This window comes from Kitasatospora sp. NPDC032121, assembly GCF_055580145.1.
In genome coordinates this window covers 2,090-83,576 of record NZ_JBVILX010000016.1, presented here as the reverse complement: position 1 = coordinate 83,576, position 81,487 = coordinate 2,090, and the positions used below count along the sequence as shown (strand labels likewise).

General features: G+C 74.5%; 75 protein-coding genes and 3 pseudogenes. 46 read left to right on the top strand and 32 right to left on the bottom strand.

Features of this window, described 5'->3' with window-relative positions; all coding sequences use genetic code 11:
• Positions 1–193 precede the first annotated feature (193 nt).
• Together nagB and ACZ5OX_RS30470 are read right to left on the bottom strand one after the other, a co-directional pair.
• On the bottom strand, positions 194–976 hold the full coding sequence (gene nagB, locus ACZ5OX_RS30475; RefSeq protein ID WP_465634457.1) for a glucosamine-6-phosphate deaminase: 783 nt from the start codon (positions 974–976) through the stop codon (positions 194–196).
• 294 nt (positions 977–1,270) lie between these two features.
• Entirely contained in the window at positions 1,271–1,678 is a 408-nt protein-coding gene (locus tag ACZ5OX_RS30470) for a hypothetical protein (RefSeq protein ID WP_465634456.1), read from the bottom strand.
• Positions 1,679–1,902: 224 nt separating this feature from the next.
• On the opposite strand from ACZ5OX_RS30470, the gene ACZ5OX_RS30465 reads away from it, so the two are divergent.
• Both ACZ5OX_RS30465 and ACZ5OX_RS30460 read left to right on the top strand, forming a co-directional pair.
• Positions 1,903–2,256, top strand: coding sequence for a protein kinase domain-containing protein (locus ACZ5OX_RS30465; RefSeq protein ID WP_465634455.1), 354 nt, complete (start codon positions 1,903–1,905; stop codon positions 2,254–2,256).
• Positions 2,257–2,346: 90 nt separating this feature from the next.
• Complete coding sequence (locus tag ACZ5OX_RS30460) at positions 2,347–3,447, top strand: calcium:cation antiporter (RefSeq protein ID WP_465634453.1); 1,101 nt, start codon at positions 2,347–2,349, stop codon at positions 3,445–3,447.
• Positions 3,448–3,857: 410 nt separating this feature from the next.
• Here ACZ5OX_RS30460 and ACZ5OX_RS30455 read toward each other — a convergent pair whose 3' ends face one another.
• Positions 3,858–4,910: an LPXTG cell wall anchor domain-containing protein gene (locus ACZ5OX_RS30455; protein WP_465634452.1), complete on the bottom strand. Its 1,053-nt coding sequence runs from the start codon at positions 4,908–4,910 to the stop codon at positions 3,858–3,860.
• A gap of 433 nt (positions 4,911–5,343) precedes the next feature.
• Between ACZ5OX_RS30455 and ACZ5OX_RS30450 the strand changes: the two genes are divergently transcribed.
• The 3 genes from ACZ5OX_RS30450 to ACZ5OX_RS30440 all read left to right on the top strand — a co-directional run bounded on the left by ACZ5OX_RS30450 (position 5,344) and on the right by ACZ5OX_RS30440 (position 8,361).
• Positions 5,344–6,720, top strand: a complete 1,377-nt coding sequence (locus ACZ5OX_RS30450) for a geranylgeranyl reductase family protein (RefSeq protein ID WP_465634451.1) — start codon at positions 5,344–5,346, stop codon at positions 6,718–6,720.
• Positions 6,721–6,932: 212 nt separating this feature from the next.
• Positions 6,933–7,589, top strand: coding sequence for a TNT domain-containing protein (locus tag ACZ5OX_RS30445; RefSeq protein ID WP_465634449.1), 657 nt, complete (start codon positions 6,933–6,935; stop codon positions 7,587–7,589).
• A gap of 172 nt (positions 7,590–7,761) precedes the next feature.
• Positions 7,762–8,361 (top strand): GNAT family N-acetyltransferase, encoded by a 600-nt coding sequence (locus ACZ5OX_RS30440; RefSeq protein ID WP_465634448.1) that lies wholly within the window; start codon positions 7,762–7,764, stop codon positions 8,359–8,361.
• 34 nt (positions 8,362–8,395) lie between these two features.
• Here ACZ5OX_RS30440 and ACZ5OX_RS30435 read toward each other — a convergent pair whose 3' ends face one another.
• Positions 8,396–9,103 (bottom strand): DUF4328 domain-containing protein, encoded by a 708-nt coding sequence (locus tag ACZ5OX_RS30435; RefSeq protein WP_465634447.1) that lies wholly within the window; start codon positions 9,101–9,103, stop codon positions 8,396–8,398.
• A gap of 173 nt (positions 9,104–9,276) precedes the next feature.
• Here ACZ5OX_RS30435 and ACZ5OX_RS30430 point away from each other — a divergent pair, with 173 nt between their 5' ends.
• From ACZ5OX_RS30430 to ACZ5OX_RS30415, 4 genes are all read left to right on the top strand, one after another.
• Positions 9,277–9,723 (top strand): HAD family hydrolase, encoded by a 447-nt coding sequence (locus tag ACZ5OX_RS30430; protein WP_465634446.1) that lies wholly within the window; start codon positions 9,277–9,279, stop codon positions 9,721–9,723.
• A 66-nt stretch (positions 9,724–9,789) separates the two neighbouring features.
• Positions 9,790–10,203 carry a hypothetical protein gene (locus tag ACZ5OX_RS30425; RefSeq protein WP_465634445.1) on the top strand — a complete coding sequence of 138 codons (414 nt, stop codon included), beginning with the start codon at positions 9,790–9,792 and terminating at the stop codon, positions 10,201–10,203.
• A gap of 5 nt (positions 10,204–10,208) precedes the next feature.
• On the top strand, positions 10,209–10,505 hold the full coding sequence (locus ACZ5OX_RS30420; protein WP_449809818.1) for a PRC-barrel domain containing protein: 297 nt from the start codon (positions 10,209–10,211) through the stop codon (positions 10,503–10,505).
• Positions 10,506–10,516: 11 nt separating this feature from the next.
• Complete coding sequence (locus tag ACZ5OX_RS30415; RefSeq protein WP_449793324.1) at positions 10,517–11,101, top strand: type 1 glutamine amidotransferase domain-containing protein; 585 nt, start codon at positions 10,517–10,519, stop codon at positions 11,099–11,101.
• A 24-nt stretch (positions 11,102–11,125) separates the two neighbouring features.
• Here the strand turns inward: ACZ5OX_RS30415 and ACZ5OX_RS30410 are convergent, their stop codons facing one another.
• Both ACZ5OX_RS30410 and ligD read right to left on the bottom strand, forming a co-directional pair.
• Positions 11,126–11,980, bottom strand: coding sequence for an ATP-dependent DNA ligase (locus ACZ5OX_RS30410; protein ID WP_465634573.1), 855 nt, complete (start codon positions 11,978–11,980; stop codon positions 11,126–11,128).
• A gap of 138 nt (positions 11,981–12,118) precedes the next feature.
• A pseudogene (gene ligD, locus ACZ5OX_RS30405) lies at positions 12,119–12,988 on the bottom strand (non-homologous end-joining DNA ligase); the annotation flags it as partial.
• Positions 12,989–13,265: 277 nt separating this feature from the next.
• Here ligD and ACZ5OX_RS30400 point away from each other — a divergent pair.
• A complete protein-coding gene (locus ACZ5OX_RS30400; protein ID WP_449793323.1) occupies positions 13,266–13,700 on the top strand; it encodes a CBS domain-containing protein in 435 nt (144 codons plus the stop codon).
• A gap of 123 nt (positions 13,701–13,823) precedes the next feature.
• On the opposite strand, the pseudogene ACZ5OX_RS30395 reads toward ACZ5OX_RS30400, so the two are convergent.
• Positions 13,824–14,216: pseudogene (locus ACZ5OX_RS30395) on the bottom strand (transglycosylase family protein); the annotation flags it as partial.
• Positions 14,217–14,699: 483 nt separating this feature from the next.
• Here ACZ5OX_RS30395 and ACZ5OX_RS30390 point away from each other — a divergent pair.
• The 4 genes from ACZ5OX_RS30390 (at position 14,700) to ACZ5OX_RS30375 (ending at position 19,499) form a co-directional block, all read left to right on the top strand.
• Positions 14,700–15,293 (top strand): universal stress protein, encoded by a 594-nt coding sequence (locus ACZ5OX_RS30390; RefSeq protein WP_465634443.1) that lies wholly within the window; start codon positions 14,700–14,702, stop codon positions 15,291–15,293.
• A gap of 64 nt (positions 15,294–15,357) precedes the next feature.
• Entirely contained in the window at positions 15,358–16,812 is a 1,455-nt protein-coding gene (gene pdxR / locus ACZ5OX_RS30385; RefSeq protein ID WP_465634442.1) for a MocR-like pyridoxine biosynthesis transcription factor PdxR, read from the top strand.
• A gap of 189 nt (positions 16,813–17,001) precedes the next feature.
• Positions 17,002–17,517 (top strand): hypothetical protein, encoded by a 516-nt coding sequence (locus ACZ5OX_RS30380; protein WP_465634441.1) that lies wholly within the window; start codon positions 17,002–17,004, stop codon positions 17,515–17,517.
• Positions 17,518–18,092: 575 nt separating this feature from the next.
• Complete coding sequence (locus ACZ5OX_RS30375) at positions 18,093–19,499, top strand: family 2B encapsulin nanocompartment shell protein (protein ID WP_465634439.1); 1,407 nt, start codon at positions 18,093–18,095, stop codon at positions 19,497–19,499.
• A gap of 1,178 nt (positions 19,500–20,677) precedes the next feature.
• Here the strand turns inward: ACZ5OX_RS30375 and ACZ5OX_RS30370 are convergent.
• Positions 20,678–20,818 carry a hypothetical protein gene (locus ACZ5OX_RS30370; RefSeq protein WP_465634438.1) on the bottom strand — a complete coding sequence of 47 codons (141 nt, stop codon included), beginning with the start codon at positions 20,816–20,818 and terminating at the stop codon, positions 20,678–20,680.
• On the opposite strand from ACZ5OX_RS30370, the gene ACZ5OX_RS30365 reads away from it, so the two are divergent.
• The 3 genes from ACZ5OX_RS30365 (at position 20,811) to yidD (ending at position 22,537) form a co-directional block, all read left to right on the top strand.
• Positions 20,811–20,939 (top strand): hypothetical protein, encoded by a 129-nt coding sequence (locus ACZ5OX_RS30365; protein WP_465634437.1) that lies wholly within the window; start codon positions 20,811–20,813, stop codon positions 20,937–20,939. The two genes, ACZ5OX_RS30370 and ACZ5OX_RS30365, sit on opposite strands and share 8 nt — an antisense overlap.
• A gap of 118 nt (positions 20,940–21,057) precedes the next feature.
• Positions 21,058–21,828: a bestrophin-like domain gene (locus ACZ5OX_RS30360; RefSeq protein ID WP_449793317.1), complete on the top strand. Its 771-nt coding sequence runs from the start codon at positions 21,058–21,060 to the stop codon at positions 21,826–21,828.
• Positions 21,829–21,964: 136 nt separating this feature from the next.
• Positions 21,965–22,537 (top strand): membrane protein insertion efficiency factor YidD, encoded by a 573-nt coding sequence (gene yidD / locus ACZ5OX_RS30355; RefSeq protein ID WP_465634436.1) that lies wholly within the window; start codon positions 21,965–21,967, stop codon positions 22,535–22,537.
• Positions 22,538–22,639: 102 nt separating this feature from the next.
• On the opposite strand, the gene ACZ5OX_RS30350 is transcribed toward yidD, so the two are convergent.
• Positions 22,640–24,964 carry a glycosyl hydrolase family 18 protein gene (locus ACZ5OX_RS30350; RefSeq protein WP_465634435.1) on the bottom strand — a complete coding sequence of 775 codons (2,325 nt, stop codon included), beginning with the start codon at positions 24,962–24,964 and terminating at the stop codon, positions 22,640–22,642.
• Positions 24,965–25,251: 287 nt separating this feature from the next.
• Here ACZ5OX_RS30350 and ACZ5OX_RS30345 point away from each other — a divergent pair, with 287 nt between their 5' ends.
• Together ACZ5OX_RS30345 and ACZ5OX_RS30340 are read left to right on the top strand one after the other, a co-directional pair.
• The gene (locus ACZ5OX_RS30345; RefSeq protein WP_465634433.1) at positions 25,252–25,917 is read left to right on the top strand and encodes a class I SAM-dependent methyltransferase; all 666 of its coding nucleotides are present in this window, start codon (positions 25,252–25,254) and stop codon (positions 25,915–25,917) included.
• 112 nt (positions 25,918–26,029) lie between these two features.
• Positions 26,030–27,124 (top strand): TolB family protein, encoded by a 1,095-nt coding sequence (locus ACZ5OX_RS30340; RefSeq protein ID WP_465634431.1) that lies wholly within the window; start codon positions 26,030–26,032, stop codon positions 27,122–27,124.
• Here ACZ5OX_RS30340 and ACZ5OX_RS30335 read toward each other — a convergent pair.
• Positions 27,111–29,363 carry a hypothetical protein gene (locus ACZ5OX_RS30335; protein ID WP_465634430.1) on the bottom strand — a complete coding sequence of 751 codons (2,253 nt, stop codon included), beginning with the start codon at positions 29,361–29,363 and terminating at the stop codon, positions 27,111–27,113. The genes ACZ5OX_RS30340 and ACZ5OX_RS30335 overlap by 14 nt on opposite strands.
• A 354-nt stretch (positions 29,364–29,717) precedes the next feature.
• Between ACZ5OX_RS30335 and ACZ5OX_RS30330 the strand changes: the two genes are divergently transcribed.
• Entirely contained in the window at positions 29,718–30,305 is a 588-nt protein-coding gene (locus tag ACZ5OX_RS30330; RefSeq protein WP_449793311.1) for a TerD family protein, read from the top strand.
• A 28-nt stretch (positions 30,306–30,333) separates the two neighbouring features.
• Here the strand turns inward: ACZ5OX_RS30330 and ACZ5OX_RS30325 are convergent, their stop codons facing one another.
• Both ACZ5OX_RS30325 and ACZ5OX_RS30320 read right to left on the bottom strand, forming a co-directional pair.
• Complete coding sequence (locus ACZ5OX_RS30325; protein WP_465634429.1) at positions 30,334–31,992, bottom strand: ABC transporter permease; 1,659 nt, start codon at positions 31,990–31,992, stop codon at positions 30,334–30,336.
• Complete coding sequence (locus ACZ5OX_RS30320; protein WP_465634427.1) at positions 31,989–32,909, bottom strand: ABC transporter ATP-binding protein; 921 nt, start codon at positions 32,907–32,909, stop codon at positions 31,989–31,991. The genes ACZ5OX_RS30325 and ACZ5OX_RS30320 overlap by 4 nt, the downstream gene beginning before the upstream one ends.
• A gap of 97 nt (positions 32,910–33,006) precedes the next feature.
• Between ACZ5OX_RS30320 and ACZ5OX_RS30315 the strand changes: the two genes are divergently transcribed.
• Positions 33,007–33,516, top strand: a complete 510-nt coding sequence (locus ACZ5OX_RS30315; protein WP_465634426.1) for a GbsR/MarR family transcriptional regulator — start codon at positions 33,007–33,009, stop codon at positions 33,514–33,516.
• Between the two features lie 46 nt (positions 33,517–33,562).
• Here the strand turns inward: ACZ5OX_RS30315 and ACZ5OX_RS30310 are convergent, their stop codons facing one another.
• Positions 33,563–34,951, bottom strand: a complete 1,389-nt coding sequence (locus ACZ5OX_RS30310; protein WP_465634572.1) for a lytic transglycosylase domain-containing protein — start codon at positions 34,949–34,951, stop codon at positions 33,563–33,565.
• 537 nt (positions 34,952–35,488) lie between these two features.
• On the opposite strand from ACZ5OX_RS30310, the gene ACZ5OX_RS30305 reads away from it, so the two are divergent.
• On the top strand, positions 35,489–35,899 hold the full coding sequence (locus ACZ5OX_RS30305; protein WP_465634425.1) for a hypothetical protein: 411 nt from the start codon (positions 35,489–35,491) through the stop codon (positions 35,897–35,899).
• An 18-nt stretch (positions 35,900–35,917) separates the two neighbouring features.
• On the top strand, positions 35,918–36,226 hold the full coding sequence (locus ACZ5OX_RS30300; protein WP_465634423.1) for a hypothetical protein: 309 nt from the start codon (positions 35,918–35,920) through the stop codon (positions 36,224–36,226).
• 8 nt (positions 36,227–36,234) lie between these two features.
• On the opposite strand, the gene ACZ5OX_RS30295 is transcribed toward ACZ5OX_RS30300, so the two are convergent.
• The 3 genes from ACZ5OX_RS30295 to ACZ5OX_RS30285 form a co-directional block, all read right to left on the bottom strand.
• Complete coding sequence (locus ACZ5OX_RS30295; protein ID WP_465634422.1) at positions 36,235–37,854, bottom strand: alpha/beta hydrolase; 1,620 nt, start codon at positions 37,852–37,854, stop codon at positions 36,235–36,237.
• Positions 37,855–37,961: 107 nt separating this feature from the next.
• Positions 37,962–38,603: an NAD(P)-dependent oxidoreductase gene (locus ACZ5OX_RS30290; protein ID WP_465634421.1), complete on the bottom strand. Its 642-nt coding sequence runs from the start codon at positions 38,601–38,603 to the stop codon at positions 37,962–37,964.
• Positions 38,604–38,649: 46 nt separating this feature from the next.
• Positions 38,650–39,609 carry an EamA family transporter gene (locus ACZ5OX_RS30285; RefSeq protein WP_465634419.1) on the bottom strand — a complete coding sequence of 320 codons (960 nt, stop codon included), beginning with the start codon at positions 39,607–39,609 and terminating at the stop codon, positions 38,650–38,652.
• A gap of 109 nt (positions 39,610–39,718) precedes the next feature.
• On the opposite strand from ACZ5OX_RS30285, the gene ACZ5OX_RS30280 reads away from it, so the two are divergent.
• A complete protein-coding gene (locus ACZ5OX_RS30280) occupies positions 39,719–40,216 on the top strand; it encodes a MarR family winged helix-turn-helix transcriptional regulator (RefSeq protein ID WP_465634418.1) in 498 nt (165 codons plus the stop codon).
• Between the two features lie 42 nt (positions 40,217–40,258).
• Here the strand turns inward: ACZ5OX_RS30280 and ACZ5OX_RS30275 are convergent, their stop codons facing one another.
• Positions 40,259–41,113, bottom strand: coding sequence for a methyltransferase domain-containing protein (locus ACZ5OX_RS30275; RefSeq protein WP_465634417.1), 855 nt, complete (start codon positions 41,111–41,113; stop codon positions 40,259–40,261).
• Positions 41,114–41,142: 29 nt separating this feature from the next.
• On the opposite strand from ACZ5OX_RS30275, the gene pdxR (ACZ5OX_RS30270) reads away from it, so the two are divergent.
• The 5 genes from pdxR (ACZ5OX_RS30270) (at position 41,143) to ACZ5OX_RS30250 (ending at position 45,561) form a co-directional block, all read left to right on the top strand.
• A complete protein-coding gene (gene pdxR, locus ACZ5OX_RS30270; protein WP_465634415.1) occupies positions 41,143–42,645 on the top strand; it encodes a MocR-like pyridoxine biosynthesis transcription factor PdxR in 1,503 nt (500 codons plus the stop codon).
• 217 nt (positions 42,646–42,862) lie between these two features.
• On the top strand, positions 42,863–44,047 hold the full coding sequence (locus ACZ5OX_RS30265; RefSeq protein ID WP_465634414.1) for a glycoside hydrolase family 3 N-terminal domain-containing protein: 1,185 nt from the start codon (positions 42,863–42,865) through the stop codon (positions 44,045–44,047).
• A gap of 284 nt (positions 44,048–44,331) precedes the next feature.
• The gene (locus ACZ5OX_RS30260) at positions 44,332–44,793 is read left to right on the top strand and encodes a hypothetical protein (protein WP_465634413.1); all 462 of its coding nucleotides are present in this window, start codon (positions 44,332–44,334) and stop codon (positions 44,791–44,793) included.
• Between the two features lie 236 nt (positions 44,794–45,029).
• On the top strand, positions 45,030–45,371 hold the full coding sequence (locus ACZ5OX_RS30255) for an ArsR/SmtB family transcription factor (RefSeq protein WP_360341604.1): 342 nt from the start codon (positions 45,030–45,032) through the stop codon (positions 45,369–45,371).
• Positions 45,372–45,414: 43 nt separating this feature from the next.
• Entirely contained in the window at positions 45,415–45,561 is a 147-nt protein-coding gene (locus ACZ5OX_RS30250; RefSeq protein WP_392877867.1) for a DUF6126 family protein, read from the top strand.
• 67 nt (positions 45,562–45,628) lie between these two features.
• On the opposite strand, the gene ACZ5OX_RS30245 is transcribed toward ACZ5OX_RS30250, so the two are convergent.
• On the bottom strand, positions 45,629–48,160 hold the full coding sequence (locus ACZ5OX_RS30245; protein ID WP_465634411.1) for a cytochrome P450: 2,532 nt from the start codon (positions 48,158–48,160) through the stop codon (positions 45,629–45,631).
• Between the two features lie 341 nt (positions 48,161–48,501).
• On the opposite strand from ACZ5OX_RS30245, the gene ACZ5OX_RS30240 reads away from it, so the two are divergent.
• The 4 genes from ACZ5OX_RS30240 to galE all read left to right on the top strand — a co-directional run bounded on the left by ACZ5OX_RS30240 (position 48,502) and on the right by galE (position 52,153).
• Complete coding sequence (locus ACZ5OX_RS30240; protein WP_465634410.1) at positions 48,502–49,266, top strand: sigma 54 modulation/S30EA ribosomal C-terminal domain-containing protein; 765 nt, start codon at positions 48,502–48,504, stop codon at positions 49,264–49,266.
• 53 nt (positions 49,267–49,319) lie between these two features.
• Entirely contained in the window at positions 49,320–49,781 is a 462-nt protein-coding gene (locus ACZ5OX_RS30235) for a hypothetical protein (protein WP_465634409.1), read from the top strand.
• 580 nt (positions 49,782–50,361) lie between these two features.
• Complete coding sequence (locus tag ACZ5OX_RS30230; protein ID WP_465634407.1) at positions 50,362–51,009, top strand: hypothetical protein; 648 nt, start codon at positions 50,362–50,364, stop codon at positions 51,007–51,009.
• A 127-nt stretch (positions 51,010–51,136) separates the two neighbouring features.
• Complete coding sequence (galE, locus tag ACZ5OX_RS30225; RefSeq protein ID WP_449792761.1) at positions 51,137–52,153, top strand: UDP-glucose 4-epimerase GalE; 1,017 nt, start codon at positions 51,137–51,139, stop codon at positions 52,151–52,153.
• 13 nt (positions 52,154–52,166) lie between these two features.
• On the opposite strand, the gene ACZ5OX_RS30220 is transcribed toward galE, so the two are convergent.
• Positions 52,167–52,865: a lytic transglycosylase domain-containing protein gene (locus ACZ5OX_RS30220; protein ID WP_449809797.1), complete on the bottom strand. Its 699-nt coding sequence runs from the start codon at positions 52,863–52,865 to the stop codon at positions 52,167–52,169.
• A 71-nt stretch (positions 52,866–52,936) separates the two neighbouring features.
• Positions 52,937–53,143, bottom strand: coding sequence for an antitoxin (locus tag ACZ5OX_RS30215; RefSeq protein ID WP_363387466.1), 207 nt, complete (start codon positions 53,141–53,143; stop codon positions 52,937–52,939).
• Between the two features lie 268 nt (positions 53,144–53,411).
• Here ACZ5OX_RS30215 and ACZ5OX_RS30210 point away from each other — a divergent pair, with 268 nt between their 5' ends.
• Both ACZ5OX_RS30210 and ACZ5OX_RS30205 read left to right on the top strand, forming a co-directional pair.
• Positions 53,412–54,026, top strand: coding sequence for a DUF6542 domain-containing protein (locus ACZ5OX_RS30210; RefSeq protein WP_465634405.1), 615 nt, complete (start codon positions 53,412–53,414; stop codon positions 54,024–54,026).
• Positions 54,019–55,632 carry an LCP family protein gene (locus ACZ5OX_RS30205; RefSeq protein ID WP_465634404.1) on the top strand — a complete coding sequence of 538 codons (1,614 nt, stop codon included), beginning with the start codon at positions 54,019–54,021 and terminating at the stop codon, positions 55,630–55,632. The genes ACZ5OX_RS30210 and ACZ5OX_RS30205 overlap by 8 nt, the downstream gene beginning before the upstream one ends.
• Before the next feature lie 203 nt (positions 55,633–55,835).
• Here ACZ5OX_RS30205 and ACZ5OX_RS30200 read toward each other — a convergent pair whose 3' ends face one another.
• On the bottom strand, positions 55,836–56,645 hold the full coding sequence (locus ACZ5OX_RS30200; RefSeq protein ID WP_465634403.1) for a nucleotidyltransferase domain-containing protein: 810 nt from the start codon (positions 56,643–56,645) through the stop codon (positions 55,836–55,838).
• Positions 56,646–56,765: 120 nt separating this feature from the next.
• Between ACZ5OX_RS30200 and ACZ5OX_RS30195 the strand changes: the two genes are divergently transcribed.
• Entirely contained in the window at positions 56,766–57,134 is a 369-nt protein-coding gene (locus ACZ5OX_RS30195; RefSeq protein WP_465634570.1) for a DUF4259 domain-containing protein, read from the top strand.
• Positions 57,135–57,141: 7 nt separating this feature from the next.
• On the opposite strand, the gene ACZ5OX_RS30190 is transcribed toward ACZ5OX_RS30195, so the two are convergent.
• On the bottom strand, positions 57,142–58,377 hold the full coding sequence (locus ACZ5OX_RS30190) for an MFS transporter (RefSeq protein WP_465634401.1): 1,236 nt from the start codon (positions 58,375–58,377) through the stop codon (positions 57,142–57,144).
• Positions 58,378–58,530: 153 nt separating this feature from the next.
• Here ACZ5OX_RS30190 and ACZ5OX_RS30185 point away from each other — a divergent pair, with 153 nt between their 5' ends.
• A complete protein-coding gene (locus ACZ5OX_RS30185) occupies positions 58,531–58,974 on the top strand; it encodes a winged helix-turn-helix transcriptional regulator (RefSeq protein ID WP_392877843.1) in 444 nt (147 codons plus the stop codon).
• Between the two features lie 76 nt (positions 58,975–59,050).
• On the opposite strand, the gene ACZ5OX_RS30180 is transcribed toward ACZ5OX_RS30185, so the two are convergent.
• Entirely contained in the window at positions 59,051–60,145 is a 1,095-nt protein-coding gene (locus ACZ5OX_RS30180) for a DUF6777 domain-containing protein (RefSeq protein ID WP_465634400.1), read from the bottom strand.
• A gap of 573 nt (positions 60,146–60,718) precedes the next feature.
• Here ACZ5OX_RS30180 and ACZ5OX_RS30175 point away from each other — a divergent pair.
• Positions 60,719–62,086, top strand: coding sequence for a streptophobe family protein (locus ACZ5OX_RS30175; RefSeq protein ID WP_465634399.1), 1,368 nt, complete (start codon positions 60,719–60,721; stop codon positions 62,084–62,086).
• Between the two features lie 180 nt (positions 62,087–62,266).
• Here the strand turns inward: ACZ5OX_RS30175 and ACZ5OX_RS30170 are convergent, their stop codons facing one another.
• The 6 genes from ACZ5OX_RS30170 to ACZ5OX_RS30145 all read right to left on the bottom strand — a co-directional run bounded on the left by ACZ5OX_RS30170 (position 62,267) and on the right by ACZ5OX_RS30145 (position 68,650).
• Entirely contained in the window at positions 62,267–62,641 is a 375-nt protein-coding gene (locus ACZ5OX_RS30170) for a DUF1304 domain-containing protein (RefSeq protein WP_465634397.1), read from the bottom strand.
• Positions 62,638–63,666 carry a serine/threonine-protein kinase gene (locus ACZ5OX_RS30165; protein WP_465634569.1) on the bottom strand — a complete coding sequence of 343 codons (1,029 nt, stop codon included), beginning with the start codon at positions 63,664–63,666 and terminating at the stop codon, positions 62,638–62,640. The genes ACZ5OX_RS30170 and ACZ5OX_RS30165 overlap by 4 nt, the downstream gene beginning before the upstream one ends.
• Positions 63,667–63,743: 77 nt before the next feature.
• Entirely contained in the window at positions 63,744–64,157 is a 414-nt protein-coding gene (locus tag ACZ5OX_RS30160) for a hypothetical protein (protein WP_465634396.1), read from the bottom strand.
• Between the two features lie 382 nt (positions 64,158–64,539).
• Positions 64,540–66,951, bottom strand: coding sequence for an ABC transporter ATP-binding protein/permease (locus tag ACZ5OX_RS30155; RefSeq protein WP_465634394.1), 2,412 nt, complete (start codon positions 66,949–66,951; stop codon positions 64,540–64,542).
• A 341-nt stretch (positions 66,952–67,292) separates the two neighbouring features.
• Positions 67,293–67,940, bottom strand: coding sequence for a hypothetical protein (locus tag ACZ5OX_RS30150; protein ID WP_465634393.1), 648 nt, complete (start codon positions 67,938–67,940; stop codon positions 67,293–67,295).
• Between the two features lie 59 nt (positions 67,941–67,999).
• The gene (locus tag ACZ5OX_RS30145) at positions 68,000–68,650 is read right to left on the bottom strand and encodes a sigma-70 family RNA polymerase sigma factor (RefSeq protein ID WP_465634392.1); all 651 of its coding nucleotides are present in this window, start codon (positions 68,648–68,650) and stop codon (positions 68,000–68,002) included.
• A 245-nt stretch (positions 68,651–68,895) separates the two neighbouring features.
• Between ACZ5OX_RS30145 and ACZ5OX_RS30140 the strand changes: the two genes are divergently transcribed.
• The 5 genes from ACZ5OX_RS30140 (at position 68,896) to ACZ5OX_RS30120 (ending at position 73,496) form a co-directional block, all read left to right on the top strand.
• The gene (locus tag ACZ5OX_RS30140; protein ID WP_465634391.1) at positions 68,896–69,699 is read left to right on the top strand and encodes an SAM-dependent methyltransferase; all 804 of its coding nucleotides are present in this window, start codon (positions 68,896–68,898) and stop codon (positions 69,697–69,699) included.
• Positions 69,700–69,802: 103 nt separating this feature from the next.
• Positions 69,803–70,762, top strand: a complete 960-nt coding sequence (gene bla, locus ACZ5OX_RS30135; protein WP_465634389.1) for a class A beta-lactamase — start codon at positions 69,803–69,805, stop codon at positions 70,760–70,762.
• Positions 70,763–70,954: 192 nt separating this feature from the next.
• Positions 70,955–71,836 carry a DMT family protein gene (locus tag ACZ5OX_RS30130; protein ID WP_465634388.1) on the top strand — a complete coding sequence of 294 codons (882 nt, stop codon included), beginning with the start codon at positions 70,955–70,957 and terminating at the stop codon, positions 71,834–71,836.
• A 77-nt stretch (positions 71,837–71,913) separates the two neighbouring features.
• The gene (locus ACZ5OX_RS30125; RefSeq protein ID WP_465634387.1) at positions 71,914–72,729 is read left to right on the top strand and encodes an SDR family NAD(P)-dependent oxidoreductase; all 816 of its coding nucleotides are present in this window, start codon (positions 71,914–71,916) and stop codon (positions 72,727–72,729) included.
• A complete protein-coding gene (locus ACZ5OX_RS30120) occupies positions 72,726–73,496 on the top strand; it encodes a polysaccharide deacetylase family protein (protein ID WP_465634386.1) in 771 nt (256 codons plus the stop codon). Before ACZ5OX_RS30125 ends, ACZ5OX_RS30120 begins: the two co-directional genes overlap by 4 nt.
• A 48-nt stretch (positions 73,497–73,544) precedes the next feature.
• On the opposite strand, the gene ACZ5OX_RS30115 is transcribed toward ACZ5OX_RS30120, so the two are convergent.
• Genes ACZ5OX_RS30115 through ACZ5OX_RS30105 form a run of 3 tightly spaced genes read right to left on the bottom strand, consistent with a single transcriptional unit; the run spans position 73,545 to position 76,740 of the window.
• Complete coding sequence (locus tag ACZ5OX_RS30115) at positions 73,545–74,636, bottom strand: MGDG synthase family glycosyltransferase (RefSeq protein ID WP_465634384.1); 1,092 nt, start codon at positions 74,634–74,636, stop codon at positions 73,545–73,547.
• 12 nt (positions 74,637–74,648) lie between these two features.
• A complete protein-coding gene (locus tag ACZ5OX_RS30110) occupies positions 74,649–75,593 on the bottom strand; it encodes an NAD-dependent epimerase/dehydratase family protein (RefSeq protein ID WP_465634383.1) in 945 nt (314 codons plus the stop codon).
• 22 nt (positions 75,594–75,615) lie between these two features.
• Positions 75,616–76,740: a DegT/DnrJ/EryC1/StrS family aminotransferase gene (locus ACZ5OX_RS30105; protein WP_465634382.1), complete on the bottom strand. Its 1,125-nt coding sequence runs from the start codon at positions 76,738–76,740 to the stop codon at positions 75,616–75,618.
• A 382-nt stretch (positions 76,741–77,122) separates the two neighbouring features.
• On the opposite strand from ACZ5OX_RS30105, the gene ACZ5OX_RS30100 reads away from it, so the two are divergent.
• From ACZ5OX_RS30100 to ACZ5OX_RS30090, 3 genes and pseudogenes are all read left to right on the top strand, one after another.
• A complete protein-coding gene (locus ACZ5OX_RS30100; protein ID WP_465634381.1) occupies positions 77,123–79,330 on the top strand; it encodes an MMPL family transporter in 2,208 nt (735 codons plus the stop codon).
• A 265-nt stretch (positions 79,331–79,595) separates the two neighbouring features.
• Entirely contained in the window at positions 79,596–80,996 is a 1,401-nt protein-coding gene (locus ACZ5OX_RS30095) for a sensor histidine kinase (protein ID WP_465634380.1), read from the top strand.
• Positions 80,993–81,451: pseudogene (locus tag ACZ5OX_RS30090) on the top strand (response regulator); the annotation flags it as partial. The gene ACZ5OX_RS30095 and the pseudogene ACZ5OX_RS30090, both read left to right, overlap by 4 nt.
• Positions 81,452–81,487: the final 36 nt, after the last annotated feature.

The window sequence follows — 81,487 nt, the reverse complement described above, 5'->3', positions numbered from 1 at the left end:
GAAAAAAGCCGAGGTGTTTCGTTGTGTTTCGTGGTGGTGGGGGGAGGAAAACCATAGAGGGGCTGGAAGGGAGAAAAACAGGGGGAAGGGGGGGGGGGGGGGGGGGGGGGGGGGGGTCTCCCCCCCCCCCCCCCCGGCCGTCACGGCGTCGGAACGCTCGGAGCCGTCGGAACGCTCAGGACTGTCGGAACGATCAGAGCTTCTGCCAGGCCGGCTTGGCCGCGTAGGTGTCGCGGAAGTAGTCGGCGAGCTTGAGGCGGGAGGCGGCGGCCTCGTCCACCACCACGGTGGCGTGCGGGTGCAGCTGGAGCGCGGAGGCGGGGACGGCCGCGGACAGCGGGCCCTCGACGGAGAGTGCGACGGCCTCGGCCTTGGCGTCGCCGGTGGCCAGCAGGACCAGGTGGCGGGCCTCCAGGATGGTGCCGATGCCCTGGGTGATGACGTGGTGCGGGACCTGGTCGATGCTGTCGAAGAAGCGGGCGTTGTCCTCGCGGGTCTGCCGGGTGAGGGTCTTGATCCGGGTCCGGGAGGAGAGCGAGGAGCAGGGCTCGTTGAAGCCGATGTGGCCGTCCGTGCCGATGCCGAGCAGCTGGAGGTCGACGCCGCCGGCCTCGGCCAGCGCGCGGTCATAGGCGGTGGCCGCCGCGGCGATGTCGGACGCGTTGCCGTCCGGGCCCAGGAAGGACTCCTCGGTCAGGCCGAGCGGCTCCACGACCTCGCGCAGCACCACCGAGCGGTAGGACTCCGGGTGGCCGGCGGGCAGGCCGACGTACTCGTCCAGCTGGCAGATGCGCGCCTCGGCGGCGTTCAGCCGGCCGTCGCGGACCCGCTCGGCCAGGGCCTGGTAGATCGGCAGCGGCGTCGAGCCGGTCGCCACGCCGAGCAGGGCGTCGGGCTTGTCGGTCAGCAGATCGGTGATCGCCGCGGCGATGAGTTCGCCGGCCGCACGGGCGTCAGGGACGATCACGATTTCCATACTGGGTCCACCGTTCTGAGGCGAGTCTGAGGTCTAGACCTCCGAGGTCTAGACCAGTTTGCCGTGTGGGGGTGCCCCAGGTCCACCCGGGTCCGGACCCGGGTGATCTTCCGACTGTCGCGCCTTCTGCCTGGTGGGAACGGTGGGGGCCGTTCGGCCGGGAGGGGAGGTCCCGGCCGAACGGCCCCGTTGGTCCTGCTGTTCACTGCTTCCCGCCCCCGGGCCGTCCGGACGGCTGCCCGGTCGTACGGACGGCGTGGGGGTGGCGGGTGCGGCGCCTCGGCGGCCCCGCGGTCAGAACGGGTTGGTACAGGTGGTGATCTGCTTGGTGACGTCCAGCGCGGGGCCGGCGGTCGCGCAGATCACGCGCGGGGCGGTCGCGGTGACCCGCGGGGTGACCGCCTTGGCGGAGCCGAACTGCACGGTGGTCGCGGTGGCGACCGTCTCCCACGGGCTGCCCCAGGCGGACTGGGTGCGGACGTCCACCCGAACCATCGTCAACTGACCGGGGTCGGCGCTGACCTGGGCGACGCCCACGATGCCCTCGCCGTCGGCCTGGTGCGAGATGCAGGGCCGGTTGAGCACCGAGGCGCAGACCGCGGCGTCGGTTCCGGTCGTGGTGGTGGCGGCTGTCGCCGGAGCCGCGGCCAGGGCGGTGATCCCTGCCGCCGCCAGTGCCACAGCTGCGATCCGAGCGCGCATGATGCGAACCTCCTTGGAAATTAAGGGAATCTCACTCCTTGAGATGAGTCTTGCACACATCGTGGATGTCGTGTGTGTGCGTTGCGTCACACTCATGGTGACCGTTCAACTACATCCTGCAACCATTCGGCATTCGTTCAGCGCACGGACAACTCCCGTCCTGACGGACGATCAGTTCCTGGGCGTCCTCACCCGTCCGGGTGGCAGGTTTGCCTCCGGGACGAATGGGACGGACGCCATCGAGCCGATCCCACGGAGGTGCCGCGTGGACCCGGTCATCGTGCAACTTCCCGCCCCGGGGCCCGAGATGGCGCCGCCCGGCGGAGCCCCCGCGCTTGCATCGGGCTGGCTGGGTGCACGGGGACCTGAAACCGGCCAATGTCCTGCCGATGCCCGACGGCACCGCCAAGATCGCCGACTTCGGCCTCACCGCCGAGCTGGAGGGCACCTATGCCTATGCCCCGCCGCTCGGCTCGCCCGACCATCTCTCGCCCGTGGCCGCCGCCGGGGTCGTCCCCGACCGGCTTCGGCAACATGTCGACAAAGTGCTTCAGTATCTTCACGACTACGGCGGGTGAGTGCCAAAACGGGATGAGTTATGCCACATCCATACGTATCCCGGCGCGGGCACCCGGGTGACGGGGCTGCGGTCTGGGATCCTCGGCGGCATGATCACGAAGCTCCGCGCCGTTACCGCGCAATGGACCGTCATCATTCCGGTGGTGTCGTTCCTCGTCCTTGTCCTGACCTGGCACGAGGAGCTGCCCGGCTGGGTGGTGGCGGTGGTCGCCTGCTTCCTGGTGGGCGCCGTGCTGTCCGCCGTGCACCACGCCGAGGTCATCGCGCACTGGTCGGGGGAGCCCTTCGGATCGCTCGTCCTGGCGGTGGCGGTCACCGTGATCGAGGTCGCGCTGATCGTGACGCTGATGGCCGACGGCGGGGCCAAGTCCTCCACCCTGGCCAGGGACACCGTCTTCGCCGCCGTGATGATCACCTGCAACGGCATCCTCGGACTGTCCATCGTGGTCGCCGCCGTCAAGTACCGGACCGCCGTCTTCAACGCCGAGGGCACCGGCGCCGCGCTCGCCTGCATCGCCACCCTCGCGACCCTCAGCCTCGTCCTTCCGACCTTCACCACCAGCTCGCCCGGCCCGCAGTTCTCGACCACCCAGCTCACCTTCGCGGCCACCGCCTCGCTGGTGGTGTACGGCCTGTTCGTGGCCACCCAGACCGTCCGGCACCGGGACTACTTCCTGCCCGTCACCCCCGAGGGCCGGGTGCTGGACGAGGAGGAGCACGCCTCCCCGCCCACCATCCGGGCCGCCGGCGTCAGCCTGCTGCTGCTGGCCGTCGCCCTGGTGTCGGTGGTGGGCCTGGCCAAGGGCGTGTCGCCGACCATCGAGAAGGCGGTGGACGACGCCGGCCTCCCGCACGCCGTGGTCGGCGTGGTGATCGCCATGATGGTGCTGCTGCCGGAGACCATCGCGGCGCTGCGCGCGGCCGTCCGCAACCGGGTGCAGACCAGCCTCAACCTCGCCCTCGGCTCGGCGCTCGCCAGCATCGGACTGACCATCCCGGCGGTCGCGATCGCCTCCAGCTGGCTCCCCGGCCCGCTCGTCCTCGGCCTCGACCCGGCGCACATGGTGCTGCTGACCCTGACGATCGTGCTGCTCACCCTCACCGTCATCCCGCGCCGGGCGACCCCGCTCCAGGGCGCGGTGCACCTGGCGGTGCTGGCGGGGTACGTGGTGCTGGCGTTGAACCCGTGAGGGCCCGCCGCCCGTAGTCCGGTACGGAAGCCCCTGGTCGTCCCCCGTGCGGCCAGGGGCTTCCGGCGTTCCCGGGGCCGGACCGGGCGCGCTCCGGCCGGGCGGGGCGGGGCGCGGGTCGGGCGGAGCCAGGGGGGCGGTGGGGCCGGTGGGACTCGTGGTGAACCCGGGGAGGGACGGCGGCCGTGGTCTCGAGTGAGGGCCCGGCCCGCCCCCGTGGCCGGGCCCCTCGTCGAACCCGGTGCGACCGCCGGTGAACCCCCGAGGGGGTGCGCACCGTGGAACGGCAGGGAGCCCCTGGTCCCGCAGCTGCTCGCGGGCCAGGGGCTCAGTGGCGTGAACGACACGCCCTCGTGGCGCGCCGCGGCTCAGTCGTGGCGCGCCGCCCGGGAGGCCCCGGGCGGGTCAGCTCAGGAGCTGGTGCGGCGACGGCGGGCGTAGACCACCGCGCCCGCACCGCCCAGCAGCAGCACGGTGCCGGCGCCCGCGTAGAGCAGGGTGCCGTCGCTGCCGGTGGTGGCCAGCTTCTTGCCGTCCGTGGTGGCGCCCGGGATCGGGGTGGGCACGCTGACCTTGTCCGGCTTGATCAGCGGCTGCTCCGGGTTGACCGGGGTCTCGGTGGACGGCTTGTGCACCGGCACGGTGCCGGTCGGCGTGCTCGACGGGGCCGGGCTCGGGGCGCCACTGGGCGCGGCCGTGGGCTCCTCGGTGGGCTCTCCGGTCGCCGGGGTGGTGGCCGGGGTGGTGGCCGCCGGGCTGGTCGGAGTGGTGGTCGGCGGCACCGGCTTCGGGGTGGCGGTCGGCGTCTCGGCGGGCTTCGTGCTCGCGCTCGCGCTCGGCGTGGCCGAGGGGGTGACCGGCGGGGTGGTCGGGGCCGGGGTCGTGGCGGGCGTCGTCGCCGGGGCGGACGGGCTGTGCGAGGGCACGGTGGTCGGGCCGGTCGACGGCGTCTTCACCGGGGTCGGCGTCACGGTCGGCGAGGGCTTGCCGGTCGGGGTCGGGCTCTGTCCGCCGCAGTCGACCTTGAACACCTTGTGCTTGGGCTTGTTGAGCTCGGCGTTCTCCGGCAGCTGACCGTTCACCAGCTCGACCGACTGCCAGTAGAGCTTGTAGTGGCCGTCCGGCAGGTGGATGTCCTCGGTCCGCACGTGCCCGTGCGGGTCGACCGGGATGTCCCCGTACGCGGCGAGGGTCTCGCCCTTGGGGCCGACGGTGGCGATCGCCCAGATCACGTCCTGGTTGGCGTCGAAGCCGAAGGAGTCCAGGTAGAAGGTGCAGACCTTGGGCTCGTTGCGCACGTCCTCCTGTCCGGTGGCGGCGTCGTGGATCTTGACGGTGCCGTTGTTGCCGGGGGCGCCGCCCTTGCCGCCCGCGGCGGCGTGCGCGGCGGGGGCGAGCAGCAGGAGTGCGGCGGCGGTCGGGACGGCCACCAGGGAGCGCGCGGCGGTGGAGCGGAGGTGCATCAGGGTTCCATCGGGTACGGCCGGGCCGGGACGGGCCCGCGCGGCGGGAGAGAGCCTCCGTCGCCGTTCGGCGGGGAGCCGGTGCCGTGCGACGGGAGGGGCCTAACAGTCCCCGCAGCGGGAAACGTGACGCAAGGGAGGTTTGGCCGAAATGCATCGCTAACGGCGATTGGTCCGACTAGTTCATTACAACGATCTGATTACCTGGTTGTGATCATTTCACCGGTGTCAGAGCCGGTCGAACGGTCAACCCCTGGCCCCGGTCCGGCGGGTGAACCCGCCAGCCCGCGGTGGCCGGTATTGACCGGTCCGTGGCGGCGGCCTGCGTGTCGGGGCGGCGGGCGGGTGCCGGGGTTCTCTATCGTCCGTCCGGAACCGCCCAGTCCGAGGACTCCGTCGTGTGAACAGCCGATCCGACCCGTGGGAGAGTGCGATGCCCGGCCCAGAGCAGACCGTCCGGCCCGAGGAGACCGTCGAGGGCGAAGGGGCCGTCAGGGGCGAGGACAGGAGCGAGGACGCCGCCCGGGACGGCGAGGGGGCCGACGCCCCCGCGGAGAGCGCCGACGTCATCGTGGTCGGCGCCGGGCCGGCCGGCTCCACCGCCGCCGCCCACCTCGCCCGGGCCGGAGTGGACGTCCTGCTGCTGGAGAAGTCCGCCTTCCCGCGGGAGAAGGTCTGCGGCGACGGCCTCACCCCGCGCGCCGTCAAGCAGTTGACCGACCTCGGCATCGACGTCTCCGAAGAGGCCGGCTGGCTGCACAACCGGGGCCTGCGGCTGATCGCCGGGCACCGCTCGCTGGAGTTCGACTGGCCCGAGCTCTCCGCCTACCCCGGGTACGGACTGGTCCGGCGACGCGCCGACTTCGACGAACTGCTCGCCCGCAAGGCAGCCGCGGCCGGTGCCCGGGTGGTCGAACGCGCCAATGTGACGGGCCCGTTGCTGGACGAGCGGACCGGCCGGATCACCGGCGTCACCGCCAAGCTGGGGGAGGAGCGCCGGCCGGCCGCCTACCGGGCCCCGATCGTCGTCGCCGCCGACGGCAACTCCACCCGGCTGTCGGTGGCGATGCGGCGCTACCGCCGCACCGACCGCGCGATGGGCGTCGCCTACCGGACGTACTTCACCACCCCGCGCCACGACGACCGCTACCTGGAGGCCTGGCTCGACCTGCGCGACCCCAACGACCCGGCCCGGCGTCTGCTGCCCGGCTACGCCTGGGTGTTCGGCATGGGCGACGGCACCGCCAACGTCGGCCTCGGCGTCCTCGACACCGCCGGGACCGAGGTGGACTGGCGGGAGCTGCTGCGCCGCTGGTGCGACGGCCTGCCCCCGGAGTACGGGTACACCCCCGACGCGGTCACCGAGCCGATCCGCGGCGCCGCCCTGCCGATGGGCCTCAACCGGCAGCCGCACTACGCCGACGGCCTGCTGCTGATCGGCGACGCGGGCGGCACGGTCAGCCCGGGCACCGGCGAGGGCATCGCCTACGCGATGGAGTCCGGCCGCTTCGCCGCCGAGACCATCGTCCAGGCCCTCGCCCGCCGCACCGACCGCGGCCGGGACCTCGCACTGCGCGCCTACCCGCAGGCGCTGCGCTCCGCCTACGCGGGCTACTTCGCGCTCGGCCGGGTGGCCGCCGACCTGCTGGGCCGGCGGAAGCTGCTCGGCGCGGCCGGAGCCGCAGGGCTCGGCCACCCGGCGCTGTTGAAGGTGGCGTTCCGGCTGATGGTCAACCTGACCGAGCCCAACTCCAAAGACGCCCTGGACCGGCTGCTCCACCTGCTCGGCAAGGTTGCCCCGGGGCGGTGATCCGGCGACACCGGACCGCCCATCCTCGCGGACGGGCGGTCCCGGTGTCCCGGCTTCGGCCGAATCCGCGGAGTCGAACGAGCAGTTGTTCTGATCATGTTGACGAATGATCAGATGATCCGATTGCCTGGTGTCGAACCAGCCACCCAGGGTGAGCACAACGCCCCTCCGTGGCTCCTTTCTCGACCGCTGACCCGTTCGACGGAGACACCGTGCGCCTTCGCCTTCGCCTGCTCGTCGCGCCGCTCGCCGCGGCCGCCGCCCTCACCGCCGTGAGCACCCCCGCCGCCGTCGCGGCCCCCACGGCCACCCCCTCCGACCAGTGCTCCGCCGCGTTCCGCCACGACGACGCCCGCCTCGGCCCCGCCGACCTCCCGACCACCGGACCGGTCGGCCGCCAGCTCGCCGGCTACCAGCGCACCGGCGGCGCCGGCGAGCAGGACTTCCTGGCCGAGTACTACGACCCGGCCGGCAACGGCGGCAAGGGCGGCTGGATATACCCGCCGGCCGACGGCTACGTCACCCTGCCCGACGGCAGCCCGATCGAGTTCGACCTCACGCTCTACCCGAACCAGAACATCGACCGCTACGGCAGCGAGTACGGCGCCTACCTCGCCCCCGAGGGCCTGCCCTACGCCAACCGGGCGCTCCCGCCGCAGAGCCTGGACGGCAACCCGCCGGCCGCCTGCAACTACCACGACTACAAGGTGGTCAAGGCCTTCACCGTGCACGCCGGCCCGATCGCGCCCTGGTTCAACCAGCCCGGCTGGGGCCTGCAGTACCAGCTCGACGGCACCCTGCTGCCCGGCGGCCCGGCCAAGCTGAACGTGCTCTGGCTGGTGGAGAACGGCTACCTGGCGCGGATCTGACCCCGCCCCGCCCGCCCGGCGGCGCCCGGTGACCGACCGGCGTCGCCGCGTGCGCCCGGTGACCGACCGGCGTCGCCGCGTGCGCCCGGTGACCGACCGGCCGTCGCCGCGTGCGCCCGGCCGCCGGGAAATTCGCTGGCGGGCCCGGGAGACGCGGGGGTAGGAAGACGGGATGACCATCAGCGATCCGGCCACCGACCGCCGCGTCTTCCGCCCCACCGTCCTCGACCTCGGGGACGCCCTGCTGCGCCCGTGGGGGCCCGACCTCGACGTGGCCGGTGGCATCGGGCCCGCCCTGACCGCCGCCGCGGCGGACCCGGCCGTCGCCCGCTGGAGCCCGCTCAGCGCCGACGGCCCGGTCGTCGCCGAGACCTACCTCGCCCGTTGCGAACGGCACTGGGCCGACGGCACCGCGGCCCCCTTCGCCGTCGTCGACGCCGCCGACGGCAGCCTCTGCGGCAACGCCTACCTGGGGTGGACCAACCGGGACGACGGAGTGGCCATGATCGGCTACTGGCTGCTCGCCGCCGCCCGCGGCCGGGGCCTGGCCAGCCGGGCCACCACCGCCGTCACCCGCTGGGCGGTGGAGCACGCCGACGTCCGCCGCATCGAGCTGTACCACGCCGTCGCCAACGAGGACTCCTGCCGGGTCGCGGTGCGGGCCGGCTTCCCGTACGAGGGCACCCTGCGCGGCTCCTACACCTACGGCGGGGGCGTCTACGTGGACGAGCACCTGCACGCCCGGCTGGCTGCCGACCCGTTCACGGACTGAGGGATCCCCGACGGGAGCCCTCGGCCGCGTGGGCTCAGCCCCAGACCGTCCCGCCGTGGACCCCGCCGTACACCGGGGCGGCGGACTCGGTGAAGCGCTCCTCCTGCATGGCCGTCAGCCGCTGGACGACCAGGACGGCGAAGACCGCGGCCACCACCGACAGCAGGTCGGCGATCAGCAGCCAGCCGACGGCCTCCTGGTACCCGTCCGCGTACCGCGCCGCGTCCGTACCGAGGGAGTAGCTGCCGAACCGGTCGGCCGCGTTGGAGAGCCAGAAGGTGGCCCACCAGAGGGTGAGCAGCGTCTGCGGGAGCCGCATGCGGATCCCCGAGGCGTCCGGCCGGGCGGTGGCCTGCCAGATGTCGCCCGCGATCTGCCGCGGGAACCAGAGGGCGACCACGGGGGTGAACCAGCCGCCGATCGCCCAGCCGCGCCGGAACCGGTGCCCGTGCGGGTCGAAGACCTCGGCGTTCACCCGCACCCGGTAGAACCAGACGAGGAAGGCGATCGCGGAGGCGGCCAGGGCCACCACCTGGAGGAAGCCGACGCCCTCGTAGAGCTGCGCCGCGTCCGTCAGCGCGGATCCGTCGGCTTCGACGTCGTCGGCGAGCTTGCCGGCCTCCAGGTACAGGCGGAAGCCCGTGCCGAGCGAGGCGAGCGTCGCGGCGCCGGCCACGGCGAGCAGGACGGTGGAGACGGTGGCGGTGGGTCTCGGCGAGCGGTACAGGGCGGGCGAGGACATCGGGGAACGGGCTCCTGGACTGGACCAATGGGATGGAGCGACACCCTAGGGCCTGTGGATCATCCGTGACCACCCCCTTTTCGGGCCCCGGCGCAGGCTGCGCGCTCGGCCGGGGAACGACCTAACCTGGAAGGGAACGTTCGGCGCGTCGCCCGCGAACGGAAGCGGTGGTCATGACGGTGGTCTCGGCGGCCCTCTTCGGTACCGACTGGTGGCAGCCCGCGCTGCCCGGCGGTGCCGAGTTGCTGCACGAGTGCGCCGCCCGGGGGTGGACGGTGGTGCTGACCGGCCCAGGGCCGGCCGGCGCCCCGGCGCTGACGGTGGCCGATCCCGGGGACGACCCGGTGCGGGCCGCGCTGGACCTGGTGGACGGCAGGCCCTGGCACGCCGTGGCCGTCGCCGGGAGCGTGCGCGAGGTACGGGCGGCGCGGCGGTGCTGGGTGCCGTGCGTGGCCCTGGCGGTCGGCCGCGACACCGGCCCGCAGCTGCGGGCGGCGGGCGCGGTCGAGGTCCACCGCGACGCCGCCGCCCTGTTGAGCGTCCTGGACGACAGCCTGCTCGCGCGCCCCCGGGCCTTCGGGCCCGTGGGTGCCGGAACAGGCGGTGCCCGCAACGGTTAGCGCCGGTTCGTATCGGGCAACCGCCCGGCTGCGAGCACGTCACCCGAAGTGTCGGAGGTGACCGAGATGGACGGACCCGCGTTGAGCGGATGGGAGCGGCGGCTCCTCGAGGAGATCGAGTCCGATCTGCGCCAGGACACACGGCTCGACCGGAAGCTGAGCACGATGGGCGCCAAGCCGCCCGGTCGGGTCCGGGGCGTGCTCCGCGCAGTGGGGCGCAGGATCTCGGCGGGGATCGTGCTGACCGCCCTGGTGATGACGGTGATCTGCCTCGGGGTGGGCGTACGGACACCCGCCCCCGCGGTGCTGGTCGCGCTCGGCGTGGTCTGGGCGGCCACGGTGGCGGCCGCGGTCGCCGCCTCCGAGCTGCTGCGCCGGCGGCGCACGGCCCGCGGCGGCGCCGGACTGATCGACCCGGCGGAGTCCGGGGAACGTCGGGAGCGCCGGGAGCGGCGCCCATGGGACCGTCCGGAGGCGTGAGCGTGATGACCACCGACCTGTGGGAGTACCGCCCGGGCTCCCATTCCGCCGCCGACCTCACGCTGGTCGGGTACGAGGTGCGTGCCACCGACGGCCCGGTCGGCCGGGTCGAACAGGACACCGGGGACCACCTGCTGGTCGACGCCGAGCCCTGGGTACGGGGCACCCGGGTGCTCGTCCCGACCCGACTGGTCGCCCGGCTCGACCACCTCGACCGCACCGTCCACCTCGACTGCCCGCGCGCCCGGCTCAGTTCCGCCCCGCCCGCGGCCGTCGACCTGACCGCCCCGCACCCGCGCTGAGCGAGGGCGCCATGGGCTGGCCCTCCACCACGCTCACCGGGCGGACGATCGCCTTCCTGGTCGCGCCGTACGGGGCCGAGCAGGTCGAACTGACCGACCCGTGGCAGGCGGTCGCCGAGTCCGGCGGCATCCCGCGGCTGCTGTCCACGGCCGCGGGCCGGGTCCAGGCCGTCCGGCACCGAGCCGCGGGCGACACCTTCGCCGTGGACGCCCTGGTCGCCGACGCCGACCCGGCCGACTACGACGGGCTGGTCCTCCCCGGCGGCGTCGCCAACCCCGACCGGCTGCGCCTGGACCGCCCGGCGGTCGCCTTCGTCCACGCCTGCTGCGCCGCCGGCCGGCCGGTCGCGGCGATCTGCCACGCGGCCTGGACGCTGATCGAGGCCGACGCCGTGCGCGGCCGCACCCTCACCTCCTGGCCCAGCCTGCGAACCGACCTGGTGAACGCCGGCGCGCAGTGGGTGGACGAGCCGGTACACGTCTGCCACGACGGCCCCGGCCCGCTCGTCACCAGCCGCAAGCCTGGCGACCTGCCGCTGTTCGACGACGCCTTGGTGACGGAGTTCGCCCACGTGACGGCGAAGCGGCGGGAGTGAGCGGGGGCGGGGGCGAGCCGGTGGTCAGTCGCCCCGGAGGCGGACGAAGGTGGCGGTGGGCGGCCGGCCGGTGAGGGTGAGTTCGGCCCTGAGCGGGGAGGTCAGCGGGTGGACCGGGCCGTGGTCGGGGTCGGTGGCGGGCGGGCCGAGCAGCGGGCGGACGACCTCGGCGACCTCGCGGGACTGGACCGGGGTGAGCCGCGGGGTGGTCAGGAACACCCGGCCGTCGTCGAGCTGGAGGACCAGCGCCTGCGGGTGGGCGGCCGGTCCGGTGACGGCGCGGACGGTGGCGTCGAGGGTGTCGCTGCGGCGGTACTTGACCCAGACGCGGCCCGCGCCGCGCGGGCGGTAGGGGGCGGCGACGGCCTTGCAGACCAGGCCCTCCACCCCGGTGTCCGCGAGCCGCTCCATCCACTCCAGCGCCTCCGCCCGGTCCGTGGTGGCCATGACCGGCTGGACCGGCGGCGGGACGTCGGCGAGCGCCGCGAGCAGCAGCCGGCGGCGGTCGGTGAGCGGCAGCCGGCGGACGTCGCGGCCGGGCAGCGCCAGCACGTCGAAGGCGATCAGGCCGAGCGCCACCTCGGGGGCGGCGGCCCTGGCCTGGCGGGTGTGCAGCAACTCGCCGAAAGCGAACCGGCCGTCGCGCCAGGCGACCAACTCGGCGTCCAGCACCAGCCCTTCGGGCAGCCGGGCGACGGCGGCGGCGATCGGCGGGAAGTCGGGGGCGAGGTCGCGGCCGCTGCGGGACTGGAGGTACGCGGGCCGCTCGCCCCGGGCGAAGGCGACGCAGCGGAAGCCGTCCAGCTTCAGCTCGTACTGCACGCCTCCGCCGCCCAGGCCGTCGGCGGGCGGGACGGAGGTCACGGCGGCCGGGCGCATCACCTCGACAGGCGGGTGCAGCACCTGGCGCGCCGGTGGTTCCGGTTCGGCGGCGGCTCTCCGTCGGGCGGTCTTCGGTCCGGCCGGTTCCAGTTCGGTCGGTTCGGTCGGTTCCGCTCCGGCCGCCGAGGGCGCGGACGGCAGCGGCCTGGCCCGCCCCGGGTCCAGCAGCGGGGCGAGCAGGTCGCCGTGCGCGGCGAGCCGGCCGGGCACCTCGGCGAGCGTGAAGACCAGGTCCCGCTCGTCGGCGGCCGCGTCGAGCTCCGTCCAGGCCAGCGGGGTGGAGACGGTCGGCAGCGGCCGGGCCCGCAGGGTGTACGGCGCGGCGGTGGTCTTCTTGGCGTTGTTCTGCGACCAGTCGACCAGCACCCGGCCCCGGCGGCGGGCCTTGGCCATGGTGTGCACCACCAGCTCCGGGCGCTCGGCCTCCAGGGCGGCGGCCAGCGCCTTCGCGTACGCGGAGACCCGGGCGCTCGGCGTGGGCTCGATCGGGACCAGCAGGTGCAGGCCCTTGGATCCTGAGGTCTTCACCCAGGCGGCCAGGCCGTCCGCCGCGAGCCGCTCGCGCAGCAGCAGCGCGACCGTGCGGCAGGTGAGCACGTCCGCGCCCTCGCCGGGGTCGAGGTCCAGCACCAGCCGGTCGGCGAGGGCCGGCGCGGCCGCGTGCCACTGCGGGACGTGCAGTTCCAGGCAGCCCAGGTTGGCGAGCGCGAGCAGCGCCGCGCCGTTCTCCAGCACCACCTGGCGCAGCTCGCCGGTGGTGCTCGGCACGTCGACCGTGCGCACCCAGTCCGGGGTGCCGGGCGGCGGGTTCTTGGCGACGAACACCTCCGCCTCGACGCCGTCCGGGCAGCGCAGGAAGGAGACCGGGCGGTCGCGCAGGTGCGGGAGCAGCGCGGTGTGCGCGGCGGCGTAGTAGCGCAGCACCTCGCCCTTGGGGGTGCCGGTGCGCGGGTAGTAGACCTTGTCGAGGTGGGACAGCGCGAGGGTGCGCCCGTCCACCGTCATCTGCGGCACGGTCCGCCTCCGATCGCTCCGCCGGTTCGGGGCCTGCGGCCCGGTGGCTCGCTCACTCCTCGGGAAGTACGGGTGGTTCCGCCTTCCACTCTGCGGCCGCACCGGCCGTCCCGGCCTCCCGGCGCCGGGCCGGGGTCGCGGGCGGGGGCGGGGTTGCTTATGGTGAGGACGCGGTCACCCGGCCTCCGCTCCGCCGGAGGGAGCCGGGGAGCACCGCCGGGGGAGGCGGGGGGACCAGCGGGGGGAAACCACCGACGAAGGAGTCCCCGTGACCACTGCCCGAGACATCATGCACACCGGCGCCCAGTGCATCGGCGCCCATCAGACGCTGGCCGAGGCCTCGCGGATGATGCGTGACAAGAACGTGGGTGCGCTGCCGATCTGCGGCGACGACCAGAAGCTGAAGGGCATCATCACCGACCGCGACATCGTGCTGCGATGTATCGCGGAGGGCAAGGACCCGGCCAAGATGACGGCCATGGAGCTGGCCGGCCACCTGCACTGCGTGCGGGCCGAGGACAGCATGGAGGTGGTGCTGCGCAAGATGGAGCAGCACCAGATCAGGCGCATCCCGGTGATCGACGGGGACCGGCTGGTGGGCATGATCAGCGAGGCCGACCTGGCGATGGGCCACCGCGAGGGCCAGCGGCTCACGGACCAGCAGATCATCGAGTTCATGGACAGCGTCTACATGAAGCACTGACCGCCCCGCGCCCCGCCGGACCCGTGCCGAGGTCCGCTGCCGTCGGGAGGCACGACGAGGCCGCCGTACCCCGGGATGGGGTGCGGCGGCCTCGGTGCGCGCGGTCTCGGCGCAGGGGTCTTACTTGGTCAGACCGGCCTTGGCGGAGCAGATCGGCCAGGCGTTCGGGCCCTGGGCAGCCAGGACCTTCTCGCCGATGGCGATCTGCTGGTCCTTGGTGGCCTGGTGGGCCTGCGGGGCGTAGGCGGTGCCACCGAAGGCGGCCCAGGTGCTCTGGGTGAACTGCAGGCCGCCGAAGAAGCCGTTGCCGGAGTTGATCGCCCAGTTGCCGGTCGCCTCACAGGCGGCGACCTTGTCCCAGACCGAAGCCGGCGCGGCGGAGGCGCTGGTAGCCGTGACGAGGCCGGCCACCGGCAGGGCGGTGATCGCCCCGGCCATCAGAGCCATCCGGACGCGGTTGCGGCGCTTCGGGGTGGCAGTGGTGGTGGCAGCGGCGGTCTCGTTACGGAAGGTCATGGTGTTCCTTTCGGAGGGGTCTGCGAGCGCGCGGAACCAGGCCCTCGAAAGGCCGTCGGTTTCGGGGACACGTCACTCGCGTGGTCCTGCACCGTTCTGCTCGGGGGCGGTGGGCCCGGCCGGAGCGAATCGCTCGGTGCAACGGGTTCGAAGTTACGGGTGCGGTCGGGGCGGTTTCAAGGATTCGAAGGTTTGGCCACGTCAGAGGCCGGTTACCGGGGGTAAGGATCAAGGAAATGTGGTAATTTCGCCCGATTTGCCACCATTTTCAAGATCGAAAAGCCCTCTGAAGTGGCCCGCGCCACTGCGGATCCGCCCCGGAGTCGCTGTGAGGCCGCCCACACGGTCGACAGCGCGTGACGGTCGACCGGCCGCCGGTGCCGATTCCGCCGCCGCGGCCGTCCGCCCGGGTGGCCCGGGCCACAGCCCTCACCCCGAGTGCCCGATGCCGTCACCGTCGGTGGCGGGCATAGCCTCACCCCCATGAGCAACGAGAGCGATGCGGCGGACACGGCGGGCGCGGGAGAGACGGACGCCGGTACGGGCGGGACGGCGGACGCCGCTCCCGGAGGCCCCGCCGCGGCGGGGGCGCCGATCGGGACCGGGGACCACGAGGCCGCGGCCGCGCCCGCGGGCTTCGAGCTGGGCACCGACGGCCCCGGCGTGATCCTGGCGGGCCTGGACGGCTCGGACTCCTCCTGGCGCGCCACCGCCTACGCCGCCGGCCTGGCCCGTCGGCAGGGCGCCGTCCTCGCGGTGGCGTACATCCAGCCGATCCTCGGCGCCGCGACCGCCCTGGCCGGGGCCGTGGTGGAGGAGACCACCCAGGAGATCGCCGAGGAGCTGCTGGCCGCGCTGCGCGAGGCCGAGCACCGGGTGCGCGAGGTGTGGAGGGTGGAGTGGCGCTTCCTGACCATGCGCGGCGACCCGTACACCGGCCTCGCCAAGCTCGCGGACGAGCTGCGTGCCGACGCCGTGGTGGTCGGCGTCTCCGAGCAGGCCGGGCACAAGGTGATCGGATCGGTGGCCGTCCGGCTGGTGAAGGCCGGCCGCTGGCCGGTCACCGTCGTGCCGTAGCCCCCTTCAGGGGTGGCGGGGCGGCGGGGCGGCCGCCGGGAGCCGGCCGGTAGGGTGCGTGACCATGACGGACACGCGGGGCACGCACCCCTCCGAGCCCGCCCACCCGACCGGGAACGACCTCCACCTCGACCTCCCCGCCACCGGCGGCCGCCGCGCCGCCCTGATGGCGGCCCTGCGCGAGGCGATCCGCAGCGGCAGACTCGCCCCCGGCACCCGGCTGCCGCCCTACCGCACCCTCGCCGCCGACCTCGGCCTGGCCCGCAACACCGCCGCCGAGGCCTACGCCGAACTCGTCGCGGAGGGCTGGCTGACCGCCCGGCAGGGCTCCGGCACCACCGTCGCCGAACGCGCCGAACCCGTTCCGCGCACCCGGGCCCGCCGGCCCTCCCGTCGCCCCGGCCCCATCCACGACCTGCGCCAGGGCCGGCCCGACGCCTCCTCCTTCCCACGAGCCGCCTGGCTCGCCGCCGCCCGCCGCGCCCTGACCGCCGCCCCCAACGAGGCCTTCGGCCCCGGCGACCCGCAGGGCCGGCGCGAACTGCGCACCGTGCTCGCCGACTACCTCGCCCGCGCCCGGGGCGTGCGCACCGACCCCGACCGGATCGTGGTCTGCTCCGGCTTCGCCCACGCGCTGCGGCTGCTCTTCGACGGCGCCGCGCCCGTCCTGCCGCCCGCCGAGCACGGCCCGCTGGCCGTCGAGGCGTACGGGCTGGGCTTCCACCGCGGGCTGCTCGCCGCCGCCGGCGTCCCCACCGTCCCGCTGCCGATCGACGAACGGGGCGCCAGGACGGGCGACTTGGCGCAGCACCCGGACGTCCGGACGGCGCTGCTCACCCCCGCCCACCAGTTCCCCACCGGCGGCCCGCTGCAGCCGGGCCGCCGCGCCGCCGTCGTCGACTGGGCGCGCGGGCGCGGCGGGCTCCTCCTGGAGGACGACTACGACGGGGAGTTCCGCTACGACCGCCAGCCGGTCGGCTCCCTCCAGGGCCTCGACCCCGAACGGGTGGTCTACCTCGGCAGCACCAGCAAGAGCCTGACCCCCGCGCTGCGGCTCGGCTGGATGGTGCTGCCCGACCACCTGGTGGACCGGGCGCTCGCCGCCAAGGGGGAACGCGAGGGCTGGGCCAGCGCCCTCGACCAGCTGACCCTCGCCGAGTTCATCGACTCCGGCGGCTACGACCGGCACGTGCGCCGGATGCGCCGCCGCTACCGGGAGCGCCGGGACCAGCTGGTGGCCGCGCTCGCCGCCCGCGCCCCGCACGTCGAGGTGTCCGGCATCGCGGCCGGCCTGCACGCGGTGCTGCGCCTGGAGCCGGGCACCGAGCGCTCGGTGCTCAAGGCCGCCGGCTACCGGGGCCTGGCCGTCGAAGGGCTCGCCGACTACCGGCACCCGGCGGTCGGCGAGGAGGCGATGCCCGCCGTCGACGGCCTGGTGGTCGGCTACGCCACGCCGCCGGACCACGCCTACCCGGCGGCGCTCGGCGCGCTCTGCGACATCCTGCCGCCGAGTGCGTGACCGGGCTGAGCACCGAAGGACGTGGTTCGGGGCCGGGGGAGGGGCGGCGAAGCATAGGCCCCCGGGTCGGCCCGTGGGGTCGGAACGCGGGCGGGCCGGTGCGCGGTGTCCGCTCGCCGCTCCTGCGTCGATACGGACCGGGGCAGAGGAGCGCAACCCTGGCGGAATCGGCGCCTACGCTCCTTGGTCATGCGCAGAACACACCTGAGTCGCGCCGCGCTCGCTGCATGTCCGGCCCTCGTCGTCGGACTGCTCCTCTCCGCCGCCCCCGCCGCCCGGGCCGACAGCCGGCTGCCGCTCACGGCCGTCTCCGACAAGCAGACGACCGTACGCGGCGGCGAGTTCACGCTCACCCTGACGCTGACCAACCCGTACGACACCCCGATCCAGTTCGTCTACCAGAGCGTCCAGGAGACCTACGCCACCAGCCTGGAGACCGGTCTCAAGTTCAGCGCGACCGCCTGCGGCACCCAGACCAACGGGTGCAGTGACAACGTCCACGGCGGCATAGCCCGTTACAACGTGCCGCTCGCCCCCGGCGCCAGCAGCGCCTTCACGGTGACGTACACCGTCGCCCCCGACTCGGCCTGCGGTCCCGCCACCCGGATCGACTTCTACTCCTACCTGTACTACGAGTACAACGGCGGCGAGTCCAACAACTCGGGCATCGTCAACGTCCCCGGCACCCAGGTCGCCTGCGCCTGACCTCCGCCGCAGCCGCGGGCGTCGCCGGACCGACGTCGCCGGACCGGCCTCGCCGCGTGGGATTCCCGGTGCGGACCCCACTGCGCACCCCCGTCAACCCGTCAGGTGCCGGTTTCCCCCGTGCCGGCCCTGGCGGGTCGTTCGCTTTTCCGCGGCGGCCCGCTCGCCCGTCCGCGGCCGTTGCCGCGCCGCGCGGGTTCCGCGGCCGGAACGGCGTGCCGGGTTGACGCCGGGCGACGGCCTCCGGGTCGTCCGGCACGGTTCCGGCCGGGGGGAAAGCTGTTGGCAGCACGGGGACCGCTGGGGCGAACGGATGTTCCCGGAGTTTGTGGGGCCTTGGGGGCGGACCGGCCGAGATTCACCCTATCGGGGGGTAGTCGGCCTTCGTGAGGTCCCGGCCGGGCTCTGGTGATCTAGGGTTCCCGATGAGTCGCCGGGAGACGGTGGCCACACCTCGCGAAATCGCCAACGCCCCCACCAATAAGCGGATCTGATGATTCGCCATGCCATGCGCCAGGACGGGCCCGTACGCCCCTGGACGCGTGACCCGATCACAGGAATGGAGAGCCCTGCCGATGACCGTGGACACGAGCCCGGAGGCAGTGCAGGCCAAGCAGCAGAGCCTTGCGACGGCCGCTGCCCGGAACCTTGCCACCACGACCAAGTCCGCACCGCAGATGCAGGAGATCACCTCCCGCTGGCTGCTCAAGGTGCTTCCCTGGGTCCAGGCCGCCGGTGGCGCCTACCGCGTCAACCGTCGGCTGACGTACGCCGTGGGCAACGGCGTGGTGGAGTTCATCAAGACGGGCTCCCAGGTCCGGGTGATTCCGGCCGAGCTGGGCGAGCTGGCGCTGCTGCGCGGATTCGAGGACGAGGACGTCCTCACCGCCCTGGCCGACCGTTGTCAGCAGCGGGACTTCGGCCCCGGCGAGGTGCTCACCACCCAGGGCGAGGCCGCCGACAAGATCTTCCTGATCGCGCACGGCAAGGTCAACAAGATCGGCACCGGCAAGTACGGTGACGACACCGTGGTCGGCGTGGCCGGCGACGGCGACCGCTTCGGCGACGACGCGCTGCTGAACCCCGACGCCGTCTGGGAGTTCACCGCCAAGACCGCCACCGCCGGTGTCGCCCTGACGCTGACCCGGGCGGACTTCGCCGCCATCCGGGACAACGCCCCCAGCCTCCAGGAGCACCTCCAGGGCTTCCTGGCCCTGCCGCTCCAGGCGCAGAACGAGCGCGGCGAGGCCGAGATCGCCATGTCGGCCGGCCACCACGGTGAGTTCGAGCTGCCCGGCGCCTTCGTGGACTACGAGCTCAAGCCCCGTGAGTACGAGCTGAGCGTCGCGCAGACCGTCCTCAAGGTCCACACCCGCGTCGCGGACCTGTACAACCAGCCGATGAACCAGACCGAGCACCAGCTGCGGCTGACGATCGAGGCCCTACGCGAGCGCCAGGAGCACGAGCTCGTCAACAACCCGGAGTTCGGCCTGCTCAACAACGCCGACTTCGACCAGCGCATCCAGACCCACTCCGGCCCGCCCACCCCGGACGACCTGGACGAGCTGCTCAACCGCCGCCGCGACCCCGACTACCTGCTGGCCCACCCGCGGACCATCGCCGCGATCGGCCGGGAGTTCAACGCCCGCGGGCTGTACCCCACCCACGTCGACCTCGGCGGACAGCAGGTGCCGGCCTGGCGCGGGGTGCCGATCCTGCCGTGCAACAAGATCCCGGTCACCAAGGAGAACACGAGCTCGATCCTCGTGATCCGTACCGGTGAGGACAACCAGGGCGTCATCGGCCTGCACCAGACCGGTATCCCGGACGAGTACCAGCCGTCGCTGTCGGTCCGCTTCATGGGCATCGACGAGAAGGCGATCATCTCGTACCTGGTCAGCGCCTACTACTCGGCCGCCATCCTGGTGCCGGACGCGGTCGGCGTGCTGGAGAACGTGGAGATCGCGAACCGTCCCAGCTGAGCGCGGAGAACGGCGAGCACGGGGCCGTAACCGGCCGACTCGAAGATCGTTTGACCTGATGACGGACGGCCCGCCCCCGAAGGCGGGCCGTCCGCCTGACCGGGTCTGATCACTTCTGGTCGTACCCGATGGAGTTCCTGTCGGGAACGCGGCCGAGTCCGGTCTCTTCGTCAGTTCTGCCCGTCCAACCCGTTCCCCCGGGGCCGGTCGGCCCGCGGCCGTTCCGTCCTCCCCGGACGATCCGAGAGGTGTGTGGAGCCCATGCCCGTGCGTCGGCAGATCCGCCGGATATCGCCCGGTGGCGGTGGGGGCGCGGCCCGCGGGCGACGGGTACGGCTGCTCGGCGCGTCCGCCGGCGTGGTCGCGGTCTGCGCGCTGGTCGGCGGTGCGACCGCGTCCGGCGCCGGCCACCCCGGCGGGTACCCGCACGGCCCGGTGGTGGACGTCTGCGTGTGCGAGAAGACCGACGTGTCGACGTCGGTGGGGCCGGACGGTCAGGTGAGCATCGGCGTGGACGTGGACGTGGATGTGGACGTCCAGGTCGGGGTCAGCGTCGCGCCGGGCCTCGGCCCTGGGCACCACGGGCACTGGCCCCCGCACGGGCACCACCCCTGCCACTCGCCCAGGCCCTCGACGAAGCCCACCAGGCCGCACTTTCCGACGTCGTCGTTCTCGGTGCCGCATCTCCCGTCGCCGTCCTTCCCCTCACCGTCCTTCTCCTTGCCGCCCTTCTCCTCGCCCTCGCGCCCGGCGGGGCTGCCGAGCGAGACCGGGTGGCCGGCCGAGGAACAGGGCGGATCCGGGCAGGTCGGGCCGGGTCACGACGGTGACGACCACGAGGGCGACGAGCACGGTGACCACCACTGGCTCCACTGGCATCACTGGCACCATCACCACCACCACCCGCACCCCTGTCCAAGCCCGAGCCCGACTCCCACACCGACGCCTACGCCGACGTTCACCCCCACTGCTACGCCGACCCCGACGCCGACTCCCACCCCCACGCCGTCGCCCAGTCCGACACCGGCCCCCAGCCCGTCGCCCGCGTCACCCACGCCCCCGGCATCCCCGGCGCCGTCCGCTCCCGCATCACCGCCCGCGCCCGCCCCGGCCCCCGCGCCGCCCGCCCCGGCGCCGACCGTGCCCGCCCCCGCTCCGGCGGTCCCCGCGCCCGCGGCTCAGAGCCCCGCGGCACCCGGCACGTCCGCCCCCGACTCGGCGGCCTCGCCGAGCGCGGCGCGTCCGAGCCCACTGTGGCCGACCCCGTCGGCGCAGCCGGTGTTCCACGTCCCCAGGTCGCAGCCCAAGGCCATGGCCAAGCAGCACCAGGGCACCTCGATGACCACCACGCTGCTGGTGATCATGGTCCCGGGGGTGCTCGCGGCGGTGGCCCTGCGTCCTGGACGTGGCGGTGGCCGCGGCCGCTCGGGCCCGTCCTGACCTCCTCCTGACGGCCCGCCGGGCGGTTGCCGGCCGACGGCGGGCCACGCTCCCCGGCCAGGGGCGCCCCATTGACCTTCCCGTTCCGTCACAAGCCAAGCCAGAGAAGGGAGTTCCCATGTCCGAGTGGGTGGCGGTGGTCATCGCCTTGGCGTCGGCCTGTGCCGTCGTGGTGGCGGTGGTGGTACTCAGGCAGCGTCGGCCGATCGCGGCGGACAGCACCGACGAGACCCCGGACGTCATCGAATACATCACGATGATGATCGGAGTGGTCTACGCGATCGTCCTCGGTCTCGCCATCGCGGGTGTCTGGGAGGCGCGCGGTGCCGCCCAGGACGACCTGTTCCGCGAGGCGCAGTCGCTGCGCGAGGTGAGCGACCGCGCGGTGATCTACCCTGCGGAGTTCCGTGACCAGGTCCGGGCCGACGTGGACGCCTACGTCTCGTACGTGGTGAACACCGAGTGGTCCTACATGCAGGAGACCGGTGGCATCACCGAGAAGGGTGACCAGCTGCTCCAGAAGCTCCAGAACGACATCGCCACCCGGTCGCCCGCCTCCGACCTGGAGTCGCAGGGCTACCAGCCGATCATGGACCGGGTCAGCCAGGCCTCCGAGGCCCGCAACTCGCGTGGCCAGAACGCCGGGCCGACGATGCCCGGGGTGGTGTGGTTCGGCCTGATCGGCGGGGCGGTGGTGACCATCGGCATGCTGTTCGCGCTGCAGATCCGGCGCACGCCCAGGGAGTTGACGCTGGCGCTCTGTTTCAGCGTGCTGATCGCCTTCCTGCTGTTCATGATCTGGGACTTCGACAATCCCTTCTCCCGGAGCGTCTCGGTGACCACCCAGCCGTTCGAGGACCTCTTCCCCGAGCTCAACCTCGGCGGCTGAGCGCGGGGTACGGGGGGCCACGGGGTCGAGGCACCGAGGCACCGAGGGGCGGGATCCGGGCGGATGATCTTCGGATAATCTTGCCCGGATCGTCGTGGGTCGGCCCCCGACGGAGAGAGCGAGGGGGTCCTCAGCAGTGTCCGACCCGACGCCGGATCTCGGCGCCCACTACCCACCGGCCCACCCGGAGCGCGCCTGGTGGTGGCTGCCCGCCTCGGAGCGGCGGCGGCGGAAGAAGCAGCGCCGGGTCTGGGAGGACTACCGGGAGCGCTACCGCAAGGAGGACCACGCCAAGGCCCGGCGGCGCAAGCACCTCCGGGACGAGGGCGCGGACTGCTGCTTCGACGGCTGCTGCGAGATCGCCGATCCCTGCCTGATCGTCCTGATCCCGGTGATGATGGTCTCCGGCGTCCGCTTCGCCCTCACCGGGTGGCGCGGGCACCGGACGGCCGACCCGTCCGCCCCCGCCCCGCGCGGGTTCGCGGCCGGGGTGCTGTACGGCGCGGTGCGCTACTACCGCACCGAGGTCAGCCCCCGCCGCCCGGCCTGCTGCCCGTACACGCCGTCCTGCTCGACCTACGCGGTGCAGGCGCTGCACCGGCACGGTGCGGTGCGCGGGGCCCGGCTGACGGCCGGGCGGTTGCTGCGCTGCCGTCCGGGCGCGGGCGGGACGGACCCGGTGCCGCCGGGCCGCGGCCGGACGCGCTGAGGTCGATCGGGCCGCTCCCGGGCGGGACGGGTGCGGCAGGACGAGCCGCGGGTGGCCCGCACGGATGTTCCGTGCGGGCCACCACTCGGTTCCGACGGATCGTCAGCGCAGGCTGCTGTCCATCGAGTTGAGCATCGTGCCTGCGGCGTCGTCGTTCTCCAGGGAGAAGGCGAACAGCCCGCCCAGGCCCTTGCTCTTGGCGTACGCCCCGCGCGCCTGGACGGCCTGCGGGGTGTCACCGGTCCAGAAGTTGGTGCCGTCGTAGACCCAGCTGCTCTCGGTGACCGGGTCCCAGTGGGTCTGGGCCGCGGTCGGGTTGAGCTCCTTCCAGGCGGCCAGGCCGGCCTCCTGGCTCAGCGGCTTCTTCGCCGTCGGGCCGGTCGCGCTCTGGTACAGGCCGTAGCCGGAGCCGGCCGGGACACCGGTCCAGCCGCGCCAGTAGAACGGGATGCCCAGCACGATCTTGTTCGCCGGGAAGCCGCCGGGGATGCCGTACTCGGGCAGGCCGGTGGTGTACGCGGCGAGCGTGGTGTCCACGTTGTACTTGCGGGTGCCCGGGGTGATCGGCGTGGTCGGGTCGGCCGGGCTGTCGTGCAGCGGGTCCTGGTGGTTGGTCGGGCCCGTGGCGTCCCAGGCGCCGTGCATGTCGTAGGACATCACGTCGGCGTAGTCCAGGTAGGCGCCGATCTTGTCGGTCTCCAGCTGGGCGATCTTGTCCTGGCCGCTGGGCAGCGCGGCGGTCAGCAGGTACCGCTTGCCCTGGGCGGTGCCGAGGGCGTCCAGCTGGGTGCGGAACTCCTTGAGCAGCAGGGTGAAGTTCTGCTTGTCGGCCGCGGAGTAGTGGTTGCCGGTGTGGCCGCCGGCCGAGCCCGGGTACTCCCAGTCGAGGTCGATGCCGTCGAAGAGGCCGGCTGCCGAGGCCTGGCCGCCGGAGGCGTCACCGGCCACGCCGGTCGGCAGGTTCCCCTTGAGGAACATGTCGACGCACGAGGAGACGAAGGCCTTGCGGGAGGAGTCGGTGGCCGCCGCGTCGGAGAAGTACTTGGAGTACGTCCAGCCGCCGATCGAGATGGTGAAGCGCAGGTTCGGGTACTTGGCCTTCAGCTGGCGCAGCTGGTTGAAGTTGCCCTTGAGCGGCTGCTCCCAGGTGTCGGCGGTGCCGTCCACGCTGGTGCCGGAGCCGTAGTCGGCCTGGTAGTCGGCGTAGGCGTCGCCCGCGCCGTCACCGGCGTTCGGGTTGGACTCGTTGGCCGAGTCGGAGGCCTTCACCGCCTGGAAGCAGGTGAACCTGGTCGGGTCGATGTTGGCGAACGCGTAGTGGATGACGTCCAGCTTGGCCGCCGCGCCGCTGGTGTCGACGTTCTTCGCGTTGTACGCGTTCTCGTAGACGCCCCACTGGTCGAAGTAGGCCGATCGGACCGGCTGTTGGGCGGGGGCCGCCGCGGTCGTGGTGCTCACCGGCGCGGACTGGGCGGAGGCGTGGCTGCCGGAGTAGCCCTGGACGCTGAAGGTGTAGCTCCTGCCCGGCAGCAGCGAGCTGACCGTGACGGAGGTGCCCATCGAGGTGGCGACCAGCTGGCCGTTGGACCACACCTTGTACGCGACCGCGCCGTCACCGCTGGTGAGGGTGGACGGCTGCCAGGTGAGCACCACCGCGTTGGACGTCGTCCTGGTGGCCGCGAAGCCGGTCGGCGTGGTGACCTTGCCGTCCCCGGCCGGGCCGCTCGCGGTGGCCGTCGGGGTCGGGGTGGTGGTCGTGGGGGTGCCCGTCGGGCTTCCGGTGGCGGTGGGGCTGGCCGTCGCGGTTGGGCTGGCCGTGGCGGTGGGGCTCGCGGTGGCCGTCGGGCTGGCGGTCGAGGTGGGGCCGGCCGGGCCGGTCAGCGTGAGGTCGTCCGCGTAGTACGTGCCGGTGCCGTACCAGCCGTGGGTGAAGACCGTCACGGAGGTCGTGGTGGCACCGGTGGTGAAGGTGGTGCTCAGCTGGTTCCAGCCGGTCCCGCCGGGCGTCCAGGCCGAGGAGTTGACGCCGGTTCCGGTGGCGCCCAGGTAGACGTAGCTGCCCTGGACCCAGCCGGCCAGGGTGTACGTGGTGTTCGGCTGGACGGTGACGGTCTGCTGGCACTGCGCGGTGTCGCCGGCCGAGGCGGCGCCGCTGAGCGCGTGGGTCCCACCGTGCACCGGGGTGGTGACGACCGACCCGTTGGAGCAGGTCCAGCCGGCCAGGGTGCCGGCCTCGAAGTCGCCGTTGGCGAGCAGGTTGACCGGGGCCGCCGAGGCGGAGCCGAAGGTCAGGGCGATGGCGGCGCCGCTGGTGGTCAGGGTGGCGGCCAGGGCCAGTGCGGTGGCCCTTCTGCGGTGGGCGGCCCGGCGGCAGGCGCGCTCCCCGGCGGGGTGAGCGGGCTGTGCGGGCAGGACACGGTCGTGCATGCGGTGGGTCCTCCGGATGTGTGGGGGTTTCCGGCGGTGCGGTGGCCCGGGTGGGCCGGGGGGAGCCGGCCCGGGCGCGGTGGGGGCGCGCGGGCAGGGTGACGCGTGCTGACGGGCGGTGCGCGGACACGACGGGCGGCCGACCCGTGCACGTCACGACTGAACAGATTGGACTGGACCAATATTCGCCGTCAAGGGTGTCCGCCCGCTGGACCGCTTCCGGCCGGTTCGGCGGCGGCCCGGTAGGTTGGCCGGTACGAGCAGGCCCGTCGAACGGAGGAGGCGCGATGGACAGCCAGGACTGGGACGACCGCTACGCCGCGAGCGAACTGGTGTGGGGCGCCGCGCCCAACCAGTGGGTGGTCCGCGAACTGACCGGCCGAACCCCCGGCCACGCCCTCGACCTGGCCACCGGTGAGGGCCGCAACGCCATCTGGCTGGCCACCCAGGGCTGGGAGGTCACCGGACTGGACTTCTCCGCCGTCGCCCTGGAACGCGCCGAACGCCTCACCGCCGACCTGCCCGACGAGGTCGCCGACCGGCTCACCTGGCGCCACGGCGACGCCCGCGCCCTGGAAGCCCCCGCCGCGGGATACGACCTCGTCCTGGTCGCCTACCTGCAGCTCCCCGCCGCGGACCGCCGGGCCGCCCTGCGCCGCGCCGCCGACGCACTCGCTCCCGGCGGCACCCTGCTGGTCCTCGGGCACGACCTCAGCAACCTCACCGAGGGCGTCGGCGGGCCGCAGGACCCGGCCGTGCTCTTCACCCCGGAGGACGTCCTGGCCGACCTCGCCGGCCACGGGCTGCGCACCGTCCGGGCCGAGCGGGTGCACCGTGTGGTCGGCGGGGAGCCGGGCCACAAGGACGGCGAGACCGACGGGGGCGGTGGGGCGGCCGATGGCGGCCGGGTCGCGGTGGACGCGCTGGTCCGGCTGGAGCGGAGCGCCGGCTGACGCACCCGGCCGGCGGGGCCCGCGGCGAGGTCCGCCGGCCCCTGCCGGCCGGCGGCGCCTGATCCGCCTGGCGGCGTACGACAACTGACGATACGTCAACTAGCTTGTGGGCATGAGGACTCGTGCGCTCGGGGCGGCCGCCGTGGCCGCCGCCCTGCTGCTGGCCGGATGCGGTGGCTCGGACTCGGGAACCGGTGCGTCGCCGGCCGGCAGCTCGCCGGTCGACGCGCCGTCGGCCGAAGCCCCGTCGGGCGGTGTGCCGCCGGCCGACCCGCCGTCGGCCGGTGGCGAGCGCCGCGCCGACGGCGCCCGGTTGCTCTACCGCCCCGGCGGCGGGCACAGCGCGCAGAACCCGGCCTTCGCCCCGGACGGCCGCTCGGTGCTGCTCACCGAGTTCAGCGGGGGCTACAACAAGGGCGACGCCGCCCTCGGCATCCTCCCGCTGGACGGCGGCGCGCCGCGCAAGGTGGTGGAGGACCCCGACAAGGCGGCCGTCAACCTCCCCGGCACCAGCTGGAACGCCGCCGCCGACGCCTTCGCCTTCGCCACCGACCGGGAGTCGGAGCACGACGAGGTCTGGCTGATGAGGCCGGGCGGTACCCCCGAGCGGGTGACCAGGCACAGCGACGGCAGCGGCTACAGCGAGCCGAGCTTCTCCCCGGACGGCGAGTGGATCGTCTTCCAGCAGAGCCGGGAGCCGGAGCACACCGCCGGGCAGGGCGACCCGGCCGGGCGGGACTCGATCCGGAAGGTCCGCCGAGGCGGCGGCGAGCCCGTCCTGCTGGTGGACGGCCCGGGCACCGGCACCGACAACCGGCAGCCGAACTGGTCCCCGAAGGGCGACCGGATCGTCTTCCAGCGCCGGAGCGCGGGCCGCGACGACTGGTCGCTGTGGACGGTGGGCGCGGACGGCGGCGGACTGCGGCGGGTCACCGACGTCCCGGGCGAGCACACCGACCCGAGCTGGTCCCCGGACGGCCGCTTCCTGGTGTTCTCCTCCACCCTGGGGGACCTGCCGAACGCCCAGGTCTTCGTGGTCGACGCGGAGGGCGGGACCCCCGTCCGGGTGACCCACGACGACACCGCCTACGACGGCGCGCCCAGCTGGTCCCCGGACGGGCGGTGGATCGCCTTCGAGTCCGCTCCGGGCGGCGAGGCCAACCCCGCCGCCCTCTGGCGCGTCCCCGCGCCCGCTAGCCCGCGGTGATCGTCACCACCGAGTACTGGGCGACGGTCAGCGGCACGCTGACCGTCGAGCCGGTGACGGTGTACGGGACGGCCTTGGGCGCCGGGTCGGTGCCGTCCGGGCTGGCGACCGTGACGGCGGTGACGCTCGCCCCGGCCGGGAGGGCGTAGGAGAGCGTGCAGTTGGCGGGAGCGCTGCGGAACGCCGCCGGGGCGTCGGCGAAGTTGCTGAAGTTCACCAGGTGGACGACGGTGTCGGCGCCGAGCCGCCGGGCGTCCAGGAAGATCCGGCGGTCCCCGGCCAGGGTGACCGCCGGCGGGGCGGACTGCCGTACCGCGGTGAGCAGTTGGTCCGCCGAGGCCTGGTCGGTCCTGGTCAGGTAGCTCAGCCCGGGCAGCGCCTTGACGTACCAGCAGCTGCCGCTGCCGTAGGAGTTGTGCCTGGTGGCGGGCAGCGGGTCGGCCCTGCGCAGGCCGAGCACGTCGGAGAGCGCGAACTCGCTGCGCTGACCGCCCAGTTCGTCCAGCGCGGTGGGTGCCGGGCCGGTGATGACGATCGTCCCGCCGGCCGAGACGAAGCCGCGCAGCAGCGCCGCCTCGGTGTCCGAGACGGCCTGGAGGTTGGGCAGCAGCAGGACCTTGAACCGGGCCAGGTCGTCGGCGGTCAGGCCGGGGCTGGGCACCGTGTCGAACGGGACGTGGGCGTAGACCAGCGCCTTGACGGTACCCCGGAACTCGCCGAGCCAGGGCAGCGAGGCGCAGCTCATCTGCGGGTCGTCGCCGCCCCACCAGTCGGCGATCCCGGCCGGGGCCGTGGCGTTGACGTACATCCCGTTGCCCTCGCCCGGGGCCACGTAGTCCCGCGACGGGGCCGAGTGGTAGACGCCGACCTGCGCGATCGAGACCGGGTCGTAGAGCTTCGCCTGGTTGGTGCGCACGAAGCGGTACATCCGGGTGCGCATCGCGCCGTCCACGGTGTCGTTCTTGAACGGGGTCTTCACCTCGTACGGGTTGCACCCGGCCGCGATCAGCTGGGACATCACCAGCGAGGCGTCGTCGGCCTGCCAGCCGTAGGAGAACGCCCAGGCGGGCTTGGTGCCGCTGGCGGCGCGGGCGTACTTGTACATGGAGATCAGGCAGACCCAGTCGGAGGCGGTGGCGTGCCGCATGCCGTCGTAGTTGCCGAGGATGTCCACCTCCCAGACCTGGCTGACGGCGCCCGGGGCCTGGCGCAGGTAGCCGCCGTCCAGGCCGATCGAGGTGGCGTAGCGGTAGTCCATCGACACGGTCTCGACGAAGGTGACCAGGTCGGGGTTGACCGAGCGGCCCGCGTCGGCGATGTCCAGCTGGAACCGGAGCAGGTTGCGGTGGCGCCACTCGACGTAGCGGCGGAAGACCGGGTCGGCGAAGTTCTGCGCCTTGGGCAGGTCGAGGCCGGTGTCGGCCTTGAACGCGGCCGCGCCCCAGGTGGAGGCGTCGCACCAGGAGAGCACGCCGTCGAAGTAGATCGGGACGTCCGGCCAGATGCCGTCCACGCCGGTCGCGGCCACGCCCTTGATCCGGTTGAGGTAGTAGTCCCGCCAGGGGGAGTTGGGGCTGAGCCAGACGCTCTCGTCGCCCGGGTCGACCCAGACCACCACGCTGCCGTAGAACACGTTGGGCTTGCCGGCGAGGTCGCGCTGGACCCAGTTCTTGCCCTGGTCGTTCTTGTAGAAGGAGCGGCCCTTCTCCCCGCCGGGGGAGATCAGCTCCAGCGACGGGTAGTACATGACGACCTTGAGGCCGGCGGCGTGGGCGAGGTCGGTGAACATCTTCACCTCGGCCATGTGGGCGGCGAACTGGGCGTCGGTGAGCCAGTCGGAGAGCAGGGTGTCCAGCTCGATGACGCTGACCTCCTGTGCCTTGAGGGCGTCCACGTAGCCCTGCATGTCGGCGGGCTCGTTGAAGGTGCCGTCGGCGATGCGGGCGTAGCGGGCCCAGTCCGGCCACACCTGTGCGGCGGCGGTGTCGGTGCGCAGGCCGGCCCGCCCTGCCTGCGGCCAGAGGCCGTCGTACTGCGCGGTGCCGTGGTCGGTGTCCGGCGCCGCGGCGGCCCAGGCCGCGCCGCCGGGCAGCAGCCGGGCGGTGGCCAGCGCGCCGCCCGCGCCGAGGCCGGCCCGGAGCAGCCGGCGGCGGCCGAGGCGGGAGCCTCCGGGGCGTCCCGGCGCCGGGTGCTGTGCGGTTCCTTCGTGCCGTTCGGTTCCTTCGTGCTGCTCGGGCATGGTGGTCCCCCCAGCGTGAGCGGGCCGGCGCGGGTCGGCCCCGGCCCGGGAACGGTCGTGAGCACTGCGATCGGTGCGTGGGGACGGGCGTGCCGTCCCGGGGCCGACCCTAGACCGCGCGCCGCCCCGGCCGTCCGGTCACGGTCGACGGCTACGCCAGACGTCGGACCGCCGGTTCCCTCAGTGTGCGGACCGTCGTCGGGGGTCCTGGGGTCCTGGGGTTCCGGCGGGAGGCGGGGGTGAGGCCCGGGGGAGTACGGGGTAGGGGTGCTCCCAGGACACCGTCGATGATCATAAATTCTCTACAGTGCTGTAGATTCGCGGCACGGGCGGTGGCAGAACGAGGAGGACGCGATGAGCGTTTCGCTGGCCAAGGGGCAGAAGATCAGCCTGGAGAAGCCGGGCGGTGGGCAACTGAGCCTGGTCCGGATGGGCCTGGGCTGGAAGGCGGCGGAGCGCAAGGGCTTCCTCGCCAAGCTGCTCGCCGCCGGCCGGGAGATCGACCTGGACGCCTCGGCGGTGCTGTTCGCCCAGGGACGGCCGGTGGACGTGGTGTTCTTCCAGCACCTCAACAGCAACGACGGCTCGGTCCGGCACAGCGGGGACAACCTGGTCGGCGGCGCGGGCGACGCGACCGACGACGAGTCGATCACGGTCGACCTGACCGCCGTCGCCGCCGAGGTCGACCAGATCGTCTTCACCGTGAACTCCTTCACCGGGCAGACCTTCCAGGAGGTCGAGGCGGCCTTCTGCCGACTCGTGGACGAGACCACCGGCGTCGAGTTGGCGCGCTACACGCTCACCGGCGGCGGCCCGTACACCGCCCAGATCATGGCGAAGGTGCAGCGCACGGCGACCGGTTGGCAGATGACCGCGATCGGCCAGCCGGCCGGCGGGCGGACCTTCCAGGACCTGATGCCGGAGCTGGTCAAGTACCTCTGAGCCCCGTGGCGGGGCCCGGCGCCGGGCGTCAGTCGATGTCGCGGCGCCGGAAACCGACCAGGGCCAGGGCGATCAGGGCGGCCGCGACCAGGGTGAGCACGGCGAGCGGCGTCCAGTCCATCGCGGCCGCCGGGAGCCGGGGCACCTGCCCGTACGGGGAGAGCCGTTCCAGGCCCTCGGGGAGGTCGAGCAGCGGGCCCAGGTAGCCGATCACGAACGTGTACGCGGGCACCAGCCAGGCCAGCGGCGTGGCCCGGGGCAGCCAGCCGTAGACCGCGGCGGCGAAACCCACCGTCACCCACTGGGCGGGCGCGAAGGCCAGTGCCGCGCCGGTCAGCCGCAGGAACGCGCCCCCGTCGCCGCTGGACAGCGCCCCGGCCAGGCCGAAGCCCACGCCCGCCGCGAGCAGCACGGCGGTGGAGCCCAGCAGGGCCGCCGCCAGGTGCCCGCCCAGCCAGGCCGACCGGGAGACGCCGGTGACCAGCACCGGCACCGCCCGTCCTGCGTTCTCCTCGGCGCGCGGGCGCAGCGTGGCCAGCACCGCGTGGACGCCCGCGACCACCGCGACGACCAGCATGGTCAGCGCGGCGTAGGAGTCGGCGAGGGTGTGCCCGCCGAGCCGGTCCAGCGCCTCCCGGATCCGGTCGACGCCCTTGAGCATCGAGTCGGCGTCGCCGAGCAGCGAGCCGTACATCGCGCCGACCAGCAGCAGGGCGGCCGCGAAGCCGCCGAGCAGGCCGCGGTGCAGGCGCAGCGCGAGGCCGAGCGGGGTGCCCAGGGCCGGGCTGCCGGTGGCCGGGCCGGGGCGGGCGGCGCGCAGGCCGGCACCGTGGTCCCGCCGGCTGCTGAGCGCGAACCCGGCGGTGGTGGTCGCGGCGGTCAGGGCGAGTGCGGGCAGCAGCGGCCACCAGCGGTCGTCCACGAAGGGGTAGCTGCGCTGCAGCCAGCCGATCGGGGAGGCCCAGGAGAGCGCGCCCGAGCCGGCGTCCCCGGCGGCGCGCAGCGCGTAGGCGGCGCCGAGCACGGTGAGGGCCAGCCCGGAGGCGGTCCGGGCGTGCGCGCTGAGCTGGACGGTGACGGCGGCCACCGCGGCGAACAGCAGCCCGGCGAGGGCGGTCGCGGCGCCGTACAGCGCCGATCCGGCGGCGGTGAGGCCGGGTATGCCCAGAGTGGGCAGGCCGGCCGCGAGCAGCAGGCCGAGCGCGAGGTCGGCGGCGGCGGCGGTGGCCAGGGCGGCGGCGAGCGGGGCGTGCCGGCCGACGGCGGCGGAGCGGACCAGTTCGGCGCGGCCGCTCTCCTCCTCGGCGCGGCTGTGCCGGGTGACGGTCAGGATGCTCAGAAGGCCGGCCAGGACGGCCAGCAGGCCGAGCATCCGGTGGCCGAGCATGGCGCCCCAGGTGTAGTCGGCCAGGTAGTGGGCCGGGCCGCTCATGGCGAGCAGCGCCGGGTTGTCCGAGCCGTGCGCGATGGCGGCGCGGTCGGCGGCGGTCGGGTAGACGGAGCGGACGCTGTCGGCGGTGGCCAGGGTGACCAGCCAGAGGCCGAGGACCCAGGCGGACAGCCGGAACCGGTCGCGGCGCAGGGCGAAGCGGAGCAGCGTGGCGGTGCCGGCCAGGGTGGTGCCGGCTGGGTGGCGGGGTGCGGCGGTGCGGCCGGTGGCCGGTCCGGCGGTGGTGGTGGCGGTCATCGCAGGGCCTCGGTGTGGTGCCCGTTGGCGGCCAGCTCGTCGCCGTAGTGGCGCAGCATCAGCTCCTCCAGGGTGGGCGGGTGGCTGACCAGGCCGCACAGCCCGGCCGCGCTCAGGAGCCTTACGGCGGCGTCGAGTTCGCTACTGTCCACGGCGAACCGGACCAGGTCGCCCTCGGTGCGCAGGCCGTGCACGCCGGTCAGCGCGTCCAGTCCGGCGACCGGGCGCAGGGTGCGGGCTTCGACGGTGGTGCGGGTGAGGTGGCGCAGTTCGTCGAGGGTGCCGCTCTGCACGACCCGGCCGTGCCGGATGATGCTGACCCGGTCGCCCAGCTTCTCCACCTCGTCCAGGATGTGGCTGGAGAGCAGGACGGTGCGGCCCTCCTGCTTGGCCTGGCGCACGACGTCCTGGAAGACCACCTCCATCAGCGGGTCCAGGCCGGAGGTCGGCTCGTCGAGCAGCAGCAGCTCGGCGTCGGAGGCGAGCGCGGCGACGATGGCGACCTTCTGCCGGTTGCCCTTGGAGTAGCTGCGGCCCTTCTTGGTCGGGTCGAGGTCGAAGCGCTCGACCAGCTCGTCGCGGCGGCGGCGGTCGAGCCGGCCGCGCAGCCGGGAGAGCAGGTCGATGGCCTCGCCGCCGGTGAGGTTGGGCCAGAGCTCGACGTCGCCGGGCACGTAGGCGAGGCGGCGGTGCAGTTCGACGGCGTCGTGCCACGGGTCCCTGCCGAGCATCCGGGCGCTGCCGCCGTCGGCGCGCAGCAGTCCGAGCAGGACGCGGATGGTCGTGGACTTCCCGGACCCGTTGGGGCCGAGGAAGCCGTGGACCTCGCCGGTCTCGACGGTCAGGTCGAGGCCGTCCAGCGCGGTGGTCCGGCCGAAGGTCTTGCGCAGGCCGGACAGGGTGATGGCCTTGGTCATACTTCTGAAGCTACCGTAGTTTCAGAAAAACGTGAATACTGGGAAGTCGTTAAAGGTCGACATCGGGGACGAGTGATCACCGGAAAGGGGCGCAGGGGTGGTACAGGGAACCAAGGGGCCGGGGAAGCCGGAGGAGGAGCACGAGGACACGGCGGTGTCCGACTTCGTCGAGCGCTTCGCGGCGGAGCTGGTCGTCGCGGGCATGGGCCGGATGCCCTCCCGGGTCTTCTCCTGCCTGATGGCGGAGGAGAGCGGGGTGCTCACCTCAGCCGAACTCTCCGAACGGCTGCGGATCAGCCCGGCCGCCGTCTCCGGCGCGATGCGCTACCTGATCCAGATCGGCCTGGTCGCCAAGGAGCGCGAGCCCGGCTCCCGGCGGGACCGCTACCGGGTGCTCGACGACGTCTGGTTCGAGTCGTTGACCCGGCGCGACGAGAACCTGCTGCGCTGGATCCGGGTGCTGCGCGACGGCGAGGCCACCGTCGGCGCCGACACCGCGGCGGGGGAGCGGCTGGCGGAGAGCGCCGCGTTCTTCGAGTTCATGATCGACGAGCTGCACGGGATGCTGGGCCGCTGGCGCGAGCACCGCGCGGCCCAGGGGCTGTGAGCGAGGGGGCGCGGGTTCCCCGGGAGGAACCCGCGCCCCCGCCCGGTCACTTCGTCGGGGCGGCCGACGGTGAGAAGGCGGCGCTGGGGGTGGTGCCGGGCGCCGCGCTCGGGGTGTCCGTCGCGGTGGGGGTGGGGGTGGGGCAGCCCGGCAGCGGCGTCGCCGTCGGGGTGCCGGTGGGCGTGGCGGTCGGGGACGGGGAGCCCGTCGGGGTGGGCGTGCCGCTGGGCGTGGCCGTCGGGTCCGGGCAGGCGGTGGGCGTACCGGTCGGCGTGCCCGTGGGCGTACCGGTCGGTGTGCCCGTCGGGGTCGCCGTCGGGGAGCTGCCGCCGCCCGGGGTGGTCGTCGGCGTCGCGGACGGCGAGGTCGACCCGCCGGGCGTGGGTGTGGTGGTGCCCGGGCCCGGCGTCGGCTGGGCGCTCGGCGACTGGTCCGGGGTGGGCGTGACCGGAGCGGGCGGCTGCGGATCCGTGGTGGGCGTGCCGCCGGCGCCCGGGCCCGAACCGTCGGCCGGGAGCGTCGGGAGGCCCGGCGCGGGCGGAGCGGTGGGCGGGACCAGCGGCCCCGGCCGGTTCGGGACGGTGGCCACCGTGCCGCTGCCGAAGTGCGCCATCCAGTTGCGGACCGTCCGCAGGTACTCGCCGGAGTTGTTGTAGCTGAGTACCGCCCGGTCGAGCTGCGCCGGGTCGGCGAGGTCGCGGCCGCCGGCGCACAGGTAGCGCCCGGCGGTCTCGGTGGCGTCGAAGACGTTGTTCGGGTCGGCCTTGCCGTCACCGTTGGCGTCCACGCCCCAGGAGGCCCAGGTGGACGGGATGAACTGCATCGGCCCGACGGCGCGGTCCCAGCGGGCGTCGCCGTCGTAGCGGCCACCGTCGGTGTCGGCTATCGCGGCGAAGCCGTTGCCGTCCAGCGCCGGGCCGAGGATCGGCGTCAGGGTCGTGCCCGCGGCGTCCACCTGACCGCCGTTGGCCTGGCCGGACTCCACCTGGCCGATCGCGGCGAGCAGCTGCCAGGGCAGGTGACAGCCCGGCGAGCGCTGCGCCAGCGAGGCCTCGGCCTGGCGGTAGGCGGCGAAGACGGTGGCGGGCAGGGAGGCTCCGGTGGCCGCGAACGGGCCGGCCGAGGGTAGGCCGGGCAGCGCGCCGGGCGGCTGCGGGAGCTGGACGGTGCCGCCGCCGTCGGCCGGCGCGCCGGTGCCGAAGGTGCCGGGAGCGTCCGTCGAGGGGCCGCCGCCGGGCAGCAGGCGGCCGGCGCCCTGGCTCGCGGTGTCGTTCGCCGGGCCGGCGTCGGCGACCGCGACCGGGGCGAGCCCGATGCCCGTCACCTGAGAGCCGGTCAGCGCGGCCAGCGCGGCGAAGGCCGCAGCCGTCCCCGTGACCCGCTTGCCGATCCGCAGCTTGCGCCCGCCCGTGGCCTTGCCGATCCGCACCGTCATCCGCTGCCCCTCCCCGTCGCCGTCCGGACCCTCCCGGAACGGTTGAGCTGTCGTCATCGTGCCCGTCCAGTCGAGGACGAGGCCCACCGCCGGGACGATTAGTATCACGACGATCTGACAGGGACAGGGTGACCGGGAGATGGACCGGAGCCCTCCGAGGGGTTGATTCGGCACTTCAGTCGGGGTGCGGCCCGTTCCGGGACGTCCGCGACCTGCCGCCTCGTCGGCGCCGCCCGGCGGCAACTCCCCCGGCGAGGCCGAAAGTTGACCGGGGACCAACTGTGGTGGGACGGGCGCCACCCGGCGCCGGACCGGCGGTTCGGAGCACGGGGGTGGTGCGTGCGCGGTGTTTCGGGCTCCCCGGAGCCGCCGGTGGCCGCCCCCTGCTGACCTGCCGGAACGTCGGGGAGCGGGCTCGGCCTGCCTTACCAGGACGGGCGCCGGGACGCCAGGGAACGGCCCGGACTCGGCCCTGGACGGGTGACGTTCTGGTGAAAGTGGGCATGCCAGGAATCACCGCCCGGCATGCTGTGCCGCGTGATGATGCGGATGGAGGTCCAGACCGTGAGCGCGAACCTGCCGGAGACCCTCGCCGAGGGGGCGGTGGTCCTGCCGGCTCCCCCTCGGGTGGTCGACGACCTGGCCCGTGACCTGACCCAGGCCGCCGCGGCCGTCCGGGCGGTGTCGCGCACCGGCCGCTCCGGCGCGGACGTCGCGGTCGCCGCGTACACCGCCGTGGTGTGCACCGGGCGGTCGGCCGCCCGGGCCCTGGAGGAGGCCGCCGCCTGGTGTCGGCAGGCCCCCGAGGCCGAGGTGCACTCGATGGCGTGGGCGCGGGTACCGGGGCACCGGGAGGACGTCCACGAGTACCGCGTCACCATGGCCGTCAGCTTTCCCGACGGCGAGACCGGCGAGTACGTCGGCGACACCCATCACGCCTGCCGCTGACGCCGTATCATCACCTCCATGACTGAGGGGGGTACGAACGACATGGTGAACGGGCCGACCACCGGTCAGGACGACGCGGCCGCGGGGGAACGCGCCGACGGCCCGCGGGAGTTGTCACGGGCCGCCGCCGTCGCGGTCACCGTGCTCGCGGCGGTGTCCGGCGCCGCGGTGCTGCTGGCCGTCTTCCACTGGCTGGGGTGGACCGTCCCGTGGATCGGCTGGATCGTCGCCAAGGCCGGGATCAAGCTCGCCGTCGGAGGGTTCGCCGGGCTGGCCGTCGGCTTCGCCTGGCTCCGGGCCAGGCTGAGGGCCCGGCCCGGGAACTGATCGGCCGCTCAACCGGCCTGCGGGGACGGGCAGGTGAGGTCGCGCTCGGGTGCGGTGCCGTCCAGGAGGTAGCGCTCGACCACCCCGCTGACGCAGGCGTTGGACGTGGGGTACTGGCCGTGGTCGCCGTTCCCGGTGACGGTGACCAGCCTGGAGCCGCGCAGCGCGCGGTGGGCGCCGAGCGCAGCCTCGTAGTAAGTCGCCGGATCGTGCACCGAGTTGAGCATCAGCGTGGTCGGCAGATGGGCGTCGGTCACCTTGACCTCGGGCGCCGGGGCGACCGGCCAGGCGGCGCAGACCGCGCTGAAGGCGAGTGTCCGGGCGCCGGCCAGCGGCCAGCGGGCGGTGTTCTCCGCGCCGCGCCGGATCCAGGTGCCCAGGTCCCTGGTCCACGGGGTGTCGTTGCAGGTCACCGCGAAGTACTCGGCCGCGAACTCCGGGCTGAGGTAGCTGTTGTAGGCCTTCGCGGCCGCCGCCCGGGTGGCGGGGTCGGCGTCCTGCCAGGTGTCGAGGGTGGCCAGCAGCCGGGCCAGGGCGGGGAAGTCGGACGCCCGGTAGATCGCCGACATGGCGAGGCTGTCCAGCTGGTTCGGGCCGATCGTCAGCGCCCCCTCGACGATGGGGGAGTCGTGCAGCGCCGCGCGCCGCTGCTCCCAGTGCGCCCGCACCTGCTCCGGTGTGGAGCCCCAGTGGTAGGTGGCGTCCCGGGCCGCGAGCCAGGGCGTGAAGTCCTCGTCGAAGCGCCGCTGGAAGCTCATCGGCTGGCCCAGCTCGAACGTCTCCCAGGTGCCGTCGAAGCCGATGTTGCTGTCCAGCACCATCCGCTCGACCCGGTGCGGGAAGAGCGTCCCGTAGTAGGCGCCGATCATCGAGGCGTAGGACGGGCCGTAGTAGCTGAGCTTGCGCTCGCCGAGCAGACCGCGGAACAGGTCGATGTCGTGGGCGGTCTGCTCGGTGGTCAGGTAGGGCAGGAGGTCTCCGCTGCGCTCCTGACAACTGGCCGCCAGCTTCCTGGAGTTGGCGATGACCCGGTCGATCGCCGCGGGGGACTGGTCGCGGTAGTCGCCGGCCAGGAACTCCTGGAACTCCTCCTGGGTCTGGCAGACCGCCCTGGTGCTCTCGCCGACGCCGCGCTGGTCGAAGCCGACGATGTCGTACGCGGCGGCGACCGCCGGGGCGCCGGCGGCCAGGTGGGCGGGGCGCGCCAGGCCGGTGCCGCCGGGGCCGCCGGCCGCCATCAGCAGGGTGCCCTTGCGCTTGGCCGGGTCGGTGGCGCGGTGCCGCGAGACCGCGATGGTCAGGTCGGCCCCGGCGCCGGGGTGGTGCCAGTCGCGCGGGGCGGCCATGGTGGCGCAGTCCAGCGTGGGCTGCCCGGCGCAGGGCTTCCAGTCGAGGGTCTGGTGGGTGTAGCGGGCGGGTGCCCGGTCGGCGTCGCCCGGGTCGCGGCCGGTGGCTGCGCCCGCGGTGGCGGGTGAGGCCAGGCCGGCCAGGACGGCGGCGACGGTGAGGGCGAGGGTGGTGCGGCGGGCGCGCCGGGCGCGGGGTGCGGCGGTGCCGGTCTGCCGGGCCGAGGTCTGGCGCGTTGCGGTCCGGCGGGTAGCGGTCTGGAGGGTTGCGGTCTTGGTCACGGGAACGATCCTGTCCGGGCCCGGCCTGATGATCCATCACGCCCGCTGCCGTCTTCGGGGTGGTGCTGGGTACACCCCCGCCGGGGCGGGGGGCGGGTCGAGGGTGCTCAGTAGGCGGCGGTGAAGCGGGCGCGGCGGTGGGCGGGCCGCTCGGCCTCGTCGAGGAGCGCGACGGCGAGGTCCTCCATGGAGATCGCGGAGTCGCCCGCGGCGTCGACCAGCAGTTCGTCGCGGCCGATCCGGAACCGGCCGGTGCGCACACCGGGCTCCAGCACCGCGGCCGGGCTCAGGTACGTCCAGTCGACCTCCGGGTCGGCGGCGCGGTAGAGGTCGAGCTGCTCGCCGCAGGCCAGGGCGATCGGCCGGATCTCGTCGGGGAATCCGGGGCTGTCGACCAGGGCGGTCCCGCCGCCGCCCGGGACGAGCAGGCTGCCCGCGCCGCCGACGGCCAGCAGCCGCACGCCGGTGCCGGCGATCCCGGCCAGCAGGCCCCTGGTGGCGACGGTCAGTTCGTGCTCGCTGCCGGGCAGCGGACGGGTGGCGGTGATCACCACGTCCTGCCCGGCCGCGATCCGGGCGACGTCCTCGGGGGCGCGGGCGTCGCCGACGGCCCGGGCGGCGGCGGACGGCAGGCCGTGGGGCTTCGCCGGGTCCCGTACGACGGCGGTGACCCGGTGGCCGCGGGCCAGGGCCTCGGCCACGACCCGGCTGCCGACGTTGCCGGTGGCGCCGAACACGGTGATGCGCATGGGGGAACTCCCTGGAGTGGTGGGGAACGGTGGTGGTGGGGCGGGGTCAGGCGTTCTCGCGGGCTGGCCGCGGGGCGGCCGCCGGCTCGGTGTCGGGCGCCGGCTCGGTGTCGAGGGCCGGCTCGGTGTCGGCCGCCGGCTTGGCCGCGGTGCGCGGCCGTTGGGTCTGGGCGGCGATCAGCGCGCCGAGCACGACCAGCGCGCCGAGCGCCTGGAGCGGGCTGAGGTCCTGGCCGAGCGCCAGCCAGCCGAGCAGGGTGGCGACGACGGGGCTGAGCAGCGAGAGGAAGGAGACTGAGGTTGGCGGCAGCGCGCGGAGCCCGCGGAACCAGAGCGCGTAGGTGACGGCCGCGCCGATCAGGCACAGGTAGGTGTAGCCGAGCACGTTGGCGAGGCTGTAGTGGGACGGCGGCGCGCCCTCGGCGAGCAGCGTCACCGGCACCAGCAGCAGCCCGCCGGCGGTGAGCTGCCAGCCGGTGGTGGCGAGCATCGGCGCGGGGGAGACCCACCGCTTGGCGAGGACGATGCCGGCGGCCATCACCACGGCGCCGCCGAGCGCGGCGAGCACGCCGATGGCGTCCAGCGCGGCGTTGGCCCGCAGCACCAGCAGGCTGACGCCCGCGACGCCCGCGATGCCGGACAGCACGGTGCGCGGGGTGAGCCGGTCGCCGAGGAGCAGGGCCGAGAGCCCGGCGGTGACCAGCGGTTGGACGGCGCCGACGGTGGCCGCGATGCCGCCGGGCAGGCGGTAGGCGGCGATGAAGAGCAGCGCCTGGAACACCCCGATGTTCAGGGCGCCGAGGATCAGTGAGCGCCACCACCAACTGCCCTGCGGCAGGCGGCGGGTGAGGGCTATCAGGAGGATCCCGGCGGGCAGGCAGCGGATGACGGCGGCCAGCAGCGGGCGGCCGGGCGGCAGGAGTTCGGTGGTGACCAGGTAGGTGGTGCCCCAGACCGCCGGGGCGAGGGCCGTCAGCAGGACGAGGGCGAGGCGATTTCTTAGCACTAAGGCAATGTATCTCAGCGCTAAGGCATCTCAATGCGCCGGTGGAGTGATGTGGCTCACAGTTATCTCACCGCTAAGGAATTCTTTCGGGATCGCCTACCCTGAACCCGTGGCAGATCATGTGGACCGCGTCGTCGCGCAGTGGGGCGCCGAGCGCCCCGACCTGGACGTCTCCCCGATGGAGGTGTTCGGCCGACTCAAACGCCTCTACCGGCTGGTGGACGCGGCGCTCAACCGCACCTTCGCCGAGCACGGGCTGGACGCCGCCTCCTTCGACGTCCTCGCCACCCTCAAGCGCAGCGGAGCGCCCTACCGCCTCACCCCCACCGGCCTGATGCAGTCCGCGATGGTCACCTCGGGCGCCATCACCCAGCGCCTGGACCGGCTGGAGGCCCGCGGTCTGGTCACCCGCACCCGCAGCGACCAGGACGGCCGCAGCCGCGAGGTGGCCCTCACCGCCGACGGCCACGCCCTGATCGACCGCGCGCTGCCCGACCACCTCGCCACCGAGTACCGCATGCTGGCGGGCCTCGACGAGGCGCAGCGGACGGCGCTCGTCGAGGCGATGCGCGCCCTGCTGGCGGACCTCGGGGACAGCCCGGAGTAGCCCGGAGCGGCCCGCGCCGGGGCCGGTGCCCGTGCCGGGCGGCTACGGCCTGACCGCCACCGCCTTGAAGAAGGCGTAGTGGAACGTCCCGCCCGGCTCGGCGGCGCGGCGCAGCTCCGTGACACCCCGGTCGAAGTCCTCCGGGGTGGTCAGGCCGGCGGCCAGCGCCTCCGCCCGTACGGCCTCGACCATCGCGACGAAGGTCCGCCGGGTGAAGCCCTCCACCAGGGCCGGACGGGAGTCGTCGACGTAGACCGTGCGCGGGCGGACCGACACCCGGGCGAAGCCGGCCGCCGTCAGCAGCGGATGGAGGCGGCGGCCCAGCAGGCCGTCGCCGCCCGCGCGGGCCTGCAGCCGCACCAGGTGGTCGACGGTGCGGCGGGCCGCCGGGCTCTCCGGGTGGAACAGCGCCGAGCCGTGGTCGCCCTCGATCACCGTGATCGTCCCGCCCGGCCGCAGCACCCGGTGCAGGGCCGCCAGCCCGGCCGTCGGGTCGGGCAGGTGCTCCAGCACGAAGCACAGGAAGACGTGGTCGAAGGAGCCGTCCGGGAACGGCAGCCGGTGCAGGTCGCCGTGGTGCCAGACGACGTCCGCGGCGGGCGCCTGGGCGGCCACCCGGGCGCGGGCCAGGGCCAGGGAGTCCGCCGAGAGGTCCGCCGCCGTCAGCCGTACGCCCGGGCTGGCGGCCAGCAGGTGCACGGTCTGCGCGCCCACCCCGCAGCCCGCCTCCAGCACCCGGCTGCCCGCCGGGTAGGCCGTGCCCGCGTGCAGCAGTTCGGCGAGGGTGTCGGCCTGGTCGCCGAGGCGCCGCGCCTCGGTCCGCGAGTAGCCGTGGACGTAGTCACCTGGGTGCTCCGGCGCCGCGGCAGCCGCGGGTGTGGACGTTTCCGTGGTCATGGCCCCACCCTCGCCGCCACTATGGTCCGGTGAACAGGTCCAAAGCCGAGGCATCCGACAGGTCCAAAGAGGCCGGTGCCGACTTCCTCCAGCTCGACACCGCCGACGCCCCGCCCGGCGGCCTCACCGACTGGCTCGCCCGCCGGCTGCGCGAGGCCGTCGCCGACGGGCGGCTCCCGGCGGGCAGCCGGCTGCCCGCCAGCCGGGTGCTGGCGGCCGAACTCGGCGTCTCCCGCGGGGTGGTGACGGACACCTACCAGCGCCTCGCCGAGGAGGGGCGGGTGGCCGGCCGCGGGCGCGGCGGCACGGTCGTGGTCGCGGCCGTCGCCGCCACCTCCTCCGTCGTACGGGGGGAGGAGCCCCGGGCGGACCGGCCCCGTCCGGCGCCCGCGCTGTTCCTGGACGATCCCGCCCCCGAGGTCTTCGACCGACTGCGCGCCGCGCCCGCCCGGATCGACCTCACCCCCGGCCTGCCCGACCTCGCGGCCTTCCCCCGCACCGCCTGGCTGCGCGCCGAACGCGCCGTCCTCGACGGCCTCGCCGCGGCCGACCTCGGCTACGGCGACGTCCGCGGCACCCCCGCCCTGCGCCGGGCCGTCGCCCACTGGCTGGCCCGCAACCGGGGCATCCGCGCCGACCCGGACGAGGTGCTGATCGTCGCCGGCACGGCCCAGGCCCTCGCCCTGCTCGGCCGCGCCCTCGGCCGGGCGGGCATCGGCGAGGTCGCGGTCGAGGACCCGGGCTCGCTCGGCGCCCGGCAGCACCTCGCCCACTGGCTCGCCGCCACCCCGCCCGTCCCGGTCGACGCCGAGGGCATCCGGGTCGACGCGCTGCGCGCCACCGGCGCCCCGGCCGTCCTGCTCACCCCCGCGCACCAGTACCCGACCGGCGTCGTCCTCGGCGGTGACCGGCGGCGCGCACTGCTGCGCTGGGCCACCGAGGGCGGCCTGGTCATCGAGGACGACTACGACGCCGAGCACCGCTACGACCGTCCGCCCGTCCCGGCGCTGCGGGCCGTGCTGCCGGAGCAGGTCTGCTACGCGGGCAGCGTCTCCAAGCTGCTCGCCCCCGCGCTGCGCACCGGCTGGCTGCTGGTCCCGGCCCGGCTGCGGGACGCCGTCCTGGACGCCAAGCGCTTCGCCGACCTCGGCAACCCGGTGCTGCCCCAGCTGGTGCTCGCCCGGCTGATGGAGTCCGGTGAGCTCGACCGCCACCTGCGGCTGCTGCGCCGCCGCCACCGGCGACGCCGGGACGCCATGATCGCCGCCATCCGCGCCCACCTGCCGGGAGCCACGGTGCACGGCGCGGCGGCGGGCCTCCACCTGATGCTGACGCTCCCGGAGGAGCCCGGTCGCACCGACACCGAGTGGGCCGCCGCCGCGCTGGCCGAGGGGGTCAAGGTGCAGCCGCTGTCCTGGCACGCCCGGCTCCCGTACCCGCCCGGTCTGGTCCTCGGCTACGCGGCGGGCTCGACGGCGGAGATCACCGAGGGCGTGGCCGTCCTGGGCCGGCTGGTCCGGCGGTCGTCCTGACCTCGGCGTCGGCTCCGGCGCGGTGGGGACGCCGCGGCGGGCCCGGTGGGGGCTCGGTCCCCGGCCTCCGGAGTCTCTTGGGCACCCGGTCGGCGTAGGGCGCGGCCGCTGGTGGCTTATAAGTCGGAATATCGGATACAGCTGCGCAGAGGGAATGCCGGGCCGCGTCCCGGGGTAAGTTGACATGCCGTAGTCAAATACTGGCCCGGGAGGCGTGATGGTCCCGTTCCGAAGTGTCGCCCAGTTCGGCGTCGTGCTGGCGGTGCTGGGAGCCGCGCTCGGGCCGGTGCCGCTCGGATCGTCCGCCCGGCCGGGCGGCAGCCCGGGCGCTTCGACCGTATCGACTGCTTCGAGCGCTTCGAACGAGAGGGGCGCGGCGATGGCCGACCCCGGGCAGGAGGACTCCCGGGTGCTCGCCGGACGGCGGATCGTGCTGTCGTACCCCGGCCCGACGCCGCCGCCCGGGGTGCTCCAGGTGATCCGGGAGGGCCGGGCCGCCGGGGTGATTCTGTTCGGCGAGAACGTCACCAGCCCCGAGCAACTCGCCGAGGCCGTCGCCGAGTTGAGGCAGGCCGCGGCCGAGGCGCCGCATCCGCGCGCCCTGCTGCTGATGACCGACCAGGAGGGCGGCAAGGTCCGCAGGCTGCCCGGCGAGCCCGAACTCTCCGCCCGGCGTGTCGGATCGGCGGCGAACCCGCTCGCCGCGGCGGCGGAGACCGGGGCCGGTGCCGCCCGGACCCTCGCCGACGCCGGGCTGAACCTCAACCTCGCCCCGGTGCTCGACGTCTACGACACGCCGGACAACTTCATCGACCACTTCGAGCGCTCCTACGGCCAGGACCCCGCCAAGGTGGCGGAACTGGGCAGCGCCTTCCTCGCCGCCCAGCAGGGCCTCGGCGTGGCCGCGACCGCCAAGCACTTCCCCGGCCTCGGTGCGGCGCCCCGGGGCGAGAACACCGACGAGCGCCCGGTCACCCTGAACGTGCCGCTGTCACAGCTCCGCTCCCGCGGCGAGGCCCCGTACCGAGCGGCCATCGCGGCGGGCGTGCGACTGGTGATGGCCTCCTGGGCGGTCTACCCGGCGCTGGACCCGGACCACCCGGCCGGGTTCTCGCCAAGGATCATCCAGGGCGAGCTGCGCGGCCGGCTGGGCTTCGGCGGCGTGACCGTCACCGACGCGATGGAGGCCCAGGCGCTCGCCCCGTACGGCGGCACCGGCGACCGCGCGCTGGCCGCCGCCGAGGCCGGGATGGACCTGCTGCTCTGCTCCGCCCGCGACCCCCGGCAGGCCGAGGACGCCGCCGAGGCGCTGGCCGCCGCCCTGGACGACGGCCGCCTCGACCGGCACGCCTTCACCGACGCCGTGTCCCGCGTCGACGCCCTGCGCGCCTCCCTGGGCTGAGCGCGCGGGCGCCGGCAAGCGGGGCGAGGGCGGTCGCGGCAGCGGTTCGCACACGGTTCACCTGGGCTCAAGGCGGGCGTCGCCCAGGCGTGTGCGGAAGTTCTACCGCTCAAGGGCGTTTGAGCCATCGAAGGTCTGATTTTGGCCGAGCATTCGGTTCAAAGGGTAAATCGGGCTCTGGGCTTATGAATCACATGGCAAAGTTCCTGTCGTGGACCTATGAAATGTCATATGTACCACGTCACCTGTCTCAGTCCGCCCTCGTTCCCCTCAAGGAGGAACCCATGAACCGGATCGCCCGGATCGCCGCCGGTGCCGCCGGCGCCGTCGCCCTGCTCTCGGCCCCCGTCCCCGCCTTCGCCGCGGCTCCGACCCTGGCCACCACCACCGTCACCACCTGCGGGAACTACAGCCTCCAGGCCGGTCTGGCCACCTACGCCTGCGCCGACGTGACCGGTGACAGCGTCGCGATCTACGGCAAGATCGGCCTGGCCGGCCCGCCGTCCCCGGGCACCCCGTGGCCGCCGGCGCCGAAGGAGCTGGTGACCCACCTGTCCGCTGACGTGGTAGGCGGCACCTCGCTCGGCGCGGTGAACGGCCGCACCGTCTTCCAGGTGAGCACCGTGCGGGTCGACGGCATCGCGGCCACCGTGGCGTGTGGGTCCACCGTGCACGTGTCCTTCGACGTCGAGGGGTTCTGGAGCGGTCAGGTGCCGGCCACCGCCGATGTGCCCGTGCTCTGCTGACGATCCGTCGCCGTGATGGCCGAGCCCGGGAGTTGGTAGCCTCCCGGGCTCGGCTTCCGCCTGTCCTGACCCGGCCGGGGCCCGGTGGTCGATCCCGCGGCCCGGGCCCGTCGGGTGGTCGACGCACTGTGACGACTTGAAGAAATCTTCATCTGTCGCGATGATGCCTACCGGCCGCGGCGACGATCCCGCCCGGCCGGACGACCACCGAGCCGGACCAAGGGAGCGCGCGGACGATGCCGGTACCGCTGTACCAGGCCAAGGCGGAGTTCTTCCGCACCCTCGGCCACCCCGTGCGGATCCGGGTCCTGGAGCTGCTCCAGGACGGACCCAGGCCAGTGCGGGAGCTGCTGGCGGAGATCGAGGTCGAGCCCTCCAACCTCTCCCAGCAGCTCGCGGTCCTGCGCCGCACCCAGCTGGTCACGGCGACCCGCGAGGGCAACACCGTGGTCTACGCGCTCAGCACCCCGGACGTCGCCGAGCTGCTGCGCGCGGCCCGGCGGATCCTGACCGAGCTGATCACCGACCAGGGCGCGCTGCTCACCGAGCTGCGCGCCCCCGGCGGTCGGTCCCGCTGAGCCGAGCCCGGTCCGTCCGCCCGATCCGAGGAGAAGCACCACCATGAGCGACAGCACGAGCGACGAGGGTACGAGCGAGGAGAAGCGGCGCCGCAAGGCGATGCTGATCCGCGCGGGCATCTACATCTTCGCCACGCACCTGTTCGCCGGTTTCGTGCTGCTGCTGTTCGCGCTCGGCGGCCGGAAGTAGCGCGCCGCGGGCGGGAGCCTCACCTGCGCCGGGAGCGGGACGCTCGGCTGCGCCGCGGGCGGGACCCTCACCGGCGCCGGCCGCGGTCCGGCACCAGGTAGCGGTGGCTGGTGCTGGTCCAGGCCAGCACGCCGGCGATCAGCTCCCGGGTGCCGTCCAGGTACCAGCGCCCGGCCGGGTGGCGGCACAGCAGCTCGCGGCGCAGCTCCTCGCTCTCCTGCTGCAGCCGCACCACCTGGGCGCGCACCGAGTGGACCGCCCGGCTCCGGGTGCAGCCGTGGGCCCGCTGGAGGGCGATCACGGTGTTGAAGGCGGCCCCGGGCTGTCGTTCCTCGCGCCTCAGCGAGTAGAGGTCGTTGATCAGTGTGGCGGCGTCGGCGGTGTTGGCGCGCAGCCGGTGCAGCGCGGGCTCCGCGTGGAGCGCGGCCGGGGCGTCGGCGCCGTGAACCCGTTCCAGTATGTTCATGAACGGGTAGAGGCAACTGCCGTGCCGGCGCAGGTGCATGGTGTCCGTGAGGTCGAGGCCGAGGGCGGGCACGGTGCCGCGGGCGCGGTGGTCGGCCTCGGCGGGGAAGGTGGCCAGGCAGGCCCGCCACTCCCGGGCCGCCCGGGCGCGCCACTCCGGGGACATCGATGCGGTCTGCCGCTGCCACAACTCCCGCCAGGCGAGCAGCGTGTGGCTCTCGGACGGGCTTGCGCCGGAGGCTCCGTCGAGGACCGCGATCAGCGGGTCGACCAGGGCGCGGGCCTCGTCGGGGTGGCGGCCGGGCGAGCCGTCGAAGCGGTCGTCCAGGATGGTGAACCAGCCCAGCATGTCCACCAGGAGGTCGAGTTCGGCGCCCCGGGTGCGGGGGAAGGCGTGGCCGATCAGCTCGTGCAGCGCGTAGGCCCGGTAGCGGGGCAGCTCGGGCGGGGTGAGCAGGCCGTGGCGGACCACCCAGTCGGCGTGCCGGTCGGCGGCGAGGCGCAGATGGGTGCGCGGCCGGGGGGCCGCCGGACCGGCCGGGCTCGTGGGCGCGGCCGGGGCCGGGGAGGTGGCGGGGGCGGTCGCGCGGTCGGCGCCGGTGAACGGACACCGGTCGGGCGGCTCGCCCTGCGAGGAGGCCACCGCGTTCCCCGGTGAGGCGGCGGCGTCGCCGTCGCGGGAGGCCGTCGAGGTGCGCCCGCGTGGGGAGCGCGCGCCGCGTGGCGCGAGCCGCACCCGCAGGCCGTGCGCCTGGACCGTCGTCCACACCACCTCGCGGGCCCGGGAGCCCGGCACGGCTGTCGGGCGCCAGCGGCGGAGGATCGCCGCGGCCGCGACGGTCAGCTCCGCCCAGGCGAAGGCCTCGCCGATGCACTTGTGCTTGCCCGCCCCGAACGGCAGGAAGGAGGGCCGCCCGGTGCCGCCGCCGTCCTGCCAGCGCTCGGGCCGGAAGCTCGTCGGCTCCGGGTAGCGCACCGGGTCGCGGTGCAGCGCGGTGAGGCTGTAGAGCAGCTCGGTGCCGGCCGGGACGCGGTACGGGCCCAGCTCGACCGGCACCTGGGCGGTGCGCATCAGGAAGGCGTTGGGCGCGTGCAGCCGTACCACCTCCTGGGTGACGCTGCGGGTGTAGGTGAGCCGGGCCAGTGCCTCGGGGGTGGGGACGGTGCCGACGGGCAGGTGCTCGTCCAGCTCGTCGAGGATCCGGGCCTCCGCCTCGGGGTGGCGCAGCAGCTCGTCCAGTAGCCAGGTGAGGGTGGTGGAGACGGTCTCGGTGCCCGCGCCGAACATGGTGATCGCCTCGGAGCGGACGTCGGCCTCGGTGAGCGGGCAGCCGGTCGCCGGGTCGGTGGCGGCGCGCAGCAGGGCGGGCAGGGTGCGTCGGGCCCCGGCCCCGGCCCCGGTGCCCGCGGTCGGGGCACGGCCGTTGACGGCCTGGTCGACCACCCGGTTGAGCACCCGCACGGCGTCGTCGAAGCGCCGGTTGACGGGCAGCGGCAGCCGGGCGAGAGACGGCTTCGGGTAGAGGGACTGGACGATCTGGCCCTTCACCAGGTCCGGCAGTGCCCGGTGGAAGGCGACGGTGGCGTCCTCGCTGAGCCGGGCGTCGAACAGCGAGCGGGTGACGATCTCCAGCGCCAGGTGGTTCATCTCCTTGGCCACGTCGAGGACCTGCCCGGGGCGCCAGCGCGCGGCCCGCTCCTCGGTGACCTGCTGCATCACGGCCAGGTACTCGCCCATCCGGTCCGGGCCGAAGGCCGGCTGGATGATCCGGCGGCGGTCGCGGTGGGCCTGGCCCTCGGACATCAGCAGGCCGTCGCCGAAGGCCGTCTTGAGGGTGTCCTGGACGGCGCCGCGCGGGCAGTCGTGGGCCAGTGCGACGAGCAGGGTGTGGACCAGCCGGGCGTCGGTCACCACGCAGACGGTGCGCGGGCCGAGTCGGATGCGGACCACCCCGCCGTGGCGGGAGAGCGAGCCGAGGAAGCCCAGCGGGTCGCGCAGCAGGGCGCCGGCGTGCCCGAGGCCGGGCAGGGCGCCGGGGGCCAGCGGGGGGACGGCGGCGCGGGCCAGCGGGGAAGGGCCGGGTGCGGTTCTCGGCGGGACGATCAGCTTCCGAGTCTCGGTCAGCAGGGACATGACACTACCTCTCACCAGAGTGGCCGGTGCGGGCGATACCGGGTGGCAGCGGCGGGCCGGCCGGGAAGCGGGGGACCGCCCAGCGCGGCCCCCGCGCGCGCCCCCGGCGGGAGGGCGCACGTTGAGCAAACGCGCCGGTTTCCCGAGCGTTGCGCCGAATGTGCGGGGATCACTCCAACGGCCGAGTGGATCGACCCTTTCGTGCGTGCTCGAAGCTCCGTGTTGACCTGCGCGGATGTCTTCGCCCGGGCGGCCCGACGGCTGCCCGGACTGCAGGGTCTTTGGACCCTCGCCGCACGGGCGTGCGAGGGACAGCATGGATGCGAAGAAGGAGGAACCTGATGACCCGTCTGCGCCACCGGCCGGCCCTCGACGTCCGGGTGGAGATACGCGGCGAGCTGCCGCGCGAGGAGGCCGAGTACGCCCGGGTCCGGGCGCTGGCCACCGCCACGGCGCTCGGCCCCGACGCCCACGCGCTGCGACTGCGGCTGACCCGCTCGCGGAACCGCTCGGTGACCCGGCCCGCGCTGGCCCAGGCGGACGTCGAGCTGGCGGGTCTCGGGCCGGTCCGGGTGCAACTGGCCACCGGCACCGCGCGGGAGTCCGTCGACCTGGTGCTCGGCACGCTGGCCGGCCGGGCCGTCCGGCTGCGCGAGCAGGGCGACATCGGCTTCGCCGCCGCCTACGAGAGCGCCTACCGCCCCCAGTACGCCGACCGTCCGCTCGCCCAGCGGCGGATCGCCCGGCACAAGGCGGTCGTGCTCGCCCGCCGCAGCCCCGAACAGGCCGTGCTCGAACTGCTCGCCCTCGACCGGCGGTTCCACCTCTTCGCGGACGCCGCGACCGGGCGCGACAGCCTGGTCCACCGCTGCTCGCCGGGCGGCACCGTGGAGCTGTGCGCCGCCGGCACCAGCGCGATGCCCCCGCTCGACCTCGCCGAGGCGGCCCGCCGGCTCTGGCTCACCGGCCGCCCGTTCGTCGGCTGGACCGACCCCGGCGACCACCGGGCCCGGGTGCTCTACCGCCGCTTCGACGGCCACTACGGCCTGATAGCGCCGGTGTCGGACGGCCGGATCGGGGCAGGAACCCACTCGGCACAGGACTGACACCACGGCGCGACGACCACACCACGAACTCTCCACGACAAGGGGTCGGGACCATGGACTGCGAAGAAGTCATGCTGACCGTCCGGATCACCGCCGCCGAGCGCGCGCTGCTGCGCGAACTCGCGCGCGGGCACGGTGGCGACGTCTCGGACGTGGCGGTGGACGGACTGCTGGAGGTCATCCCCGCGCTGCACGACGACACCTGCGTCCTGCCGCTGCTGCGCGTGCTGTCCAGACCGGCACCCTTCGCGCTCACCCTGTGGCTGCCCGCCCCGGTCGCGGACCTGCTGCCGCTGCTCGGTGAGCGGCTCGCGCGGACCGGCGGCCCCGCGGCCGGTCCGGCCAGTGCCGCGCTCTCGGCGGCCCTGCGGCTCTGGCTGGCCGGGGACCGGATCGCCCTGGCGGCCGGGCTGGCCCGCCTGCACGGGGGTTGCGGCGCCGGCGCGGTGGCGGCGGTACGGTCCGCGGTCGGTGCGGCGGCCTTCGGGGCGGAGCGGGTGAAGGTCGCGGCCTGACTCTTCGCTCGTTCTGACTGTTCGTCATGTCCCGGTCCGCGGTGGCGAGTCCGGGGTGTGAGCGGTGCGCCCGGCAGCGGCCGGGCGTACCGCTTTTTCCTTGGGTCGGACGGGGGAACTCCGCGGGCGATTTCTGTTATCTCCGGCCGCCCCTCCCGCTCTCCGGAGTGTCGGAAGGTTCGAGCCCCGCGCGTCAGGGGAGCCAGACCCGGGGGTGGCATGGCCGTTGGGTGACTGTGAGTCAGATCACCTGTGCGTCGGCCGTCTTGGGTCGGGGCTGCGGCGGCCGGCGGTCGCCGGGTGGAGGCCCTTGGCAGAACCGGCCGCTGTCGAGGGCCTCGTGAGTCGTTCGGGGTAAGGCTGTTCCTGTGAGTCCGTGAAACCGGTCGGCCCGTATGCCGGCCGACCCTTCGACCCGAGCCGCCGACGCCCGTGGGCCCGTGGGCCCGCAGGCCCGTAGGCCCGTAGGCCCGTAGGCCCGTCGCGCCGGGAACGTCGACCGCCCATCCGGCGGCGGCCGTTCCCGGCGCCGGCCGTTCCCAGCACCCCCGCCCCCACACCGCCCCGAGGACCAGCCCGTATGCGAACCCGCCCCCACCTCGCCGCCCTCGCCCTGGCCGCCGCCGCCCTGCTGCCCGCCGCCGTACCCGCCGCCGCCCACGGCGACGGCGTCCACCTGGACGTCACCGGCCAGCGGAACGGCCGCGTGAGCACCGTCGCCACCTGGGAGAACGACCACGACCCGGTGACCGGGGAGTTCACCGGCACGCTCTCCGCGACGGCCTCCGACGGTCGCACCGTCGGCCCCTGGCGCCTGGTCACCGCCCCCGGCAGCCCCGGCACGTACACCACTCGGGAGGCCCTCCCCGTCGGGCACTGGCGGGTGACGGTGGACTGCGTCGTGCCCGCCCTCGGGCACGGCGAGCGCGAACTCGACGTCGACACCGTCGCGATCGCCGACCCGACGCCCCCGGAGGCGGAGGGCCCGGCGCTGTCCGAAGGCTCGCCGCGGTCCGCCGAGGTGGCCCCCGCCCCCCTCCGGGAGACCGCGACGGCGGCGGGAAGCACCGCGGCGGCGGGGACCGCCGCCGTCGCCGCCCGGGAGGGCTCGCCGCGCCCCGCCCACGCGACCACCTCCGACACCACCACCTGGGCGGCCATCGGCACCGCCTGCGCGGCCGTGGTGCTGGTCGCCACCGGACTCTGGCTGCGCCGCCACCGCGGCTGACCCGTCCTGGACCGCCCGGCCGGGTCGCGGGGGCGCCCGGCGGAACCGGCCGGGTGCGAACCGACGTCCTTTTCGGTCACCGGGCGCCACCGCGGGTGCCCGGACGATCGCAAGGGAGCGTCCGCGCATGAAGAAGGTCCTGATCACCGGAGGTGCGGGATTCATCGGCAGCACCGTCGCCTCCGCCCTGCTCGACCGGGGGATCACCCCGGTCGTGCTGGACGACCTCTCCCGGGGACGGACCGAGTTCGTCGCGGACCGGGTCTTCTACCGGGGCGACATCGCCGACGCCGCCCTGCTCGACCGGATCTTCGCCGAGCACCCCGACATCGACGCCACCGTGCACTGCGCCGCGAAGATCGTCGTACCGGAGTCGGTGGCCAAGCCGCTGTACTACTACCGGGAGAACGTCGCCAAGACCGTCGAGCTCCTGGACGCCCTCCAGCGCAACGGCTGCACCCGGATCGTCTTCAGCAGCTCCGCGTCGATCTACGCCCCCACCCCCGACGCCCGGGTCGACGAGAGCAGTCCGGTCGACGCCGGCAGCCCGTACGCGCGCACCAAGCAGATGATGGAGCAGGTCCTCCAGGACTGGACCCGGGGCGAGGGCGCCGAGCGCCAACGCGTCATCGCCCTGCGCTACTTCAACCCGATCGGCGCCGACCCGCAGCTGCGCACCGGCCTCCAGGACCTCAACCCCACCCACGCCCTGGGCAAGCTGATCGAGGCGCACACCACCGGCACCCCGTTCACCGTGACCGGCACCGACTGGGCGACCCGCGACGGCTCCGGCATCCGCGACTACGTCCACGTCCAGGACCTCGCCGAGGCGCACGTCGCGGCGCTGCTGCGGTTCGACGAGGTGATCGCCCCGGGCGTGGCGGACCGCTACCGGGTGATCAACGTCGGCACCGGCGACGGGACCACCGTGCGGGAGCTGATCGCCGCCTTCGAACAGGCCGTCGGCGCCAGCCTGGAGGTGCGGGAGGCCGGACCGCGGCCCGGGGACGTGATCGGCTGCTACGCCGTCGTGGACACCGCGCGGGACCTGCTCGGCTGGCAGCCGCGGCGCGGCATCGCCGAGGGGGTCGCCGACGCGCTGGCCTGGCGGCGGGTCTGGTCGGCCCGGGTCGGCGTCAGCTGACCGCCGCAGGACGCTACTTGACGGCCTCGCCGGACTTCGACCAGTTGTCGCGCAGTCGGTCGAGGTAGGACTGCGCCTGGGAGCCGATCTTGACGCCCCGGGCGAAGGCCAGCATGTTGCCCGCGCCCGCGTTGTAGCCGAGGGCGGCCAGTTCGTCCCGGGTGAGCGGCGCGCCCGGGCGGACGGGCAGCTGCGCGGCGAGGTCGTGCAGGTGCCAGGCGGCCGCCTGGATGGCCAGGTCGCGGTCGTCCGGCAGCTCCTCCCACTGCCGGGAGGCGAAGGGGCGGCCGGGCTTGGTGTCGTCGAAGGCGGCCCGGTGCATGTTGGCGATGCCGAAGGAGGCGTCCGGCTTGCTCCGCTGCCAGGCCCGTTCGAGCTCGGGGTCGTGCGGCTTGTACGCCTCGTTGTAGAGGATCGCCATCAGCAGCTGCGGGTTGACCCCGGCCTCGGCGGCGTACCGGCGCACTGGCGCCGCGTAGTCGGCGGGGTCGTAGGAGCCCGACGGCTTCGGGGGCTTCGACGGCGCCGCGGAGGCGCCGGCCGACGGCGCGGCGCCCGCGGAGGCGCCGGACGGGGCGGCCGCGGTCGGGGAGGGGTCGGCGGAGGCCGCGCCGTCGTGGCCGTTGCCGCGGACGAGACCCAGTCCGGCCACCACCACGACGCCGATCACCAGCCAGCGTCCCCGGCCGGACCCCTTCTTCTCCTCGCTCACCGCTGCCGCCCCTCCCCGTTCGCCCGTGTGCCCGTTCGACCGCCGTGCGGCTGATCGTGCCCCGCGGCAGGTTACTCGGTGGGCTTCCGGTCGCCGTCGAGGTTGCGCAGGAAGTCCTTCGCCTTCTCGACGCCGGTGTCGATCTGCCCGCTGTACTTGCCGTCCGTGCGGTCGTCGATCGCGTCGCCGACCTTGTCCAGGCCCTGCCCGATCACGTCGCCGTGCTCGCGGGCGAGGTCGGTGGCCTTGTCCGCGATGTTCTTCAGACTCTCAAACATGGTGACGCTCTGCTCCTCTGATGCGTTCCTGATGGTGTGCCGACGTGGCGGGGATCATGACCATCCTAACGACGGCCCACCGGGCGGTCCGTCGCTGCCGGGTGGCAGCGGGTGACTTTGCTGAAATGGGTTTGTATGCTCCACCCCATCCTCTACAGCGATGTAGAGAATGGGGTCCCCACCAGGACGCCGGCAGGACCGAGGGCGTCCCGGCACACGCGGCGGTGCGATCGCGCCGCCGCGGCCGCAACGATCGAGGGAAGTGCGCATGGCCGGCCAGCGGGCGAGAACGCCGTACCAGGACGCGGGACCGCGTACCGAGGACCGCGCCCTGCCGACCCAGCGCTCCCGGGCGGTCGGCGCGGGAGCCGCAGGCGCCCCCGGCGCCGCCGCGGCCCCCGTCACGCCCCGGCCGCCGCGCCCCGGGGCGGCCCGCCGCCACCAGCAGGCGCGCCGACGGGCCGGGGCGGCGGCCGCGCTCTCGGCGGTCGGGCTGCCGCTGCTCGGCGCGGTCGCGGACGAACTCGACGGGCCGGGCGTCGGCCTCCTCTTCGCGGTGGGCTCGGTGCTCGGGACGGCCGCCGCCGCGGCGCTGTGCAGCCGGGCGGGCCGGTGGTGGGTGGTGACGGCCGCTCCGGTCGTGGTGCTGCTCACCGCCTCGGGCGTCGAGTACCTCGCGCAGCCCGGGAAGTACCAGGGGAAGAACCTCGGCACCGGCGTGCTGCGCTGGGTGGTCGGGGCGTTCCCGGTGATGGCCGCGGCCGTGGCGGTGGCGCTCGCCGTGGTCGCGCTCCGCGCCGCGTCGGCCCGCCGCCGGACGGTGTCGGAGCGCCGGCGCAAAGGCAGGACGGCCGCCCCCGGCGGAAGGGGTCGCCGTGGCTGAGCGCGTCAACGGCCGTACCGGCGGCCGGGGTCAGCGCGGTCAGCGCGGGCACCTCCCGCGCCGCGGGGCCGCCCCGATCACCGTCGCCGGGCGCACCCTGGCCTGCACCGTCTCGATCGCCGTGCTCGGGGCCAGCGGCTTCACCTGGTACGAGTACCGCAGCCTGGACGACGGCATGATCAAGTCCTCCGCGCTGAGCGAGGCCAAGAAGAACGCCCCGCCGCACCTCGACAAGTCCGTCAACCTGCTGCTGATCGGCCTGGACAGCCGCAAGGACATGGACGGCAACGACCTGCCCAGGCAGTTCGTGGAGGACGAACTGCACGCCGGCTCCAGCGAGATCGGCGGGTACAACACCAACGCCCTGATCGTGCTGCACATCCCGGCCGACGGCGGCAGGGTCACCGCGCTCTCCGTCCCGCGCGACGACTACGTACAGACCGTCGGCGCCGACGGCAGGATGCACAAGGTCAAGGAGGCGTACGGGATCGCCAAGGAGGCCGCGGAGCAGAAGCTGGCGGGCAGGGGGCTCTCCAGGGCGGAGCTGGAACGGCGCAGCCGGGAGGCCGGCCGCTCGGCCACCATCCAGACGGTGCAGTCCTTCCTGGACGTCCCCATCGACCACTTCGCGGAGGTGAACCTGATGGGCTTCTACGACATCGCCAAGGCGGTCGAGCCGATCCAGGTCTGCCTCAACCACCCGGTGGACGACCCGATCACCGCCCGGACCGCCACCCACGAGGGCGGTGGCACCGGCCTCAGGCTGCCGGCCGGGATCAGCTCCCTCGACGCCGCGCAGGCGCTCTCCTTCGTCCGCCAGCGCCACCACCTCGCCAACGGCGACCTCGACCGCACCCACCGGCAGCAGGCGTTCCTCTCCTCCGTCGAGTACAAGCTCAAGCAGCAGGGCATCCTGAACGACCTCGGACAGATGCAGAAGCTGTTCGCGGTGGTGAAGAAGGACGTGGTCATCGACAACGAGTGGGACATCCTCGACTTCGCCCAGCAGGCGCCCAACCTGACCGGCGGCAACGTGGAGTTCAACACCCTGCCGATCAGCGGCTTCAAGACCGTCGGCGGGCAGGAGGTCAACACCGTCAACCCGGACCTGATCAGGAAGATCGTCCGACAGCTCTTCAACCACGAGGCGGCGCCGGTCGTTCCGGCCGCCCCGCCGGGGGACGCGCCCGTCGAACCGGGCCCGTCGTCCGCCGCCGCCCCGGGTGCGGTGCTCAAGGCCGTGGTCGACGTCAACGCGGCCGCGGGGGCGGCGGCCGACGAGTCCAGGGCGCTGGCCGAACTGGGCTACCAGGTGGGCCGGATCGGTGACGCCCCGGCCAGGACGCGGGCCACCGCGGTCACCTACGGGGCCGGGGCCAAGACCGACGCCCAGCGCCTCGCCGCCCGCTACGGGGTGAGCGCGGTCTACTCGGCGGCCGTCCCGGCGGGCCGCGTGGTGGTCACCCTCGCCCCCGTCCGCACCCCGAGCCCGACGGCCGTGCCGTCGGGCGCCCCGGCGCAGGGCGAGCCCTCCGCCGACCCGGCGGCGGGGCTGCCGATGCAGGGGCCGGCGGTGCGGGCGGGCGGGATCCCGTGCGTGGACTGAGGCTTCCTCGGGGCGGCGGACCCGTCCTCGTGCTGCTCGGCCAGGGTCAGGCGTCCCCGCAGCGGCACTCCGCGACCAGCCGCAGGCACCAGGCGCGGGCGGCCGGTTCGGGCTCGCCCTCCCGCGTCAGGAGGTCGACCAGCTCCCCGACCGGATCGGGGAAGACCTCGCGGACCAGCGGGTGGCCCGCCTATGCGGCGCCGTCACGGGCGGGGCGCCTTCACGCCGTGGACGGCGGCGTACTCGGCGGCGAGCCAGGGGCCCAGGTCGTCGACGAGCACGGTCAGGGCGGCCCGGTCGGCGGTGGGGGTGCGGGCGATGGTGGCGGCGAGTCGCAGCTGGGCGGCGCGTTCGGGGTAGTGGGCGGCGAAGGCCTCGGCGGAGGCGGCGAGGTCGCTGGTCCAGCCGCCCCAGCGCGGCATCACCAGGGTGAAGCCGGTGCGGACGAGCCGGCGGGAGATGCCGCGGGTGAGTGCGCGCAGTTCGCCGTCCGTGGCGGCGGCGGCCAGGCGCTCGCGCCACTGCGGGAGGACCAGGGCGAGGTCGCCGTTGGTCTCCCGGGCGAGCAGTGAGGTGGGGCGGTAGCGGGGGAGCCGGGCGGCGAGGTCCTTGCCGAGCAGCGGGGTGCAGAGGCAGGCGACGAACCAGCCGAGGTCGTGGCGTTCCAGCTCGCTGAGTAGCGTGCCGGTGTCGAAGAGCAGCACGCCGACCCCGTTCACCTGCGCGAACTCGGCGTCGAGCGCGGCCTCGAGGGCGTCGGCCGCCGCCCGGTCCGCGGCGCTGGGCTCGTGGTGCAGGGCGAGCAGCAGGTCGAGGTCGGAGACGCCGGGTGTCGCGGTGCCGCGCGGGACACTGCCGTAGAGGTAGGCGCTGTGCAGGCGGTCGGGGGTGAAGGCCGCGGCGATCCGCTCGCGGGCGGCCGCGACCACGGGCGCGAACGCCGGGGGGACGCGCTCGAGCGAGCCCTCCCGTGCGATGAAGCCGTCCCGGTCCAGCCCCTGAGTGGTGGTCATGGCGGCACTATGTCCCAGCGGCGCCCCGCTGACCAGCGAATATCCGTCGGCCCGCGGATTGTCAGTGGGGTGTGCAAGCATCCGTTGCACACGAACACGAACGGCGTGGTGGGGAACGGCATGGGCGCCTGGGACATCGGGCACTTCGACAACGACTCGGCGGCGGACTTCTGCAACGGCCTGGACGACGCGGCGCCGGGTGAGCGCGAGGCGCTGCTTCGGTCGGCGCTGCTGGGCGCCGTCCGGGCGGAGGAGTACCTGGACTCGGACGAGGCCTACGGCCCCGAGGAGCCGATACCGCCGCTCTCCGTCGAGCTGCGCCCGCTCGCGGTGGAGGCGTTGGACCGGGTGGTGGCGGAGGAGTCGGAGCTCGCGGAGCTGTGGGACGAGACGGAGAGCGGTCCGGCCTGGCGGCGGGGCATACGGGAGCTGCGCGACGTCCTCGATCCGGTGCCGCCGACGATCGACGTGCCGTTGTTCGACATCTGAGCTGACGTCAGCGGCGGGCCGCCGTCCACCAGTAGCCGAGTGCGGTGAGGCTGGTGGCGGCCCCGAGCAGGCAGACGGCCGTCCAGCCGCCGTGGTCGTAGACGACGGTGGACAGGATCGCGCCGGCGCCGCACCCGGCGGAGTAGAACAGCATGTAGCCGGCGGTCAGGCGGCTGCGCGCCTCCGGGCGGACCTGGTAGAGCAGGTGCTGGTTGGCGACGTGGACGGACTGCAGGCCGTAGTCGATCACCACCATGGCGAGCACCGGCCACCAGACGGAGTGCGGCAGCAGCGCGGCCGGGAGCCAGCCGACCAGCATGGCGAACAGGCCGATGCCGGTGGTGCGTTCGGCCCGGCCGCGGTCGGCCTGGCGGCCGGCGAACCCGGCGCCGAGCGCTCCGGCGGCGCCGGCGAGGCCGAAGAGCCCGATCTGGGTGTGGCTGAGGTCGAAGGGCGGCGCGGCGAGCGGGAGCACCATCGGGGTGAGCAGCACGGTGACGGAGGTGAAGCTGAGCAGCGCGAGGACGGCCCGGGTGCGGAGCACGCGCTCCTGGGCGAAGAGCACGAACACCGAGCCGATCAGGCGCGGGTAGCCGATCCGCTCGACCGTGCGGTGCCGTTCGGACGGGACGGCGGCCGCGACGGCGAGGGCCATGGCGGCGGTCGCGACGGCGGAGGCCAGGTAGACGGCGCGCCAGCCCGCCAGGTCGCCGATGGTTCCGGCGACGGTTCGGGCGAGCAGGATGCCGACCACGATGCCGCTGGTCACGGTGCCGACCACGCGGCCCTGGTCGCCCGGGGCGGCGAGTTGGGCGGAATGGGCGACGACCACCTGGGCGACGACCGCGAGGACGCCGACGGCGGCCATCGCGGCGAGCATCAGCGGGGCGGAGGGGGCGAGCGCGACGGCGAGGAGGGCGAGGACGGACAGGCCAAGCTGGGTGGTGATCAGGGTGCGGCGGTTGACGTGGTCGCCGAGCGGCACGAGCAGCAGCAGGCCCAGGGCGTAGCCCGTCTGGGTGAGGGTGCCGACCAGGCCGATGGTGGCCGGGGCGATGTCGTAGTCCCGGGCGATCAGGTCGAGCAGCGGCTGTGAGTAGTAGACGTTGGCCACGGCGAGGCCGCAGGCGACGGAGAGCAGCCAGGCGACGGCGGGCGACAGGCCGCGCGCCGGGGCTCCGCCGGGGTTGTCGGGCGGTCCGGCCTCGGCGCAGGCGGCGGTTGTGCGGGCAGGAGAGGTCATGGTGGGACTCCCTCGAAGGGCACGATGGTTTCAAAGTGCTACCGAGAGACCATGGCATATTCTGGTTTCAATAAGCAACCACACTGATCGGTACGCTGGGCGCCGACCGGTGGGAGTCCGGAGCCGAGAGCCGCGAGCCGAGAGGTGGGAGAAGTGCCGAAACGCACCACGCACGAGGAATCGAGCTGCCCCGTCGCCCGTCCGCTCGACGTCGTCGGTGACGGCTGGACGCTGCTGATCGTCCGTGACGCCTTCGACGGGCTGCGCCGCTTCGGGCAGTTCCAGAAGAACCTCGGCCTGGCCAAGAACATCCTGTCGGCCCGCCTGGCCAACCTGGTCGCCAACGGCGTGTTCGAGCTCGCACCGGCCGCCGACGGCAGCCCCTATCAGGAGTACGTGCTCACCGAGAAGGGGCGCGCGCTGTTCCCGGTGATCACGGCGCTGCGGCAGTGGGGCGACGAGTGGTTCTTCGAGGAGGGCGAGCCCCGGGCCCGCCTGGTGGACCGCGAGTCCGGCGCGCCCGTCGCACCGGTCGAGGTGCGCTCGGCGGACGGCCGGGTGCTCGGGCCGCAGGACGCGCGGGTGCTGCTGCCCTGAGGCGAGCCGCCGCCACCGGCCGGGTGGCCGTTGGTGGTAGCCGGTGGCAGCGGTGGGCGGGGTGGCGGGCTTCGGGTCAGCTCGGCCTGGCGGCGCTCGTGGTTGCGGATCTGGTCCCGGTTCCGATGGCCGTCGTGACGGCGGTGATCTTCGAGGGGCCCGCCGTCGTCGTGCCGGTCGCCGGATGGGTGGGCGTAGCCGTCGTCACGGTGGACGTGGGGGTGGAGGTGGCGGTGGGCGGGGACGTGGTGCCGGTCGTCGTGGTCGTCGTGCCCGAGCTCGTGGTGCCCGGCGATGTCGCCCCCGGGCTCGTCGCCGTGCCGGGTGAGGTCGTGCCGGGCGACGTGGAGGAGGTGGCCGTGGGCGCGGACGGCTCCCAGGGCGCCGGCGGCGGAATGCCGGGGGCCAGCGGCCCCGTCGGCGGTTCGACGGTCCGGTCCACGACCTCGGCCCGCCCGGTCAGCCGGGAGAACCACCCGCCGGTCTGGATGTCCACCAGGACGATCTCGGTCGCCGGCTGCGGTGCGGGCACCACCACGATCAGCGCGGTCGGATGGAAGCCCGCCCAGGCCTTCCCGGTGTACCGGGCGTCGTTCACCGGCGTCGGCGGCTTCAGCGGGTTGCCGCACGAGCAGCGCACCCGGGGCACGCCCCGGGCGTCCACCAGGACGGCGGTGCCCGCCTGGAGCACGGACTGGTACGCGACCACCGCGCCGCTCCGGTAGCTGTGGTTGGTCACTCGGGAGTCCACCCGCAGGTAGGCGGAGGTGAGCGAGCGCAGGTAGCCCGGGGTGTCGGCCTGCGCGATGCCGACGGCCGAGGCCCAGGCACGCCCGGCGTCCCCAGTCGAGACCATCCCGATCAGCCGCTCGGTGTCGCAGCTCGGCCTGCTCGTCGTCCCGGCGTACAGCCCGGCCGAGCTGCCCTCGACGCTGTGGAGAACCGCCGTGGGGCCGCTTCCGGGCGAGCTGTCGCCCGGATGCTGCGCCGTCGGGGTGACGGGGGCGGGCGCGGGGGCGCTCACAGCCTGGGTCTCCACCGACGGGGTGAACGGGTCCGGCCCGGGATCGGCCGGGGCCTGCAGGGCGACCTCGTTCGCCGTCGGCACGGTCGAGTGGCGGCCGCCCTGGTTGCCGGCGATCAGCCCGGCGGCCACCGCGGCCACCGCCACCGTGCCCGCCGCCAGGAACAGCCCCTTCCCGGAGCGCCACCAGGGCCCGCGCGCACCGGGCCCGGGCCCGCCGGCTCCGCCCGGTCCGGACGGCCCGCCCGCACCGCCGAGGCCGCTCGCACCCCCGATGCCGCCCGTCCCGGAGGCACCACCCGTCCCGGACGCCCCGTACGGGCCCCAAGGCGGAGGAGGCGTGGACGGCGGCCCGGCCGCGCCCCCGCCGGCCGTCGGCCCGGCCAGCGGTCCGGACGGAGGCCCGGAGGGCGGCCCGGACGGAGGTGTGGACGGAGGCCCGGACGGCGGACCCTGCGAAGGCTCGCCGGGCGGACCGGACGGAGGCGGCTGGGAGGACATCAAGGCTCCGTTTCGCAGGCGGTCGGCCGACCGGGGCCGGCCCCGGAGGCGCCGGCCGTCGGCTTCCCTTTCTCCCCCGCGCCCCCGTCCGCCGCAACAGCAGGTGGGCCGGGCGTCGCCGAGCGTGCCCGCCGACCGTCGGCCACCCTGGAAGCCCCACCGGCAACCGGTCGGCTGCCGGCCGGACCCCAGGCACCCCGCGCACGACGAGGAGGCGGCATGCAGCAGCCCACCAACCGGGCCGCCGGCCCACCCGGTGCCGTCCGCGGCTGGCTGGAGGCGCTCGCCGTCGTGGTGGCCGGGCTGGTGGCGATGGCGGCGGTCGCCGCACTCGGCCTATGGCTGGCCGGCGCCGACGACCTCCCCGACGGCGGCGTCCCTGCCGTGCTGGCCGCGACGCTGGCACTCGCCGTCGGCGGCACCGTCCGGCTCGACGGCGGCGCGGGAGACTTCGCGGCCGTCGGGGCCGAGATCAGCGCGATGCCGCTGAGCGTCTCGGTGGCCGGCGCGGTCACCATGGCGGAGGTGTTCCTGCGCCAACTGCGCTTCCGCGCCGTCGCGGGCGGCGGAGAGCTGCTCGGGCGGATCGGCCGGACGGCGCTGCTCTGGCTGCTCGCCCTGGTGCTGATCACCCTCGGCGCCCGGCACACCTTCGTCGTCCCGCTCGGCGACGACCTGGCGCAGTCGATCGGCGGCGCGCTGGGGCTCACCCCGGAGGTCGGCTTCCACGCGGACGGCCCGACCACCGTCGGCATCGGGCTGGCCTGGCTGCTGGTGGTGCTCGCGCTCACCTTCGCGGTGTCCCGCCGGGCCCCGCTGCCGGCCGCCCTGGTGCGCCACCAACTCGCCGTCCGCCCGGCGGCGTTCGCGCTCTGGTTGGTCCTGCTGGCGTACCTGGTGATCGGTGCGGTGGCCGGGGTACTGACCGTGATCGTGCACGGCAACGCCCGGCAGACCCTGGCCGTGCTGCTGCTCGCACTGCCCAACCTGGTCTGGTTGGCCTTCGGCGTCGGGCTCGGCGCCGAGTGGCACGGGCGGCTGGTCGGCGCGCTCGGCCTGCCCGTCCCCGAGCCGCTCAGTGCCGTGCTGCGCACCTCCGAGGGCGGGCAGGCGACCGTCGACCTCGGCACCCTCGCGGAGCAGGACACGCGCAGCTGGTGGCTGCTGCCGCTGGCCGCCGTCCTGCTGCTCGCGGCCGCGTTCCTGGCGGCCGCCCGCTCACCGCGCACCGTCCGGCTCTGGCAGCACGCCGTCCGGTTCGCGCTCGCCGCCGCCGTCACCATGCTGCTGGTGGGCCTGTGGACCCGGGTGGACGCCGACTACGGGCTCTCGGTGCTCGGCGTCGGCCTCGGCCGGGGCGGCCTGGGCGACCTGCTGGGCGCCGTGCTCGGCGGCAACAGCCCGCTGGCCGCGCTGGGCAGCGGCAGCCTCACCCTGAGCCCCGTGCTCTGGACGGCGGTGCCGCTCGCGGCGGGTTGGGGGCTGGTGGCCGGCGCGCTCGGTGCTCTGCTCGCCACCCGGGTGCGGCACCGCGGCGAGGTAGCCGGAGCGGGGGAGGAAGCGCCCTTGGGTGGGCCTGTCGGTTGACGGGATCACCCGGGCGGTTCGGCAGGAGTCCGTGCCTGGCGGTGGCGGTGGGGAGACGGTGGCGGTGACGCTGGTCGCGGTGTGGGTGCCGGTGCCGACGAGGGGCGTGACGGCGCAGGTCGGCGAGCAGTCGCGGTCCGTGGGCGCCCCGGCCGCGGGGCCCGCCCGGGGCGGCCGGGTTCAGAACGCCTCTGCCAGGAGGATGACGGCTGCCGGTACCGCCTGGCCGAGCGCGCCCCGCCAGAGCTTCGACTCGGAGCAGAACAGGGTGATCCCGCCCGCGAGCATGAACGCGGCGACGTAGAGCAGCAGCACCCGCCCGGCCCCCGGGTGGCCGGCGTGCAGCAGGACCAGGCCGGTGACCAGGCCGAGCGCCAGGAACAGGTTGTAGAAGCCCACGTTGACGCGCCACAGCCGGACCTCCGGGGCGTCCGCCGTGCTGCCGGTGAGCAGCCGGCGCACCCGCGGGTGCCCGTACAGGAAGCTCTCGAGCGGCCAGACGATCAGGTGGATCGCCGCGGCGACCACGGCGAAGACCTGGCTCACGGCGTTCACGGCGGACGGCTCCCTCCGGGCGGGGGCGACCAAGACGGCTGGACGACCGGTGCGGCCCAGGCGGGTGGCCGGGGCACCACCGGCGGGTCGGGGGCGAGCGCCGGGACGACCCGGGTGGGCGGCCCGTCCGCGCGCCACGGCTCCGGTGCGGCGGCGGTGGCCGCCGCGCGCAGCTCGGCGACGAAGCCGAGGCAGTTCGGGTACCGCTCCCCGGGCGTCTTGGTCAGCGCCCGGGAGACCACCGCCCCGACGGCGGCCGGCAGGTCGGGCCGGTGCTCGCGCAGTGCGGGCGGCGGGTCGTTGAGGTGTGCCCAGAGCAGCGCGAGGTCGCTCTCGCGGCGGAACGGCGGGGCGCCCGCGAGCATCTCGAACACCACGCAGCCGAGTCCGTACTGGTCGCAGCGCCCGTCCAGCGGCCTGCCGGATATCTGCTCCGGCGCCGCGTAGTCGAGCGTGCCGACGATCTGGCCGACTCCGGTCAGCCCGCTGAGCGACAGGGACTTCTTGGTCAGCCCGAAGTCCGCCAGGTACAGGTGCTCCGGGTGCTCGCTGTCCGTCCCGGCGGCGACCAGTACGTTGCCCGGTTTGACGTCCCGGTGCACCAGGTCGTGGGCGTGGGCGGCGTCCAGTGCCGAGGCGATCTGGAGGGCGAGCCGGACGGCCCGCTCGGCCGGGAGCGGTCCGGAGCGGGTCATCAGGGTGCGCAGGTCGCCGCCCTCGACGTAGCGCATCGCGAGGAACAGGATGCCGTCCTGTTCGCCCGCGTCGAACACCGGGATGATGTGGGGGTGGTCGATCGCGGCGGCGGCCTCCGACTCGTGCATGAAGCGCTGCCGGAACACCTCGTTGCGTGCCAGCTCGGGGGCGAGCAGCTTGACCGCGACGGTCCGCCCGAGCCGCAGGTCCCTGGCCCGGTAGACGACGGCCATGCCGCCGCGCCCGATCTCGTTCTCCAGCCGGTAGCCGGCGACCTGCCGCCCGACCAGCCCGACCAGCCCGGCGGGCAGGCCGGGCAGGCCGGGCAGGCCGGACGGCTCGGCGGGCGGCTCGTCGGAGGGCGGCCCGGTGGGTGGCAGCTCGGCGGGTGGCAGCTCGGCGGAGGTCACGGCTCACCGGTCCGGGTGGGGGCGGACGGGCTGTGTGCGGACGGGCCGTTCGCGGCTGGGCCGGGCACGGGCGGAGGGCCCGACCACGGGGAGGTCGACGGCACCGGCCGGTCGGTGGCCGCGTACGTCTGGAGCTGGAGCCCGTCGCCGTAGCACCAGCGGTCGTGCAGCGGGTCGAACAGCCAGAGCGCCCCGCCGTCCACCACCAGGCCGATCCGCAGGCCGCGGGTGCGCTCCCGGAAGGTCTCCAGGTCGAGGGCGCCGGTGGCGAGGTCCTCCAGGAGGGCGCAGTAGCGGTCGAGTTCGCCCGCGGCGTCGGCGAGCGCCGGGCGCGGGTCGGCGGTCCGCGCGGGCGGGCCCTCGGCGGCGGGCGGCGGCTGCGGCAGGGCGACCAGCAGCCGCCCGTCCACCCAGGCGGTCCAGCCGTTGGAGCAGAGGATCCGCGCCCAGTCCCCCCCGGCGGTCGAGCAGTCGCAGCGGCAGCAGCGCGTCGAGCCGGGCGGTGGGTTGGGTCGGGTCCGGCGCCGCCCAGGAGGCCATCCCGTCCGGTGGGGCGACGTGGGTGGGGCGGAACGCGAACTCGTCCATGGACGGCTACATTTCCTCCGCCGCGCGATCCCCGCCGCGCGCGGCACGACTCGCACCACAGGTCGCCTCCCACTCTACCGGCGGCGGCCCGAGCCCGCGGGGCTCACTGGTCGATGGTCACCGCCCGATGCCTTGTGCCCGACGCCCGTTGTCCGTCGGGCCCGGCAGGACCGGTAGGACCGGCAGGCCCGGGCGTCGAGACCGTCAGCGCCGCATGATGCTCGGCTCGTGCCGCCGCAGCAGGACCAGCACCACCAGGCCGTACAGCAGCGAGAGCGCGGGCAGCAGCACCATGCTCAGCACCCAGCCGGACCGCTGGTGGCGGAACATCGGGTCGGCGGTGATCGCGTTCGGGAAGATACCGTGCAGTTCGACGGTGCGCGCCATCGCCGACATGCCCCAGCGGGACGGGATCAGCCAGGCGAACTGCTCCAGCCCCGGCACCCCGTGCAGCCTGAGCATCAGGCCGCTGAAGACGATCTGCACCACCGAGAGGAGCACCAGCAGCGGCATGGTGGCCTCCTCCTTGTCCACCAGCGCCGAGACCACCAGGCCGAGCATCATCGCCGAGAAGGCGAGCAGCGCGACCGCGATGATCAGCTCGGGCAGCTGCGGCATCACCACCCCGGTCGGCACCGCGAAGGACAGGTTCACCCCGGCCAGGCCGACCACGGTCAGCACCGCGGCCTGGGCCACCGTGACCGTGCCCAGCACCACCACCTTGGAGACCAGGTAGGCCGATCTGGACAGCCCGACGACCCGCTCCCGCCGGTAGATCGCGCGCTCCTTCACCAGTTCGCGCACCGAGTTGGCGGCGCCGGTGAGCAGACCGCCGATGCAGAGCGTGAGCAGGCAGTTGACGGCGTTGTCGGGGGAGAGCCGGGAGCCGGCCATCGCCCGGCACATCAGGCCGATGACGAAGGGCAGCACCACCATGATGGTGAGGAAGAGCCGGTCGGCGGCCAGCACCGAGGTGTACCGGCGCACCAGCGTGCCGAGTTGGGAGAACCAGCCCTGCGGCTTCTCCCACGCGATCGGGGGAGTGGCGGACACCGGCGGGCCCTGGTCCGCAGCGGGGTGCAGTGCCTGACCGACGTACGGGGCTTGACCGGCGCCCGGCGCCGGACCGGGGCGCGGCGCGGGCCAGGCCTCGGCCGCGATGTAGTGCGCGTACTGCGGGGAGTCGCGGAAGCGCTGCTGCCAGGCGGTGTGGTCCTGGTGCTCGAAGGCCTCGAAGGCCTCCGGCCACTCGTCGAAGCCGAGGAACTCCAGCGCCTCGCCGGGCGGCCCGTAGTACGCCGTCCGCCCGCCCGGGGCCAGCACCAGCAGACGGTCGCAGACGTTCAGGCTCAGCACGCTGTGCGTCACCACGACCACCGTCCGGCCGTCGTCGGCCAGCCCGCGCAGCATGCGCATCACCGAGCGCTCCATGCCCGGGTCCAGACCGGAGGTCGGTTCGTCGAGGAAGAGCAGGGACGGCTTGGTGAGCAGTTCCAGGGCGACGCTGACCCGCTTGCGCTGACCGCCGGAGAGGCTGGCGATCACCTGGTCGGCCCGGGCGTCCAGGCCCAGCTCGTGGATCACCTCGCGGACCCGGGCCGCCCGCTCCTGCGGGTCGGTGTCGCCGGGGAAGCGCAGCTCGGCGGCGTAGGACAGGGCGCGGCGGACGGTGAGCTGGGTGTGCAGGATGTCGTCCTGCGGGACGAGTCCGATCCGGCGGCGCAGCTCGGCGTAGTCGCGGTAGAGGTCGCGTCCGTCGTACAGCACCGTGCCCAGGTCGGCGGGGCGCAGCCCGGTGAGGGCGTTGAGCAGGGTGGACTTGCCCGCGCCGCTCGGACCGGCCACCGCGAGCAGTGCCTTCTCGGCGAGGGGGAAACCGACGTCGTCCAGCAGCACCCGGTGGTCGGGGCCGACCCGGACCACCAGGTGCCGGACGTCCAGGGAGATCTCGCCGGTGTCGGTGTACTCGACCAGCCGACCGTCGGCCAGGCAGAACGCGGAGTGGCCGATGCCGACGATGTCGGCCGGGCCGACCGGGGCGCGTTGGACGGGGCGGCCGTTGAGGTAGGTGCCGTTGTGGCTGTCCAGGTCGACGATCTCGTGCCCGCCGCCGGGCAGGGCACGCAGTTCGGCGTGGTGGCGGGAGACCACCAGGTTGTCCAGGACCAGGTCGTTGTCGTCGGAGCGGCCGATCCGGACGCTGTGACCGAGCAGCCGGTGGACGGCGCTCGGGCGGCGGAAGGTACCGGAGGCGTGCGGGGCGACCAGTGACGGCCGCCGGTGCGTGGTGGGGACCGGGAGGGCGGCGAAGGCCGCGGACAGGCCGTCGGCCGGATCGCCGAAGCGCAGCCGGGTGCCCGGGCCGACGTTCTCCTGGTGGACACGGCGGCCCTCGTCGTAGGTGCCGTTGGTGCTGCCCACGTCCTCCAGCAGCCAGTGGCCGTCGTCGGCGCGCAGGATCGCGTGGTGCCAGGAGACCCGGGGGTCGTCCAGCACGATCTCGCTGGTCGGGTCGCGGCCGAGGTGGTAGGCCCGGCCCGGGTCGATCAGCTGCGAGTCGCTGTCGGTGACCAGCACGAGGGGCGGCGCGGTGGGCGCGCCGGGGCGCTCTCCCATGGTGGGCAGTCTATCGCCGCCGCTGTCGCCGCGTCGGTCGAAGTGCCGTTCCGGAGTGCGGGATTGGACTGGACCACTGCCTTGGCGCAGCACTGTGTTCAGCGCCCCCGCGGGGTCCGGGTGCTCCGAGGCGAGCGCGAACTCCTCGGCGGCGGCGAGCTGTTCGGCCACCGACCGGTCCAGCTCGGCGACCGCTGCCGGGGCGGGCAGGGCGGCGGCCCGGGGAGCGGCCGCAGGCGGGGAGCGGGCGCGGCCCGGCCGTGGTCGCCGGGCTCTCCGCGCTCACCTGAAGGGATGATCACGACGCCCCGTGGGCTGCTCACCCCCACGGGGCGTCGTGATCATGCACCGGCCCCCCACGGACGGCCCTCCCAGGAGCACGCTGAGGTCGCCCCCGAGGTGAGTCCCCACGGGCTCGGCACCTCCTCCTCGTCGCCGTCCTGCACCGGCAGCCGGTCGATCACCGCGACCAGCGCCGGCGGCAGCTGCGGCGCCAGCCCCCGGTGCACCCGGGAGAGGATGTCCCGCCGCACGTCGTCCGGCAGCAGCGGCCGGTTCATCCGCAACACCCTCGGCCCGGGCGGTCGTTCGGCCGTCGCCAGCTGGTCCGACCAGGCCCGCCAGTAGTCGGCGTCGTCGGTCTCGCCGAGCATCAGGTGGTGCAGGTGCAGGCAGTACGCGGCCGTCCCGCTGCCCGAGCCGGCCGCGAAGCGCCACCAGAACTCGGCAGCCTCCTCCTTGCCGGTGGCGTACAGCAGCGCGCCGAACACCTCGGCCCCCTCCGGCTCGATCCGGCGCGCGTTCACCAGCAGGTCGAGGCCGCGCGAGGCGTCCGGCGCGCCCAGCACCAGGGCCACCACCAGGCCGAGTTCGAAGGCGGCCTGCTCGTGCTCCGACGGCAGGTGGACGGGCGCGGCCGTGAGCCGGGCCCGGCGTACGGCGGCGATCCGTTCCGCATGGGCGCGTTCGGGCCGCGGGATGCGGAACACCGTGCGCCCGCCATCGGCCGGATCCGCTCCGGCCGGGGCCCCCTCCTCGGGTCTCGCCGTCACAGTTCGCCGCCGCCGTCCGGGAGTTCGCCCACCCCGAGTCGGCGGGCCAGCCGCTCCCGGGCGTGCCGGAGGTTGGAGTGCACGGTCGCCACCGGCCGCCCCAGGTACGCCGCGATCACCTTGACGTGCAGGCCGAGCAGGTACCGCAGGATCACCACGTCCCGTTGCCGGTCCGGCAGTTCGAGGATCGCCGCGTACAGCCGCACCTCGTCCGCCTCGCTGCGCAGCAGCCCCTTCGCGACCTGCTTGAAGGCGCCGATCACCGCGGCGAAGGTGACCGCCTCCACCTCGACCGGCTCCTCGACGGCCACCCAGTCCGAGACGTGCCGGTTGGCCAACCGCCAGGCGTACGCGGCCGGTTCCTCGAACCGCAGCACCTGCGGCCAGCAGCGGGCCAGGTCGGACTTCACCGCCGCGACCACCAGGGCCGCGTCGGCCCGGTTGCCTATGCGGGTCATGGCGAGGGCGCGCCAGGCCGGTTCGTGCGTCTCGCAGAAGGCCACGTACGGCAGGCCCAGGCGGAGTTCGGCCTCGGAGCGGGTTCCGGCGTCGGCGGTGGCCGTCGGTTCCGCCCCGGTCCCGTGGAGGTACGACACGGCCGTTGCGCCCCCGTGCCCGCGTTCCGGGGCACCCCTGTCGATCGTCATCGAGCCTGCTTTCCGTGGCCGTCGGCTGCTCGCCCGGGCCACCCGAGGGTCGGGCTGTCTGCGCCCATCCTCATTCCATCAGGCCCGTCACTCCAGGATGCAATCCGAATACAGATTGTCATCTCATGGGAGTCGCTGGTTGGTTGAAACACTCGAAGACGGCCGGAACATGACGGTCCGCGCCTATCGTGGGCGGCGGGGACCGGTCGGAACGGAAGCGGAAGAGGAACCGGAGGGAGAACGCGATGGGCCTCTACGACGGGGTGGACCTGCGGCTCAACGTCCCGCACTCGGCCCGGATGTACGACTACTTCCTCGGCGGGTTCACCAACTTCGCCGCCGACCGCGAGGCCGCCGGCCACGCCCTCGCCGTCGCGCCCTGGCTGCGCGCCGCCGCCCGCGTCAACCGGGCCTTCATGCAGCGTTCGACCCGGGCGCTCGCCGAGGCCGGCTTCGACCAGTTCCTCGACATCGGCACCGGCATCCCCACCTCACCCAACCTGCACGAGGTCGCCCAGGGCGTCCGGCCCGACGCCCGGGTGGTCTACGCCGACAACGACCCCATCGTGCTCTCGCACGCCCAGGCCCTGCTCACCGGCACCCCCGAGGGGCGCACCGCCTACGTGGAGGCCGACGCCACCGACCCGGCGCGGCTGCTCGCAGCCCCCGGCCTGCGGGAGACCCTCGACCTGTCCCGCCCGGTCGCGCTCTCCCTGAACGCCCTGCTCCACTTCGTCCCGGACAGCCACGGCGCGTACGGGCTGGTCGAGCACCTCAAATCCGCTCTCGTCCCCGGCAGCGCCCTGGTGGTGACCCACGTCAGTCCGGAGTTCGCGCCCGCGGACATCGCCAGGCTGACCAGGATCTACGAGGCCGCCGGCACCGCGGCCCAGGCCCGCCTCCGGCCGGAGATCGCCCGCTTCTTCGACGGCTGGACCCTCCTCGACCCGGGGCTCGTGCCCATCGCGGAGTGGCGGCCGGCGCCCGGGGAGGTTCCCGGCGCCGCCTCGGAGGTCTCGCTGTACGCGGGGGTGGCCGTCCGGCCGTGAAATCCCGGGCGAATGCGCGTTGCTGACGAACCATCGGAACCCGAACGGCGTCCCTCCGACCGAGAAGGCGGCTGACGCCGCGCCGATCGATCGGAGGAGGAGCATGCACCCGCAGCCTTCGCAGACCCGTCACAGCCGCCGCGCCGTCCTCGGCCTCGGCCTCGGTCTCGGCCTGGGAACGGCCGTCGCCGTCGCCGCGACCGGAGGGCCGGCCCTCGCGGCCACGGCGACCGGTCCGGCCGCCGACCGCGCCGCAGATCCAGGACTCCACCAGGCCCTCGCCGCCCTCGAACAGGAGCGCTCCGGCCGCCTCGGCGTCTACGGCCGCAACCTGGCCACCGGCCGCACCGTCCGCTACCGCGCCGACGAGCTGTTCCCGATCTGCTCGGTCTTCAAGACCGTCGCCGTCGCCGCCGTGCTGCGGGACCTCGACCGCGACGGCGAGTTCCTCGCCAAGCGGATCCGGTACACCGCCGCCGACCTCGTGCGCTCCGGCGGCGGGCTCATCACGGGCAAGGACGAGAACCTGGCGAACGGCATGACCGTCGCCGAGCTGTGCGCCGCCACCATCGAGTACAGCGACAACACCGCGGCCAACCTGCTGCTGCGCGAACTCGGCGGACCGACCGCCGTCACCGACTTCGCCCGCTCGATCGGCGACCGGGTCACCCGCCTGGACCGCTGGGAGCCGGAGCTCAACAGCGCCGAGCCCGACCGTCGCACCGACATCACCACCCCGCGGGCCATCGCCGCCACCTACGGTCGGCTCGCCCTCGGCGACGCCCTGCCGCTGGCCAAGCGGGAGCAGATCACCGCCTGGCTGCTGGGCAACACCACCAGCGTCCACCGCTTCCGCGAGGGCCTCCCCGCGGACTGGGCCCTCGGCGACAAGACCGGCACCGGCGAGCACGGCACCACCAACGACGTCGGCATCGCCTGGACCCCGGCGGGCGCCCCCGTCCTGCTCGCCGTGCTCACCACCAAGCCCGCGGACCGGAAGGCGCCGATGGACGAGCCGCTGGTCGCCCGGACGGCCACGCTGCTCGCGGGCGCGCTCGGCTGACCGAGCGCTCCTGGCCACGGCCCGCCCCGGCGGCCGGAACAGTCGTCCCCGTCACGCCTGCCACCCGGTTCACGCACCGCACGGTGCTCATGCCCCTGATGCCCGTCACCCCGTTCATCCCACCCGTGCGACCCCGTCCCACCGGGCCCAGACTGGTGAGGGACGATGCTGCCCCGCCAGGCAGGGAGAGGCATGCTGCTAGGGCTCACCACCGCGCTGGTCGCGACCGTCTGCTTCGGCTTCGGGGCGGTCTTCCAGGCGCGCGGGGCGCGGTCCGCCCCGCGCGCCGACCGGGTGCGGGCGGGCCTGCTGGCCGCGCTGGTGCGGTCCTGGCAGTTCGTCCTCGGCACACTGCTGGACATCGTCGGCTTCGTGCTGAGCGTCGTCGCCCTGCGCACCCTGCCGCTCTTCCTCGTCCAGGCCGTCACCAACTCCGGTCTGGCCGTCACCGCGGTGGCCGCCGTCTGGCTGCTCGGCGCGCGGCTGCGCCGGAGCGACATCGCGGCCATCGTCGCCGTGGTCGTCGGCCTGACCCTGCTGGCGCTCGGCTCCGGCCGGGAGGGCCGCGACCACGCCGCGCCCGCCTTCCACTGGGCGCTGCTCGCCACCACCGCCGCCATGCTGCTCGCCATCCTGGTCCTGGTGCGCCGGCAGGGCAACGCGGCCGCGGCCGGCCTGGGGCTGCTCGCCGGGGTCGGCTTCGGGGTGACCAGCCTGGCGGTGCGGGTCCTGGACGTCTCCGGTCCGCTCGCCGTCCTCACCGACCCAGCCGCCTACGCCCTCGTCGTCGGCGGCCTCGGCGGCTACCTCGCCTACGCCCTGGCGCTGCAGCGCGGAACCGTGACGGCCGCGACCGCCGCCGGCACGGTCACCGAGACCTTCGGGCCGGCACTGGTCGGGGTGACGGCGCTCGGCGACGCCGCGCGCCCCGGCTTCGAGTGGTGCGCGCTGACGGGCTTCGCGGTGGCGGTGGGCGGCACCATCGTGCTCTCCCGCTTCGGCGAGCTGGAGGGCGAGTCCGCCGAGCTGTCCGCCCGGCACCGGGGCACCGAGACCGCCGTCCCGCCCCGGTAGCCCGGACGGCACCGCCATGCGAAGGTGACTTGCCGGACAAAACGGACGGCGACACGGCCACAGAGCGCAGGTGCCCGATGGCGGAGGAACCCCACTCCCGACCCCGGCGGTCGGCCCCGAAGGGCAACACGGACCCGACGGACCCGACCGACCGCCCCGTCGCGCTGATCACCGGCGCCTCCTCCGGCATCGGCCGCGCCACCGCCACCCGCCTGGCCGACACCGGCTGGCACACCCTGCTCTCCGGCACCGACCGCCCCCGGCTCGACGAACTCGCCGAGCGCACCGGCGGCCGCGCCCTGCCCGAGGACCTGAGCAAACCGGACGGCCCGGCCCGCCTCGCCGAGGCCGCCCTGGCCGAGACCGGCCGGGTGGACGCCCTGATCGCCAGCGCCGGCCTGGGCTGGCGCGGCCCGTACGCCCGGACGCCCTCCGACACCCTGGACCGGATGATCGAGGTCAACCTCGCCGCCCCGCTGCGCCTGGTCCGCCTGCTGCTGCCCGGGATGCTGGAGCGCCGCCACGGCCGGATCGTGCTGATCGGCTCGATGGCCGGCCAGGTCGGCGTGCGCGACGAGTCGGGGTACGCCGCCACCAAGGGCGGGCTGACGATGTTCGCAGAGAGCCTCTGGTACGAGCTGCGCGGCACCGGGGTGGGGGTGCGCCTGGTCCTGCCCGGGGCGGTCGACACCCCGTTCTTCGACCGGCGCGGCACGCCCTACCAACGCGAGCGGCCCCGCCCGGTCCCGGCGGAGCGGGTCGCGGACGTCGTGGTCGCGACCATCACCACCGAGCGGGACCGGCTCTACGTCCCGCACTGGCTCGGCTTCCCGGCCCGCATCCACGGCGTGGCCCCGGGCGTGTTCCGCCGGATGGCCTCGCGCTTCGGGTGAGCGCCGCCGCCGGGCACCGCCCGGCCACCGTCGCCGCCGCGGCCCTCGCCGTCGCCGCCGGGATCGAGTTCCTGCACCTCGCCCCGGCCGCCGTCCGCCTGCCGCCGCTGCGCCGCACCATCGCCCGCCGCACCGCCGGCCACGGCACCGCGCCCGGCCACGTCGCCCTGACCTTCGACGACGGACCCGACCCGCGCAGCACCCCGTACGTCCTCGACGCGCTGGACGCACTCGGTGCCCGCGCCACCTTCTTCCTGCTCGGCGCGATGCTGGAGCGCGCCCCCGCGCTCGGCCGCGAACTGGTGCTGCGCGGCCACGAGGTGGCCGTCCACGGCTGGCACCACCGGCAGCAGTGGTACCCGGCCCCCGCCCGCGACCTGCGCGAACTGCGCCGCGCCACCGAGGCCGTGACCGAACTCTGCGGCGCCCGCCCGCTCTGGTACCGCCCGCCGTACGGGGTCCTGACCGCCGGCCCGGCGCTGGCCGCCCGTCGGCTCGGCCTGCGCAGCGTGCTGTGGACGGCCTGGGGCCGCGACTGGACGGCGCGGGCCACCGGCGAGTCCGTCCACGCGACCGCCCGCCCCGGCCTCACCGCCGGCGCCACCCTCCTGCTGCACGACTCCGACTGCACCTCCGCCCCCGGCTCCTGGCGTGCCACCCTCGCCGCCCTCCCCCTGATCGCCGCCCACTGCCGCACCCACCAGCTCACCCTCGGCCCCCTGCGCGACCACCGCGTCCCGGGCCCGGGCGGGGGCCGCCGGCCGTGACGGGCGCGTCACCCGCCCGGGCGGCGTCGGCGCGCACCGGAGCCGCGGCTACCCCAGCCCGACCCGCCGCAGCGCCGCCCCGAACCCCGCCTGCCAGGCCGCCGGTGTCGCGCCGGCGGACGGCGCGGGCTCGGGGCGGCGGAGGGCGGCGAGGGCGTTGCGGACCACCTCGGCGGGGTGGGCGGTGGCGACGTCGGCGTGGCCGAGCTCCAGCTCGTGCTGGAGGTTGTCGCGCCCGTGCCCCTGCACCACGTCGAGGAGCAGCAGCCGCCGGCCCAGCGCCCTGGCCTCGCTGCAGGTGTCGCCCGAGCTGGTGACCACCAGGTCGGCGGCGGCCATCAGCGCGGGGACGCGGTCGGTGTAGCCGAAGGGGTGCAGCCGGGGCTCCCAGCGTGCGGCGGCCCGCAACCGGCGCTCCAGCTCCGGGTTGCGCCCGGCCACCGCGAGCACGTGCGGCCCGGCGGCGGCCAGCGAGGCGGCGGTGCGGGCGAGCGGGCCGAGCCCCCAGGAGCCGGACATCAGCAGCACGCACGCGGCGCCCGCGGGCACGCCCAACTCCGCGCGCGCCGCGGCCCGTTCCGGCGGTCGGTAGAACGGCTGCCGCAGCGGCGCCGGGACGACGGCGATGTCGGCGTCCGGCCGGTACCGCCGCACCGCGCACGCGGCGATCTCCGAGGTGACCAGGAACAGGTCCGTCCCCTCCTGCACCCAGAGCCGGTGCGGCGTCACGTCGGTGCAGAACACGAAGTGCCGGAACTCCCGCTCCGGGGCCTGCCGCAGCAGCCGGTTGACGGCCGAGGTCGCGGTGGCGAACACCGAGACCACCAGCTGCGGCCGCTGTGCCGCGATCAGCTCCCGCAGCGCCGGGACCAGTCGGGTGCGGGCCGCCGCGTCGGCGAGCAGGGCGAGCCGGGCGCCGGGCCGCAGCGCCGAGAAGTGGAAGGCGTCGTACACCCCGGGCAGGTCGAGCAGCCGGCGGAACACCGCCTCCCCGGCCGTGCCCGAGCGCTGCCCGAGCAGCGCCATGGCGTCGACGGTGCGGGTGGTCCAGCCGCGTTCCCGCAGGGTGTCCGCGCAGGCCTGCGCCATCACGTCGTGGCCCTGCCCGAGGGAGCCGGAGACCAGCAGGGCGTGCGGCATCGGGCGGCCCCGTCAGGCGCCGGCGGCCGAGCCGACGGCGGCCCGGTACCAGTCCGCGTACCGCCGCACCCCGTCGGTGAAGTTGGTGTGCGGCGACCAGCCCAGCAGCCGCTTGGCCTGCGCCGAGGAGATCCGCCGCCCCGCGTAGTCGGCCTTGCGCCCGTCGATGTGCTCGATGCTGACGGGCCCCAGCAGGCCGTCCACGGTGTCGGCGATGTCCCGCACCGAGACGGCCGTCGAGCCCTCCAGCGCGAAGGTCTGGTCCTCGGCGGTGGGGGACAGGGCCCGGACGTGGGCGTCGGCGAGGTCCTCGACGTAGACGAAGTTGCGGCTCTGCCGGCCGTCCCCGGCGATGGTGATCGGCCGCCCGGCCAGCGCGGCCTGGACGAACCGGGCGACGACCAGCTCGTCCCGCATCCGGGGGCCGTACGGGATGCCGTAGCGCAGGATGGTGAAGTGCTGTCCGTAGAGCTCGCGGTAGCTGTGCACCAGCATCTCGGCGGCCAGCTTGGTGGCCACGTAGAGATGGCCGCTGTGCTCCAGCTCGATCGGCACGTGTTCGTCCAACTCCTCTTCGTCGCCGTCGAGTTGGCCGTCGGCCAGGGCAGCGCCGTAGACCCAGACGGTGCTCGCCAGCACGATCCGGCTCAGGCCGCCGCGCCGGGCGGCCTCCAGGACGGCCTCGGTGCCGTCGATGTTGGTCCGCACCGCGCGGACCGGGTCGGCGGACACCTGCTCGACGTCGGCCATGGCGGCCAGGTGGTAGACCACCTCGCTGCCGGCCAGGACCGCGGTGAGGGCCTCGAGGTCGAGGACGTCGAGCCGCGCGTGTTCGGCGTCCGGATTGAGGTACTTGTCGGTGGTGTCCACCGCGAGGACGTCGTGGCCGGCCGCGATCAGGTGGTCCACGACGTGTGAGCCGATGAACCCGCAGCCCCCGGTGACGGCTATCCGCACGATCTTGCTCCCTTCGCTCCGGCTATCCGGCCAGTCGCCGGTACACCGTGGAGACGGCGTCGACCACCTGCTGCGTCTCGTCCTCGGTCATGTCGGAGTGCACCGGCAGGCAGACCTGCCGGGCGCAGACGTCCTCGGCCACCGGCAGCGGCCCGCGCCGGTACGGGGCGAGCACCGGCTGGAGGTGCAGCGGCAGGTCGTAGACCTCGCCGGACAGCCGCACCCCGTGCTCCTCGGCCAGCGCCCGCTTGAACTCCGCGCGGTCCACCCCCGACGGCAGCAGCGCCACGTACTTGTAGTAGTTGCCGCGGCAGCCGGGCGGTTCGAGCACCGGGTCGAGGCCGTCCAGCCCGGCCAGCGCGGCGTCGTAGCGGCCGGCGACGGCCCGGCGGGTCTCGATGAACTCCTTCAGCCGGCGCAGGTGCACCGTACCGATCGCGGCGTGCGGCTCGCTCATCCGCCAGGAGTAGCCGAGCTCCACGTGGTGGTTGGTGGTGAAGGACCCCTTCCCCTGGTCGCGGTGGATCCGGGCCGAGTCCCGCAGCTCCGGCGACTCGGTGAGGATCATCCCGCCCTCGCCGCTGGTGGTGACCTTGGTGGGGTAGAAGGAGAAGGCCCCGGCCAGGCCGAAGGTGCCGGCGGCGCGGCCGTCGAAGCTGCTGCCGTGGGCGTGCGCGGCGTCCTCGACCAGCGGGATGCCGCGCCGGTCGCAGAGCGCGCGCACGGCGTGGACCTGCGGGCCGACCAGCCCGCCGATGTGCACCAGGACGACGACGGCGGTGTCCGGGGTGAGCGCCGCCTCCAGGGTCTCGGGGGAGAGCGCGAGGGTGGCCGGGTCGACGTCGGCGAAGACCGGACGGCCGCCCGCGTGCACCACCGCGCCGGCGGTCGCGTAGAAGGTGACGGCGGGGACGACCACGTCGCGGTTTCGGACGTCGATGCCGCGCAGGATCACCTCCAGCGCCGCCGTGCCGCTGCTCACCGCGACGGCGTGCGAGGCGCCGTGCTCGGCGGCGAAGGCCTGCTCGAAGCGCTCGGTCCACGGGCCGAGGGTGAGCGCGCCGGTGGTGAGCATCTCGGTCACCGCCTCGGCGACCGCCGCGCGGTCGCTCTCGTCGAACACGATGCGGGCGGCTGGAACGCCCATGTTGGCACCTCCGGCGGCGGGCTGCGAAAACAGCACCGATCGGGTCGGATCATCCCGAACCGCACGTCAGCGGACGGGTCAGGCACATCACGCTACTTCGCCCACCGGTCCGCGGCCCGCCGTCGCGGCCCGCACGGGTGACCGCGTCTGCTTCCGCCGCAGGTCCGGGCGCTGCTTCCGGTGCGGGGCGTGCGCTCCTCCGTGCGGGGGAGGGCACTACTGCGTCCGCAGTACGCAAACGGCCTGCGCAGGGACGACGACGGAGCAGGGGTCGGCGATCAAGGATTGGTCATGCTGCGGCGGACCGCGTCCACCAGGACGTTCTGGCCGACCGCGGCACGTTCCGTACCCGAGAACCGCATCCGAAGGAGTCCGCTCTCCCGTGGCCACGTTCCTCTACCGTCTGGGCCGATGGACCTTCGTCCGGCGCCGCCTGGTGACCTTCCTCTGGGTCGCCGTGCTGGCCGCCGTCGGGGTCCTGGCGGCCAAGGCGCCCGCCGCACCCGACGACGGCTTCGCGATGCCCGGCACGGAAGCGCAGAAGGCCTTCGACCTGATGAACGAGCGCTTCCCCGGCGGGCACGCCGACGGGGCCTCGGCGCGCCTGGTGTTCGTCGCCCCCTCCGGCCAGAAGATCACCGCCGCCCCCAACCAGCAGGTGGTCGAGCGGACGGTCGACGAGGTCGCCCACTCCGAGCAGGTCACCGGTGCGGTGAACCCGTTCAAGATGCAGGGCGCCGTCTCCTCGGACGGCACCACCGCGTACGCCACGGTCAACTACTCCGCCAAGGCGGGTGAGGTGTCCCAGGGCGCCACCGACGCCCTGGAGCAGGCCGCCCAGCACGGCCGGGACGCCGGGCTCAAGGTCGAGATCGGCGGCAACGCGCTGATGGCCAAGCCCGAGGCGGGCGGCAGCAGCGAGGCGATCGGCATGGCGCTGTCCGCCGTCGTCCTGGTGATCACCTTCGGCTCGCTGGTCGCGGCCGGTCTGCCGCTGCTCACCGCGGTCGTCGGCGTCGGCCTCGGCATGGCGCTGATCGCCGCGCTCGGCAGCACGCTGGGGCTCTCCACCACCACCGGCACGCTCGCCATGATGCTCGGCCTCGCGGTCGGCATCGACTACGCGGTGTTCATCGTCTCCCGCTACCGCGCCGAGCTCTCCGAGGGCCGCACGCCCCAGGAGGCGGCGGGCCGGGCCGTCGGCACCGCCGGGTCCGCGGTGGTCTTCGCCGGCCTCACCGTGGTGATCGCGCTCGCCGGCCTCTCCGTGGTCGGCATCCCGATCCTGGCCAAGATGGGCATGGCCGCCGCCGGTACGGTCGTCATAGCCGTGCTGGTCGCCCTCACCCTGGTCCCCGCGCTGCTCGGCTTCCTCGGTCGCAAGGTGCTGCCGCGCAAGGCCCGCAAGGCCCGTACGGGCCAGGGCGAGGCCTCGGGCGCGAAGGAGAACGGCGGTGCCCGCTGGGCCCGCTTCATCCTGCGCCGCCCGCTCGCGGTGCTGCTCGGCGGTGTGATCGGCCTCGGCGTGCTCGCCGCCCCCGCGCTCGACCTCAGGCTCGGCCTGCCGGGCGACGAGTCCAAGCCCACCTCCACCACCCAGCGCCGCGCCTACGACCTGCTCTCCGAGGGCTTCGGCCCCGGGTTCAACGGCCCGCTGACGGTCATGGTGGACGCCAAGGGCGTCGCCGACCCGAAGGCCGCCGCGGCCGAGGTCGCCAAGAAGGTCTCCGGTCTGCCCGGGGTCGTCGCGGTGACGCCGCCGATGTTCAACCCGGCCGGTGACACGGCCCTGCTCAACGCCGTCCCGGCGACCGGCCCGAGCGAGGCCGAGACCAAGGACATCGTGCACGCCATCCGCGACGACGCGGCCGGCCTCAAGTCGGCCACCGGGGCGACGGTCCTGGTCAGCGGCACCACGGCGATGAACATCGACGTCTCGCAGAAGATGTCCGACGCGCTGCTGCCCTACCTCGCCGTGGTCGTCGGCCTCGCCGTCATCCTGCTGATGGTGGTCTTCCGCTCCGTCCTCGTCCCGCTGAAGGCGGCCCTGGGCTTCCTGCTCTCCGTGGTCGCCGCGCTCGGCGCCGTGGTCGCGGTCTTCCAGTGGGGCTGGCTGGCCGACCTGATCGGCGTGGAACAGACCGGCCCGGTGATGAGCATGATGCCGATCTTCATGATCGGTGTGGTCTTCGGCCTCGCCATGGACTACGAGGTGTTCCTGGTCACCCGGATCCGCGAGGGCTTCGTCCACGGTGAGGCGCCCGGCGAGGCCATCGTCACCGGCTTCCGGCACAACGCCCGGGTGGTCACCGCCGCCGCGTTCATCATGATCGCCGTCTTCGCCGGCTTCATCGGGATGAGCGAGCCGATGATCAAGATGATGGGCCTGGGCCTCGCCGCGGCCGTCGCCTTCGACGCCTTCATCGTCCGGATGACGGTCGTCCCGGCCGTCCTCGCCCTGCTCGGCCGCCGCGCCTGGTGGCTGCCGCGCTGGCTCGACCGGCTGATACCGGACGTGGACGTCGAGGGCAGCAAGCTGGAGACCGCAGCCCCCGAGCCGACGCAGGCCCGGGAGTCGGTCACCGTCTAGGCCGGTACCGTCCGGGCCTGGCCCGGCACCACCGAGGCCAGGCCCGGGCACCACCCCGGGCCTGGCCTCGGTGGTGACCGTCCGGTCCGCCGCCGACCGGCTCGGACACTGGTTCGAACTCCAACCGTTACCGTTGCTGTCGGGGGCCACCGCCCGTGCGGAGGCCCCCTGCCCGGCCCGCCGCCCCCACCGCGGCCGGCGCGGCGCGAACTGGCGTGGCCCGGCGAGGGTGCGGCCAGGGCACCCCGACTCGGAGACCACGACCATGAGCGACACCTGGCAGCGCCTGCGCCGCGACCATTCCCGGCTGCTCGACTTCGCCGGGGGCCTGGCCCTCATCGCGGTCACCGCCCTCGGCGCCACCATCGACCAGACCGGCGGCCGCTTCACCGGGCTGGACCCGGTCATCGGCTCCGTCGCCCTGATCTCGGCCGCCGCCGTGTTCGTCCATCGCCGCCATCCGCGCGCGGTGGTTGCCGTCACGCTGCTCTGCACCGTGGTGCTCACCTTCACCAGCCCCCGGCTCAGCCCGGCCCTCGCCACCCCGCTGCTGGCCGCGCTCTACTTCCTCGCCGTCCGCACCGACCGAGCCACCGCCCTGCGCGCTTCGATCATCACCGCCGTGCTGCTCACCGGGATCTCCCTGCTGTTCGGCTCAGGCGGCCCGCTCGGCGAACGGATCAGCGTCCTGGCCTGGGCCCTGCTGCCCGGCGCCCTCGGCGACTCCATCCGCAACCGCCGCGCGCACCTCGCGGCCATCGAGGAGCGCGCCGAACGCGCCGAGCGGACCCGCGAGGAGGAGGCCCGGCGGCGGGTCGCCGACGAGCGCATCAGGATCGCCCGCGACCTGCACGACGTCGTCGCCCACCACATCGCCCTCGCCAACGCCCAGGCTGGCATCGCCGTCCACCTCATGGACAGCCACCCCGTCCAGGCCCGCGAGGTGCTCAGTCACATCACCGACGCCACCGGCTCGGCCCTCCAGGAACTGCGCGCCACCGTCGGTCTGCTGCGCCGCGCCGAGGAGCCCGCCCCGCTCGAACCCGCCCCCGGCCTCGACCGGCTGCCCGAGCTGATCAACACCTTCGAGCGGGCCGGCCTGCCGGTGCGGCTCACCGTCGAGGGCGAGGCCCGCCCGCTGTCGCCCGGCGTCGACCTCACCGCCTTCCGGATCGTCCAGGAGTCGCTGACCAACGTGGCCAAGCACGCCCACGGCGCCGACGCCGAGATCACCCTCGCCTACAGCGGCAGCCGGGTCGCGGTCAGCGTCGCCAACGGCCGCCCGACCGCCACCGGCCGCCCCCGCGCCGTGTCCCCGCCCCGGCAGGCCTCCAGCGGCAGCGGCTTCGGGCTGATCGGCATGCGCGAGCGGGCCGGCGCGGTCGGCGGCCGACTCAGCGCTGACCGGCGGCCCGGCGGCGGCTTCCTGGTCACCGCCGAACTGCCGCTGCGCACCGGCGCCCGCGACGACGGCCCCGAGACCGCGGGCGCCTTCACCGCCGAGGACGTAGCCCGGGCGGCCCGGGCCGCCCGCACGGTCTGCACCGTCCGTGGCGATCGCCCGACGACCGATCGACCGACGACCGACCGCCCGATACCAGCCGAAGGACAGGAGCGCGCCGCCCGAGCGGACGGCGCCGTTCGAGAGGACATGGACCACGCATGACCATCCGGGTACTGCTCGCCGACGACCAGGCCCTGCTGCGCGGCGCCTTCCGCCTGCTGATCGACGCGGAGGAGGACATGGAGGTGGTCGGCGAGGCCGCCGACGGCCGGGAGGCCGTCGCGCTCGCCCGGGCCACCAGGCCCGACCTCGTGCTGATGGACATCCGGATGCCCGGCGTCGACGGCCTCGGCGCCACCGCCGAGATCTGCGGCGACGAGGAGCTGTCCGGCACCCGGGTGCTCATCCTCACCACCTTCGAGATCGACGAGTACGTGGCCCAGGCGTTGCGCGCGGGCGCCGGCGGCTTCCTCGGCAAGGGCGCCGACCCCAAGGAGCTGCTCGCCGCGATCCGCACCGTGGCGGGGGGGGGGGGGGGGGTTCCTCCCCCCCCCCCCCCGGGGGGGGGCGCCCCACTCCTTGCCCCGCCCCAGCCCAAGCCCGAAAAACCGCCCCACGGGCGGCTCTCCGTTCTCCCCCCACCCCAGCATGGG

Bases quoted from the DNA above. Each gene is read 5' to 3' on its own strand.
- nagB (WP_465634457.1), bottom strand. From the start codon at position 976: ATGGAAATCGTGATCGTCCCTGACGCCCGTGCGGCCGGCGAACTCATC.
- ACZ5OX_RS30470 (WP_465634456.1), bottom strand. From the start codon at position 1,678: ATGCGCGCTCGGATCGCAGCTGTGGCACTGGCGGCGGCAGGGATCACC.
- ACZ5OX_RS30465 (WP_465634455.1), top strand. From the start codon at position 1,903: ATGGGACGGACGCCATCGAGCCGATCCCACGGAGGTGCCGCGTGGACC.
- ACZ5OX_RS30460 (WP_465634453.1), top strand. From the start codon at position 2,347: ATGATCACGAAGCTCCGCGCCGTTACCGCGCAATGGACCGTCATCATT.
- ACZ5OX_RS30455 (WP_465634452.1), bottom strand. From the start codon at position 4,910: ATGCACCTCCGCTCCACCGCCGCGCGCTCCCTGGTGGCCGTCCCGACC.
- ACZ5OX_RS30450 (WP_465634451.1), top strand. From the start codon at position 5,344: ATGCCCGGCCCAGAGCAGACCGTCCGGCCCGAGGAGACCGTCGAGGGC.
- ACZ5OX_RS30440 (WP_465634448.1), top strand. From the start codon at position 7,762: ATGACCATCAGCGATCCGGCCACCGACCGCCGCGTCTTCCGCCCCACC.
- ACZ5OX_RS30435 (WP_465634447.1), bottom strand. From the start codon at position 9,103: ATGTCCTCGCCCGCCCTGTACCGCTCGCCGAGACCCACCGCCACCGTC.
- ACZ5OX_RS30430 (WP_465634446.1), top strand. From the start codon at position 9,277: ATGACGGTGGTCTCGGCGGCCCTCTTCGGTACCGACTGGTGGCAGCCC.
- ACZ5OX_RS30425 (WP_465634445.1), top strand. From the start codon at position 9,790: ATGGACGGACCCGCGTTGAGCGGATGGGAGCGGCGGCTCCTCGAGGAG.
- ACZ5OX_RS30420 (WP_449809818.1), top strand. From the start codon at position 10,209: ATGACCACCGACCTGTGGGAGTACCGCCCGGGCTCCCATTCCGCCGCC.
- ACZ5OX_RS30415 (WP_449793324.1), top strand. From the start codon at position 10,517: ATGGGCTGGCCCTCCACCACGCTCACCGGGCGGACGATCGCCTTCCTG.
- ACZ5OX_RS30410 (WP_465634573.1), bottom strand. From the start codon at position 11,980: ATGCGCCCGGCCGCCGTGACCTCCGTCCCGCCCGCCGACGGCCTGGGC.
- ACZ5OX_RS30390 (WP_465634443.1), top strand. From the start codon at position 14,700: ATGAGCAACGAGAGCGATGCGGCGGACACGGCGGGCGCGGGAGAGACG.
- pdxR (WP_465634442.1), top strand. From the start codon at position 15,358: ATGACGGACACGCGGGGCACGCACCCCTCCGAGCCCGCCCACCCGACC.
- ACZ5OX_RS30380 (WP_465634441.1), top strand. From the start codon at position 17,002: ATGCGCAGAACACACCTGAGTCGCGCCGCGCTCGCTGCATGTCCGGCC.
- ACZ5OX_RS30375 (WP_465634439.1), top strand. From the start codon at position 18,093: ATGACCGTGGACACGAGCCCGGAGGCAGTGCAGGCCAAGCAGCAGAGC.
- ACZ5OX_RS30365 (WP_465634437.1), top strand. From the start codon at position 20,811: ATGGCCAAGCAGCACCAGGGCACCTCGATGACCACCACGCTGCTGGTG.
- ACZ5OX_RS30360 (WP_449793317.1), top strand. From the start codon at position 21,058: ATGTCCGAGTGGGTGGCGGTGGTCATCGCCTTGGCGTCGGCCTGTGCC.
- ACZ5OX_RS30350 (WP_465634435.1), bottom strand. From the start codon at position 24,964: ATGCACGACCGTGTCCTGCCCGCACAGCCCGCTCACCCCGCCGGGGAG.
- ACZ5OX_RS30345 (WP_465634433.1), top strand. From the start codon at position 25,252: ATGGACAGCCAGGACTGGGACGACCGCTACGCCGCGAGCGAACTGGTG.
- ACZ5OX_RS30340 (WP_465634431.1), top strand. From the start codon at position 26,030: ATGAGGACTCGTGCGCTCGGGGCGGCCGCCGTGGCCGCCGCCCTGCTG.
- ACZ5OX_RS30335 (WP_465634430.1), bottom strand. From the start codon at position 29,363: ATGCCCGAGCAGCACGAAGGAACCGAACGGCACGAAGGAACCGCACAG.
- ACZ5OX_RS30330 (WP_449793311.1), top strand. From the start codon at position 29,718: ATGAGCGTTTCGCTGGCCAAGGGGCAGAAGATCAGCCTGGAGAAGCCG.
- ACZ5OX_RS30325 (WP_465634429.1), bottom strand. From the start codon at position 31,992: ATGACCGCCACCACCACCGCCGGACCGGCCACCGGCCGCACCGCCGCA.
- ACZ5OX_RS30320 (WP_465634427.1), bottom strand. From the start codon at position 32,909: ATGACCAAGGCCATCACCCTGTCCGGCCTGCGCAAGACCTTCGGCCGG.
- ACZ5OX_RS30310 (WP_465634572.1), bottom strand. From the start codon at position 34,951: ATGACGGTGCGGATCGGCAAGGCCACGGGCGGGCGCAAGCTGCGGATC.
- ACZ5OX_RS30300 (WP_465634423.1), top strand. From the start codon at position 35,918: ATGACTGAGGGGGGTACGAACGACATGGTGAACGGGCCGACCACCGGT.
- ACZ5OX_RS30290 (WP_465634421.1), bottom strand. From the start codon at position 38,603: ATGCGCATCACCGTGTTCGGCGCCACCGGCAACGTCGGCAGCCGGGTC.
- ACZ5OX_RS30275 (WP_465634417.1), bottom strand. From the start codon at position 41,113: ATGACCACGGAAACGTCCACACCCGCGGCTGCCGCGGCGCCGGAGCAC.
- ACZ5OX_RS30265 (WP_465634414.1), top strand. From the start codon at position 42,863: ATGGTCCCGTTCCGAAGTGTCGCCCAGTTCGGCGTCGTGCTGGCGGTG.
- ACZ5OX_RS30260 (WP_465634413.1), top strand. From the start codon at position 44,332: ATGAACCGGATCGCCCGGATCGCCGCCGGTGCCGCCGGCGCCGTCGCC.
- ACZ5OX_RS30255 (WP_360341604.1), top strand. From the start codon at position 45,030: ATGCCGGTACCGCTGTACCAGGCCAAGGCGGAGTTCTTCCGCACCCTC.
- ACZ5OX_RS30250 (WP_392877867.1), top strand. From the start codon at position 45,415: ATGAGCGACAGCACGAGCGACGAGGGTACGAGCGAGGAGAAGCGGCGC.
- ACZ5OX_RS30245 (WP_465634411.1), bottom strand. From the start codon at position 48,160: ATGTCCCTGCTGACCGAGACTCGGAAGCTGATCGTCCCGCCGAGAACC.
- ACZ5OX_RS30240 (WP_465634410.1), top strand. From the start codon at position 48,502: ATGACCCGTCTGCGCCACCGGCCGGCCCTCGACGTCCGGGTGGAGATA.
- ACZ5OX_RS30235 (WP_465634409.1), top strand. From the start codon at position 49,320: ATGGACTGCGAAGAAGTCATGCTGACCGTCCGGATCACCGCCGCCGAG.
- ACZ5OX_RS30230 (WP_465634407.1), top strand. From the start codon at position 50,362: ATGCGAACCCGCCCCCACCTCGCCGCCCTCGCCCTGGCCGCCGCCGCC.
- galE (WP_449792761.1), top strand. From the start codon at position 51,137: ATGAAGAAGGTCCTGATCACCGGAGGTGCGGGATTCATCGGCAGCACC.
- ACZ5OX_RS30215 (WP_363387466.1), bottom strand. From the start codon at position 53,143: ATGTTTGAGAGTCTGAAGAACATCGCGGACAAGGCCACCGACCTCGCC.
- ACZ5OX_RS30210 (WP_465634405.1), top strand. From the start codon at position 53,412: ATGGCCGGCCAGCGGGCGAGAACGCCGTACCAGGACGCGGGACCGCGT.
- ACZ5OX_RS30200 (WP_465634403.1), bottom strand. From the start codon at position 56,645: ATGACCACCACTCAGGGGCTGGACCGGGACGGCTTCATCGCACGGGAG.
- ACZ5OX_RS30195 (WP_465634570.1), top strand. From the start codon at position 56,766: ATGGGCGCCTGGGACATCGGGCACTTCGACAACGACTCGGCGGCGGAC.
- ACZ5OX_RS30190 (WP_465634401.1), bottom strand. From the start codon at position 58,377: ATGACCTCTCCTGCCCGCACAACCGCCGCCTGCGCCGAGGCCGGACCG.
- ACZ5OX_RS30175 (WP_465634399.1), top strand. From the start codon at position 60,719: ATGCAGCAGCCCACCAACCGGGCCGCCGGCCCACCCGGTGCCGTCCGC.
- ACZ5OX_RS30155 (WP_465634394.1), bottom strand. From the start codon at position 66,951: ATGGGAGAGCGCCCCGGCGCGCCCACCGCGCCGCCCCTCGTGCTGGTC.
- ACZ5OX_RS30145 (WP_465634392.1), bottom strand. From the start codon at position 68,650: ATGACGATCGACAGGGGTGCCCCGGAACGCGGGCACGGGGGCGCAACG.
- ACZ5OX_RS30140 (WP_465634391.1), top strand. From the start codon at position 68,896: ATGGGCCTCTACGACGGGGTGGACCTGCGGCTCAACGTCCCGCACTCG.
- bla (WP_465634389.1), top strand. From the start codon at position 69,803: ATGCACCCGCAGCCTTCGCAGACCCGTCACAGCCGCCGCGCCGTCCTC.
- ACZ5OX_RS30130 (WP_465634388.1), top strand. From the start codon at position 70,955: ATGCTGCTAGGGCTCACCACCGCGCTGGTCGCGACCGTCTGCTTCGGC.
- ACZ5OX_RS30125 (WP_465634387.1), top strand. From the start codon at position 71,914: ATGGCGGAGGAACCCCACTCCCGACCCCGGCGGTCGGCCCCGAAGGGC.
- ACZ5OX_RS30115 (WP_465634384.1), bottom strand. From the start codon at position 74,636: ATGCCGCACGCCCTGCTGGTCTCCGGCTCCCTCGGGCAGGGCCACGAC.
- ACZ5OX_RS30105 (WP_465634382.1), bottom strand. From the start codon at position 76,740: ATGGGCGTTCCAGCCGCCCGCATCGTGTTCGACGAGAGCGACCGCGCG.
- ACZ5OX_RS30095 (WP_465634380.1), top strand. From the start codon at position 79,596: ATGAGCGACACCTGGCAGCGCCTGCGCCGCGACCATTCCCGGCTGCTC.